Annotated in this window: 106 protein-coding genes and 2 pseudogenes (2 of these 108 only partly in view); 53 read left to right on the forward strand and 55 right to left on the reverse strand. The window is 41.8% G+C overall.

Annotated features, from left to right (window positions below; genetic code table 11):
- From AC0L6H_RS03350 to AC0L6H_RS03380, 7 genes are all read left to right on the forward strand, one after another.
- A protein-coding gene (locus AC0L6H_RS03350) for a polysaccharide biosynthesis/export family protein (RefSeq protein ID WP_473392583.1) crosses the window boundary here: on the forward strand, positions 1-924 show its 3' portion. Its footprint begins 381 nt before the window's first position; only the last 924 of its 1,305 coding nucleotides appear in the window; its start codon lies beyond the left edge, outside the window; the stop codon is at positions 922-924.
- Positions 925-934: 10 nt separating this feature from the next.
- The gene (locus tag AC0L6H_RS03355) at positions 935-2,329 is read left to right on the forward strand and encodes a GumC family protein (RefSeq protein WP_473392584.1); all 1,395 of its coding nucleotides are present in this window, start codon (positions 935-937) and stop codon (positions 2,327-2,329) included.
- The gene (locus AC0L6H_RS03360; RefSeq protein ID WP_473392585.1) at positions 2,284-3,552 is read left to right on the forward strand and encodes an O-antigen ligase family protein; all 1,269 of its coding nucleotides are present in this window, start codon (positions 2,284-2,286) and stop codon (positions 3,550-3,552) included. The genes AC0L6H_RS03355 and AC0L6H_RS03360 overlap by 46 nt, the downstream gene beginning before the upstream one ends.
- Entirely contained in the window at positions 3,545-4,636 is a 1,092-nt protein-coding gene (locus AC0L6H_RS03365; RefSeq protein WP_473392586.1) for a polysaccharide pyruvyl transferase family protein, read from the forward strand. The genes AC0L6H_RS03360 and AC0L6H_RS03365 overlap by 8 nt, the downstream gene beginning before the upstream one ends.
- Before the next feature lie 4 nt (positions 4,637-4,640).
- Positions 4,641-5,615, forward strand: coding sequence for a glycosyltransferase family 2 protein (locus tag AC0L6H_RS03370; protein WP_473392587.1), 975 nt, complete (start codon positions 4,641-4,643; stop codon positions 5,613-5,615).
- A gap of 4 nt (positions 5,616-5,619) precedes the next feature.
- Entirely contained in the window at positions 5,620-6,465 is an 846-nt protein-coding gene (locus tag AC0L6H_RS03375; protein ID WP_473392588.1) for a glycosyltransferase family 2 protein, read from the forward strand.
- 99 nt (positions 6,466-6,564) lie between these two features.
- On the forward strand, positions 6,565-6,969 hold the full coding sequence (locus tag AC0L6H_RS03380; protein ID WP_473392589.1) for a response regulator: 405 nt from the start codon (positions 6,565-6,567) through the stop codon (positions 6,967-6,969).
- Between the two features lie 83 nt (positions 6,970-7,052).
- On the opposite strand, the gene AC0L6H_RS03385 is transcribed toward AC0L6H_RS03380, so the two are convergent.
- From AC0L6H_RS03385 to AC0L6H_RS03425, 9 genes are all read right to left on the reverse strand, one after another.
- Positions 7,053-7,448: a hypothetical protein gene (locus AC0L6H_RS03385; protein WP_473392590.1), complete on the reverse strand. Its 396-nt coding sequence runs from the start codon at positions 7,446-7,448 to the stop codon at positions 7,053-7,055.
- Positions 7,449-7,450: 2 nt separating this feature from the next.
- On the reverse strand, positions 7,451-8,473 hold the full coding sequence (locus tag AC0L6H_RS03390; RefSeq protein WP_473392591.1) for a glycosyltransferase family 2 protein: 1,023 nt from the start codon (positions 8,471-8,473) through the stop codon (positions 7,451-7,453).
- A 1-nt stretch (position 8,474) separates the two neighbouring features.
- A complete protein-coding gene (locus AC0L6H_RS03395; protein ID WP_473392592.1) occupies positions 8,475-9,752 on the reverse strand; it encodes an oligosaccharide flippase family protein in 1,278 nt (425 codons plus the stop codon).
- A gap of 215 nt (positions 9,753-9,967) precedes the next feature.
- Positions 9,968-11,425, reverse strand: coding sequence for a sigma-54-dependent transcriptional regulator (locus tag AC0L6H_RS03400; protein ID WP_473392594.1), 1,458 nt, complete (start codon positions 11,423-11,425; stop codon positions 9,968-9,970).
- Positions 11,426-11,647: 222 nt separating this feature from the next.
- Positions 11,648-13,138 carry a sensor histidine kinase gene (locus tag AC0L6H_RS03405; RefSeq protein WP_473392595.1) on the reverse strand — a complete coding sequence of 497 codons (1,491 nt, stop codon included), beginning with the start codon at positions 13,136-13,138 and terminating at the stop codon, positions 11,648-11,650.
- Positions 13,131-13,676: a heme NO-binding domain-containing protein gene (locus tag AC0L6H_RS03410; protein WP_473392596.1), complete on the reverse strand. Its 546-nt coding sequence runs from the start codon at positions 13,674-13,676 to the stop codon at positions 13,131-13,133. The genes AC0L6H_RS03405 and AC0L6H_RS03410 overlap by 8 nt, the downstream gene beginning before the upstream one ends.
- A 227-nt stretch (positions 13,677-13,903) precedes the next feature.
- Positions 13,904-14,452 carry a hypothetical protein gene (locus tag AC0L6H_RS03415; protein WP_473392597.1) on the reverse strand — a complete coding sequence of 183 codons (549 nt, stop codon included), beginning with the start codon at positions 14,450-14,452 and terminating at the stop codon, positions 13,904-13,906.
- A gap of 14 nt (positions 14,453-14,466) precedes the next feature.
- Positions 14,467-16,089 (reverse strand): LruC domain-containing protein, encoded by a 1,623-nt coding sequence (locus AC0L6H_RS03420; protein WP_473392599.1) that lies wholly within the window; start codon positions 16,087-16,089, stop codon positions 14,467-14,469.
- A 325-nt stretch (positions 16,090-16,414) separates the two neighbouring features.
- Positions 16,415-17,323, reverse strand: coding sequence for a LysR family transcriptional regulator (locus AC0L6H_RS03425; RefSeq protein WP_473392600.1), 909 nt, complete (start codon positions 17,321-17,323; stop codon positions 16,415-16,417).
- Positions 17,324-17,574: 251 nt separating this feature from the next.
- On the opposite strand from AC0L6H_RS03425, the gene AC0L6H_RS03430 reads away from it, so the two are divergent.
- Complete coding sequence (locus AC0L6H_RS03430; protein WP_473392601.1) at positions 17,575-18,561, forward strand: zinc-dependent alcohol dehydrogenase family protein; 987 nt, start codon at positions 17,575-17,577, stop codon at positions 18,559-18,561.
- A gap of 143 nt (positions 18,562-18,704) precedes the next feature.
- On the opposite strand, the gene AC0L6H_RS03435 is transcribed toward AC0L6H_RS03430, so the two are convergent.
- From AC0L6H_RS03435 to AC0L6H_RS03450, 4 genes are all read right to left on the reverse strand, one after another.
- A complete protein-coding gene (locus AC0L6H_RS03435) occupies positions 18,705-19,499 on the reverse strand; it encodes an SDR family NAD(P)-dependent oxidoreductase (protein ID WP_473392603.1) in 795 nt (264 codons plus the stop codon).
- 26 nt (positions 19,500-19,525) lie between these two features.
- Positions 19,526-20,437, reverse strand: a complete 912-nt coding sequence (locus AC0L6H_RS03440; protein ID WP_473392604.1) for a 2OG-Fe(II) oxygenase family protein — start codon at positions 20,435-20,437, stop codon at positions 19,526-19,528.
- A gap of 65 nt (positions 20,438-20,502) precedes the next feature.
- Complete coding sequence (locus AC0L6H_RS03445) at positions 20,503-20,736, reverse strand: hypothetical protein (RefSeq protein WP_473392606.1); 234 nt, start codon at positions 20,734-20,736, stop codon at positions 20,503-20,505.
- Positions 20,737-20,971: 235 nt separating this feature from the next.
- Positions 20,972-23,146: a di-heme oxidoredictase family protein gene (locus tag AC0L6H_RS03450; protein ID WP_473392607.1), complete on the reverse strand. Its 2,175-nt coding sequence runs from the start codon at positions 23,144-23,146 to the stop codon at positions 20,972-20,974.
- A gap of 225 nt (positions 23,147-23,371) precedes the next feature.
- Between AC0L6H_RS03450 and glgC the strand changes: the two are divergent.
- A pseudogene (glgC, locus tag AC0L6H_RS03455) lies at positions 23,372-24,595 on the forward strand (glucose-1-phosphate adenylyltransferase); the annotation flags it as partial.
- A 299-nt stretch (positions 24,596-24,894) separates the two neighbouring features.
- On the opposite strand, the gene AC0L6H_RS03460 reads toward glgC, so the two are convergent.
- Entirely contained in the window at positions 24,895-26,043 is a 1,149-nt protein-coding gene (locus tag AC0L6H_RS03460; RefSeq protein ID WP_473392608.1) for an AsmA family protein, read from the reverse strand.
- A gap of 500 nt (positions 26,044-26,543) precedes the next feature.
- On the opposite strand from AC0L6H_RS03460, the gene AC0L6H_RS03465 reads away from it, so the two are divergent.
- Complete coding sequence (locus AC0L6H_RS03465) at positions 26,544-27,131, forward strand: acyloxyacyl hydrolase (RefSeq protein WP_473392609.1); 588 nt, start codon at positions 26,544-26,546, stop codon at positions 27,129-27,131.
- Positions 27,132-27,245: 114 nt separating this feature from the next.
- Here AC0L6H_RS03465 and AC0L6H_RS03470 read toward each other — a convergent pair whose 3' ends face one another.
- The 3 genes from AC0L6H_RS03470 to AC0L6H_RS03480 all read right to left on the reverse strand — a co-directional run bounded on the left by AC0L6H_RS03470 (position 27,246) and on the right by AC0L6H_RS03480 (position 30,126).
- Positions 27,246-28,502, reverse strand: a complete 1,257-nt coding sequence (locus AC0L6H_RS03470) for a hypothetical protein (RefSeq protein ID WP_473392610.1) — start codon at positions 28,500-28,502, stop codon at positions 27,246-27,248.
- Positions 28,503-28,763: 261 nt separating this feature from the next.
- Positions 28,764-28,934, reverse strand: a complete 171-nt coding sequence (locus AC0L6H_RS03475; protein WP_473392611.1) for a hypothetical protein — start codon at positions 28,932-28,934, stop codon at positions 28,764-28,766.
- A gap of 10 nt (positions 28,935-28,944) precedes the next feature.
- On the reverse strand, positions 28,945-30,126 hold the full coding sequence (locus AC0L6H_RS03480) for an MFS transporter (RefSeq protein WP_473392613.1): 1,182 nt from the start codon (positions 30,124-30,126) through the stop codon (positions 28,945-28,947).
- A 164-nt stretch (positions 30,127-30,290) separates the two neighbouring features.
- On the opposite strand from AC0L6H_RS03480, the gene AC0L6H_RS03485 reads away from it, so the two are divergent.
- Together AC0L6H_RS03485 and AC0L6H_RS03490 are read left to right on the forward strand one after the other, a co-directional pair.
- Positions 30,291-31,178: a LysR family transcriptional regulator gene (locus tag AC0L6H_RS03485; protein ID WP_473392614.1), complete on the forward strand. Its 888-nt coding sequence runs from the start codon at positions 30,291-30,293 to the stop codon at positions 31,176-31,178.
- A 92-nt stretch (positions 31,179-31,270) separates the two neighbouring features.
- Positions 31,271-32,122 carry an alpha/beta hydrolase gene (locus AC0L6H_RS03490; RefSeq protein ID WP_473392616.1) on the forward strand — a complete coding sequence of 284 codons (852 nt, stop codon included), beginning with the start codon at positions 31,271-31,273 and terminating at the stop codon, positions 32,120-32,122.
- Positions 32,123-32,475: 353 nt separating this feature from the next.
- On the opposite strand, the gene AC0L6H_RS03495 is transcribed toward AC0L6H_RS03490, so the two are convergent.
- From AC0L6H_RS03495 to AC0L6H_RS03505, 3 genes are all read right to left on the reverse strand, one after another.
- Positions 32,476-33,042: a hypothetical protein gene (locus AC0L6H_RS03495; RefSeq protein WP_473392617.1), complete on the reverse strand. Its 567-nt coding sequence runs from the start codon at positions 33,040-33,042 to the stop codon at positions 32,476-32,478.
- Positions 33,043-33,052: 10 nt separating this feature from the next.
- Positions 33,053-33,958, reverse strand: a complete 906-nt coding sequence (locus AC0L6H_RS03500) for a hypothetical protein (protein ID WP_473392618.1) — start codon at positions 33,956-33,958, stop codon at positions 33,053-33,055.
- A gap of 334 nt (positions 33,959-34,292) precedes the next feature.
- A complete protein-coding gene (locus AC0L6H_RS03505) occupies positions 34,293-34,835 on the reverse strand; it encodes a DUF5655 domain-containing protein (RefSeq protein ID WP_473392620.1) in 543 nt (180 codons plus the stop codon).
- 246 nt (positions 34,836-35,081) lie between these two features.
- Here AC0L6H_RS03505 and AC0L6H_RS03510 point away from each other — a divergent pair, with 246 nt between their 5' ends.
- Both AC0L6H_RS03510 and AC0L6H_RS03515 read left to right on the forward strand, forming a co-directional pair.
- Positions 35,082-35,438, forward strand: coding sequence for a DNA alkylation repair protein (locus AC0L6H_RS03510; protein ID WP_473392621.1), 357 nt, complete (start codon positions 35,082-35,084; stop codon positions 35,436-35,438).
- A gap of 46 nt (positions 35,439-35,484) precedes the next feature.
- A complete protein-coding gene (locus tag AC0L6H_RS03515; protein ID WP_473392622.1) occupies positions 35,485-35,796 on the forward strand; it encodes a hypothetical protein in 312 nt (103 codons plus the stop codon).
- On the opposite strand, the gene AC0L6H_RS03520 is transcribed toward AC0L6H_RS03515, so the two are convergent.
- The 4 genes from AC0L6H_RS03520 to AC0L6H_RS03535 all read right to left on the reverse strand — a co-directional run bounded on the left by AC0L6H_RS03520 (position 35,754) and on the right by AC0L6H_RS03535 (position 38,790).
- Positions 35,754-35,894, reverse strand: a complete 141-nt coding sequence (locus AC0L6H_RS03520) for a DUF6942 family protein (RefSeq protein WP_473392624.1) — start codon at positions 35,892-35,894, stop codon at positions 35,754-35,756. The two genes, AC0L6H_RS03515 and AC0L6H_RS03520, sit on opposite strands and share 43 nt — an antisense overlap.
- Before the next feature lie 103 nt (positions 35,895-35,997).
- Positions 35,998-37,170: a phosphoglycerate dehydrogenase gene (locus AC0L6H_RS03525; protein ID WP_473392625.1), complete on the reverse strand. Its 1,173-nt coding sequence runs from the start codon at positions 37,168-37,170 to the stop codon at positions 35,998-36,000.
- An 81-nt stretch (positions 37,171-37,251) separates the two neighbouring features.
- Positions 37,252-38,373 carry a phosphoserine transaminase gene (locus AC0L6H_RS03530; RefSeq protein WP_473392626.1) on the reverse strand — a complete coding sequence of 374 codons (1,122 nt, stop codon included), beginning with the start codon at positions 38,371-38,373 and terminating at the stop codon, positions 37,252-37,254.
- Positions 38,374-38,604: 231 nt separating this feature from the next.
- Positions 38,605-38,790, reverse strand: coding sequence for a hypothetical protein (locus tag AC0L6H_RS03535; protein ID WP_473392628.1), 186 nt, complete (start codon positions 38,788-38,790; stop codon positions 38,605-38,607).
- 148 nt (positions 38,791-38,938) lie between these two features.
- Here AC0L6H_RS03535 and AC0L6H_RS03540 point away from each other — a divergent pair, with 148 nt between their 5' ends.
- Positions 38,939-39,463: a hypothetical protein gene (locus AC0L6H_RS03540; protein ID WP_473392629.1), complete on the forward strand. Its 525-nt coding sequence runs from the start codon at positions 38,939-38,941 to the stop codon at positions 39,461-39,463.
- Positions 39,464-39,472: 9 nt separating this feature from the next.
- On the opposite strand, the gene AC0L6H_RS03545 is transcribed toward AC0L6H_RS03540, so the two are convergent.
- Complete coding sequence (locus AC0L6H_RS03545) at positions 39,473-40,321, reverse strand: choice-of-anchor H family protein (protein WP_473392631.1); 849 nt, start codon at positions 40,319-40,321, stop codon at positions 39,473-39,475.
- Positions 40,322-40,604: 283 nt separating this feature from the next.
- Between AC0L6H_RS03545 and AC0L6H_RS03550 the strand changes: the two genes are divergently transcribed.
- The 4 genes from AC0L6H_RS03550 (at position 40,605) to AC0L6H_RS03565 (ending at position 44,465) form a co-directional block, all read left to right on the forward strand.
- Positions 40,605-40,946, forward strand: coding sequence for a PepSY domain-containing protein (locus AC0L6H_RS03550; RefSeq protein WP_473392632.1), 342 nt, complete (start codon positions 40,605-40,607; stop codon positions 40,944-40,946).
- Between the two features lie 31 nt (positions 40,947-40,977).
- On the forward strand, positions 40,978-41,655 hold the full coding sequence (locus AC0L6H_RS03555; protein ID WP_473392633.1) for a response regulator transcription factor: 678 nt from the start codon (positions 40,978-40,980) through the stop codon (positions 41,653-41,655).
- The gene (locus AC0L6H_RS03560; protein ID WP_473392635.1) at positions 41,648-43,090 is read left to right on the forward strand and encodes an ATP-binding protein; all 1,443 of its coding nucleotides are present in this window, start codon (positions 41,648-41,650) and stop codon (positions 43,088-43,090) included. The genes AC0L6H_RS03555 and AC0L6H_RS03560 overlap by 8 nt, the downstream gene beginning before the upstream one ends.
- 106 nt (positions 43,091-43,196) lie before the next feature.
- Positions 43,197-44,465 (forward strand): DUF3300 domain-containing protein, encoded by a 1,269-nt coding sequence (locus AC0L6H_RS03565; protein ID WP_473392636.1) that lies wholly within the window; start codon positions 43,197-43,199, stop codon positions 44,463-44,465.
- Between the two features lie 366 nt (positions 44,466-44,831).
- Here the strand turns inward: AC0L6H_RS03565 and AC0L6H_RS03570 are convergent, their stop codons facing one another.
- From AC0L6H_RS03570 to AC0L6H_RS03580, 3 genes are read right to left on the reverse strand one after another with little or no spacing between them, the layout of a single operon-like run.
- Positions 44,832-45,545, reverse strand: coding sequence for a response regulator transcription factor (locus AC0L6H_RS03570; protein ID WP_473392637.1), 714 nt, complete (start codon positions 45,543-45,545; stop codon positions 44,832-44,834).
- Positions 45,542-47,356 (reverse strand): sensor histidine kinase, encoded by a 1,815-nt coding sequence (locus AC0L6H_RS03575; protein ID WP_473392639.1) that lies wholly within the window; start codon positions 47,354-47,356, stop codon positions 45,542-45,544. The genes AC0L6H_RS03570 and AC0L6H_RS03575 overlap by 4 nt, the downstream gene beginning before the upstream one ends.
- On the reverse strand, positions 47,349-49,229 hold the full coding sequence (locus AC0L6H_RS03580) for a vWA domain-containing protein (RefSeq protein WP_473392640.1): 1,881 nt from the start codon (positions 49,227-49,229) through the stop codon (positions 47,349-47,351). The genes AC0L6H_RS03575 and AC0L6H_RS03580 overlap by 8 nt, the downstream gene beginning before the upstream one ends.
- A 363-nt stretch (positions 49,230-49,592) precedes the next feature.
- Here AC0L6H_RS03580 and AC0L6H_RS03585 point away from each other — a divergent pair, with 363 nt between their 5' ends.
- Positions 49,593-50,861 carry a nidogen-like domain-containing protein gene (locus AC0L6H_RS03585; RefSeq protein WP_473392641.1) on the forward strand — a complete coding sequence of 423 codons (1,269 nt, stop codon included), beginning with the start codon at positions 49,593-49,595 and terminating at the stop codon, positions 50,859-50,861.
- 99 nt (positions 50,862-50,960) lie between these two features.
- Positions 50,961-51,467, forward strand: a complete 507-nt coding sequence (locus tag AC0L6H_RS03590; protein WP_473392642.1) for an invasion associated locus B family protein — start codon at positions 50,961-50,963, stop codon at positions 51,465-51,467.
- A gap of 40 nt (positions 51,468-51,507) precedes the next feature.
- Here AC0L6H_RS03590 and AC0L6H_RS03595 read toward each other — a convergent pair whose 3' ends face one another.
- Together AC0L6H_RS03595 and AC0L6H_RS03600 are read right to left on the reverse strand one after the other, a co-directional pair.
- A complete protein-coding gene (locus tag AC0L6H_RS03595) occupies positions 51,508-52,107 on the reverse strand; it encodes a hypothetical protein (RefSeq protein WP_473392643.1) in 600 nt (199 codons plus the stop codon).
- Between the two features lie 26 nt (positions 52,108-52,133).
- The gene (locus AC0L6H_RS03600; protein WP_473392645.1) at positions 52,134-52,379 is read right to left on the reverse strand and encodes a hypothetical protein; all 246 of its coding nucleotides are present in this window, start codon (positions 52,377-52,379) and stop codon (positions 52,134-52,136) included.
- Positions 52,380-52,588: 209 nt separating this feature from the next.
- Here AC0L6H_RS03600 and AC0L6H_RS03605 point away from each other — a divergent pair, with 209 nt between their 5' ends.
- A complete protein-coding gene (locus AC0L6H_RS03605; protein WP_473392646.1) occupies positions 52,589-54,982 on the forward strand; it encodes a putative bifunctional diguanylate cyclase/phosphodiesterase in 2,394 nt (797 codons plus the stop codon).
- A gap of 19 nt (positions 54,983-55,001) precedes the next feature.
- On the opposite strand, the gene AC0L6H_RS03610 is transcribed toward AC0L6H_RS03605, so the two are convergent.
- A complete protein-coding gene (locus tag AC0L6H_RS03610; RefSeq protein ID WP_473392647.1) occupies positions 55,002-55,997 on the reverse strand; it encodes an FAD:protein FMN transferase in 996 nt (331 codons plus the stop codon).
- Positions 55,998-56,490: 493 nt separating this feature from the next.
- On the opposite strand from AC0L6H_RS03610, the gene AC0L6H_RS03615 reads away from it, so the two are divergent.
- The 4 genes from AC0L6H_RS03615 to AC0L6H_RS03630 all read left to right on the forward strand — a co-directional run bounded on the left by AC0L6H_RS03615 (position 56,491) and on the right by AC0L6H_RS03630 (position 61,561).
- On the forward strand, positions 56,491-56,850 hold the full coding sequence (locus tag AC0L6H_RS03615) for a DUF3135 domain-containing protein (RefSeq protein ID WP_473392649.1): 360 nt from the start codon (positions 56,491-56,493) through the stop codon (positions 56,848-56,850).
- A gap of 139 nt (positions 56,851-56,989) precedes the next feature.
- On the forward strand, positions 56,990-57,490 hold the full coding sequence (locus tag AC0L6H_RS03620; protein WP_473392650.1) for a 3'-5' exonuclease: 501 nt from the start codon (positions 56,990-56,992) through the stop codon (positions 57,488-57,490).
- Positions 57,491-57,637: 147 nt separating this feature from the next.
- Positions 57,638-57,952 carry a hypothetical protein gene (locus AC0L6H_RS03625; RefSeq protein WP_473392652.1) on the forward strand — a complete coding sequence of 105 codons (315 nt, stop codon included), beginning with the start codon at positions 57,638-57,640 and terminating at the stop codon, positions 57,950-57,952.
- 726 nt (positions 57,953-58,678) lie between these two features.
- Positions 58,679-61,561, forward strand: a complete 2,883-nt coding sequence (locus AC0L6H_RS03630) for a TonB-dependent receptor (RefSeq protein WP_473394458.1) — start codon at positions 58,679-58,681, stop codon at positions 61,559-61,561.
- 329 nt (positions 61,562-61,890) lie between these two features.
- On the opposite strand, the gene AC0L6H_RS03635 is transcribed toward AC0L6H_RS03630, so the two are convergent.
- Positions 61,891-62,364, reverse strand: a complete 474-nt coding sequence (locus AC0L6H_RS03635) for a hypothetical protein (RefSeq protein WP_473392653.1) — start codon at positions 62,362-62,364, stop codon at positions 61,891-61,893.
- A gap of 279 nt (positions 62,365-62,643) precedes the next feature.
- On the opposite strand from AC0L6H_RS03635, the gene AC0L6H_RS03640 reads away from it, so the two are divergent.
- Positions 62,644-62,874, forward strand: a complete 231-nt coding sequence (locus AC0L6H_RS03640; RefSeq protein ID WP_473392655.1) for a PGPGW domain-containing protein — start codon at positions 62,644-62,646, stop codon at positions 62,872-62,874.
- A 137-nt stretch (positions 62,875-63,011) separates the two neighbouring features.
- Positions 63,012-64,091: a bile acid:sodium symporter family protein gene (locus AC0L6H_RS03645; protein WP_473392656.1), complete on the forward strand. Its 1,080-nt coding sequence runs from the start codon at positions 63,012-63,014 to the stop codon at positions 64,089-64,091.
- 4 nt (positions 64,092-64,095) lie between these two features.
- On the opposite strand, the gene AC0L6H_RS03650 is transcribed toward AC0L6H_RS03645, so the two are convergent.
- The gene (locus AC0L6H_RS03650; RefSeq protein WP_473392657.1) at positions 64,096-64,635 is read right to left on the reverse strand and encodes a redoxin family protein; all 540 of its coding nucleotides are present in this window, start codon (positions 64,633-64,635) and stop codon (positions 64,096-64,098) included.
- A 218-nt stretch (positions 64,636-64,853) separates the two neighbouring features.
- Here AC0L6H_RS03650 and AC0L6H_RS03655 point away from each other — a divergent pair.
- Both AC0L6H_RS03655 and AC0L6H_RS03660 read left to right on the forward strand, forming a co-directional pair.
- A pseudogene (locus tag AC0L6H_RS03655) lies at positions 64,854-65,305 on the forward strand (GNAT family N-acetyltransferase).
- A 14-nt stretch (positions 65,306-65,319) separates the two neighbouring features.
- Positions 65,320-65,694: an MmcQ/YjbR family DNA-binding protein gene (locus AC0L6H_RS03660; protein ID WP_473392658.1), complete on the forward strand. Its 375-nt coding sequence runs from the start codon at positions 65,320-65,322 to the stop codon at positions 65,692-65,694.
- Positions 65,695-65,912: 218 nt separating this feature from the next.
- Here AC0L6H_RS03660 and AC0L6H_RS03665 read toward each other — a convergent pair whose 3' ends face one another.
- Complete coding sequence (locus AC0L6H_RS03665; RefSeq protein WP_473392660.1) at positions 65,913-66,677, reverse strand: 3-keto-disaccharide hydrolase; 765 nt, start codon at positions 66,675-66,677, stop codon at positions 65,913-65,915.
- A 149-nt stretch (positions 66,678-66,826) separates the two neighbouring features.
- Positions 66,827-66,985, reverse strand: coding sequence for a YqaE/Pmp3 family membrane protein (locus AC0L6H_RS03670; RefSeq protein ID WP_473392661.1), 159 nt, complete (start codon positions 66,983-66,985; stop codon positions 66,827-66,829).
- A 302-nt stretch (positions 66,986-67,287) separates the two neighbouring features.
- Here AC0L6H_RS03670 and gdhA point away from each other — a divergent pair, with 302 nt between their 5' ends.
- Both gdhA and AC0L6H_RS03680 read left to right on the forward strand, forming a co-directional pair.
- Entirely contained in the window at positions 67,288-68,625 is a 1,338-nt protein-coding gene (gene gdhA / locus AC0L6H_RS03675) for an NADP-specific glutamate dehydrogenase (RefSeq protein ID WP_473392663.1), read from the forward strand.
- A gap of 131 nt (positions 68,626-68,756) precedes the next feature.
- Positions 68,757-69,311, forward strand: a complete 555-nt coding sequence (locus tag AC0L6H_RS03680; RefSeq protein WP_473392664.1) for an acyloxyacyl hydrolase — start codon at positions 68,757-68,759, stop codon at positions 69,309-69,311.
- Between the two features lie 32 nt (positions 69,312-69,343).
- On the opposite strand, the gene AC0L6H_RS03685 is transcribed toward AC0L6H_RS03680, so the two are convergent.
- The gene (locus AC0L6H_RS03685; protein ID WP_473392665.1) at positions 69,344-69,766 is read right to left on the reverse strand and encodes a hypothetical protein; all 423 of its coding nucleotides are present in this window, start codon (positions 69,764-69,766) and stop codon (positions 69,344-69,346) included.
- 211 nt (positions 69,767-69,977) lie between these two features.
- On the opposite strand from AC0L6H_RS03685, the gene AC0L6H_RS03690 reads away from it, so the two are divergent.
- Positions 69,978-73,010: a PAS domain-containing protein gene (locus AC0L6H_RS03690; RefSeq protein ID WP_473392667.1), complete on the forward strand. Its 3,033-nt coding sequence runs from the start codon at positions 69,978-69,980 to the stop codon at positions 73,008-73,010.
- Positions 72,940-74,514 (forward strand): hypothetical protein, encoded by a 1,575-nt coding sequence (locus tag AC0L6H_RS03695; protein WP_473392668.1) that lies wholly within the window; start codon positions 72,940-72,942, stop codon positions 74,512-74,514. Before AC0L6H_RS03690 ends, AC0L6H_RS03695 begins: the two co-directional genes overlap by 71 nt.
- Positions 74,515-74,545: 31 nt before the next feature.
- On the opposite strand, the gene AC0L6H_RS03700 is transcribed toward AC0L6H_RS03695, so the two are convergent.
- From AC0L6H_RS03700 to AC0L6H_RS03715, 4 genes are all read right to left on the reverse strand, one after another.
- A complete protein-coding gene (locus AC0L6H_RS03700; protein ID WP_473392669.1) occupies positions 74,546-75,994 on the reverse strand; it encodes a hypothetical protein in 1,449 nt (482 codons plus the stop codon).
- 81 nt (positions 75,995-76,075) lie between these two features.
- Positions 76,076-76,714, reverse strand: coding sequence for a 1-acyl-sn-glycerol-3-phosphate acyltransferase (locus AC0L6H_RS03705; protein ID WP_473392671.1), 639 nt, complete (start codon positions 76,712-76,714; stop codon positions 76,076-76,078).
- 76 nt (positions 76,715-76,790) lie between these two features.
- Positions 76,791-77,021 carry a DUF1272 domain-containing protein gene (locus AC0L6H_RS03710; protein ID WP_473392672.1) on the reverse strand — a complete coding sequence of 77 codons (231 nt, stop codon included), beginning with the start codon at positions 77,019-77,021 and terminating at the stop codon, positions 76,791-76,793.
- A 34-nt stretch (positions 77,022-77,055) separates the two neighbouring features.
- A complete protein-coding gene (locus AC0L6H_RS03715) occupies positions 77,056-78,984 on the reverse strand; it encodes a glycoside hydrolase family 13 protein (protein WP_473392673.1) in 1,929 nt (642 codons plus the stop codon).
- Between the two features lie 254 nt (positions 78,985-79,238).
- On the opposite strand from AC0L6H_RS03715, the gene AC0L6H_RS03720 reads away from it, so the two are divergent.
- A complete protein-coding gene (locus AC0L6H_RS03720) occupies positions 79,239-81,128 on the forward strand; it encodes a M1 family metallopeptidase (protein ID WP_473392675.1) in 1,890 nt (629 codons plus the stop codon).
- 75 nt (positions 81,129-81,203) lie between these two features.
- Here AC0L6H_RS03720 and AC0L6H_RS03725 read toward each other — a convergent pair whose 3' ends face one another.
- The 4 genes from AC0L6H_RS03725 to AC0L6H_RS03740 all read right to left on the reverse strand — a co-directional run bounded on the left by AC0L6H_RS03725 (position 81,204) and on the right by AC0L6H_RS03740 (position 85,448).
- Positions 81,204-81,947, reverse strand: coding sequence for a fumarate reductase iron-sulfur subunit (locus AC0L6H_RS03725; protein ID WP_473394459.1), 744 nt, complete (start codon positions 81,945-81,947; stop codon positions 81,204-81,206).
- A gap of 20 nt (positions 81,948-81,967) precedes the next feature.
- Positions 81,968-83,959, reverse strand: a complete 1,992-nt coding sequence (locus tag AC0L6H_RS03730) for a fumarate reductase flavoprotein subunit (RefSeq protein ID WP_473392676.1) — start codon at positions 83,957-83,959, stop codon at positions 81,968-81,970.
- A gap of 1 nt (position 83,960) precedes the next feature.
- On the reverse strand, positions 83,961-84,713 hold the full coding sequence (locus AC0L6H_RS03735; protein WP_473392678.1) for a fumarate reductase cytochrome b subunit: 753 nt from the start codon (positions 84,711-84,713) through the stop codon (positions 83,961-83,963).
- Positions 84,714-84,950: 237 nt separating this feature from the next.
- Positions 84,951-85,448: a DUF3016 domain-containing protein gene (locus AC0L6H_RS03740; protein ID WP_473392680.1), complete on the reverse strand. Its 498-nt coding sequence runs from the start codon at positions 85,446-85,448 to the stop codon at positions 84,951-84,953.
- A gap of 350 nt (positions 85,449-85,798) precedes the next feature.
- On the opposite strand from AC0L6H_RS03740, the gene AC0L6H_RS03745 reads away from it, so the two are divergent.
- A complete protein-coding gene (locus AC0L6H_RS03745) occupies positions 85,799-87,346 on the forward strand; it encodes an arylsulfatase (RefSeq protein WP_473392681.1) in 1,548 nt (515 codons plus the stop codon).
- A 78-nt stretch (positions 87,347-87,424) separates the two neighbouring features.
- Here AC0L6H_RS03745 and pntB read toward each other — a convergent pair whose 3' ends face one another.
- Together pntB and AC0L6H_RS03755 are read right to left on the reverse strand one after the other, a co-directional pair.
- Complete coding sequence (gene pntB / locus AC0L6H_RS03750; RefSeq protein WP_473392683.1) at positions 87,425-88,861, reverse strand: Re/Si-specific NAD(P)(+) transhydrogenase subunit beta; 1,437 nt, start codon at positions 88,859-88,861, stop codon at positions 87,425-87,427.
- Positions 88,862-88,873: 12 nt separating this feature from the next.
- Positions 88,874-90,448 (reverse strand): Re/Si-specific NAD(P)(+) transhydrogenase subunit alpha, encoded by a 1,575-nt coding sequence (locus tag AC0L6H_RS03755; protein WP_473392684.1) that lies wholly within the window; start codon positions 90,446-90,448, stop codon positions 88,874-88,876.
- 393 nt (positions 90,449-90,841) lie between these two features.
- On the opposite strand from AC0L6H_RS03755, the gene AC0L6H_RS03760 reads away from it, so the two are divergent.
- Complete coding sequence (locus tag AC0L6H_RS03760) at positions 90,842-91,105, forward strand: hypothetical protein (RefSeq protein WP_473392685.1); 264 nt, start codon at positions 90,842-90,844, stop codon at positions 91,103-91,105.
- Between the two features lie 167 nt (positions 91,106-91,272).
- On the opposite strand, the gene AC0L6H_RS03765 is transcribed toward AC0L6H_RS03760, so the two are convergent.
- Positions 91,273-91,599 (reverse strand): hypothetical protein, encoded by a 327-nt coding sequence (locus AC0L6H_RS03765; RefSeq protein ID WP_473392686.1) that lies wholly within the window; start codon positions 91,597-91,599, stop codon positions 91,273-91,275.
- A 157-nt stretch (positions 91,600-91,756) separates the two neighbouring features.
- Between AC0L6H_RS03765 and AC0L6H_RS03770 the strand changes: the two genes are divergently transcribed.
- From AC0L6H_RS03770 to AC0L6H_RS03780, 3 genes are all read left to right on the forward strand, one after another.
- Entirely contained in the window at positions 91,757-92,278 is a 522-nt protein-coding gene (locus tag AC0L6H_RS03770; protein ID WP_473392687.1) for an RNA polymerase sigma factor, read from the forward strand.
- Positions 92,271-92,843, forward strand: a complete 573-nt coding sequence (locus tag AC0L6H_RS03775) for an RNA-binding protein (RefSeq protein WP_473392688.1) — start codon at positions 92,271-92,273, stop codon at positions 92,841-92,843. The genes AC0L6H_RS03770 and AC0L6H_RS03775 overlap by 8 nt, the downstream gene beginning before the upstream one ends.
- A gap of 94 nt (positions 92,844-92,937) precedes the next feature.
- Complete coding sequence (locus tag AC0L6H_RS03780; protein ID WP_473392690.1) at positions 92,938-93,204, forward strand: superinfection immunity protein; 267 nt, start codon at positions 92,938-92,940, stop codon at positions 93,202-93,204.
- 24 nt (positions 93,205-93,228) lie between these two features.
- Here AC0L6H_RS03780 and AC0L6H_RS03785 read toward each other — a convergent pair whose 3' ends face one another.
- The gene (locus tag AC0L6H_RS03785; protein ID WP_473392691.1) at positions 93,229-93,891 is read right to left on the reverse strand and encodes a YoaK family protein; all 663 of its coding nucleotides are present in this window, start codon (positions 93,889-93,891) and stop codon (positions 93,229-93,231) included.
- A gap of 376 nt (positions 93,892-94,267) precedes the next feature.
- Here AC0L6H_RS03785 and AC0L6H_RS03790 point away from each other — a divergent pair, with 376 nt between their 5' ends.
- From AC0L6H_RS03790 to AC0L6H_RS03820, 7 genes are all read left to right on the forward strand, one after another.
- Positions 94,268-95,467 carry a hypothetical protein gene (locus tag AC0L6H_RS03790; RefSeq protein WP_473392693.1) on the forward strand — a complete coding sequence of 400 codons (1,200 nt, stop codon included), beginning with the start codon at positions 94,268-94,270 and terminating at the stop codon, positions 95,465-95,467.
- Positions 95,467-95,883 carry a hypothetical protein gene (locus AC0L6H_RS03795; protein ID WP_473392694.1) on the forward strand — a complete coding sequence of 139 codons (417 nt, stop codon included), beginning with the start codon at positions 95,467-95,469 and terminating at the stop codon, positions 95,881-95,883. Before AC0L6H_RS03790 ends, AC0L6H_RS03795 begins: the two co-directional genes overlap by 1 nt.
- A gap of 98 nt (positions 95,884-95,981) precedes the next feature.
- The gene (locus AC0L6H_RS03800; RefSeq protein WP_473392695.1) at positions 95,982-96,593 is read left to right on the forward strand and encodes a paraquat-inducible protein A; all 612 of its coding nucleotides are present in this window, start codon (positions 95,982-95,984) and stop codon (positions 96,591-96,593) included.
- An 87-nt stretch (positions 96,594-96,680) separates the two neighbouring features.
- Positions 96,681-97,232 carry a paraquat-inducible protein A gene (locus AC0L6H_RS03805; protein ID WP_473392697.1) on the forward strand — a complete coding sequence of 184 codons (552 nt, stop codon included), beginning with the start codon at positions 96,681-96,683 and terminating at the stop codon, positions 97,230-97,232.
- Positions 97,232-97,936 (forward strand): PqiB family protein, encoded by a 705-nt coding sequence (locus AC0L6H_RS03810; RefSeq protein WP_473392698.1) that lies wholly within the window; start codon positions 97,232-97,234, stop codon positions 97,934-97,936. Before AC0L6H_RS03805 ends, AC0L6H_RS03810 begins: the two co-directional genes overlap by 1 nt.
- 41 nt (positions 97,937-97,977) lie before the next feature.
- Positions 97,978-98,847, forward strand: a complete 870-nt coding sequence (locus tag AC0L6H_RS03815) for an MlaD family protein (RefSeq protein ID WP_473392699.1) — start codon at positions 97,978-97,980, stop codon at positions 98,845-98,847.
- A 53-nt stretch (positions 98,848-98,900) separates the two neighbouring features.
- Entirely contained in the window at positions 98,901-99,419 is a 519-nt protein-coding gene (locus tag AC0L6H_RS03820; protein ID WP_473392701.1) for a PqiC family protein, read from the forward strand.
- A gap of 19 nt (positions 99,420-99,438) precedes the next feature.
- Here the strand turns inward: AC0L6H_RS03820 and AC0L6H_RS03825 are convergent, their stop codons facing one another.
- Positions 99,439-99,882: a hypothetical protein gene (locus tag AC0L6H_RS03825; protein ID WP_473392702.1), complete on the reverse strand. Its 444-nt coding sequence runs from the start codon at positions 99,880-99,882 to the stop codon at positions 99,439-99,441.
- A 99-nt stretch (positions 99,883-99,981) separates the two neighbouring features.
- Positions 99,982-100,143, reverse strand: a complete 162-nt coding sequence (locus tag AC0L6H_RS03830) for a hypothetical protein (RefSeq protein ID WP_473392703.1) — start codon at positions 100,141-100,143, stop codon at positions 99,982-99,984.
- 368 nt (positions 100,144-100,511) lie between these two features.
- Between AC0L6H_RS03830 and AC0L6H_RS03835 the strand changes: the two genes are divergently transcribed.
- From AC0L6H_RS03835 to AC0L6H_RS03850, 4 genes are all read left to right on the forward strand, one after another.
- Entirely contained in the window at positions 100,512-102,002 is a 1,491-nt protein-coding gene (locus AC0L6H_RS03835) for a CotH kinase family protein (RefSeq protein ID WP_473392705.1), read from the forward strand.
- 50 nt (positions 102,003-102,052) lie between these two features.
- Positions 102,053-103,072: an adenosine deaminase gene (locus AC0L6H_RS03840; RefSeq protein ID WP_473392706.1), complete on the forward strand. Its 1,020-nt coding sequence runs from the start codon at positions 102,053-102,055 to the stop codon at positions 103,070-103,072.
- Positions 103,073-103,214: 142 nt separating this feature from the next.
- Complete coding sequence (locus tag AC0L6H_RS03845) at positions 103,215-106,076, forward strand: M16 family metallopeptidase (RefSeq protein ID WP_473392707.1); 2,862 nt, start codon at positions 103,215-103,217, stop codon at positions 106,074-106,076.
- 245 nt (positions 106,077-106,321) lie between these two features.
- Positions 106,322-106,867, forward strand: a complete 546-nt coding sequence (locus tag AC0L6H_RS03850) for a hypothetical protein (RefSeq protein WP_473392708.1) — start codon at positions 106,322-106,324, stop codon at positions 106,865-106,867.
- A 28-nt stretch (positions 106,868-106,895) separates the two neighbouring features.
- On the opposite strand, the gene AC0L6H_RS03855 is transcribed toward AC0L6H_RS03850, so the two are convergent.
- Together AC0L6H_RS03855 and AC0L6H_RS03860 are read right to left on the reverse strand one after the other, a co-directional pair.
- The gene (locus AC0L6H_RS03855; RefSeq protein ID WP_473392710.1) at positions 106,896-107,735 is read right to left on the reverse strand and encodes an ATP-grasp domain-containing protein; all 840 of its coding nucleotides are present in this window, start codon (positions 107,733-107,735) and stop codon (positions 106,896-106,898) included.
- 194 nt (positions 107,736-107,929) lie between these two features.
- Complete coding sequence (locus AC0L6H_RS03860; RefSeq protein WP_473392712.1) at positions 107,930-108,523, reverse strand: LysE family translocator; 594 nt, start codon at positions 108,521-108,523, stop codon at positions 107,930-107,932.
- 111 nt (positions 108,524-108,634) lie between these two features.
- Between AC0L6H_RS03860 and AC0L6H_RS03865 the strand changes: the two genes are divergently transcribed.
- Entirely contained in the window at positions 108,635-109,087 is a 453-nt protein-coding gene (locus tag AC0L6H_RS03865; protein ID WP_473392713.1) for an Lrp/AsnC family transcriptional regulator, read from the forward strand.
- A 39-nt stretch (positions 109,088-109,126) separates the two neighbouring features.
- Here AC0L6H_RS03865 and AC0L6H_RS03870 read toward each other — a convergent pair whose 3' ends face one another.
- From AC0L6H_RS03870 to AC0L6H_RS03880, 3 genes are all read right to left on the reverse strand, one after another.
- Positions 109,127-110,383, reverse strand: a complete 1,257-nt coding sequence (locus AC0L6H_RS03870) for a DEAD/DEAH box helicase (protein ID WP_473392714.1) — start codon at positions 110,381-110,383, stop codon at positions 109,127-109,129.
- A 195-nt stretch (positions 110,384-110,578) separates the two neighbouring features.
- Positions 110,579-111,298, reverse strand: a complete 720-nt coding sequence (locus tag AC0L6H_RS03875; RefSeq protein ID WP_473392716.1) for an ATP-binding protein — start codon at positions 111,296-111,298, stop codon at positions 110,579-110,581.
- Positions 111,299-111,324: 26 nt separating this feature from the next.
- Complete coding sequence (locus AC0L6H_RS03880; RefSeq protein WP_473392717.1) at positions 111,325-114,405, reverse strand: chemotaxis protein CheB; 3,081 nt, start codon at positions 114,403-114,405, stop codon at positions 111,325-111,327.
- Positions 114,406-114,563: 158 nt separating this feature from the next.
- Here AC0L6H_RS03880 and AC0L6H_RS03885 point away from each other — a divergent pair, with 158 nt between their 5' ends.
- Positions 114,564-115,343, forward strand: the 5' end (the start) of a protein-coding gene (locus AC0L6H_RS03885) for a sensor domain-containing protein (protein WP_473392718.1). It continues 1,902 nt past the right edge of the window; the window shows 780 of its 2,682 coding nt (coding positions 1-780); its start codon is at positions 114,564-114,566; its stop codon lies beyond the right edge, outside the window.

The raw sequence follows: 115,343 nt of genomic DNA on the forward strand, positions 1-115,343 counted from the left end.
ATGGAATACGGTGAAGGCTTTAATGGCACGTACGTTTTGGACAATCTCGGACTACTAAACCTACCTATTATCAGTGCCATTGATGCGTCTGGAATTTCTCCTTCAGAACTAGCAAAAAAAGTGGAACTAGCCTTAATCAAAGCTGGCATATTTAAGCCTGTCATGGCGACTGTTCATATCAAAATTCTGCATCTAGCAGAGATTGAAGTACCTGTAACAGGCGCCGTTTTTCAGCCTGGCCGAGTTCTTATTAACAAAAAGAATGCACATTCAGAAATGGACGAGCGAGTGGCCGCGAACGGCGACTACAGTACTAAAAGACTGTTATCTGAGGCTATTCGAGCAGCATACGGTGTTCGACCAGATGCAAAATTGGACCAAGTGATCTTGATTCGACAAGGCTGGCAGATAGAAGTCGATCTTACTGGTATTTTGAGCGGTGTTGCGGTTCATGATTATCCGCTAATTGCTGGTGACCAAGTAATTGTGCCAAGCACAGGCTGTTTTCAATCTCATTTAGTGCGCCCAAGTCAAATTACACCTAAAGGTTTTCGAGTGTTTATGTCTAACCTAACAGATTCTGCACAGAGTAATTCGGCTGCAGGCGTTGGGCGCTACTCGACTAATTTGCCTTATGGTACCAAGTTGCTGCAAGCCGCTGTGTCTGCAAACTGTGTTGGCGGAAAAGAATGGACCAACGCTCCTCGCAAAATAATGCTAGCAAGTGTTAACCCAATGACGAATGAAACTCAGGTGCTAGAGCGCTCAGTTGAACAATTAATGAGGCACTCGAATCGAGATGATATTAACCCTTATGTGATGCCTAATGACGCAATCGCTTGTTATGACTCTGGCGTGACCAATGTACGTGACGTTGCGAAAACTATTGTTGATGTTTTAGCGCCTTTCGCGCTGTTGTTTTAAGGCGATAACAATGAAACATTATCCAATTGCAACACTTACTCCATTTGGTCGTTTTAGGGCACTAGTGTACCGCTTCGTCAAGTGGCCATATTTAACATTCACGGCGTGTTCCTATTTACTAATTGCGGCGATTGTCAGTTTGTATTTAAACAAAGCCCCCGTATATAAAAGCGAATTGGAATTAGTTTTACCCGGTACTGGTGCGTCATCTAGTGTATCTATAGATAACGTAGGCCAAGTTATGTCGCAAACGAGCGCGCCATTCTCCGCTGGCGGTTTTAATCCACGAGTGAACTATAAAGAGATGTTATTGAGTCGTGGTTTACTCATGCTTGCTAGTGAGCGAACCGAAATGACTAGCGTCAAATTTGGTCAACCGAAAATTACGTTAACAGAACAAACGTCTATCTTGGCTATTAGTATAACAGGCGCAAGTGCACAACAAGCAAACCGCAAAGCTTGGGCTTTATATGAAAGTTTGCAGCTAGAGCTAGATCGCTTACGCGGCGATGAAGTGCTTCGTCGTGATGCAAGTATTCAAAGTGTTTTAGATGAATACCGAGTTAGGCTAAATGAAGCAAGAGCAAACGTTTTGGAGTTTCAACAAAGTTCGTTTCTTGTTTCTGTTACGCAGTTTGATCAGTTAGTTAGTAGCCTACAAACACTGAAAGAAAAGCAAATTTATGTGCAGGCTCAGGTCACTAATTTAGCCGACTATAGCCATGGTCTAAGCCAAAACCTAGGTGTGTCTTCTAACCTCGCCGGCAAAGCATTTATTTTGCAATCTGATGTTGAGTTTAGAGGCCTGTTAAAAGAGCTTGATGCCAGCACTTCACTTTTATCTGAATACCAGTCACGTTGGGGTGATGGACACCCGAAAGTTATTGCTGAGCAGTTGCGGTATGACGCTGCTAGAAAGGCGCTATTGAACAGAAGTAATGAAATAGCCGGTCCTCACGCTGCCAATTCGTTCTCTAGTTTAGATTTAGAAATGAACCCCAAACGCGCTCAAATGTTTGCGGATTTAATTGAGGCATCGGCTCAGCAAGAGGGCTTTAAAGCAGAATTAGCCGACCTAAAACGCACAGAGCTACAGCTTCGAGACCAGTTAAAACTATATGCAAGAGAATCAGCAGTACTAGACCGTTTGCAACGTGAGTTTGATTTGGCCGAAGCTATATTTACATCTGCTGCCGCTCGTTTAGAAGCAGGTAAAGCCGATGTATTTGCATCTTACCCCGTTGTTCAGCTGTTAACTGAGCCTTCTATTCCCAACAAGATTCATAGCCCAATCACCGCCCTTGGTTTGGCTGCGGGTGCAGTTGGTTTTATATTTATCACATCAGGAGTGACCGTATTATGCAATCGCAGACGCATTATCAAACTACTACTGAAGCGAAACTAATCTACTGGGCGCTTATCGCGACCTATCCCATTTACGCTATTGGGGGCTTATATATAACTGGGTCAGCCTTAGGATGGATTGTGCTTGGCATCATAATATTAAGAGCATTCGTTGAAGGAGATAATGTATTTCGCGATGTTCCGCTGATGGTATGGCTGTGGGTTATTGGCATGCTAATTATGCTTCTTTCACTATGGGTTGCACATGCCCAATGGTCCTTAGGCACAAGCAAAACAATTAAAAGTAGTGTTGGCTGGGCGAAGGGATGGGCATTAATCGCCATATTTCCACTATTGGGTGCCCTGGTGAATATTAAACCCCAAAGCATTGTGAGAGGCGCCTGCATTGTTTGCAAGCACACCGCTATTTTTGGGCTGGTAACCTTTTTACTTTATAGCATTCGAATTCCAGGTCATTTGTTCGTATCGCCTTTGCAGATATTAGGCGGCGCCGGAGAAATCTTCTTTACCGTAAGTTTCTATGGCATGAACCCCGAGACGCACGCGGGTCGTTGGCAGTTTTTTGCACCATGGGCGCCGGCAGCGGGATTTTTAAGTTGTATTTTGGTTATTTTTTGCCTTCAAGAAAAAGATAAAAATTTAAGAAATTGGGGCTTGTTGGGCTGTTTTGTGATGATACTACTTTCACAATCACGGGCAGGTTTAGCCATTTTTATCGCTATTATTCCGATGTTTATGTTAGCCAAACAGCTTCAAAATCCATGGGTGCTTCTTGCTTTAGGACTAATTCTTCCTATCGTACTGGTGGTTGGTGAACCCATATATGAATTTATGATGGATTCGTACCAACACATTAAAGAATCTCGCCCTGCGTCTACCAGAGTGCGTTCAGCATTAGAAAATTTGGCGGTTCAGCGTTGGCAGGCTGAAGCGCCAATTTGGGGCCATGGTGTTGTTGAATCAGGGCCCAAAATCGTCGAATTTATGCCCATCGGGTCGCACCATACTTGGTTTGGTTTGCTTTTTGTCAAAGGACTGGTTGGCCTTATTGCGTTGGCGATCCCTTTGGGTTTAAGCGTCATCTATTTTCTTTTTTATTATCAACAAAACGTTCAAGCGCGGGCAGCATTGTGCTTTTTGACCGTTTTTGTGTGTTACAGCTTTTTCGAAAACTTAGAAATTTTAGCTTACTTATACTGGCCAGCCCTTTTTTGGATAGGCATGGCATTTAAAAAAATTCAAAACAGAGGTTCATATGTTTAAACTATTCGATGCGTACATTGTTGGTTACTACGGAATGCACAATACCGGTGACGACGCCTTATTATATAGTGCTCGTTGGGCTAGCCACTATTTATTGGGGTCTAAAAACACCCTTGTCAGCAGCGCGACGGATAGTCAGTGCCAAGAATTTGGTGATATTCAAGCGATAAAGCAAGGGAAGTTTCGAGGTCATCAGCGACTTATGCATTACAAAAATGCGCTGAAAAGTGACAAAGTTATCTTTGGTGGCGGTTCTGTTTTGCATACCGAGTCAGATATTCAATTTAAGCGTCACCTTGTTACTTTAGGCAGCAGAAGACAGAGTCGTTGTGTTGGCGTTGGTTTAGGGCCATTTACCTCAGTGGGTGCAGAAAAAGCGTGTGCGAAGCTCTTGTCAGAGTGCAGCTTTGTTGGCGTAAGAGACAAGCAAAGCTATGACATAGCAACAGCGTTAAGCCCAAATGCAAACATTCACTTAACTTTTGATTTAGCGCCCATAATGCTTTGTCATGAAAAACACAAACTAGTAGAAATTGAACGAAGTGGAATAATGTTTAATTTTTGCCAACAGGCAATAGATGCTTTTGGTAACACGAACAAAACCGCTGAACTTGCCCGTATTAAAAGTGCAGTCGCTGCTATTGAAAAAACCTGGTTTGAAACAAAAGAGCCAATTTACCTCGTTGATTTTAATGCTCACTCTCGCTTCAGTGACTTTCAAGTGCATCGAAAAATTATAGAACAGCTAAGCGAAGCCGTGCCAGTTACGCATATTCAGTATGACCCAAATCCGTTTAGAGTATTGCAAAGGATCGCAGGTTTCAAAGCCTCGGTTTGTATGCGATTGCACGCTTCAATTATGTCTTTTATGGCAAAAACACCATCAATATCAATAAATTACCATCCAAAGTGTAAGGCTTGGTGTGAACAAATAGGAATGCCTCAAGATTATCAGTTAGATGCACGAGATATTTGCTCTGACAGCCTTGCAAATGTAATCAAGTTTAGCCTTGCTACCGAGTTTATCGCTCCCCTTATGACAACAAATGAGGCCGTTGGTGCTTCTTTACGGAACTGGAGATAAGCACATGAAAAAATTAGAGTTTTCAGTAGTCATCCCACTGTATAACAAAGTCGATAGCGTGAGTAAAACACTCGAATCGATATGTGCTCAACGATATGCCGCGTCCGAAATTATCGTCATTGACGACGGCTCTACCGACGGCAGTGCTGAGAAAGTAGAAGCACTGAATATCCCTAATCTACAGATCATTAAACAACCTAATCAAGGCGTATCGGCAGCGCGCAACTTAGGCGCAGCGCTAGCAAACTACCCTTATATTGCATTTTTAGATGCTGATGATCAGTGGTCTCCTTTTTTCCTTTCTCAAATGCACAATCTGATATTACGCTTCCCTGAGCAACAATTTTTTGCAAGCCACTATCAAAAGGTGATTGCGCCAGGCATGTATACTGATGCTAAATTGGCCTTAAAAAACACACCCGCCACAGGTGGTATTTTAGATAACTACTTCGCCGTAGCATCAAAAGGTGACCTTCCATTTATGGTGTCTAGTTGCGTCATAAAGTCTCAGCTATTTGAGCAAATCGGCGGCTTTCCTGTTGGTGAAGCAATGGGAGAAGACCAAGCATTATTTAGTCGCGTTGCACTGCAGTCACAAATTGTCTTTTCTCCTTTGGTGCTGCTGCTGTACCACACCGATACTGAAAACCGCGCTTGCGATAGGCATATTCCTAAACAGGTATTACCTTTCGCTAGCCGCTTGCTAGAAGAAGCACGAATGCCAAGTCTTGATCGCAAACTAAGGAAAGACATATTGCGTTATTGCAGCGCCCACGTTTGCCATATAGCTAGGCTCAATATACGTGCAGGTGATTACAAAGCAGCCAAACAATTACTAAGAATGAATATTTGTAAGTTGAAGCCAACACATCAATTGTCCTTTTCTATATGGGCAGACTTTCGTTTTTGTACATCACAAATTATCGCATTCTGTAAAAGTATGCGTAATTCTTTCAATTTAAACACTAAACAAAGGTAACACCATGAAACTTAACGCTATTTGTATTATTAAAAATGAAGTCGATATTATCGAGGATACGTTAAACAACGCATTGGCTTTTTGCGATACGATTTATGTATTTGACAACGATTCAGACGATGGCAGTTGGGAACTTATTTGTGAAAAAGCATTAAAAGATTCGCGTATTGTGATTGCTGGACATACCGATGAAGTTTATCGTAACCAATTTAGAAATCGTGTCTACAATATGTTTAGTCATAATTTCACTGCATCTGATTGGTGGTATATTTTGGATGCCGATGAAATGCTCATTGAAGACCCGCGACCTATGCTACTGAAAGCAACAAAACGAAATAAAAATCAGATGCGCGTATGGCAAGCTCAGTTTTATTTTACAGACAATGATTTACGTGTTTACGACAATGAAGACAAATCGCTACCCGTACCTGAACGTCGTCGTTATTACCGCATCAACTGGCGCGAGCCTCGTTTTTTTAGAAATTCACCTACTCAAAAGTGGCCTGAAGAGATTAGTGGAAAAGTACCACCATTTTGTAACTCGCTTTATCGCCCATCTCCTATTTGCAGGCATTATGCCCAAAGAACGCCAGAGCAAATAAAAATGCGTCATGACATAAGGGTAAATAACCCATATAGTTTTTTGCATGTAAAAAATAAATCTGAACATGATTGGTTGAAAAAAGCGGCAAATTGTTTCGTTTATACAGAGGGAGAAAAGATGAAGTTTCCATTGATGGACCGCGTTACATATTATGCTAGTCAGACCAAGTACTGGTTAATATGGAGAGTAAAAAGTGTAGTCTCGATAAAGCATATTTTACTATCTAAAGCGTTTCAAAAAGCATAAGCATTTAATGCATGAAATTTGAGCTTGTCAGTGGTAAGGATTTTAGGCTAACCTTGCAGTACACTGAGCGAAAATAAAAAATACGCAGAACAGTAAAAGATGAGTATTGAAAACGAAAACACAAACGCTAACATGGTTGTTCTTTGCGTTGACGATGAAATAAACATTCTTAAGTCTTTACATCGCTTGTTACGCAAAAAGAAATATGAATTATTCTTTGCCGAAAGCGCAGCCGACGCGCTTACTATATTAAAACAGCAACAAGTTCATTTACTTATCTGTGACATGAAAATGCCAGTGATGACTGGCGTTCAACTACTTGAACAGGTGTCTTTATTATATCCTAATACCTATCGTATTCTGCTGTCAGGCTCCTCTGAAATGGAGCAAACAATGGATGCCGTTCACAAAGGCAGTGTCCATTGCTATATGCCAAAACCATGGGACAACGATGAGCTTATTAGTATTATTGAAGAAGGGCTAGCAACCATTAAAGTGGAATGACATAGTTAAACCGAGCTAAATAGCGCCCAAGAGACGCGTGTTGGCATTTAGGAAAGGAACTAAGTAATGCCAGCTTGCAGATTTTAATACCATATATCGAATGAGAAGGCCTCAAATAAGTTGATGCCTAAAGCCGATTTCACTATATACAAAATAAATAAGCCTAGCAGAATGCTCAGTGTCAAAAATACCGTGGCTAAAAATAGTATCGTCATTAGCGTTATCGACTTTTCTTGGCGTGTTAATAAACGCACATTGCGACCCATTAATAGTACAAAGTAGATTCTAGAAGGATAAAAAGGAACAGGAATAGTACCGCGAAGGTCAAGCTTATGCTTTCGGTATCCGCCACGACCAATAGCCACTTTTAATGCCTTGAGCTGATTGTCACTCAAAGATAAGGCTATTTCGTCGGGTAGGCGGCTAAGTAAGTTGACTATATCAGGGTCTTTACGAATTAAATGGCTATTGTTATTCAATTTCATCTCCCTTCAACCGAGATTGTTTGTGTTCGTAGCTGCATCCATTTCATTGCCAACAATTCTAAATTACTAAATACTCGGCGAGGCAATACTGATAGTAGTGCACAAACATAGGTTATGATTGTCCGCTTAGGTTCTTCAATTAAAATTCTAGGTTGCTCAAACAATGCTTTGTGAACGAGTTTTATAGCGTGGTGGCTGTCCCCTGAACGTATCGCTCTGCGCGCTAAATATCTATACTGATACGCGCGTGCCAAAGGTAGTAAGCGCTTGAACAGCCTATCGCTATTGGGCTTATTTTTGTTCATTGCTAGAGTCCAACTTGCAAATTGCTTGTGCAAATCGGCAGATAAGCCATTATCGTTGAGACGGTAATAGGTAAGAGGGATAGATATACCTTCAAATTTCCATTTATTTTTTAGCGCTATGCGCACCCAAAGTTCAATGTCTTCTGATTGTCTAAGCCCTTCATCAAAATAATATTTGCGGTTCTCATTGGGTTTGTTCGTCGCGATATCTTCCAAAAGGGCTTTTCTTATCACAGGCGCAGAGCCGTTACCTATAGGATTGCGACATAAAACGTCCTTAAACGTAATGTCAGTGAGCTTAGGGAATTGACCCAACCCCAGAGTATCGCCATCCTCGTTTATGAACAAAGAAGGGCAGTAACTAACGCCAACGTCTGGATTTTCAATCAAATGGATCACGTGTTGAGTTAGCTTGTCACTGGCCCAACTATCATCTGAATCAAGCAAGGCAATAAAAATACCTTTAGCACTTTGAATACCCGTATTCCTCGCCCCAGCTAAGCCTCGGTTTTTTTGCGAAATAAGCCTTATACGGGCATCGGTAAATTGTTCAAGAATATGTAATGTGTTGTCGGTGCAGCCATCATCAACACAAATAATCTCAAAGTTTTTGAAGCTTTGCGCTAACACAGACAAAATACAATTCTCAATATACTTTTCGACATTGAACATGGGAATAACAACAGAAACTAAAGGCAATGGACTGCGGTTCATTTTACTGACTCCTAAAAGGTGAATACTTGATGATGGAACGAGGATGACTAACAAAGGGGCGAATACAGCGATATGCGAGCAAAGCAAACATACATATTGCACTGATGCTCAATACACTAAAAGCAAAGTCGACAGGTGTATTTGCATTGAATAGAAATAAACCAATTGTGGAAGTAATCAAACAAAAGAGACGTACATACATCTCTTGCTGATACTGAGCCTTGGCGCGCAAAATATTACAATGGGTGTCGATAAAGATTGCAGGTAAAGCTGCACAACATAAAAAAGCGACGGTTAAATAACTTTGTTGCCATTGTTGGTCAAATAAAATAGGCACATAAAATGGTACGGCTATCGCTTGTAAAAGAAAGGAAAAGCCAATAAGTGAAGTAAATGCATATATTCTGAAGGTATACGAAGACAGTGTTTGTTGTCGTTGCTTGTCACATAAGTAGGGATAAAGCGCAGAATTGAACGCGTTATTTAAAGATTGACTTAAACCAACGCCCGCACTTTTCGCAAAGCTATATATACCAAATAATTCGGGGCTTAATAGTCGTGCACATATCAACACATCTAATTGGAGTCTTAGAGCACGTACAAACTCTGTAGACAAGAGTTGCCCTGAACTTTTTGTTAAGGCGCGAAAAACCGACTTGTTGAAGCCAATACCAAACTTTTGAACCGGGGCAAAATAGAATAGAGCAACCCACAAAAGCACAAATACCCACTTGCCGTACACTACTGACATAATGCCGCAATCAAATATAGCAAAAATACCAATACTGGCATTTTCAGCAACAATACAAAGAGCGTTACAAATACTGTAGTAACGCATTTTGCTAGCCCTATGTAACAAAAACACGTTGACACTTACCAAAGGATAAAGCGTGTAGGCAAAGGCCATAAAAATGAGTAACTCAGCAACTTCAGGGTTGTTATAGAAAGTAGCGATCGGAAGCGCGATTGAGGCCTGAAAAATGGCAAGCAATAAGCAAATTATCCATTGCAACAAAGCTCCGTTTCTTGCAAATTCAAATAATTGGTGCTTATCGCACTGCACGATTTGTGAACCTGCACCAGATCTCAATACTAATTTCAAGACCTCATGACACGCTAAGGCAAGCATAACTGTGCCGTAATCAACTGCACTGAGTTGCGCTGCTAATACAAAGATTACGAAAATACGTGAAATTTTGGCCGCAAGCTCTGTACCTAATAGCCAAGTCACATTGCTAAAAAGCCGTTTATTCTCAAAATTTATTGCTGGAAACTTCATTTGTGCCACCTATCATAGCTATCTTGACAGGGGCTATTACAATAAGCGTACCATCTTGTAACTTAATATAAGTATTTGAAAATTATATGCTTTATTTTTAATCGAATGATATTGCAGACGCATTTTCGCAAGTTGCAAAACGTGTTTTTGCAACTTGCGAATATTTACTTAGGTAGAAATTACGGTGGTTTTTAAAACAGCGAGCTACGACTTCGCTAGTCAGTCCATTGCTGGACTTTACGATATAAAGTGGAAGGACTAACACCTAGTAGGCCTGCTGCCTTCACAACATTATCATCACATACTGCAATGGCTTGCTCAATTGCTACTTTTTCGACTTCTGCCAACGGACGTATACTTTCTGCGTCAATCATCGCTTCAGTATAAGCAGAAGCAGTTGTTGTGGGGCTAGATATGCTAGCAATCTGCGCTGAGGGCTTACTATTAACTAGCTTTTGTAATTTTTCATCTGATAACCTTAACTGCCTAGCAATGCTCTTTTCGGTTAACAGCGGCCCTTCGGACATCACTATTGCACTATGTATCGTATTTTCTAACTGCCGAACGTTCCCCGGCCAATCGTAATTTTGAATAAGTTTTTGTGCATCTGACGAGAAGCCAACGAATACCTTATTTTCAATTTCACTAAATCGGGTAAGAAAAAACTGGGCAATTTCGATACTGTCTTGCTCTCGCTCATTTAGGGCAGGCAAATCAATTGAAATGACATTCAGCCGGTAGTAAAGATCTTCTCGTAGTTGCCCATTTTTGATTGCCTCATAAGGCTCTCGGTTGGTTGCACTTATAAACCGAATATCAACCTTCTCAACTTTATCGCTACCTACTTTTTGAAAGGTACCTGTTTGGATGAATCGAAGTATCTTTGCTTGTAAAGCAATGTCCATTTCGCCAATCTCATCTAAGAAAAGGGTGCCTGTATGCGCTTTGCTTGCGGCGCCATCACGGTTTGAAACTGCCCCAGAAAATGCCCCTTTTATATGTCCAAATATTTCTGATTCCATGAGTTCACTAGGAATAGCGGCACAATTTAAGCTAACAAGGGGTTTATTATTACGAGGGCTCAGTTTATGTATTGCATCAGCAACGAGTTCTTTACCCGCTCCGCTAGGACCACAAACAAAAACCGAAGCATGACTTTTTGCACTTCGTTCAATCGAATCATATACAAACTGCATTGACGTAGATTGCCCTATAAAACTCATAAAGGTACGTTTGCGTCTAGAATTCAATTGTTCTAAAGTGCGGCGCAATAGACTTCGCTCAGCTAAAATCTCGCGGTAGCTTATTGCTTGTTTAATAGTGACCTTTAACTCATCGTTATTCCATGGTTTTTGCATAAAATTAAACACATGACCCGAATTAATAGCACTCATAACGGTACTTAGTTCAGTATAGGCCGTGAGCATTATTCTTACTGTTTCTGGCCAGCGTAACGACACCTCTTTTAGAAATTCATCACCGTTCATGCCAGGCATGTTCTTATCAGAAATCACAATATCGATGTCGTGTTTTTCTAATAATTCCAGTCCGGCCTCACCGGAAATTGCTGTATATATCTTTAAATTCAGCCCTCTGAGCAAGCGTGACAACGACGCTAAGATGTTACTTTCGTCATCAACCAATAAAATGCTACCTTCAGCGTCATTATTCATGTTCTACAGTCCACACGTTAGCCTCATAATTTGTTAATTGCGACGTTAACAGTCATTCGCTCCTAAGGGTCTAATAATTTAGCATAAAATTTATGTTCGTGACGTCAATTATTAGTATTGTGCGAAGCATAATTGGGCGTCAAATCAATACCTTGTTAATAAAAAATCCAATATAGGATAATTTACAGCGAGTGAAGCCCTAATAATATAAAGGTATGTTGTTTAACTTAAGGGAAATCCAAGAATAAAACATGTGCCTACCCCTAGCTGCGACTCTACATTTATACTAACGTTGTGTGCTTCTAATATCGCATAACTTACGCTTAAGCCTAAGCCTGTGCCTTCACCTACGGGTTTGGTGGTAAAAAAGGGAGTGAAAATTTGATTTTTGGTCTTTTCATCCATACCAACCCCCTCATCTTTTATGTGAATAAATAAGTGAGAATCGTCTTTAGTACTATAAATGGATATTTTGCCACCATTAGGCATGGAATGAGCTGAGTTTATAAGTAAATTAACAAAAACTTGCTGAAGTTGACCGCCATTAGCCGTGATGTTTGGAAGCGAGTCATCTAGTTCATTAACAACGTGATGCTGATATTTAAGCTCATTTGACACCACATCAAGGGCACGATTCATACAACTAAAAATAGACACATCACTTAGGTTGTCATTTCCAGCATGTGAGAAAGACTTTAAGTTTTCTACAATTTCTTTAACCCTTTCCACGCCTTCCATATTGCTGACAATAATTGCATCCGTGTCTTCTAACAAAAACTCCATGTCTTGACTGCTGTTTATCTCATCAAAATGTTGTTTCGAAAGACTACCTTCTTGTTCCACGGTTTCGCTCAACGTTTTAAATAAGGCTTTGAACTCTTGCATGTAATCTTTGAGCACATGTAGGTTGGCCCGAATGTAACCAATTGGGTTATTTATTTCATGTGCTACACCTGCTGCAAGCTGTCCTAAAGATGCCATTTTCTCTGATTGTATCAACTGGTTTTGCAATTCATGCAGGTGTGTTTCAGTCTTTTGAAGCAGAACCTTTTCTTTACGAGCTTGTTCGTCAGATAAACGTCGCCTTATGCCATTTCCCAAAGTGCCTTTTGCTACTTCAAGCATTTGTAACGCATCTTCATCAATTACGTCAGTCTTTGTTAAAAAGCCAATCCATACCGAACTTTCGTTTGCTAATCTAAAATTAATACAAACATTCCACAAAAACTTTTCCCCATTAATCTCTTCTTCATTATCAATAGGCCGTATTAGCCATTGCGGGGTGGAGCGTATTTTTTCGTAAGGAAAATATTTAAAAAAGTATGCTTCGATGTCGCTGTTTTCATGCCATAAGTCGTCAGACGACCAGACTAGTGAAGGAGGGTCTATTTGAACGTTTTGCTCGTTAACTGTAACGTGGATGCCGTATTGGGCGTTTAAGTACCAACAGGTTAATTCTACCGTGTTTTGCAAGACATCAGCGAGCGTTAATTCTGGAGATAGACCTTGAGAAGCTTTGATAAGGTATTCATTTTCTGCGTGTTTTTTATTGCTACGCGCGAGTGCTTTTTTTAAAGACTGGTTAGCTTGATACGCTTCACGGGAATACACTTCTAGTTGTTGTTCAGCGATTTCTCGAGCTTTTTGCTCTCGACTAAGCTTGCGGCGCAGCAATTCTATTTCTGAAATAGTTTCAGTCTTAGACTTATCCAAGCTTATTCACTTCCAGAACGCAGCGTGCATCATTGTTATGTTCGCATTCAACATGCGATACCGCTACTTTTTGTTTAACGTGATCTGCGAGTCCATTTATAATACCCTCGCAAAAGTGGCAGAGTTTACGCGGTGATTTATAATGAAATTTCAAGGTTTTTTCAGATTCATATAAAAAGTCAAACTCTGGCAAAAGTACGTCGGGATAGAGTTTTTTAACCTCAACGTGGATGATGTTCTGAACGCCATGTAAAAATTCAAAGATATCAACAAAATCATGGGCGCCGGGCGGGGCAATAGCAAACAACTCTTTAAAGATCCATTCACCAAATGCTTTTTGCGCTTGCTCAAGTGTTAGGGAGTTCTTATCCGCGACAAGTTGTGCCAAGGTAAAAAATTCTTCATCGTCATATTGACCAACAGACGTATATATACCTTCACTTGCTGGATTGGCTTCTTGTAAAATCTCGTCCCATAAGGCAAGGCCCCATGTCTCTTCTACAAATTCATTTAATTTTACTAGTACAACGCCTTTCAATTTCTTCTCTTTATTATTAATATTATCTAAACACTAGTATATGGGGAGGTGAAACTTCATTCAATAAACTTTAGGCTAAGTTTAAGCCCATAGTGAAAATAGCAGCATAGCGCTAATCTCTCAGCATTTAAAAAATGCTGGCAAAAACCAAGTGGACTTCGCCAGCTAATTTTCTATCTATTGCAACAAACCTCGATTACTCTTTACTGCTTCAAGGTTTCCTTCTTTTATTCAGAAATAAACACATGACTGATATGATCTGTGTTCGCTAAATCAATGATAACTTTGCTATTGACACCTTGCGCGTTTAACTCAATCAATACTTTTGACACTGAATTCGATATCTCAAGAGTTTGGTAGACTCTGCCAAAACCATCTGTCCTCACGCTGCCTAACAGAGACTTTTTAACTAAACGCTCATCTGATAGTTCATTCACCTCAGTAGGAATGGCCGAAATACTAAGAAGTGCTTGATGTATTGGTATTGATTGGGTGTTAACGACCGAAAGGTCTAGCAGAATAGATTGGTATGTCCGAAAGTTAAATTCAGGCTCAACATATAACTGCGTTGATCTGCTAGCTTTATTGTCTAGCTTGTCTAGATTGGCAGAAGGGCTAGTTGTGCTATTTGCAAAATCCGCGAGGGGAAGTGCTAGCAATAAGGCTAGGACAAACTTTTTATTCGATATGGCAGCATATGAATGACCTAAGCCATTTTTACAACGACGCTTAATGCCTTTACCTGCTGCAATGATATTCTTTATTTGATTTTTCATGTTAATCCTCTCTATTAGTCTTGTGAGTAAAAGTGCGTTTTACGTTCACTTGTTTTGTACCAGTCTTTGTTTTGAGTACCCGAACTTTCTACCCATGATTCATAGTCTGGATATGCCCACAATACGTCTATGTATTCACGAGGATAAGACCAATCATCAGCGATTTGTAGCGCCCAAGGAAGATTATCTTGATTTCTAAAATATAGGGCTTGGCTTGGATCTGAAGCATCGTCACTTTGACCAAAGCGGTCTACATTAAACTTGTCTGTTGGTGCGTACCCAGGCATGTGAATTTCTAAAGAGCGGTCATAACTTCGATAGATAAAGAAGTCCAAGTCAGAATGATTTAAAGCGCTTAGGTTATTCGTAAAGCGGACATCAAAGCTAAATTCAACCGGTTGAAAGTATTCACATTGCTTTAGTGTATTAAAATGAGAACATTTCCCCGACTCGCCGGTTTTCGTATAATTGTTACTATTCCCCCACAATGTAATAACTGCATCGCTTTGATTTTCTTCTACATTCTTTGAGTAGGTATTGTTGTCTATAGTCAGGGTTGCCTCTTCAATTTCAGAAGGAGGTAAATCTACTATTCGTAAGGCAAAGCCATTAGGTTTAGAAGCGCCTCGAGCTGCAATCAAACCATTTATTTTAAAGCCACTAACAAGGCCCTGTGCTGAATAAATCACTTGAAGGCGTTCTTTTATTACCAAGTCGTTAAAATCATAGTCGCCTAAATTTGGCCAGTTATCTTCATAAGCTAAGGTGACATAATTGGCTTCGCCTGGATAATAACTACTGTAAGCACGTCTATAGTCGTTTGGAAACTCATCTTGCGCATCATTTATGCCGTCTGCGTCACTATCGTTGACATCAGGCACAACGGCTAAGTTGTCTTTTTCAATAGCGCTTTCGGGGGTAGATTTGATACTGAAAACGGCATCATTAAAATCATTGTCGCCCCAATTTCTATTCAGATCTTCAAAGCCTAATATTACTTCTTGTACCTGTTCGTCATACAGCAACACTGTATGCTGACGAAGGTTTGGATCGCTTTCTGGATTAAGATCTTGAAGCGAATAGTAGTAAGGAGTTCGCCGAGACTTAACTCCGGTATAATAATCAAACCCATTTGCCGCAATAAAAAAACCGATACTGGTGTCTTCAGGAAATACACCTAAACTGATTCTGTGGCCTTTGGCCATATGAGGAAACGATAAGTTTGGAAACACAATGGTTTCTTGCACTTGGGATGGCGACAGTGGCGGATTTTCTCTATCAAAGGTAAAAAAACCGAAGGAGTTTTTATACCCTGCACCCTCATGAATAAAGGTAACAAACACTTCCGCTTCTTCTGTAAGATGAATGGTTGAACCATTGTCGTCCGTAATAAACGCTTCGTTGACCTCCCGCTCGGGCAATGCGTTATTGATCCGTTTGAAGAAGTCTTGCGAGTATTCATTACGACTCCATATTAAGTTATTTGGCTTGCCTATATTTTGATTATATCCTTGTGGCCAAGGCTGACCCGAAAGAAACTCCCAAACATAGCGACCATTTTGTTTTTCTGTTGCTAGTAATGCTCCACTAATGAAGCTTAATTTTAGCAGTAGTGCTAATTGATATTGCCATTTCATTTTACTTACTCCAAATGTATTAACATGAGTTATTTCATGCAACATTGAGAGGGTATAGCGAATATTAGGCCAATTATTTTTACCAAACAAAATCATACAGTTACGTTATTATTGCGATTTTATTTCGAATAAAAACCAGCGCTTTCGCAAGATGCAATGCAGTATGAAAAATATTATTAATTTGCCATGGAAATTGGTTTTTGTGAGGGTACTTCATCGCGTATGACTTCACTGAGTGTATGGACGATGCAAAGATGAGCACGCGATGTTTGAGCAAACACGGAGCTTGCTAGTAAACAGTGATGAATGACATAAATTGGCTTTATTAAGGTTGCCAACTAGTGGGAATCTGAATGTTTTCAATGAGGAAGTCGATGAACACTCTCACTTTTGCAGTGAGTACATTTGATTTAGGGTACACCAACCAAACTGCCGCATTGTCATCATATTTGTAGTCAGGCAGTATTCTAACCAGACTGCCTTCATTCAGTTCAGCATGAACATTCCAAATAGAGCTCATACAAATACCAAGCCCAGCTTTTGCTGCAATGCGGATACTAGAACCGTCGTCGCATATTACTCTTGATTTACCCAAGTTAGGCGGAAATACGTAGTTATCTCCCTTAACCTTAGAAACAAGCTTTCGCGGCTTATTACTAGCAAACATAAGTAGCTGGTGCTGTTCTAGATCGCTCGGGTTTTGCGGCTTTCCGTGCGTTTCTATATAGTTTGGTGAAGCACACAAAATACGAATATCGTCAGCTAGCTTTCTTCCAATAAGACTACTATCGTCAGCCGAGTAGTTTCGCAAAGCGAGATCGTAACCACCATCAATAAGATTCATTTGGGTGTCTGATAGCTTCAGTTCAAGATTAATATCAGGGTACATACTAGTGAACTTCGGTAGAATTGGCGCAATAAACAACTGTGCAAAAGTACTAGATGAAGCAAAACGCAATGTTCCGCTTACCTTTTTACTTCCGCGGCCCAAAGCTGCTAAAGCCGCATCTTCCTGAGCAATGATTTCACGGGCGTACGGCAAAAACTCGCTACCTTCGATAGATAAGGATACTTTGCGCGTAGAACGGTGAAACAGGTCGGCCCCCAAGTGCAACTCAAGCTTCGATAATCGCGCACTCGCAACTGATGGCGCTAAACCTAAGCTTTTACCTGCAGCGCTAATATTTAGCATCTCTGCAGCCATCACAAACAGGCGTACCCCTTTTGTATCCATTATTATATCCGATATCAGAATTTAACGTAGATTTATAAGCTGTTTAGTTGCAAAGTCAAGATAAACAGTGAAGCGTTGAACACTTGCCTTTGCTAAAAGCGCAGCTTGATTATATTCAAAAACCGAATTCTGATTATTTTTATACCCTGTTTTTCAGTAAAGGCGATAAAGTTATAGTGTGTATATCGAAACAACATTACGACAACTCGCGAACAGACATAGCAATTACATCGCGTACTTTGGAGAAAAACATGAAAGCAATGATGATAAACACATTTGGCAGCACTGACTCTTTTGAAGCGACTGAAATAGAAAAACCTTCAGTTAAACCAGGTCATGTGTTGGTAAGCATCGCAGCAACAAGCGTAAATACTGTCGACACCATGATCCGTCAAATGGGTGCAGACCTTCCTTTATCCCCAGCTGCTCCGGCTCTGTTAGGAATGGATTTTGCTGGCACTGTAGAAGCCGTAGGTGAAGGTGTAAGTGAATATAAAGCTGGAGATGAAGTATACGGTTGCGCTGGAGGCTTAGCTGACCTTCCAGGCACACTTACTGAATACATTGTTGCTGATGCTAACTTAATCGCTTTAAAACCAAAAAACATTTCTATGCGTGAAGCTGCTGCATTACCACTAGTAGGTATTACAGCTTACGAGGGTTTAGAGCGTGCTGGTATTAAATCAGGTCAAGATGTTCTAGTACATGGCGGCTCTGGCGGTGTTGGTCACGTAGCATTGCAACTTGCAAAATATTTTGGTGCTCGCGTTTATTCCACAGGTGGCGGCGAGACACAATTAGCTCTGATTGAAGAGTTAGGTGCTACGCCTATCAACTATCGTACAGAGACGGTAGAAAGCTATGTAAACAAACACACTGACGGCCAAGGTTTTGATATTGTCTTTGATTCGGTCGGTGGCGAGAACATGACAAACTCTTTTGAAGCTGCTGCACTTAACGGTAATGTAGCGACAACAGTGTCTATGGTTGAATTAGATTTAACGACTGCTCACTTTAAAGGTCTATCATTGCATGTGGTATTCATGTTGATCCCCATGCTTCACAATTATCGTCGTGAAGAGCATGCACGCATCTTAAAAGCCTTAAGTGCAATCGTGGAAGCAGGCGCGCTTAAACCTGTTTTAGACGAAACCAATTACCAACTTGCCGACATTGGCAAAGCGCATGCGCGACTAGAAAGTGGTCAAGCGATGGGTAAAGTGGTCGTCACTGTATAGTGCTCCCAACAAAGCAGTTAAATGTATAGCTGAGACCCCTATATGGCCGTCTCAGCTTCTGTGTTTTGAGCGAGGGGAATTTTAAAAACAAAAAAGGCCTAAGACAGTCATGTTTTAGGCCTTCTCACTTACACTTCATAAAATTACTGAATCATATTCTCAATTTCTTGCATCACTTGCTGACAATTCGCATCAAGCAGGGCAAAACTATGAGGAGCAGAAAACGCTCTTGAATCATTGTCAAAATACTTCCCTGAAGCATCTGCAAAATCATTCGACAATGCTGCCTTCACTAAAATATCAGCACCGATACTCAGATCGTTACCTGCAACACCAAACCCTTCTTTTACCATCTTAGATGCCAACATAGAGCCAGGATTGACTGCGACAAAAACCTGTTTTGGACTTTGCGTTTTAGCAAACTCTTGATTCCAGATAGTTAGCGCCAACTTACTTTGTGCATAGGCTTGAAAATCATCATTGAGCTTTACTTCACCTTTCATTGCTCGCACATCTATCGGTGCTTGCGCTGCAGAAGAGAGACTCACGACTCTACCCGTTTCGCTGAGCAATGGCAGTAAATCCTGTGTAATGATCACTGGAGCGAAGGTATTCACAACAAATCGAGCATCTAAACCGTCTTCAGTAATCGGCTTTGGCATCTTAAAAACGCCTGCATTGTTGATGATCACATCCAAGCTTGAATGCGTTTTTTTGATCTCTTTGCTTAACGAGCGAATCTCATCAAACTTAGACAAGTCAGCTAAATAAATATCTATTTGTGTATTTGGAGATGCCTTTTGAACTTCTTCTACCGCGGCTTTTAGTTTGCTTTCGCTACGCCCGTGCATTAGTAAATGACAACCTTGAGCGGCAAACTGTTTAGCGGTTTCAAGTCCAATGCCATCGCTTGCACCGGTTATAAGTATCTTTTTCATTATTCATTGCCTCTTAGTGATTAGTTTTAAAATGGCGCAAAACTATCTTGTTCAAATGTCGAGTGTATCCAACGCTGTTTGGCGTCAATCATGCTTCCATTAGCACCTTGGGGAGGTAAATTTCCTCTTTCACCGTAAAGCCAAAGTACAAAATTAGTGCGCTCTCCACTGAGAATAGGTGCAGCAGCATGAGGAATATTCCCTCTATGAAGCATTGCGCTACCGGGTGTAAAATCGAGCTCAACTGATTCACCACCTCTAGGATCGTAAAAATGAATACCAGAACCTGTGAATTCTTCGCCCGGCAGGTTGAGGTTTATGTTGAGTGTCACCGATGACGCATCAGTATGCGGTCGAATAGACGTATCTGTGTCTGGTCGGTAATGGATAGAAAACCCAAAGCTTTGTGAGTCATAACCAACAATTTCAGGAAACAATAATCTAGAAATCGGTCGCATATAAGTATCAATCAAATCTCGATAAAAGTCTTGAAAACTCGGCGCTGCTAGAAAACCCTCTGAACGCTGATCTAGCATTACACCGCTGCGATTCAAAACAATTCCATAAGGTGGTCTTAAAGGTATTTGTGCAGCCCACACCGATTCTAGGTACTCGCGCAATTTCACAAGTTTCTTTGGATCAAAGAATTGACAGGCATAAACGCCAGGACTGAGCTCTTTCCAAAGGTTCCTGACATTAATTTCTTTGTCTGGATTTTTCCATGCTTCATTTACAGCGTCACGCAATGAAGGGTCTAGCAAATCATTCGCAAAAGGGGCTTCTCTTGCTTGCTCACTGCTGTCCCACTCTTTCCAAGCATCAACAAGCAACTCTTTGTTTTTACTCCAAAAATAATGCACTGAAGGAGCACGATGAAGCATGGCATGTCGCGATGGTAAATCCAACGTTTTCGCCAATTGTAGTTTATTATTCAACATTCAGTTTTCTCAATTTTTATGATCAATAGAAGCTAATAGGCAACGCACTACTCGAGCTGCGTTCATTAGGATGCATACCTTACAAGGGTGCGAGTTTCTATACTCTTTCGAGGTTCGTTTCGCGGTGTATTCTGTTTCACATCTAAGCTATCTAGTTTTTCTCGAAGATCTTCTACTTCAACGCCTGTCTCTTTTAGTTCTGGTGAAATAAGATTGCCAGCAATACCGTCCACATCAAAGATAAATGCTTGGGAGCTGTTGCTCCGAACATGGTAGTTAACTGAGGCCAATGTATTCATTCTTCACTTCCAAGCATCTGCGCTAATTTTCTTTATGGGCTTAATAGTGCAGTAGCTTAATGATTTCGTTTAAATACATAAACAACGAAGATAAACAATCAGTATTCGTATTTTAAATATAATGATTTGAGATTTAGTGAGATTGGCTTTACTTATCACTAGCTTATTAACGCTAGTGATAAGTAAAGAATACAAGACTAAAGTTTAGTTTGTGGGTTGTCAGAGCAAACCGATTTCATAAACTCTTTAAAAAAGTAAGTAAGGCGTCTTTTTCGCTTTGTGACATATTTTCATACACCGTTTTAGAAGCCTCTGCTTCGCCGCCGTGCCATAAAATCGCTTCTTCGATGGTGCGTGCTCTTCCGTCATGAAGATAACCAATGCGATTTACGTCATTCACGTTGCGTCTGAGGGAAATAGTGTCGTTCCCTTTGGCGTCACCCAGCATAACGTTTTCGGCGTGTCCTAAACCCCATAGGGCTGCGGTGCGCCATTCGGCGCCACTTGCAGAGGCTTCATCTAGTGTATCTGCTAAGCCCGGGCCCATATCGTGTAACAGCATGTCGGTGTAGGGGTGGATAGTCTGGCCACGCAGCTCTTCAAGTGGATGAAATTCACTGGTAGTCATTGTGGGGCGATGACAAGAGGCGCACCCGGCATCAGTGAATAAGGTTTCGCCAGTTTGGTTGTTGTAATCACGCCTTGCACCTACGCCAAGCAAGCTAATATATTTAACTAACTTATCAAGGTTTTCATCGCTCAATTCTGCGCCTGCATCACCACAATCGGTTTGTGCTGAACCGCAGTCAGGATTAGGGAGCATGCTTGTCATAACGCCCATGTCGGTATTAAGTGCGCTAGCACTTTGATGCTTAACACTGAAGGTAGCGGCTTTGTAGCCAAAGCGACCAAGGCGTTGTTCGTTCGTTTGTGGGTCAGTGACTACAGAAGCGCGGCCTGAAATACCGTCACCATTGTCATCATTCTCATCAACCCATTCGATAATGGTGTCTTCGCTTACTGCTTCAAGTAGGCCAAGGCCAACTAGTTGCGGTGCAATGCGCGCTGAAAACTTAGCAGGCGCAGTTCCTGAAAACACATAGTTTGGCGAGCGTAAGCCATTTTCAAGCTCTGTCCATGGGCCAAGGGCAACGCTTCCTTCATGCGTACCTGCGCCAATTTGCTCTATTTGTAATACTCGTCCTATGCTAGCAAGAGGGTCGGAGTTTTCATCACCCACTAAAAATACCCATTTATCCAGGGGCTCACCCACATCTCCTACCAGGGCTTTACCATTTCGCACATGACAAGCTGCACAGGAGTGATTGATATAGTGATTGCCCACTTTACCGACTTGGGCATCCCAAATTGGATTATCGTGGCGTTCATCATGGCTACCGTCTTCAAAGTTAGTATGATGCACGCGCCTACCTTCTACAAAAACTTGCGCGTTTTTGGCACTCAAATTAGTTGCCATTTGCATAAATCTGCCCGCGGGTTCTTCGCTATAGTTATAGCCTAGGGTGGTGGCTCCACCTAATAGACCTTTAGCTGGAATAGGCGTGCCGTCGTTACTACCGCCGGCATTCTCAACGCCGCGTTGCCATTCAAATGGCGCCAGGCCAAGCTCGCCAATGACATAAACAAATGAGGTCCCATAGTAGTTTAATCGCGCACCAGCTGGTGGGTTTAGCAAAAACTGGCTGACTTCAAATTCCATATTTGTGCCTGCGCTAAGCGCGGGTTGAAACTGGCCACCGTTTTGCCATTGATTGACAATGTCGACGCTGTATTTATGCTGAATACCATCGTCGCTGATTTTTTCAAAATCGTCGTTAAAAGTACCCTTGTCTAAATACACTACGCCAGACTCATTTTGACTGACTTTTTCTTCTTCTTTTTGCGGATTAAAGTGGAACTGCCCTGTCGTATTTCTTCCCCAAAACCACACCCGAAATTCACGAGCACCTAACTTTGCTTCGGTAATAAAGGTTGCTCTAATCAAGCTTTGTCCAATAGGTACGTAGTCTTCTAACTGAATTCGTGCTGTACGATATTGCCAGTAATGCGCAAGATAGTGGTCGTAATGATCGCTTAAGGTAATATCTTTAGCATGGCGGTCACGGCCTCGGTCACCAATGCGGGTGACAAGTACGCCATCATCGCGTACAAAACGACTCAGTGTTTCTAAACTAGTCGTGTTGTCGTATAGAGGCTTTATGCTTGATAAATCGGCAACAGGATTGACCGGGTCAACTGGATCTGGTGGAGGATCGGGCGCAGGAGCGGGAGCGGGTGCAGGAGGAGTAACTGGATCAGGCGTGCTGTCGCCACCTCCACCACCACATGCAGTAAGTAGAAGAGTAAAAGAAAATAAAGCCACCAAAGTATGTGAGTGTTTCAAAGCCATTGCCGCGCATTAAAAATAAGAGTGTGAAGATGTTGTAACACGGCTGTTAATAATTAATTAACTAGAATCGATGAAGTGCCCTATTTTATAAGTTGAAGTGGAAAATTGATCATTTTTCAGCAAACACCGTCGTCATTATGTACAATGAAAACACGACTATTAGTGCAGTTCTTCGTATTCCCTATATAAAAACTTCATTCAACAAAATATGATAAAGGGCACCCACTAATGAATGACATGTTGACCATAATTCTAGCTGGCGGCGCAGGTTCGCGTCTGCAACCTCTTACCGCTTTTCGTTCAAAGCCGTCGGTACCTTTTGGTGGTAAATATAGAATTATCGATTTTACGCTAAGCAATTGTCTGCATTCTGGCTTGCGAAAAATACTGGTGTTAACACAATACAAATCTCACTCTTTGCATAAGCATTTACGCGATGGTTGGTCTATATTCAATCCAGAACTGGGTGAATATATCACGCCTGTACCTGCCCAAATGCGCCACGGCAATAAATGGTATCAAGGTACTGCCGATGCTATATATCAAAACAGTTATTTGCTTGAACGCAGTGACGCCGAGTGGACGATTATTTTGTCGGGCGACCATGTTTATCGCATGGACTATGCAGCCATGCTAGAAACCCACAAAGAAACGGGCGCCGCCGCCACAGTTGCGTGCATGAAAGTTGACCTTGAAGAGGCCAAGCAATTTGGTGTTGTTTGCACCGATGAAGCACTAAAAATAACGGGTTTTCAAGAAAAGCCGAGTGAGCCGCAAGCCTGTGCTGATGACCCAAGCAAAGCACTCGCCTCTATGGGTATTTATATCTTCTCTACAAAGCTGTTACTCGAATTACTTGAAAAAGACGGCTGTGATGACAGCTCTAGCCACGATTTTGGTAAAGATATTTTACCTAAACTGATTCATAGCCATAAAGTACAAGTGCACCAATTTGGCGTTAAAACGGGCCGTGTAAGTGGTGATAACTATTGGCGTGACGTAGGTACCTTAGAATCCTACTATGAAGCCAATATGGACCTTTTAAAGCCCGTCCCGCCGCTGGACCTATATCAACAAGATTGGTCTATTCGTTCATATCAATCTCAAACACCGCCTGCTAGGGCGGTATCAAGCAGCAGTGGAAAAGAAGGCAAGTTTATAAATTCGATGCTTTCTGGTGGTTCGGTTATTTGTGGTGCAAATGTAAGCGATTCAGTCTTATTCAAAAATGTCTTTGTAGATGACGGCTCTACCATCGATAAATCTGTCTTGCTCTATGATGTAAAAGTAGGCAAAAACGTAGTTTTGAAGAATTGTATCATTGATAAAGACGTGACCATTCCAGACAATGAAAGCATTGGTGTTGACTTAGAAAAAGACAAAGAACGATTTACTGTTACGCCAAACGGAATCGTTGTTGTACCGCAAGGGTATAAGTTTAATGCGTAAATCCACGCATATTTAAACGGCCCTCACGTCAACCTTGCGCAGGCAAGGACCTCCAACCTCCTAGGAAGTTTTTCAATTGCAGTGGGCTTTGTATCATTGAAAAACTGCCTTTTTTTAAGTTTGCTAAGCTGTTTAGGGGGTCCATGCCTGCGCAAGGATGACGTGTATGATGTTTTTGCGTGGCAGTAACGAAGATTTGTTTTGACCGGGCGTTCATCAGACGCGCACAGGGGGGCCTTAGTGCTTGCAAATAACAGTTACCTTATTTGAGAAGCACAATAACGTTATTTGCCAAATCCTTAGCTTTTTTCGTCTTGTTGGTCAAAATCCAGATCGATGGTGTCATCTATGCTAATTTCATAGGCATTAACAAAAGCGTTATAGAACAATGAGCGCAACGCCGCCCATGTAGAAACATCCGTATTATCAATGGTACCCTCTATCGGCACATTAACAGCTAGGAGATTTTTATTTCCACTTTCAAACAAACTCGCAAAACCGTCAACTAAGCCTTCAAACAGTCCGGTGAATATTCCATCCTCATCTCGTTGTATATCCTCTTTCCACGTAAATACTTCTATATCCGAGATACCCGCTTTTACATAACCTTTAACTACGCCATTTACGGCTGCAACTTCAAAGGCGGTATCGACTTTACCTTGTTCAACATCGACAGGTGCATAGAAATCGATTAGGCCATTAAGTTCGCTTACAGGCAGTGCCATCATCTCCATATTGATGTCAAAGGTAGGCAAAGCCGACTCAGGATCTAGCGAGCCATAAAAATGGGCCGACGCACTTCCCATGAAATTACCGGTAAAATCAAAGCGCGCAATTTTGTCGCCGGTGAATTCACGCGAATTGGTAATGTTGGTAATTTCACCGTTTACCTTATCAATATAATTCGTTTGTATTTGCTCACCTGTTTTCATCAGTAAGCTCGCGGTGAGATTATGAACACTCACTTTGTCTATACTAATTGGACTGGCGAAATCTATAAGGGTGATCCAAGTGTCGGCTTGCTTTGCAGCCTCTACTACATCGTTCTCGGCTGTTTGTTCATCAGTAAAGCTTAGTTCTGCAGAATAGAGGTCAACCTCAGCGACAATTTTGCCACGAAACAAAGCGCTCCATAAGACAGACAAATCTACTGTCTTTATGTAAATCGAGGGCACATCAGTTTTAGTTTCTTGCAAATACAAGCTTAAGCCATGCGCTTGGTAGGCACCGCGAAACAACGATAAACTTATTTCTTCAACACTACCTGAAATCCCTGGCGTAGTTTCTAACTGCTGATTAACTTTGTTTTTAATTAAGTTTGGTGCGGCGATACGCGCGCTTATTAGCGCTATTAATAAACTAGCGATTAGCACAAACATTGTGACCTTTGCTTTGCTGAGGCTTGTTTCATCTGTATTGTCACTTTTTTCTTGGCTCGTTTGGCTCACCTTCTTTACTCCTTTTTAGGTATTTTACTATGTAATTCAATTACATAACTTTAGTGGCGCATCATAATAGTAGATATTGGATTGCACCTAACGTGCCAAAAGTGATGTAGTGCGAATTTCTTTATTACTCTTCAAGCAATAAAGCTAAGCCACTGTATTTATTACATTAAATTTTTATGAAACAAATCATGCCTAGAAAATAAGGCCGTAAATAAACGCCAAGCTTCACAAAACCATGAAAATTATTCACACCCCGCGTAGAAAACTGCCGTGAGTACATTCACCCAAACATGTACCAAAGTATAAGCCATTGTTTTAGTTAGTATAATTCGCATATCAATGGTGGTTTATTAATTGCTATAGGCATAGGTATAGCGAAATAGCTAAAACGCTATTACATATGACTTATAGAAGAGGTTTAGGTGTGAAAGCAGTAGTACTGAATTCAACAAGCTCGACCTCGAATTATTTTATTTTTATCATACAACTGGAGTTTATCTATGCCTGCAAAACAAGGTGTTAACCTATCCCTTTTTGGTGCCCAACTGCTTACTTTCGTCTTCTTTTTATTGAGTAATATTAGTGCGGCTGAAGCGAAGTTACCTAATAAGTCGGCACAAGCCGCAAGCGCAGAATATATGACGGGTACAGGCGATATGCACGGCATAAGATTAGCTTATAGGCCCGCTTATAATTACGATTTGGATATCCCTGTCCTGGGAGACACACGCCTTGCTTGGGAAGTAAGTCTAAACCTGTTTGATTTACACGGCAGTGCTAAACGCGAAGCTACTTATGGCGTGTCGGTGTCACCGGTTTTCTCTAAGCCCCTACCTTCTTGGTCAGATGATTACCCCTTAAGCTTTGAGTTTGGTATTGGCGTCGCCTATGTACACAATGAAAAATTTGGTGGTGTTGATATTGGTAGTTTCTATCAGTTTGAAGATAGATTAGGTCTATTAGTCGGTTTAAATGAAGAACAAAGTTCAGAAATAGCCCTTCGTTACATTCATTATTCGAATGGTGGCTTAAATACTAAAAACCCGGGCTTAGACTTCTTCAGTGTCGCCTATATTACTCGTTTTTAAAACGAGTAATATAGTTCTGTATCCGGCATCAGCAGCCCAATCATCATTGAAACTGCGCGTGCACTAAACACTATAATGCCCAGCACTTCATCCTAGTAGGGCGGGCGGATCAATTTATTTCCATTTCTTTTCGTCACCCTTCCTTTGCTTAGCCCGTGGTTTCTTGTCCAAACCTTCAGGCCATAGGTGCTTCGCTTGTTTGCCTAATTTCAAGGCCTCGCGATCGTTGTAGATATCCCGTTCTAAGCTCTTAAGTTTTATGTCAAATATGGCTTTTCCTAAGGTGCCATCTACGTCTTGAATGCCCGCGTATTTAATGTTGAACATTTCTGCAACCTGCTCGCCTTCAGGAGTGTCTGAGAGTTGATGTTGAGCAACTTCTTGTGCTCGTTTCTCCTGAAAAAGCGCTAGACTCTTGTCGAAAGTATCCTTAGACCTTAGTATTCGTTCGTGAAAGTGTTCTGCATCTGCAACCGTGATTCGTGCACCGTCCATATGTCTAATCATGAGGTGAATTCGCCGAATCTGCAGGTCGGCCATTAGGCCAGTCATGTAAGCGGGCAACAGGTATAGCGCATATTCAGGATGTTGATGAACAAGGTTCAAGCTATGCTGAAAGGGGCTTTGTGGACTAAGAAAGTCCTCAAGTTCACGGCGAAAATCGGCTTTATCATGAGCGCTCAAAGTTTCTAGCGGATCTTCACTACCTTTAGCTGTTAGTTGTTCGTTTGTTAGCCGCGCCCAGTTGATGAGCCAGTTTGCAGGCGCCTGAAAGGCCACAGCGAGGTCTTCGCTTTTGCTTTGCTGTAATTCTTCTTTAACAACAGATCTTACAGCATCTTGAATTTGTTCAAGATTAGGTGGTGGTGGCGGCTCTTCCGTTTCGCTGTTCATCGCTAGCATCAGTATAGAGCCCAAGCCCATAACCGCCATACCCGCTACACCGCCAACTGGACCTGCAGCTGAAAGGGCTACGGTGAGTGCATTAATAATAATTTGCCCAACTGCCGCCGCTTCTGCCATGGCTGCTGAGCCTTGTTCGTGCTTTTGCAAGTCGGCACTTTTTTTTGTCAGTATGGCCTTCCAGTCAATAACATTTATTTCATTGCGTTTCTTAACAAATAAAACCGTGACCGTGTTTTTAAACGTCTTGTGTCTATCCCAATAGCCACCCGTTGTATTGGAAAATGTTGTTAGAATTGAATGCTTACCAGGCACTATCTTAAAGAATACAGCATCATGCTTCATGTTCGTATTATGTTCTTGATGCGGCTTTATCCATTCAGTGGTAATAAGAGCACCGTTATTAAATTTTTCGGCATTGTAAGCTGCGTATGTTAGCACCTTGGAACTGCGGTTGATGATCTTCATATAATATTCCCCATAATTCGTTTTGTTGCGTTTGAGACAGCATTTGAACTTAGAGCCTAGATCGCCGCTAATGAGTTTGAATTGTGAATTGATGCTAAGCGGAAACATACCCTCGTAAAAAGTTTAGATAAGTCCAATGAGCGTAGTTCAGCTCTTAGAATTATGCAAATAAGAATGATTTTTTATTCCGGAATACTCAGCACCCGGTAGGCCGTTGTTCGGATTTGTATTTAATACTGGGGAAGTAGCAATCGTTCTCGATTAAGGTTTTGCGGCAATATGGTGCCTAGCTCTTTTTACTAACCATGGCTGGCGTAATAGTAACACCACGGCAGCTGTACCCAATATGATGTTTTCAGTGATTGCAGCTAAATACCCAAGGTAGCTAAAGGTCTCAAAAACTTGTGCTGCTTGTGAGACTCGCGTTGTCATACCTGGCTCCTTACGCACTATTGCTTGTTGCTAGTAAACGTTTGTCTAGATGTCCGCTGTAACGGGTTACGGCGAGTGCAAGTATGGTAATCAAGGCCCCAATCCAAGCTGTGTCTGATAGCTCCATGCCATCAACAATGCTTCCGCCGATGATTGAACCTAAGGCAATCCCTATGTTAAAGGCGGCAATATTAAGGCCAGATGCGACATCTACGGCATTTGGAGTGAATTTTTCAGCAAGTTGTACAACATATACTTGCAGGCCAGGCACGCTACCGAATGCAAATGCCCCCCAAACCAATACGGTAATAACAGCTGCAACTTTACTTCCCATGGTAAAAGTAAGTGCTAAAAGGATGACTGACAGTAAGGTAAAAATTACGCTTAGCGCACGAATAGGGCCTTTTTTGTCTGCCAATTTACCCCCATAGATGTTTCCTACCGCGACAGAAACTCCGTAAACCAGCATGACTAAACTAATAGCGGAAGGCGCAAATCCGGTTTCTTGTTGCAAAATGGGGGCAAGGTAAGTAAAAGCAGTGAAGGTGCCGCCGTAACCTAAAATCGTCATTAAATAGACTAACATCAAACGTGGCTGTATTAAGACTTTCATTTGTTCGCTTAACGTAGTGGCTTTGCTCTGCTTAAGGTTATTTGGCACTAACAAAGCACTGCCGATTAAGGCAAGTGTACCTAGCCCTGAAACTACCAAGAATGTCGCTCGCCAACCAAAATGCTGGCCAATCCAAGTCCCCAAGGGTACGCCAGTGACGAGTGCGACAGTTAAACCTGTAAACATGATTGCAATAGCGCTGGCCTCTTTTTCCTTTGCAACTAAGCCGGTGGCAATAGTCGAACCAATGGAAAAAAATACGCCATGGGCTAAACCTGTCAGAATCCGTGCCATAATCAAACTTTCATAGCTAGGTGCTTGCCACGCAAGAATGTTGCCCGCCACAAATAAGGCCATTAAGCTAAGCAATACGTGCTTTCTGTTCCACTTGCCTGTCAATGCCGTTAGCACTGGTGCACCAATGGCAACCCCTAGGGCGTATAGACTAACGAGCAATCCGGCACTGGGTAACGAAACCCCAAGATCGCCTGCAATGGTCGGTACAAGACCAACAATAACAAACTCGGTGGTGCCAATAGCAAAGGCACTCAAAGTTAAAGCAAATAACGCAATAGGCATTTTTTATCCTCTCAAGTGAATTTGTTAGCGCTCTTTAATGATTGTTAAGTGCACCAACGTTCTGATAATTAATTAAGTGCGTAGAGTATTGCGTTATTTTTATTTGCAAAAAACAGCATTAATGACAAAATACTTTTGTTAATTTTGATAAAATAGAGCAAACAATGGCAGTAAAAGCGAAAACTGAAGACTTAGAAGCCTTTCTCACAGTGGTTGATACAGGTAGCTTTTCCAGTGCAGCCAACTTACTCGAACAGCAAGTGGCCAAGATCAGCCGTTCAGTCACGCGCTTAGAAAAATCCCTAAACGCAACCTTATTAAACAGAACGACACGCAGACTTGAGTTGACTGAAGAAGGCGAGTTGTTTTTGCGATACGCAAGAGACGGGCTGAATATTCTTGAAAAGGGAGAGGAAGCTTTACGACTATTAAAGCATTCTCCTTCAGGTAAGTTACGAGTGGATGCCGCTAGTCCTTTTGTTCTGCACCAACTTGTCCCTTTAATTGGTGAATTTAACCAAGCTTTCCCCGACATCAAGTTAGAAGTTACTAGTCATGACAGCATTATTGATTTGCTAGAATATAAAACCGATATTGCTATTCGCATAGGTGATTTGAGTGACTCAAACCTACATGCTAGGCGATTGGGGAAGAGTCAGTTGCATATGGTGGCAAGTCCAGAATATCTTAAACGCCATCCGATTGACGGCGATGTGAGTGTGCTAACCAACCATAGATTGATAGGCTTTAGTGATTCTCCCAACTTAAATAAATGGCCACTTAAACGACAGACGAGGCTGAACTTCACTTTGCATGCTTCAAGTGGCGAGGCCATAAGACATTTTTGTTTGGCAGGGCAAGGTATCGCTTTGCTATCAAATTTTATGGTGCATAAAGATCTTGCCGCTGGCACATTAGTCACTGTCTTGGGTAACGAAATTATATCCCCAAATCGACGAGAGTCGATACAAGCAGTGTATTACAAAAATAGTGCGGTATCGTCGCGCATATCAGTATTCTTAGATTTTATTCAGCCAAAACTCACTCTCTAAAGGCTTAAATAAGCCGCTTTAAAGTACGATTACTGATTAAAACAGTCATATTATTTTGTGAACTTATTCTAATTTTCGCTGGTAACAAACATATGAAAAAAATTTATTTTGCCCTCTTTTTAAGCTTGTTTGTATCTGCTTGCTCCAAGCTTAAGTTCGCCCTCGTAAATGCACCTGAATACTCTTTTAGCGGCATTATTAAACAAGATGTCGCGTATGGGGAGCTGGCATCGCAAAAGCTTGATATTTATTTGCCAGAAAAGATTGAATCACAAGCCCCTGTAGTTATGTTTCTGCATGGCGGTAGCTGGACATCAGGGAATAAGAAGCAATACGCTTTTGTTGGCATGACGCTGGCAGACATGGGCTATATAGCGGTTGTGCCCAATACCCGCCTTTATCCTCAAGTGAAATTCCCTAGCTTTATTGAAGACAGTGCCAAGGCGATTGCGTGGGTACACAACAATATTGATCAATATGGCGGTAGCAAAGACTTGTTTTTGACCGGGCATTCATCGGGCGCGCACATGGGGGCCTTAGTGCTTTCAGATAAAAGCTACCTTAAGGCCTATGGCTTGTCTCCCAATATAGTAAATGCCTTTGCTGGCATGTCTGGCCCATATGACTTTGTACCAAAAGCGGATAATATTAAAGCGATATTTGCGCCGCCAAGTCAATATCCCAAAATGGTGGTTACTAATTTTATTGAGGGCGATGAGCCACCGATGTTACTGCTCTATACAAATGAAGATAAAACCGTACACCCCCAAAACTTAGAAAGGCTTGAACTGGGTATTAAAAACGCTGCCGGCGTGGTCAAAACTATCATTTATGAACATGGCGACCACGTAGCGCCTGTTGCTGCATTTTCGTGGGTCAATCCCTCTGGTTTACCCGTTGCCAGAGACATTGACCAGTTTTTCAAGAACTATCTTCGAGACTAGGTTTTGCGAGGGCGTAATACTGTTCGCTCAACAGAATCGTCGTTCCTGCGGAGGCTTAATGCCGTTCGGTTAAGCAAAAAACATCAAAAACGTCATTCCCGCGGCGGCGGGAACCTCGTTGGAACACAGTAAAATCAGATAGTTAAAGGATGTATTGGCAGATTCCCGCCGCCGCGGGAATGACGGATATGTTTGGATTTTATGATAACCGAACAGCATTTAGCGAAGGCTGGAACCTCCTACATACCACTTACTTTAGCCCATAAATATAGGATGGTTTTAGGAGATCTCAGCCTGCGCTGAGATGACCAAGAGGGCTAACTGCGCATAGATGACCTTTAACGTTAGCTACTTTAAACAGACTGACACACGCTATTTAAACTAGCAATGTAACGTTCAATCAGTTCATAGCTGGCATCATTTATTGCAGTGAGGTATTCACCACGGCCGTTTGCCCAGTTCGTTTTGCCGTAAAAACCACGGTAATGTTCTGATTTAACTACTTCACCATTTACTTTAAAGTCGACCAAAAGCGCCATCACGCCGTTAATGTTCATAGACTCAGGATAGGTATATAAACGAACGAGTTTAGCTTCTGCTTCAACATCTACTTTAGGGCTTGCCGCTTTAGATAAGCTATTGATTTCAGTACGCATACTTTCTAAATAACTGTCGAGATTGGTTATACTCAAGCTGCCGCTAAGCAAGTGGGCAACAGTGTCTTTATTTTGTCTTTCGTCGCTAATGGGCGTCATTGTAATACCGCAAGAAAGCGTTGCTAAATTAACGTGTTGTGAAATTTTCGCCTTGCGTTTATCGCCAATTGGATCGTAGGTTATTTCAATTTTATCCAAGGTAGCAAAGCTGTTAGCAGCTAGAGAAAAAAGCACACCCAATAACAATATTTTAATTAACTTCATGATATTTTCCTTATTGCTTAGTTGTGCATTCTTTGACTTTTGCATCGGTGATTAACGACGTTGAAGTCGACATCAATGCATCATCTGCTAAACGAACAGTCGCACGCTCGCCACTTTGCTCAATTACTTTGCCTTTTACCTTAAAGCCACCAAGACTATTCCAAACATGCGCTTGGGTCCCTTTTATACAGCTTTCTTGCAAGGCTATTTGAAGGTCGTATTTTAGGGTGTTTGCGATAATTTCTGCGCTCTCTTCCATGCTTTCCCTAAACAAAGCCCCACCGTTTTCAGCCCACTTATTTATTGAGTCTGCACCACCGTTACCAACAGGTTCAGACTGATAATGGAATACATTGTAGTAATCGGGCTTAGACATAGACGGCTTAGCATTTGGTAAGAACATAAACACGGCTACCGTAGACTGCAGGTGTTTTGAATTGTCAGCAAACTGATAAAAAACGTTAGAAAAAATATGCGCTTCACCTGGCTTTAATTTTTTAACTTCAGCCATCATTAACTTTTCGTTTGTATAACTTGTGCTCGCCGATTCTGGCAGAGATCCCGCTTTAAACTTATCAGCGAACACAGGATTTAGTTCTGCCATAAGTACTTTACGGTAGTCAAAATCAACAATTTCTTTATACAGTGGTAAAGTGATATCCATGGCGCTAGCCGCAATATCATCATTGTTCGCTGAATCAATAGCCGCAGCAATTAAGCCACCGCCTAAAGCACCTGTCGCATTCATTAATGAAACAGCTGGTCTTATCTCATCTTGTTGAGCAAAGACGTAGATTGTACTGCTTTGAATTTGTGCTTCTTTTTCTTGTGTCATGGGGGTGTATTTGGGTGCGCTCACGCATGCTTGAAGCCCAATCGCCATGCATAGGCCGACTAGTTTTTGCAAATTTGTCATAAAATTCCTTTATTTATTATTATTCTTACATTTTGGGATGAGACCGCTTGGCAATGAAGCTTTCCTGCTAGCAATATTTATCTCAACGCAAATTTTCTTGCCGCATTAAAGTAATATAGTTTTTGTAATTAATAAAGAAAAATCAGTGCTAAAGTGAACGAGGCAAGAAGTTGCTTTCTCGCTAGCGTTTTTTAAAAACAGTACCTTTAAGTAAGCTCACTTTCCTACGAAATCAAAAACGTAATGTTGTCGTTTTTAATAGCTTGCTAAACCTATGGGTAAGGTAAAAAGCAAACTGTTTTTTGTCCGACATAAATACGTAAATATGTTTTGATTACCTAGATTGATTATATGCTAGTAATAACCATGTTATCACCTCGGTATCAACTTCAGAAACACTTTGTAGCTGAATTCTATGCGTACACATAGTGCCGAATGGTCCAGAGTTTTCCAAACAGCCTTGCACCTCAACATCTTTTAATTTTAAACCTAAATCTATTCTTGTTTTAGTAGCCGGTTTTATTAATGCAAATTGCTTTTTTCTTATTAGACTAACACTGCCTTTTTTGGGAGTAATTTGTACGTCTTCTCCAAATTCCGTGACTTTTGATATTAACATTTTATAAATTGGTTTAAGTAATTCTTTGCCACTATATTGACTGAGAATTAGATCCTCTTTAGGAGCATCTTTTTCTCTAAATAAAGTTACTATTGTGTTTGCAAAGCCGTGCGTTACCTCGTACTCCGTTTTCAAAAACTTTACAGCTTCCGAGTGTTTTTCAAGGTTTACTTTATCTAATATTTGGATCCAATTTTCTAAGGTTTTGCCTGTTTTTTCAGGCATGTTATTAATCATTGTTTGAAGCGCTTTATCCATTGTCTTTACCTCGTAAGTCAAAATACACGCGTTATTATAAATAACATTACGGTAATGCTAGGCGAATATCTACAAATTTGCTGGTTAACGCGAATTTGGGCAGGCTAGCTATTGCTTGAGCTCGATACTTGTCATAGTACTGGAAATTGGGTACCGCATCTCATTCCTCCTTTAGTTTTCAATAAATTGTCAAATTTAAAAGTCTTAGAGTATGCTGAAACATTTAAAACCTATTGAATTGTATTTATGAATCTAACAGACGTCTTAGCCATGGTTGTGGAGCATAAAAATGAACGCGGCATTTCTAATTGGTTGGAAATGGAAAACACTTGTGGTTTAAAAAGCTATGGAGTGGGCCTCACTAAATTGCGTAAAATCGCTAAAACAATTGGCCGAAACCGCCAATTAGCACTCGAATGTTGGCAATCTGATTATTATGAATTAAAGGTTATCGGTTTATTAATTGATGAACCAAAAAAAATCACAATAGAACAAGCAGAAAAGCAAGTTGAAGGCTTAGGTGCGGGAATGTTGAGTCATGTTTTCAGTGCCTGTGATGCGACCTTAGCAAAATCGGCCATCGCTTACGATTCTAGCCGTTAGTTGGCAAAAAAGTGACAGCATTTCACGAAAAAAATCAGCGTATGGATTGTTATATGAACTGTCTAAAAACAAACGTGACACTCGTTTAAAAGATGAGTTCTTTTTAAGCACTATTTCACATATTAATCAATCAATTGATAACGAACCTAAAGCCGTACAACTTTCGATGGCTGGTGCGTTAATGGGGATAGGTAAGCGTAACCTAAAATTAAATACCGCAGCAATTGATGTGGCTACGCGAATTGGGGCAATCGATTTTAACGAGGGTGGAAAAAAATGTGAGCCATTTGATATTTTAAAGCACCTAAACAGTGACTACCTGAAGCAGAAATTTGCAATCAATAAATCTAGTAAATAAATAACTTTAGCATTAAACAACTGGCGGTAATCGAAATAGGGCCAAATAATAACTCTGCTCTTTTGGTTAATAGCAAATTCATAATTCAGCCAAAGCATATTATCTGGATTACCAAGGTGTCCTTGCGCAATCAGGTTGCATACACAAAAGTAACAAAAAAACACATCACTTTTTACAAAAAGATTGCTATGTTTAGTCTTGTTAATTTAGTAAACGTACTGCTTTGACATGCTCAACTTGACCAATGGCGTCAACAATGCTCGCGTCTTCCATTTTTTCTACATCAAGAATATTGTAGGCAAGATCGCCGCGGCTGCGGTTCATCATATCAATAACGTTAATATTGTTGTCAGCAAGAACCGAGAGCACGTTACCCAATACTTTAGGTACATTTTTGTTAGAGAAAATGATGCGTTGCCCTTCGCATCTTGCCATTTTTACCGCGGGGAAGTTGACTGAATTTCGAATGTTTCCGTTTTCTAAATAGTCGATAATTTGATTCGCCGCCATCACCGCGCAGTTCTCTTCTGCTTCAGCGGTTGACGCGCCAATATGCGGCATCGCGATTACGTCATCACGACCAAAGAAAATCGGTTCAGGGAAATCGCACACGTAGCTTTTTAATTTACCGCTATCAAGGGCTGCGACTATTGCAGATGGGTCAACAATAGTTTCACGTGCAAAATTGACTAAAGACAAACCTGGTTTTGCTTGCGCTAACGCTTCTTCGTTTATAAGGTGTTTTGTGACATCAAGGGCCGGAACATGCAAAGACACGTAATCACTGCGTGATAAAAGAGCATAGAGGTTTTCAGCTTTTTGCACTTTGCTTGATAATCGCCAAGCGGCTTCAATAGAAAGGGCAGGATCAAAGCCAATCACATTCATACCCAAGGCTAAGGCCATGTCAGCAACTAAAGAGCCAATTGCACCGAGCCCAACAATACCCAAGGTTTTGCCCTTAAGTTCATTGCCGGCGAAAAGTTTCTTTTGCGCTTCAAGAGTTTTGTGTAATTCAGCGGCGTCGCTAACATCTTTTAGCGTTTTTACATGATCGATGCCTGACTTAATGCCGCGCGAACCTAATAACAAGCCTGCCAATACTAGTTCTTTTACAGCGTTTGCATTGGCGCCTGGCGTGTTAAACACCACAATGCCCTTTTCGCTGTATGCATCCACCGGCACGTTATTTACACCTGCACCTGCGCGGGCGACCGCGAGTACCGAATCGCTTAACACTTCATTATGAAGTTTGTGGCTTCTGAGCAATACCGCATCGGGATCGCCAATAGCTGAACCGACTTCGTATTTTTCGCGAGAGAAGCGGTCAAGCCCTTTGACGGAGATTTGATTAAATGTTTTTATTTTGTACATGGTCAACCTAGTTTTTATTCTTTTGCATTTAGCCGTTGCTTTTAGTCAAAAAGCAAAGGCTGTGTATTCGCCATTTTGGCGCTATTTTGCGTTTTTTACTTCAGCGTATGCCCATTCAAGCCATTCACACAGGCTTTCTAAATTACTCTTTTCAATGGTTGCACCACACCAGATACGAAGCCCAGCAGGCGCGTCGCGGTAGGCGCCAATATCATAGGCGACTTGATGCTGTTCAAGTAACACGGTGAGTTGCTTAACTTGATCTTCACTTAAATCGAGGCTTAAGCATACGCTGGTATTTGAACGTGTTGCGCTGTCATCTGCTAAGAAATTTATCCAAGGGTGGGTGTTAACAAAGTCACTTATAACGGCTAAATTCGCATCACAAATCGCGATAGTTCCTTGTATTCCACCAACACTTTCTACCCACTCGAGCGCGTCTAGGTAGTCAACAACACAAAGCATTGAAGGGGTATTGATAGTGGCACCAGTGAATAAGCTTTCGATGAGTTTGCCGCCCTTAGTCATGCGGAATATTTTAGGTAGTGGCCAAGGTGGAGTGTAACTTTCTAGCCTTTCCACAGCGCGAGGGCTCAATATAAGCATGCCGTGACCGCCTTCGCCACCTAAAACTTTTTGCCAGCTGTAGGTAATAACGTCTAGCTTTTCCCAAGGCATTGATTGTGCGAAAATAGCTGAGGTGGCATCACAAAAGGTTAATCCGCTGCGCTTGTCATCAATCCAGTCACCATTGGGTACTTTGACACCCGAGGTTGTGCCATTCCACGTAAATACCACGTCATGGCTTGGGTCGACTTGTGCTAAATCGGGCAGTTTTCCATAGTCGGCACTAAGAGTACGTACATTGTCTAGCTTGAGCTGTTTACTAATGTCGGTTGCCCATCCCTGTCCAAACGATTCCCAATATAGAACATCAACAGGGCGCTCACCTAACATTGACCACATTGCCATTTCAATCGCACCGGTGTCAGACCCTGGCACAACTGCAACGCGATAGCCTTCAGGCAAACCAAGTATTTCAGCGGTATCTAAGCAAGCTCGCTTAAGGGCATCTTTACCTACTTTTGCACGGTGAGAGCGACCTAACACTGAAAGGTCGAGCTGACTAACATCGTATCCCGGTCTTTTAGAGCATGGGCCTGAAGAGAAGTTTGGATTGGCAGGTTTTACTGTGGGTTGCATAGGGGTCTCTGATTTGGTTAGGGTATGGTTGAAAAAAGTCAGTCGGTAACATACAAGTGTTTTTAGGATAAATCTAGACCCTTGTGGCATGAGTTATATTTTTCAGTCTAAGGTCGCATGAGTGCTGCGGCTTTTAATCCTCTGTTGATTGATATTTTTTCAACACCACAGTGATGATACAAGGTCGTAGAATCTATACTTTGATACAGTATTGCAAGGCACACAACAATGTTAGTATTTATCATAAGAAATTGAGCGATAATTTGTTGGCGAGGCGATACTATCTATTTTTGCTGCACTGACGCCTGTCATACTTGCTCTGACACCCGTCATACTTGCTCTGACACCTGTCATACTTGCTCTGACACCCGTCATTCTTGCTCTGACGCCCGAGATACTTGCGCTGACGTCCGTCATTCTTGCGAAGGCAAGAATCTGCTACTTACGAGGTATTATGTTCATAGTTCAAGAGGATGTATGAGGAGATATTCGCCTTCGCGAATATGACGGGAGTGAGGGGGCGAATATGACGGGAGTGAGCGACCACGACGCTAAAGGAATCATTATGAAAGGAACTAACATGCTACCAATTAAAACTTTTACCGCATTTATATTTTGCTGCTTCGCCTATAACGTGTGGGCAAATCAAGAAAGCAACTCGAGCAGCGAAGCAATAAAAGATGTAGAAGCTATTAGCGTTGTAGGCGAGTATTCCCAAGCTTACTATCGCGACAAAATGGAAAAAGCCGAGCTCGATTTTTACGAAGCATTTAACGCATTGGTAACGATTGATAAATACAAAGTTAATTGCGAAAACAAGACACGGTTAGCCAGCAGAATTAAAAACAAAGTGTGCGTACCCAAGTATGTTACCGACCGTATGGCCCAAGAAACCCAAGACGCAAGACGTTCAGGTAAGCCCTTACCGCGTATGAAAGATATTGAGTTTATGGTGAAAGACGAGCGCGAAGCATCGCTGGCGTATGCTGAGAAACTCGTATTGGCAAACCCAGCGTTGCTAGAAAAACTTATCACCATGAATGAAACTCAGCGCCAACATGAAGCCGCGAAAGCTAAAGGCGCCAAATAATGTAGGGTATTATTTGTTTAGGCGTTTCCTACGCATGAGCAGAACACTAGATACTAGTAGCAAGCTGATAAAAGAAAAGCTGCCGCCACCAACCACAATTTCAGTGTAACCGCCAACTTCAACATATTCATCACGGTCAGCACTTTCTAGTGGTAAGGCATATAACTCTTCTAAATCTTCGCTACTAATAGTCGCAACAATCTCATCAAAGCCAACTTCATATAAGTCAATCAATACATCATAGTGACTAGTGCTATACCCTTCATCTAAGGTCGTCAGTAACTCAAACGCATCTTCAGTGCTGTCATCAACTATAACGAAAGGGTCGGTACTGTAATATAATTCCCATGGTCCGCCGTTTCGGCTTAAGTATAAATCGGCAAAAACTAGAGCGCGCTCACCTGAATAACTACTGTGCAAGTCAGCATCAAAAGTGACACTAAAGGTTTGGTAGTAGCCATCATAATCGAAGTCTTCATAGAGCTTGCTAGTGGCGTCGTAAATACTAAATTCGACATAATTGCCTTTACCATTTATATAATTTGAGTGTGTGTTTTGAGTCGATTTTTTTGCTACAGGGCTTTTGCCCGAGGCTAACTCTTTTTTTCGCTGAGCAATGACTTGTTCTCGACTTAAGCGCGGTTGGTACGCTGGCACTATTTTTTTCAAGGCATCAATCGCGACGATATCTGCGGCGCTTGCGCTAGGTAGTTGTTCTTGCTCACGGCTTTCAACGGTAAGCGATAAAGAACGCGAAGCTAGCGTTTCTGTGTTGTCATTCACATCATCGGCCAATGCACTTGCGCTGGCATTAATTAGTAAGCAAGCCAATATAAGTTTATTTTTAATTGAGGTCATGATTCATCTCCACTTCATTAAAACGATTTGTTGTGGCTATTACAAACCATGTCAAATGAATGGAAGCTGAACAAAAAACAAAAATAGTACTTGTTATCTTCAATCGTTAAACGCAAGAAAAGTAAGGCTGTAAAAATACTCCCCATATTCAGCTAGTGTTCAGGTTTCAACGCTTAATATAGCCACTTAGATAACTTGACCTTATTCATTGGCATATCAATTATGTTTCTTATTTTAATGGGATCTTCTAAACTGGTGTTATTCGCTAGCATGGATTTATTGAATGAAAATTGCTTTATTACTCATCACTGCCGGACTCACTTTGCTTCCTTTAAAAGAGGTTGCGGCCTATGACGCTGTGGGATATTCCAATAGCGCTGCAAACAAAGAACAGTCTTTACGTTCTGTTGCAAGAGTAAATGACAATGACAAACAAACACTTAAAGTAAGGTCGCGTAAGCAAGCCACCGAAATGGTTAAGAAGCGCTACAACGCCAAAGTGTTGAGCGTGCAATCGGCTAAGGTCAATGGTAATCAGGGTTATAAAGCAAAGTTGCTAAGCAGTGATGGCATTGTGTTTTTTGTGTATATAGATGCTGTTACCGGGCAAATGAGCAGGGCGTAAACCCTCCAATCGCACATTGTAAGGAGAAACCATGCGGATGTTGCTAGTAGAAGACGATATGGCGCTACAAACGAATATCAAACAATATTTACTTGATGCTAAATATACTGTTGATGCTGTTAGTGATGGCGAAGAGGGTTTGTTTCAAGGCCAAGAATATTCTTATGACGCTGCGATTATCGACTTAGGCCTACCTAAATTAGACGGCATAGGCCTTATAATGCAACTACGCGCATTGCAACGTGACTTCCCCATTCTGATTTTAACTGCCCGCGACAATTGGCAAGATAAAGTAGAGGGGCTTGATGCAGGCGCCGACGACTACTTAACAAAGCCCTTTCACGCCGAAGAATTAATTGCGCGAGTAAATGCATTGATACGACGCTCAGTTGGCAAATCAAGTCCGTTGATTATTAATGGCCCCTTGAGCCTAAACACCAGCAGCCATGAAATAACACTCGCCAACAAGACCATTAATTTAAGTGGTTCAGAATACAAGCTCTTTGAATATTTGATGTTGCACATAGGAGAAGTCAAATCAAAAAGTGTGTTGATAGAGCATATTTATGATCAAGATTTTGATTTAGACTCCAATGTAATTGAGGTTTTCATTCGCCGTTTACGTAAAAAGCTAGACAATGATGGCTCACTTGGGCTGATTGAGACCTTAAGAGGTCAAGGCTATAAATTGAATGCGCTCAATGACTAGTAAGCGACCTCGTTTCGCCTTTTTCAATTCACTGCGTGCGCGCATCATGTTAAGTGCGCTTATTGTTATTGTGGTGCTTTTGCCAAGTATTGGCATTGCTTTAAACAATGCCTTTGCCCAGCAAATTCAAAGTAACCTTGAAGATCAACTCAATGCCTATTTTTATTCGGTATTAGCGGTCACCGAAGTCGAAAATAATGATTTGATCATGCCCGAAGTCTTGCTAGATAATCAATTCAACGTGATTAATTCTGGACTATATGCCCTTATCACTCGTGCTGGCGATGAGCAAATAAAACTACCTAAACAACAAACAAGTTTACTTTGGTTTTCTAACTCATTTTTAAGTGCTGATATTAGCCAACAATGGCCCTCAAATTTACCCCAGCCTAGCGTGGGTGAAAGTAGCTTTACAACACTAACACTGAATGACGCCCCCCACTTTGTTTATAGCTTCAGCGTGCGTTTTGAAGGGGAGAATACAAACCCTGATACAAACAAGGAAGCCAGTTCGCAAATAAAAAATACGCAAATAAAAAGTGCCCCCATAACCCTGCATATCGTAAAAGATATGACGAGTACTACGGAGCAGTTAGACGCATTTAGTCAAAAAATATGGACCTGGCTGCTTGTGCTCATGGTCGTGCTTTTGCTCATTCAACTATGTTGGCTAGTATGGACCTTAAAGCCTTTGGCTAAGTTTACTGAAGAATTAAACGCGGTTCAGCGCGCAGAAGTAGACACATTGTCACAAGCTTACCCCAATGAACTAAAGGCGGTTGCAACGCAGCTAAACGCATTACTTGAAACAGAAAAACGTCAAAGGCAGCGCTATAGAAATGCCCTTGCAGACCTTGCGCATAGTTTAAAAACACCTTTAGCGGCGATATTAAGCCAAAAAGATTTAAGTGAATCGTCTATGGAGCAGTTGCAACAAATTAACCACACTATAAGTCATCAGCTAAAACGGGCGCAAAGCGCTGGTCACAACCCGTGGCACTTAGGAATAAAAGTGCAAGGTGTTGCTGGCAAACTGCTGCGTACCCTAAGCAAAATTTATCCTGATATCGAATTAACGCAACGCCCAAAGAGCCAAGCACACAGTGTATTTAAAGGTGATGAAGCTGACCTCACGGAAATACTAGGGAATTTGCTAGATAACGCCTGTAAAGCGGCCGCTAGCCGCGTTTACTTGTCTTTTTATGAGCAAGATAATAAGACTGTTATTATTGTTGAAGATGACGGTAACGGCGTCACCAACAGCGAGCAATCACGCATATTAGAACGCGGTAAACGCGCCGATACCTACCCTCAAGGCCATGGGATTGGCCTAGCAATTGTGCGGGATTTAGTAGACAACTATCAGGGAAGCTTGGCAATAGATAGCTCTGATACGCTAGGGGGAGCGCGATTTACTTTGCGCTTTAATAGCTAACCCGCGATATAAATTGTACTAACTGTAAAATACTTAAAGATAGTCAGCTTACGTTCAGCTTCAGTTAACTATTATGCATACTCGGTAATCAAAGGTTGAATCGACTATGAATATTAATAAATATTATCTGAACGTTAGTTCCACAATGAAGGCTTGTGCAATAGTAAGTGTCATTGCACTCAGCCAAATCGTATCTAGCCCTGTTGTTTTTGCGTCATCTCAAGATACTAGCAACTACACAGAAACACAATTTAGCGAGGCCGAGCTCGCGCAACTGTTAGCCCCAATAGCGCTTTATCCAGACAGCCTATTAAGTCACCTAGTTATAGCCTCGACTTATCCTTTAGAAGTTGTCCAAGCGCATAGGTGGCAAGAGCAAAATAGCAATCTTAGTGCATCAGACGCAGTTGAAGCTGCTCAAGAACAAGGTTGGGATCCAAGTGTGGCTGCTTTGGTGGCTTTTCCTACGGTGCTCGACAGATTAAATGATGATTTGCAGTGGACCCAAAATGTAGGTAACGCTTTTTTGGAAGACGAAGCGCGCGTGCTTGATACCATACAAACGCTGCGCCATCAGGCAGAACAAGTCAATACGCTCAAAAACATGAGCAATATGAAGGTGACAAAGGTTCAGCAGCAAATTGTTATAGAGCCAATTCAACAAGAAATCATTTACGTACCCTACTATGACACGCGGGTGGTGTATGGTGAATGGCGCTGGCGCAAACATCCTCCGATTTATTGGGATCATGGACATAGCTATGCTGGTGTACACATTGGCGGGCGCAGAAGCTCAATTTCAGCAGGGTTTTCGTGGCATCCGGGCATTCATATTCGCTTTGACTATTTCTTTAGCGCATTCAACTGGCACAGCCGCCACGTAGTGGTAACTCATCATCGTAAAACACGTGATTACCGTTCGTATCGACGCTTAACAAGTAGTCATGTTGCCAAGCGTTGGGTTCACGAACCGAGTCATAGAAGAGGTGTAGCCTATCGTTCTAACAAGCTGAAGTCGCATTATGGTGCTCGTAGCTATGCCAAATCACCAAGTCAAAAAGACAGACCTAGCGTGAACAAGTACCGTCATAAGTCTACGCTCTGGGCACTCAAAAATAGAAAGCCAAGTACGCGGACAGACACTTCAAAAGTGCGGCACGATAACAGTCGAAATAAGGTCTCTTATCAGCGTAAGGATGTTGCGTCTAGACCTACTAGCAAGCACGCTCAGCCTAGTGTCAAACAGATAGTGCGCACAGCGCCGCAACGCACCACGCAGCAGCGCAGAGTACCGCAAAAAGTACAGCAAAAAGTGCAACGACAAGTACATAAAGATGTTAAAAAGCGAGTGCGCGAGAAGCAACGAGAAAAGTAATAGTGAACGGGCTTAAGCCCGCCCCCCGCCATTACTGCAAACACCCTCGTCATTACTGCGAGAGCCCCCGTCATTACTGCGAAGGCAGTAATCTCCAACATTACCTAGCAAGCTAACCACGGAGGTTGTTTTTAGTTTGCTGTGTACTGTGGGAGGTACTCGCCTTCGCGAGCATGACGAGGTAATGAGCGAGCATGACGGTGGCCCCTGTCATTACTGCGAAGGCAGTAATCTCCTACATTACCTAGTAAGCTAACCACGGAGGTTGTTTTTAGTTTGCTGTGTATTGGGGGAGGTACTCGCCTTCGCGAGCATGACGGGGAGTTGAGCGAGCATTACGGGGTAATGAACGGGCATGACGGGGAGTTAAGCGAGCGTGATGGGGTTTTGGGTCACTAAGCTGTAGCCGACGCCTCTTATGGTTTTAATGCGGTAGGGGTGCGGGTCGCTTAGTTCCAGCTGCTTTTTTAAGTTAGATACAAAGTTGTCGACGGTGCGGTTGTCGACATAAACGTCTTTGCCCCATACATTGTCTAGAATATCGTCTCGGCTACAGCGATTGTTTTGATGTTGATACATGTATTCTAGTAAATCAAACGCGGTTTTAGTTAAGTGCAACGAATCACCTTGCTTAGTGACTTCTCTTAGCTCCCAATTTACCAAAAAACCATTGATATCGGTGATTGTTGAAGCGCTATTTAGGGCATAGGTGCTTTTACCTTTGCGGCGCAACAGCGCGCGTATGCGCAATACCAGTTCAGCACTGCGATAGGGCTTACTTAGATAGTCATCACAGCCCGAGATGAAACCCTGCACAATGTCTTTCTCGAGGGTACGTGCGCTTAACATCAAAACCAATACGTCAACATGTTGCTGTGCCCAATCACATAAGCTAAATCCTTCGCCGTCAGGCAACATAATATCAAGTATAACCAGGTCTACTTTTTCGTTTTGCAATACCTGCTTGCCTTGTGCAATGCTGCTGGCAGTAACTACTTCAAAGCCCTCTAACTCAAGGTTGTCTGCCAAGGTTTCACGCAGGTTTTTATCGTCTTCAACAATAAGTAGCGTTTCTGTCATACAGTCCCTTCATCTGCAAATTCAATGCGCCACGTCGTGCCCGAGTCGCTTGAAGCATCAATATTTATAGTCCCTTTATGTAGGAGCATAAGCTGTTTACACAACGCTAAACCAATTCCTGTGCCTTGCTGGCTGTGTTTATTTTGTTCGCGATAAAAATCATCAAAGACTCTTTGCCAATGACTCTGTTCAATACCACATGCATTGTCTTGCAAAAACAGCGCTTGCTGATGCACAAAGAGTCTAATCGTCGCCTTGTCTTTATCACAATATTTTATCGCATTAGAGAACAAGTTAGTGAGTATCAACTCAAACATCATTGCGTCTATATTAACGATATAATCACGAGGAACTTCGTTTTTGCACTCAAGCATGTTTGGATGTTCGCTTTGCCATTTATCGATCACTCGTTCAAGCAAATCATACAGCTTAGTTATTTCAAGGTTAAGGCTAACTTCATTAGACTTCAGCCGACTTAACGACAATAAGTTGTCTACCATTAACCACAGATGGTCTACCTCTTTAATCACTTTTTGAGGGTAGTCTTTAATGCTGAGTTTTGCATTACTGCGTTTCAATAAAGTCTCAACCATAATACGAATAGACGCAAGGGGCGTTTTTAATTCATGGCTGACCATATTGATGAAGTTTTCGCGCTGCGCAATAAATTCGAGCTTCTTTTGGTGCTTGTAAATAAACCATTTGCTCAACAACAGTAAGCACACAATAAGGCCAAGCAGGGCAAAAAGCTTTACCCCTAAATAATATTGCTGGTTACGAAGTTGATGCTGCCAATGCTGTCTACTAAGGGTAAAAGGAAGTTCATGCAAAGAAATTTGATAGGGCCTCTCAATATTTGCCTGCACATTAATACTGTCTTGTTCATTTAAGACGCCTTGAGCGACTAATTGTTGGCGAATATTTTGTAATTCCATATCAATATCCACTGGCACTAAAAGACTGAGCTCTTTGCTAGCTTCAATCGCTATCCAGTTTTCATCTATTAGCGCAAAGTCATCTAGACTAGAAGATGAAAATTTGGGAGGCGATGTCCATAAGGCTTTCGTATTTTGAATAAACCAAGAAGCATCAAGGCCACTTGCTTGCAGAATGGTCTTGATGCCATCAATCGCATATTTGAGATCTGCCGAAGCCATCTGTTGATTGCGTTTAAACAAGACTGTATACAAAGATTCAGACTGTATGGCCTGCCCACTCAACACTTGACTAATAAGGGCGTCATTCCACCGAGCATCTGGGGCTATAGTTAAAAAGCTTAAACCAGAAACAAGTTCTTCCAGAGGAGATAAACGATAGTTATTTATTTCGTCAAAATATCGTTGAGTAGCCAGTTGCATGCTGTTGTCATCTTGGTTTGATAAGCTCTGTAAAATATCGCGCAGCGCGTTTATACGAGCAACGCTTTGTTCTGATAGCTCACTTTGAAGCATATCACCGCTGGAAATTGCCTTTTTGTAACTGTCCCAAAGCGGCGATAGTCGATTGCTTTCAATGCCCTCAAAACGATAGGGATAAATCGCTTCGGTGTTTTTATAGGCGACAAAATTAGCCGACAAACTCAGCCAGCTCTTTTCAATTTCGTCTGCACTTAAGGGGTAGCTTGTAAGCGAATTTTGAATATTCGCTTGCATCGTTTTTAGCACAATGTTGCGCATTAGTACGCGATTGTCAGCAATTAATTGTTTCGCTTGATTGTATTCTATAATCAACATGACAAAAATCGAGATGCCCGCAATCAACACACATAAATAGGCTAAAAAAGACCTTGGTTGCTGGCCTAAATTAATCAAGTAAAGGTACTCTTTCTAGACTAACGTTTGCAAGCGGATGGCTATGTTCAAAGGGGTCCACAACAGTGCTTAAGCGAGCCGCTTGAACAATCAACGCTTCAAGTTCTCGCACTTGGCTCACATTTTTATACACAAGAGGCAATTCACTAAGTAAGTTTTGTATATCCTGATAGCGATAAAAGCGTGACCAATATGATTGTCTTAATTTTTCAGCAAACGCCGCTGCACTGTAAGACAAAATGCTATCAACTGAACTGTTTTTTGCACTGTCTTTAATCACGCTGGCAGGAATCGTTTTTTGTAATTGAAAGACTTTTCGACCTTCTGGTTTTTTATACGCAATTGCCACGTCAGCAATGGGTTTATCATTATTTGATTGGGTCTCGTTGAGTTTGATTTCGTATATCGCGGTGACCTTTTGGCCCGCGCCTATCTCTGCGCCATCTTTATCAGCATCCAAGAAATCCTGCTGCTCTAAATGGCGATTTTCATAACCTAACAATCGATAATGCGACACCCTAGATGGGTCAAAAGTGATTTGAATTTTGGCATCTTTAGCCACAGTTTGTAATTGGCTGTTTATTTTGTCGACAAAAGTTTCTTGGATGTCGTCTTGGTTTGCCACATATAAATAGCTGCCGTTTCCTTGGTTGGCTAGCTGCTCTAAAAGGTGATCGTTGTAAACCCCGACTCCAACGCCAAGAGTTGTTAAAAATATTCCTTTTTGTTGCGCCGTATTAATCGCCCTCAGTATGGCTTCTGGTGAACGAGCGCCCTTATTAGTGACGCCATCAGAAGTTAAGATAACGCGGTTATTGAAGCCGGGTTGATACATTTCGTTCGCGAGTTTATATGCGCTAAGTAAACCAGCCTCTACGTTGGTGCCGCCACCGGCATCTAAACTATCGATCTTTTTATAAATGTAACGCTTTCTGGTAACTGATGTACTCTTTAGCAATAACGATGCATCGTTATTGTAGGCGACAATAGCAAGCTGGTCATCTCGGCCTAATTGTGACACCAAGGTCTTCATGGCCGTTTTTAATAGGTCCATTTTGTTGTCGCTATCCATTGACCCAGATACGTCTAGCACCAATACAATATTACTCGGATTTCGTTGCTGCGCTGACAGTTTTTTAGTTTGCGCGCCAACATGCAATAAGTGAAAACCTTTACGTAAAGGCGACGGCATGGCCTCTGCACTTAACGAAAATAGCTCGTCACTGTTCTCATTTACCGCATATTGGTAGTCAAAAGCGTTTACAAACTCTTCTACCCGAATGCCTTCTGGATTAGGCATTGCGTGCTGGCGAAGCATTGCTGCTGCAAGTTTATATGACCCATTGTCAACGTCCATAGCAAAAGTAGAGACCGGATTGTATTGGGTTTGAATGGTTGGGTTTACGCGGTAACGCTTAAAGATTTGCCCTACAGCTTCAGGGTGAGATGAAATAAGGCGAAACAAAGCCTCTTTATCTTTGGCTGTAAACACATTCTTATATTGGGCCTGATTATAGTCAAGTTCAGGGTCTTGCAAAGACGCAGCGAGCAAGGCATTGCTTTTCTCTAGCTGGCTAATAAGCTGTTTAAGCGTATCGCTGCTTAACATTGCGGCTTCGTTTGGAGCTTCGTTTGGGGCTTCTGCTTCGCTTGGTGGTGCTAGCGTAACTAATTCATTTTTTGACTGTTCAATTTTCGCACTAATACTTTGCAAGGCGCGCGCTTCTTTTTGTGCCTTTCGACTCGCTTCATCTTCCACGCGGCTACCTTGAACGCTAATTGCTTCATGAGTGGGTGCACTAACGCAATTAGTTAACAGGCTAACGACTAAGGCCAAGGCCGCAATTTTGTATATATTGGGAGAAATTGTCATGGTGCTTCATCCTTTATGAGGTCATATTACTGAGTTATATAAAGCATATCCATTTCTTGTTGGGCTTTTGTCATGGATTTATCATGATTTCGAATTATAAAGCCAACAATAGGCAATTTTCTTAGCACGAAATAAGGACTAAAAATCGACAAGGTGTCAGGTTTTTTTACACATTAAAAATAGCCTGAAAAATATCTTATTAAATACAGGTACTTATAAAAAGGCACGTGTATTGCTTACTTTACAGGGCATGATCCAAATTCTAGTCATTTCATTTAAGTCGTTAAGTTTCTAGAGATAAACAAACGTGAGCGCAGTACGTCTCCATTCAATAACCCGCAACACATATTACTAGGATTGAATATGAAAAATAATAGCAAACAGGCAAGGTTTAAGCTTTTTTCAAGCGCCTTGTTGGTCGCGACACTTGGCTTTACACACATAGCTAAGGCAGACGTAATACTATCAAATTGGTTTGGCTCCACCGAAAGTGGCTATGGTCAAATAGCAATGGAAAGAAACGATGATGGCTCGAGCCGCGAGTTCACGTTCGATGAGTTTCCAGATTTAAACTTTGCCAGTGGTGTGAACTTCTTCGGGTCGAGCTATGGCGGTTTTTATATTAACAACAATGGTAATATCTCTTTTGGTGAGCAAGTAGGTACTTACACACCAAACCCATTTCCACAATCTGAAGCGGCTATGATTGCTCCTTTTTGGGCTGACGTAGATACTGGCTGCGCCGAGTGTGGTAACGTCTATCTAGGGTCGCCCGATGCCAATACTCTGGTAGTAACTTGGGCAGAAGTGGGTAGATACAACGAAGACGCAACCGAAACCAACACCTTCCAATTAGTATTAATTGACCGTGAGGACACAGGTTCTGGTAACTTTGATGTTGAGTTTAGATATGGTGACATCAACTGGATATCGGGCGATGCTTCTGACGGTGCTCCTGCGCAGGCTGGGTACGATGCTGGAGATGGTACTAACTTCTTTACCGTACCAGGTTCAAATACCGAAGCTGTGCGTGATTTAGATATTGCGAACAGTAATACCAGTACTCCTGGATTATGGCGTTTCTCAATACGTGACGGTGAATTACCTGGCTCCTCACCAGACAATCCTTTATTACCGGTAATTGATCCTAACAACCCTACATCTTACAACTTTGAATTTGAAGTAATCGATCCAGATGTTACTTTGTTTATCGACCCATTAGTGGCTATTGGCTATGACTACATTGTAAATTCTGGCCCTAACCTTGCCGCGGTTCAATTACCCACTGGCTTTGACGACAATTTGTTCGACTTATGGTTATGGGACGACATCCTAGGCGACTGGGTTGACGCAAACACGGTATTAACCGGTGGCGTATTATTTGAATTTGCTACTCCTGTAGAAAGATTCCGTATTTTAGGCATAGATGTGTCTAACATGCTTGATCCAAACGACTTTACAGCCTTTGTTACCGGTCTTCGCTTTGACAGCGTGGGCACCATTAACATGAGTCAAAACGTAGTGACGTTTTTTGTAGATGACGGCACGAATCCGGTAAATGCGCCAAGTATTGCGTCGTTGTTCGCATTTATGCTGGCACTTTGCGTGATTAGAAAGCGTAGACAACACTAATAGCGTTGCTGCAATAAAAATCTAAAAGCAACCATCTTCATTCTATCGAAAGGTAGTGTGCAGATGTGTTGCTTTTTTAATGCATATAAGGTCAATAAAGTGAAAATATTGGTGCTACTTGTAGGTTTTTTCGCTACATTGCTTGGCTTTAACAGCCAGGCGAATTACAACGGCGTTTTCGGTTCTTGGAGCGTAAGTTGTGGAACTCAAAACTGCGCCATGACACAAATGGTAGCCAAAGACGCAGCCGGAAAAGAGGTTATGCTTGGTGTATCAATTAACTTTGCTTTTAAAAGTGACTTTGGCATCATGATAGTGCGACTTCCTAAGATTGCAGATAAAGAAGCTGGCTTAGGGATTAAGGTAGATGAAAACAAAGCGATTCGATTACCTATTTCAAGTTGTAGCGATATTGCTTGTCAAACAATCATCAAGATAGACCAAGCGTTGATTGACGAATTCTCCTCAGGGAAGGTGGCAAAATATGCCTATGCACTGAACAACAAAAAACAAATGATACTTCCTATTTCATTAGACCAATTTGCCGCAGCATACGACGAATTGCATACAAGGCATTTAGGTTCTACTGTTATAGACTTGCCCTAGCATCTTAAAAGCTTAGGTGTGAGATAAGGTGTTTCTTTGACTATGCGTTTGGTACTATAACTGCGCTGTTGTTACCCGGAAAAAACATTATCCGCTCAACAACATGCGACGCATCTTGTGATAGCCCTTGTGACACAAAGACGTTACCTTTTTTAGATTGAGAAAAGAAGGCTTTGTAAAATTGTTCGCTTGATCCGTGCGCGTCATATTCCATCATCATTGCACATATTGTTTCACTGCAATATAAATCAGAGCTGACAATATTAAGATCTTGGCTCAATGCGCGCAACTGAGTTTGATACGCTTGCTCTCGTTCAATGGCTAAGTTTGTATGTTTCTGAGAAGCTAACTTTTCAAGTTCTTGTTTAAAATTGATGCTCTCGAGTACGGCTGTTATTTCTTCAGCAAGCAAATGCCCTTGCTCGTCGATTAAAACAGAGTCAAGTGGGCTTGTGACATCAACATTGCACATCGTAGGCTCGCCGTCATCGGCACAAACACGCGTTTTGATATGAGCGGCAATGGGATGTGAATGAGCTTGATGCTCATGTTGATGATGATTGACTTGAAAAAACGAGTTTGCCGTTAAAAACAAGATTGAAGAAACGACAAGTACAAGCAAGATACCCTTAATTGTCATGCAGAAAAGCCTTTGTGCAAATGCAATTAATCTCCAATAAGCTCATCAAAAATCCGAAATACCCGATCGTGGCGAATACGCTTCGACACAACAAAGCCATTACAACAATCCACCACGTTAGCCTTACGTGTGCTAGGGTCAACCACGACCACACACTTATTTTCACAGCTATAACCGATTTGATGCGTTGCACTGGCGGGTAAAGTTGCAGTTAGCGCTAAAATTGATAATACCGCTGCACCACTGAACGAAAAACGAGCATTTAATTTCATGGTAATCTTAAGTTTTTATTATTATTGTGCATAGAACATAGCAATAAAAAATCTAGCAAGCAATAAAAAACGTGCTTTATGCTTGATTTTTAAGGTATTTATGGCTTATTTGATGACAATAACCTAAAAAATAAACCCTACCCCTTATTTTTAGTGTTTTTCCCCACTCTTCTTTCTAAATAAAAGTCGCTCCCTACCGTTAACATTGCATGGGGAAAAATATCAATACTAGTCATCTTAAAAACAACCGTTCGTTAAACTATCGCGTGGTGCGCCTTATTGTTGTGCTCGTGTTGATGACAGCCGTTGTTATATTGGCAGGTGTATGGAATAGCACTAGTCAAACCGTGCATAAAAACGTTTACGGAGCTTTAGTAAGAATTACTCAAAATACAGGTAATGAAATTGATCATTACACTGCCGACAAACGCAAACAATTCGAGCTATTTACCGAAAACAGCGAGCACTTAGATTTAATAGTAGATGGCAAGAATACCGGCTATAACAGTGCAAAATTAATCGATTCCTTAAGGGAAGTGAAAGAAAGCCTATCTCTTGACGCCATTTTTATCCTGAGCGAAAACGACATCGTTATCCGTTCGACTAAGCCTATGACACTCTCGCAAGAACAAAAAAGCGGAATACATGAAAAGCTCAACTTACACGACAAGTTTTTCCTATTTATAAACAACCAATTGTTCATCCTTTTCTCTCACGTATCTTTGGTCAGCGAAGAAAAAAATTTAATGCATCCCCCTATCATTTTAGTTAAAGCAATGGATAGCGAATGGGTGAGTATGCTTTCAAAGAAAGTGGGCTTACCTTTAAGCTTAATAGTAGATTCGCGTAGCACCTCAGCGATTAGCTCAATCAATGACACTAAGACTCGCTTTCACAAATTTCCAGACTGGAAACTAAGCGACGATTACTTTGGTCTACTGAATCCCGCGGTCATGTTTGGATTACAGCACTACTATACCAACGAACTCACATTGAGTCCGATCATCGGCCCCAATGCTTCTTTTTATGTGTCGATGAATGCGCAACGTATATCAGCAAAATTTATCGAAATGCAGTCTACTATTGGTATGTTAGCGCTTTTCACCGTAATCGTTGCGGCGATTTTTGCCTTCTTTACCGCACGAAAAATCGTACAACCCATAAGGCATTTAGCGGTGCTTAGTGAAAGCGTTTCGAAGGGGGAATACGCAAAAGATATCAACATCAAGGCCTACTCTACCGAGCTTTCTCAGCTTGTGGATTCGTTTTCAACGATGCAAAACAATATCCATGAACGAGAAAGTCAAATAGTGTACCAAGCCCAGCACGATATGCTAACCGGTCTGCCGAACAGAAACTACGCTAAGCAATGTTTAGATGAATATTTCAAAATGAAAACGGCATTTCAGGCCGTCATTATTAATTTGAGTGAATTTAGAAGTATCAATGACATATTTGGTAGTAACTTAGGGGATGCATGTCTAAGAACACTTGCATCTAGGATAAAGAAGCTGCCAGGCGATGCGATGCGTCTTACCGGTGGCAAGTTTTTATGGTTACCTAGCCAAGCGCAAAACGAACACACCTTAGTTATCGTCAAAAGCCAGTTAGAAGCAGAGGTAATGATAGAGGGCGTACTTTTACAAACGCGGATAGCATTTGGGCTACTCAATTGTCCCGATGATGCGCAAAATAGTGAAACCGTGTTTAGACGTTTTACCTTACTGGTAGAGGCGACGAGAAAAGCATATCAAGATATTGCGAAATTCGATGAAAAAATTGAAGCCGCCTACTTACGTCGCTTAGATATAATCACACAACTGAGGCTTGCTTTAGCGTCAGAACAAGGGCAATTATCGCTGGTCTATCAGCCTAAACTTAACTTTCGCTCCCATACTATTGAAAAAGTAGAAGCATTGTTGAGGTGGAAGCATCCTCGTCTAGGCAATGTCGCACCCGATGAATTTATTAAAATAGCAGAAGACGCTGGTCTTATTCAACTAGTGACTCGTTGGGTTGCTGAGCAAGCAATGAAAGATGCCATTTGGTTTACTCGCTCAGGCTTTGCGCTTGAAATAGCGATTAACGTGTCTGCAAATGACTTAACTGACAATAATTTCTTTCATCATATCTCTAGTAGACTCAATTTTTATGACCTAAATGCGAAAACGCTTAGTTTTGAAATAACCGAAACCGCCATGCTTGAAGACCCTGTTGCCATAGACAACCTGCGCGATTTTAAAGAGGCGGGTTTTAATATTGCCATAGACGATTTTGGCACCGGTTACTCATCCTTCTCCTATTTATTGTCTTTCCCCGCCACGAGCTTAAAAATTGACAAACGTTTCGTGCAAACACTAGGCAGTTCTAAAGAAAACAAATTGGTGTGTACCCGCATGATACAAATCGCACAAGATCTTAAGCTAGACGTTGTTGCAGAAGGCATAGAAGACAACAAAAGCTTTGGTATGCTGAGCGATCTAGGTTGCAACTATGGGCAAGGCTATTTTATTTGTAGGCCAAAAAATAAGCACTCACTATTACTTTGGTTGGGCGAACAAAAAACAGACAGCGCGCACAATAGTGTAAAGCAAAATGTATAGAAAGCAAAAATGGTGCTACTTACTGGGCTAAGCCGCTCGAATAGTGCATGCGCCGGTTAGCATCCATTACTATCGCTTCAAATTCGGGCAGCGCGTTTATGAGCCCAATACCCTTTTCTACCCCCATCACGAATACCGCCGTTGACAATGCATCGTTATAAACACTTTGCGGGCCAATGATGGAGACCGATTGCACCTCGTGTGTTGACTTACCTGTTTTGGGCGACAAAATATGATGAAAGCGCTTGCCATCTTCTTCAAAATAACGCTCATAGTCCCCTGAGGTAGACATAGCACTTTGTTCAAGCGGAATCACCACTGCTTGCTTGTCGCGGTTTCGCGGGTCTCTAATACCCACAATCCAAGGTTTGCCTAAGCGGTCACCAAGTAAACGAGTATCACCACCGGCAGTCACCAGCGCGTTACGAATGCCCATACTCATCAGTATTTCAATCGCACTATCGACGGCATAGCCTTTGGCGATGCCACCTAAATCAATTTTAAGATCTTTATGCAAAAAACGTACGGTCTTATTTTGCGCATTCAATTCAATAAGTTTGTAGTTAATGGCACTTAATAACTCCTTGATTTGCTTATCACTGGGTTTGCTTTTGTCTGGGTAATTATAAAGATAACCAACACTTGCATAAGTGACATCAAAAGCGCCGTCGCTTAAGGAAGAGATTTGTTTGCTTAAGACCAATAAATCGAAAATTTCTGCAGATACTGGCACCGCTCGCGCAAAAGCGGACGCATTTATTTTGGAAATATCACTCGAGGGTATATAGGTGCTCATGGTCTGATTTATGCGTTCCATTTCATCTACAACGGCTGAGATGGCTGCTTGGCGAAGGTCTTTATCGAGATGATGTATTTCAATCAGTATATTTGTACCCATGGTGGAATAACTGTATTTTTCCCACGGGTTTTCGTCGGCCCTTGCCCAAGCATGTGAGAGCAAGGCCAAGCATGCAATGATGGCACTGTATTTTATTGCCTGAAAAATGAATCGCATAGCATGATCACCAAATAGTTAAAGGAAGAAAACACATAAAACAGCAATGATGACCAGCACAGCACCCGAGAATAGGTACTGTCGCTGATACGCCGTTTCGTCCCAGTATAGCATTACGTACATCAAAGTAAGGGGCATAATATTGATGTTTAACACACCCCAAAGGTTTCGCTTGTTTCCAAATGCTGCAGCAATAGTAATTAACGCACCGAAAAACAATAAGGTAAGCCCAATACTTTCTATTGGGGCACACCACCCTCACCAGTCCATAACTTTCAAACCTATAAAAGTGTCGAAATATTTTACAATCGACACACTCTTATCTTTTTTAGTGTGCTAAGACACTGAAATAAAAACACAAAATTTTCGGCACGGTTTATGCCATAGATACCTCATCAGATTGCTTTTTCGCTCGCGTAAAGAGGGTGGTAAGCATCGTTTAACGTTACGCATTATGTGCATTTTTTGCTATTAAGCGACAAGGAGAAGCAGTATGTCGAATAATCTTGATTTTGATTATCTTAGTGAGCTCTATAAAACCGATCCTAAGAAATTTGAAGAAGTGAGAACACAAGAAATAGAGAAGGTGATCCAAAGCGCCTCACCTAAAGTGCAAAAACGCTTATCTGGCCTGCAATTTCAAATTGATGCCAACAGAGAAATCCACAAGGATTCCCCAATGGGTTCATGTATGGCAATCAGCAAAATGATGCATGAGTCATTCTCAACACTCAGGCATCACCTGAATGATTTTACCGGCAAACAAGACCCTTTGCGCCAGTCCCCCTTGCAGCACAAACAAACCGAACCGACTGCAACAAGCAGCGCAAAGGTGCTGCAATTCAGAGGGTGATGGAAAATACGACAAAGGCCATTGCTACACCTTTGTCGTAAGCTGTTGTAATAAGTACTAACACTATGCAAATTCAAATGCTAAAGTAAGGCGAAACTTAGCTACTTTTGGCATTCATGAACCTATACTTATTCGCTCGATGAACAATATAACAACCCCTTCTATTATTGATATTGAGGCCAGTGGTTTTGGTGATGACAGTTATCCCATTGAAGTCGGCATAATCCGCAGCGATGGCAAGCGCTATTGCAAACTTATTCGCCCCTTTGACGACTGGACCTTTTGGGACCCTCAAGCGCAAAGTGTCCATGGAATAAGTCGCGAATTATTATTTAGTCATGGTGTCAGTGGCGTACAAGTCTGCCTCGAACTCAACGAATTTTTAGGTCAAAACAATATATACAGTGATGCTTGGGTAGTCGATTCTCCTTGGCTCAATACGCTTTTTGCACGGGCAAATGTGGCCATGTCATTTCATATGAGCGCACTAGAGATGATCCTCAAAAGCGCGCAAATAGATACATGGGACAGCGCCAAACAAGCGGTAATTGCCTCACTCAACATTGCTCGCCATCGAGCCAGTAACGACGCCTTAATCGTACAGCAAACGTATATGAATACATGTACAGCGAATCGTTAATAAATAAATTTATAATGGTCCAATAGCACAAATGAAGTTAGTAAGACATCTCATATTGTTAGTAATTTTATTCTACATTGGTAAGCCCTTTGCAAAGCAACAAGACTGTTTAAGCGCAATAGAGAATGAACAATACGAAAACTAAAATTGCTGCCGCATATCGAGGCCTTTGAGGCAGAGCTTGAAGCTAACAAAGCAGACTATAGTGCGCTTAGCAACGAACAAATATACGCGCTTTCTAGAGGTTTATTTATCGGCGACTATAACTTTACGACGTCGATTAAGTCCTATTGGTTAACCATCGCCCCCGATCGTTCCAAAAGCATAGAGATGCTGAAGTATTTAGCTGATATAAGAAAAGATGGACAAGCTGCGCACGATTTAGGACCCCGGCTTATTAAATTGTATGGTGACGCAAAAAAAACTCAAAAACAAAACATGGTGCTTTTATTTATTTCTTAGTGCGCGCTTTGCTTGTTGTGTTGCTATAGCCAAAAAATAGGCTTTTCATCTTGGTGTCAATAATAGAAGTTTTTCTGCGTCACAACTTAATCAGGAACGCTTGCTTTAGACGGCAGCAGTCACTTACCAATTTATACTTTTGTTTAGTTTTTAACAAAAACTAGCTTTTCAATCCCAAGAAAACATGGAATATAACATTCGCAGCGAATATTAGTGCTGGAAAGCGCAAAGGTGCTTGTTTTTATTGGTTTACTTGTGCAAGTCTATAAGATTTCTTAATAACAAATAGGGGATTAGTGTAAATTTTTATTACATTTTTTTTAAATTTAAGAAATTAGGCATTTATAAGCAATTGCATCATTTTTGGGCAAGCATATATTTAGCAATAAATCTAAACGAATCATAGCTTTACGAGAAACTCCTGCTTGAAATATTTTTTTTGGTAATACCAAACTGTAACACAAGGATGCAAAATAAGCTTTAAAAAACCTCATGCTTTTTACCAAATTGGTAAACCAATGATTGACAAATAGCCTATCAAGCAGGTATTTTTAATAGCGACTCAAATCATTTTATTAACATCTTCTTAATAAAATGATTTGATTTCGACGCAAAGCTACAAATAAATTTACAACACACGGACAATACACACACATGAAAACACAACTAAACAGAATAAGTTCTGCACTAAGAAGCCGCAAAACCCAAGCGACCTTCTTAGGTGCCATGACATTAGCGATGATGTCAGTACCTGCTGTTTCTGCACAAGAAGCATCAGCTGAAGACACTCTTGAAGTTATTGAAGTATCAGGAATCAGAGCTTCACTAACTAGCGCTCTTGCAGAAAAAAGAGATGCGCCCAACTTAATCGAAGTAATTAAAGCAGATGATGTTGGTAAACTGCCTGACCAAAACTTAGCAGAAGTACTTGAAAACATCACTGGTGTACAAATCACAAGAACTGCCGGTATCGGAACAGGTGTACAGATTCGTGGTTCAAACGCTAACCGTGTAGAAATAAACGGTGTTTCTACTGTTGGTTCTGGCGCTGGTCGTAACGGTATCAGCTTTGAAGATATTAATGCCTCTATCATTGCAGCTGTAGAAGTAACTAAAGCTTCACAAGCAAAAACGATTGAAGGTTCAGTAGGTGGTACGGTTAACTTACGTACTATTCGCCCTCTAGAGTTGTCTGATACATTGGCCGCAGTTCGCGTTCAACTTGAAGAGAGTAGCCTAAGTACTGAAAGTGCTAAGCCTCGTTTCTCTGGCGCATATGGCGACAACTGGGAAACTGACGCTGGTAAGTTTGGTTTTGTAGTAAGTGGTAGCTACACAGAACAAGAAGCGGTATCTTTCCGCCCTCGTACTGACCGTGACAACTTAGTTTCCGTTGATGGTGTACCAGAGTTTCAGGGCATTCAATTCTTAGTTCAAGAACAAGAAAATGATGATTATGAAACCACTAACTTAGCGACAACTTTCCAATTTGCGCCTAATGAAAACATGAAATTTCATTTTGATGCGATTATTAACAAACAAGAGCGCAGCCGAGACAGCTACAGACTACAGGCGTCTGGCGTAAGTACTTTACGTAACACAAGTATACCTTCAGCTTTTGAAACAATTAACTATGGCACTGTTAACGGCGTTAACGTTGGTACTTATCAAGCAGCGCTAGCTGGTAACCTTGAGCCAGACCTAGCGTTGGATGATGATGATCCTAACTTACGTTTTTCAAGTGACACTGGCGCTCGTGTGACTGACAGCGAAGTATTTACCCTAGGCGGTGAATGGCAGGGTGACAACCTTAAAGTATATGCAGAGATTTCAACTTCAAGTGCTGACACTTCTAACCCTAATTTAAGTACTACACTTAACTTTATTAACCCTAACTGTCCATTAGACGGCACTAGTAACGATAACTGTGTACCGTTTAAGTATGACTTGTCAGGCGGTACTTTAGCTTGGGGCATCAACTTTGACTCGCCTCTAGCACCAGACCCATCACACTTGCTTGATCCTAACAACGTTGTGTTAGACCAAGTACAAGTAGGTGCAAACACTACTGCAAACCAAGAAGACGCACTTCGTGTAGATTTTGAATACTATGTTGACCAAATCGACTTTATTGAGTCGGTAGATTTTGGTTTCCGTTTCAACAATTCATCAAGCAAGTTTAATGAAGTTCGTGACAACATTGGTGGTTTTAGCCGCATGGCAGATAGCCCTAACGGTTCGTTATTCTCTGAGCTACTTGTTGTAGGTCCAAACAATTATGGCGATGCCGATGGCAGAAACTTATTTGTTGCTAACTTCTTATTGCTTGATCCAGACCGTTCATTCTCAGACCCACAAGGCGTGATTGATATTCTACAAGCAGCTGTTATTCAGCACGACCCTGATAGCCCTGATATCCTAAACCTGCAATCAAACAATCTTGCATTTAGAGATATTGAAGAGTCTACCACTGCATTATATGCTCAAGCTAACTTCGAGTTTGGTGAAATGGTGCGCGGTAATGTTGGTCTTCGTTATATAGAAACTGACATTGATTCAACAGGTTACAACCCAGATGATCAACTAGAAACTACCAGCGGAAGCTATGATTTTGTATTGCCACGTTTTAACTTGGTTGTTACTCCACATGATGACGTTGTTGTTCGTTTAGCATATGGCACTGACATTAGACGTCCTAACTTTGATCAGTTAGGTACTGGTTATAGATTAGATACTTCAGAAAACTCAGTTGTTGCACTTGGTAACCCAGGTTTAGAGCCTGAAGAAGTGACTTCGTTTGACATTGGTGTTGAGTGGTATTTCGCAGAATCTGCAGTAGCTAGTATTGGTTACTTCAAAAAAGACCGTACGAACATTTTCGGTTCTGACTTTGAAGGTGCTATCTTGGTTAACGATCCTACTGTTACTGGTGGCTTGGCTCGCGAAACTGACCCATCATGTCCTGGCGGCGGTATTTTCAACCCTATCGTTGTTCCAAACGTATTGGGTGACCCAAATCAACTTGGACTTTGTGTAGATAAAACAACTCCGGGTAACGATCCAGAAACGACTACTCAAACAGGTATCGAGATGGCGTTCCAGTATGACCTATCTAGCTTTGAAGATGACTTAGGTTGGGCTTCTGGTTTTGGTATGATTGCTAACTACACTATTCAAGACTTCTCAGGCGGTTCAGTGATAGATACGACTTCTGGTCGTGGTGCTCAAGTACTTGGTGACCTTAGCATTCCACGCGGTTTGTTAGATTTCTCTGAAAATGCGTATAACTTCACTTTATACTATGAGAAATTTGGTCTTTCAGCTCGTATGCGTTATACATGGCGTGAAGCGTTCCGTACTCAAGATTTCGCAGGTGGCGCAAACACCAGTGGTAGTAGTACGCTTAGCTTCCCAGTTGTTACTGACGACAGAGGCCAGCTTAACGCAAGTATAAGCTATGACGTAACTGACAAGCTAAACATTGGCTTAGAAGCGGTTAACCTTACTGAAGAGCGTATTGACCAGTACTGTGTTGCCCAAGATGCCCTACTATGTTTCGTAGGTCTTCCAGACCGTCGCGTTACGATAGGTGCTAGCTACCGTTGGTAGAATGACCTAAAGGCGATGAGAAGCTTGTCGCCTTTACCATTCTAGTTATTTAGCTATTAATTATAAAGCGAGCCTTTTTCAAGGCTCGCTTTTTTTATGCTGTTTGTTTAAGCACAAAACATCAAAAACTTCATTCCCGCGGAAGCGGGAACCTCCTACAAACACAGTACAATCAGATAGTTAAAGCATGTATTGGCAGATTCCCGCCGCCGCGGGAATGACGGATATGTTTGGATTTTATGTTAACCGAACGGCATTACGGCTCCGCGGGAAAGACGGATATGTTGGAAGAATGACAGATAGATCGTTTAGAAAACTACAAGCTCGAACTACCGTTCATGCGCAACTAACACGCCAGTATTGATACGCGCAACATGCTCAGGTAAGTTCGCAGACATCCATTGCTCAAAGGCTGCTAAGTCTACATTTTCAGGGGTATCGCCAGTACTTAAAAAGATGTAACGCCAAACATACTCGCGCATATAGCCAGCTTGATTTATCTTGCTTAAGTCATCTAGCTCTGGCGCAGGCTTCACTTTTTTAGCAGCGAGGAGTTCTTGCCAAATAGATGCCGCTTTTGAACGAGCGTAGACTTCTCTTTCATATAAATCAGGCACTCCTGATTCATCGTAGGTTGGTGACCAGGCTTTTAACGCCAAACCATATGCAATCCAACCTGTTGCGGTATTGTCATCTCCTATGAGATTTGGGTCTAACACAATATCGCTGTTGCTCACTGTTTTTTGTGTATTCGCACATGCAAACATACAAAGAGTAATAAAGATGATGAATAAATGACGCATGTCCTGCCTTTTTTTAAAAGTTAAGCCGAAGTCGGGCTTATGAATATTACGTTTATAACCAAGCTAGCTGCTAAATACCAGCACAAAAGCGTTAGCAAATATGTCTACAGTTAAATGATGAAAGTACTAATTATTCGTCAATTAGACCATCTTGGTGTAGCTATCATTTATTCTCAGCAAGTTAACCCATTGTTTTAATTTGATAATATCTATGGCATTGGTCTTGCTAATCGAATAACTACTTTCAAAAATTAAAAGTATTACTAAGAGATAAATAAAATGAAATTTATAAAAAAGTCTTTAATTAGTGTTGTGGGTGGCGTTTTGGTACTACTAGGGCTCATTTTTATTATTATTCCAGGGCCATCACTATTATTGATTATTCCAGGCTTATTTATATTGAGTTTTGAATACCCCGTGGCTAAGGTATGGTTAAAAACAGCGATGAGAAAGATGCGCTTGGTAGCGAAATGGTTAGACAGTAAATTGCTTAAACGCAAATATAGTTAAGCACTTTCACGCTGCATAAATACGCAGCAAATTTTTGGCAAGTTTACACTCCAAAAAAATAGACAAATAAGCTTGAAAGTCATTATTTTTCTGATAAAAAGATGTACTATTTTTGTAAAATCAGAGAATTTTAAAAAATGAGTATAAATTACAAAACAGTTTCCGGCGCGGCAAGTTTCTTACTCTTCTTGCTTAGCGCCTTCTTCATAGCTAGCTCTCATTGGGACATGGCAGGCCCTTGCGTGATCGCCTTCTTTATTGGCGTAGCCGTATATCTTCGAAGCACTCAGTTTTTAGGTGGCTTTGCTTTTACCTTCCTCATCTTCGCCGCCGTGTCTGCTGCATTATTTTATCCTAATGCATTCTTAAGTGTTGGAGATTACCAACTAAAGGGCTTAATAGTTCCGTTGCTAATGATTATCATGTTTGGCATGGGAACTTCAATGAGCACCAAAGATTTTGCGCGAGTGGCTACGATGCCAAAAGGTGTCTTAATTGGTTTATTACTTCAGTTTTCTATTATGCCTTTACTTGGTTTTGCATTAGCTACTATGTCGGGGCTCCCGCCAGAAATCGCTGCAGGTATTATTTTAGTAGGCTGCTCGCCTTCGGGGCTTGCATCTAATGTTATGGCGTATATTTCTGGTGCAAACTTAGCGTTGTCGCTAACCCTTACCGCGGTATCGACCTTGCTAGCCCCCTTTTTAACCCCTCTATATATGAGCTGGTTTGCCGGTGAATTTATCCCTATAGACGCAACGGCGATGTTTATCAGTATCAGTAAAATTGTAATTTTACCCATCATTGCGGGCTTAGCATTTAACCACTTTTTACATGGAAAGTTCCCGATAGTGGATAAACTCATGCCCAAACTTTCGATGTTAGGCATTGCCATTATTATTACCATTATCACCGCAGCAGGACGTGATAGCTTGCTTAGCATTGGCGCTATTTTGATCGTGGTTGTGTTTATTCATAATGTAATGGGCTATTTGCTCGGTTATGGTAGCGCTAAGTTGATCCGCATGGATGAAGCATCTTCGCGCACTATCGCTTTTGAAGTCGGCATGCAAAATTCTGGTTTAGCCTCAGGCATTGCGGTTGAGATGGGTAAAGTCGCCACCATGGGCCTAGCGCCTGCGGTGTTTGGTCCTATGATGAATATAAGCGGTTCGTCTTTAGCTGCATTTTGGCGAGGCAAGCCAAAAAAGGAGTGAGATACTAGTTACCAAAGGCTTCGCGAAGCTTCAAACCTATTGCGGTCGAATAACCATAAGAGCGACTAACGACCTTATGGTTTTCATCAAGTAGATAGTAGCTTGGATAGCCCTTAATCGCGAACTGCGTTTGAAAGTTGGCCTGTCCTAGTAAGACGGTACTTTGCACGTCATGGGCACTAACAAAGGCTTCTACTTCCTCTTTAGAAGTATAGTCCAGTGCAATCACGACCACATTAAGCTTATCTTCATTCAAATAGCTAAGGTTACCGATACTCAACGCACAGATTTGACACCATGGCGCAAAAAAATAGAGAAGGTTAGGTTTGTCATCAGCCAACAAGGAGTGCACATCCCCGTCAAGGCTAACCAAATTCTGCTGCTTAATTATGACGCTGCCATCTGTGCTTAGCATGTCACGAGACTGCCAAAGCAATACCGCAGCCACAATCACAACAAATAGCACAATATCACGCACCCAAATAAACCACTTTGATGCGAAAAGTTGCTTCAATTTAGACGAATCGGATTTAGCTGTAGCCATTTTTTTCACATCTTATCTAGCAATTTGAAAGACCTAGAGCATTGTATCGGTATTAGTAAAATAGTTACACTAATACAAATGAGACTATGACAGTATAATTGGGTTTGGAACTTTGGGTTAAAAAGTGCTATTAATTGTGAATAGTAAGTGACTTTACGCAATCACCTCTACACTATTTTTTGTATTGAAAGGCACAAGCATTGGACACACAATTTACATTGAAACTAGGTGGCCTTGACCACCCACAAATTATATCTTTATTAGAAGAGCATTTGTCCGATATGCAAGCGACTTCGCCCCCTGAAAGCAAACATGCCCTTGATATTGATGGATTAAAGCTAAGTTCGATACAGTTTTTAGTTTGTGGGATGCACAAACATTAGCCGGATTTGCGGCCTACAAAAAACTCAATGCACAGCAAGGTGAAATAAAATCTATGCGCACCGCCAAACAATATAGAGGCCAAGGAGTAGCTAGTATCTTGCTTGAGCATATTATTCAAAGTACAAAGCAAAGCGGTTTTAGTTTATTGAGCCTTGAAACAGGATCAATGGCGTATTTTAAACCCGCCCGTAAGTTTTACGCAAAACATGGCTTTTGCCATGGTGCGCCTTTTTCTGATTATTCGCTCGACCGTAATAGTGTGTTTATGCATAAAAATTTAGATTAAATAAGGCAAACAAAATGACCTATGACCAATACAATGAATTTTGTAGTCAATTTGCCGCTACCTCCTACGTAAGGCAATGGGGGGATGCTGATGTATGGAAGGTAGGTGGTAAGGTATTTGCGGTTGGTGGTTGGAATAAAGCTGATTCACCTACAGTTACATTTAAGACTTCTCCTTTAAACTTTGAGTTTTTGTTGCACAAAGAACATTATCGCCCAGCCCCTTATTTAGCCTCTCGTGGCATGAAGTGGATTCAGCAATTTTGCGCCCCAAGCAGTTTAGACGACGAGTTGCGCTATTATATCGAAGCCTCTTACCATTTAGTTGCATCGGGTTTATCGAAAAAGAAACAAAGAGAACTTGGTATCATACTTAAACAACAAGCGTAGTTCGATTGCCATGCTCTGAGTCATCACCAGTGCCGGTCACGCCCAAGCATAATACAACAAAACGTCATTCCAGCGAAGGCTGGAACCCCTACCTACTACTTGCTTTGTCCCATAAATAGCGGATGATTTTGGGAGATCTCAGCCTTCGCTGAGATGACGCCGGGGAGGATGCTTTTGGGAGATCTCAGCCTTCGCTGAGATGACGCTGGGGAGGGAGCTTATAACTCCCTGACCCACATATTTCTGAAGCTCACTAGGTTGCCGTGATCTTGCAGTTGCAAGGGTGCGCAGCCATGCGCTTCATAGCTTGGTGCGCCAATCCATTCTGTAGTTCCAAGTATTTCCACATGGTTTTGTACCACAAGCCCATTGTGTATCACCGTAATATAAGCCGGCTTGAGTAGTTCATCACCTTTAAATTTCGGCGCGCTATAAATAATATCGTAGCTCTGCCATTCCCCCGGCGGTCTCATTGCGTTCACAAGAGGAATTGCTTGTTTATATATGCTTGCGGCCTGCCCGTTTGGATAGGTTTTATTGTTGTACGAATCAAGTATTTGTACTTCGTATCGTTGTTGAAAAAATATGCCGCTATTGTTGCGCTGTTGACCTTCCATATCGTCAACCTCGGTCGGTGTCTTCCATTCAAAGTGCAGTTGTACATCGCAAAATTTCTGTTTGGTGGCAATATCCCCTTTCCCTGGTGTCACAGTGAGTACACCGTCCTTGTATTCCCATGGGAGACCGGCGGTCTTAAGGCCGTTCCAAAGTATGGAAGCGTCGGTATTGCCGATTAATACAAGAGCGTCTGAGGGAGCGCTGTTCGCTGGCGCGCTTACAACTGGCGGAACGGGTTCCCACACTTCTGTCTTTTGCGCCTTTTGCCACGGTTTTAAGGGAGTGTCTTTCACAGCACATACAGAGCTTAAGGGGGTAGAAGATAGCACCAAGAAAATGACGCCGCCGCGCACATAATTCAACATATTTGTCATCCTAATGTTTTTTTTCAGTGTAGTGCATAATTACTTATTTTTATATAAGCATGGCGCAAAAACCAACAGTGGCACACAGGGGCCAACTTCATAAGAAATTATTGCCAGCCCTGTGTAGTATTTACATAGCCAAGCCTTAATTATTTTTTGGCAATAATCCAAACAGCATGAATAATACCGGGTAAATAACCAAGCAATGTAAGAATAATATTTAGCCAAAAGTGCTTACCCAAACCCACTTGTAAAAATACACCAAGCGGTGGTAACAGTACAGATAGAAGTATTCTAATCAAGTCCATGAGATATTCCTTTTCAATAAGTTTTGGTCAATATAATGGTAGTGTAGGTGTTGTTCTGTCTAGTGATTAGGCACTTTGCCCTTGTCACCTTGTACTACCTTCACCAAACCAACTGCAAGACTCGTTCCGCGTCTTGATCGTGTTTCCTAAGATGCGTTTGTGATAGTAAAACAACGCTATTTGAAATAGCTTTGCCTGTGTCTGCCAACGGCACTAATAAACCATACTTGCGCAACACGCGTAACAAGGGGTCTAATTTTTGCAAAAACACGATGCATCTAAGAAGTAAAAAAGGAAAATAAATGACATTATTAGACGAAACACTAACGTGGCTTGAACAAAAGAATCCAGGACAAGAAGAATTTTTACAAGCCGCAAAAGAAACTTGTGAGTATCTTGTTCCGATCGTCAACGCAAATGAAGCGTATAAAAAACATAATGTCTTACAACGAATTTTAAGCCACGACCAGATTTTTGAATTTACCGTGACTTGGGAAAACGACGCCGGAGAACCCGAAGTAAATAGAGGCTGGCGAGTGCAACACAACAATGCATTAGGACCCTATAAAGGCGGAACACGCTTTTCTCCAAATTTGAACATTTCGATTCTAAAATTCTTAGCCTTTGAGCAAAGCTTTAAAAATGCATTAACTCAACTCAATTTAGGTTCAGGCAAAGGTGGCGCCGACTTCAATCCCAAAAATCGCTCTGAAAATGAAATTAGACGCTTTTGCACGGCTTACATGCGCGTGCTACAAAGATATATTGGCCCCAATATTGACGTGCCAGCAGGCGATATCAACGTAGGCAGTAAAGAACTTGGGTATATGTACGGCGAGTATTTACGCGCTACTCAGCGTTATGATGGTGCGATATCAGGCAAGCCGCTAGAGTTAGGCGGGAGCGCTTTACGCAAACAAGCAACAGGTTTTGGCGTTATTTACTTCACTGAAGCAATGTTGAAAGAAAGCGACCAAGTATTAAACGATAAACGCGTCATCATCTCAGGGGCGGGAAATGTCGCGCTTCATACTGCCCTAAAAGCCACTGAAAAGGGCGCCAAGGTGTTCAGTTTGTCAAACAGTCGTGGAACATTAGTTAGCCCAGATGGACTAAGCAAGAGCAACATTCAATGGCTTTTACATGACGCCAAAGGAGCAGAGAACGCCCTCAGTGCACTCGCTAAAAATACCAAATATCAGTATAAAGAAGGTGAAACGCCGTGGACGCTTGAAGCTGATATTGCCATTCCCTGCGCGACTCAAAATGAAATTGACGCAAAAGCAGCCCAGCTTATAGTAAAGAATGTAGACTTTGCTGTGATTGAAGGCGCCAACATGCCATGCACCCAAGAGGCAAGCAAAATAATCATGGATAGCGAGCTGAACTATGCTCCGGGTAAAGCTGCTAATGCTGGAGGCGTTATTGTCTCTGGCTTTGAAATGCAACAAAACGCCGCGAAGCGTTATGAGACTGAATCAGATTTAGATAAGCGCCTAGCGCAGAAAATGCGTGATATTCACGAAGCTTGCGTGTTAGAAAGTAAAGCTCAGGGAAATTCGGCAGTTAACTACTTTCAAAGTGCAAACATTTCAGGATTCAGGCGACTTGCTAACGCCATCATTGCAAGAGGCTACTAAACTAATTCATAAATGTTTGCCCAATAATAAAGGTTTTTCGCTGCCGCTCAATGTTTCAGGTAAACATATGAAATATATCAAGGTTTGCGTTACACTTTTGCGAAATCAACGATTGATCGAGAAATAGAAATTTGACTAAACAAGCCTTTTTGTTGTGCGTTGCTGTACTAGCGTGTTCATTTTATCCAAGTACCAGCAACGCTGGGGAAATCAGTGTTTCATTAGGAGAGGGCACTTCGCGCTGGTATTTCCCAGGAAGAGGAGAACTACCGTCAAGGGGTTTGCGCGTAGGCTATATTCACCCCACTGAGTATAAGTGGGATTTTGCGCACAATACTTATATTAAACTAGAGCTAGAGTTTGGTGCACATCGCTGGACAGATTCGTGGCTTGATAAAGACAAGTATGGCGTTTACATAAATCCCATGTGGCGCTATTACGTGCCGATTTATGGCCAAGAAATCTATTTTGGTGCAGGTATTGGCCTCGCACATACGAGCGAAGACACCCTATTGGATAGAAAACTAGGCTCGCGCAATTTGTTTGAAGATAAGTTTGAGGCAGGTATTATTATTGCCAAAAAACATAGGTTTTCACTAAGTGTAAATCATTACTCCAATGCAAAGCTAGCCGACATTAATCATGGCGTTAACTTTTACTATATCAATTACGCGTATTCGTTGTAAAAAGGAAAGAGCTGGCTTGAAGCAAGCTCTATTCATCCTATCCACGTTTCTTTTATGGCTTTTTTGGCTAACAAAACAAGCCCAATTGCTATGACAAATACAAAACCCTGCATTATTGCTACACCGCTACCCATCACGCTTAGTGCGTCAGTTAGTACAAATATTCCAATGTTTTGTAGCACCAGACCAAGCAAAGACAGTAGCAATAAAGGGTAGGCTAGTGCCTTTTTAAAAAGTAGCGCCAAACAACCCAAAGAACCAGCTCCAACCGCCAGCAAAGAGGCATACGACGCCCACTTAGGTGTATCTAAATACAATTGTTGCTGATCTTGCGGCAAGGATGCCATCGCTTCGGGCGTAATCATGAAATTCATGATTACCGCTGCGGCCCCCATCAGATTCCATAGAAGAGCAACACCAGCCATTACATAAAACCAACTTGGTACTTTTGTCATTTTGCGCGCCTCATAAAAATGTTGTGTATTGATACTACATTATAGTGACAAAAGTTAAACAGAAAAAATACCTACGATGTCCTGAGGCGTGCAACATTGGCCTATAAGTATATTTATACATACCTACGGTGAGACATAGCTACACTACGTGTTCCTAGCTAAAGTATTCTGTTTTTATGAACATCACCTTGTTGAAAAGATTTATAAAAAAATGAAACGACCAGAAATAGCCAAGTACTTGACTCCGCTTTTGGCCCTTAGCCCTTGGCTAGCGCCTAGTTACGCACAAGCCTCTATCGGCGAATTACTGCAAAAACAGCAAGCAGCGCAAATTGACACCATTATCTATATTGGCGCTGGTGCCGTGGCAGCGGTATTTGTTTTGATGTTACTGCAGACTCTGTTAAAGAGTCGTCAAATTACAAAGCTAACAAAAGCCCAATTGGCTAAGCAAAGTGAGCTCGACACGATGCCGATGGGCTTACTCCATGTAAATCTTGAAGGCAAGGTCGTTTACGCCAACAAAACCGCTAGCAAGCTATTGGGGCGCTTGAACGAAAAGATTATAAACCAAGCGCTTACCTCGTGTTTTCAAAGTAATGATACAAATGAGATTGAACAAGCCCTGAGTCAAAATAATATTTCAATAGCAGTAAAAGCTCGCGCGAGTAACTTGTTTTTATCGCTAAATATAGGGCAAACAAGTGAAGGTCACAAAAAGCCCTACAAAGCAGTGTGTCTAGCTAACGAAAGTGAAGTCCGACATAACTTAGCATACGCCAGCACAGAGCTTAGTAAACAAAATAAGATGGCAAATGCACTGGCTCTTGGTAATTTTTGGATAAATACGACCGACAACACCTTTGAATTTGATGCTCGGTTTGCCGAACTCCTCTCGTTAGAATATGAACAGGGGCTGTCTTTCCCATTACAGGCCCTCACCGAACGTATTCATCAAGGTGATAGCAGCGCTTGGGCAAAAGCCATACAAAATGTAAAAAATACGGGTACGGCAGAAGCGTGTTGCCGAATGCAGGTGAGTGTTGAGGGCAAAGCAAGGTGCTTTATCGCGCTGCGCATTGGTATTGTGGCGACTGTCAATCGTGATAGAGAGTGCACAAGTATTCATTGTGGCGTGCTTGACAATAGCCAAGCAAACAACGACAAACAATCATTTGAGCTAAAAACACAAGAACAGCAAGCGATATTTAATGCAAGCCGTCATCCCATTTACGCGGTCGATGTAGATGGCAATATTGCATGGTCAAATTCTGCGTTTAACATGTTATTTAGACATCAACAGCCCAATGCAAGAACAAAAAATCTTTACGAACTAGACTTTTTCCCAGAAGACGTAAAAAAATTGCACCAGTCCTGTGTTGGCTTATCAGGCAGAAGTTACGAGGCGCAGTTTTCGCTTCCTAGCCCACATGGTGACGACGATGATAGTAAACATTTTAACTTGTCCTTGTCTTTTGCCAGCGCCAAAAACCGTTTAAGTGATACATCACACAAAGTCATTGTTGGCATTTTGACTGACGTAAGCGAACTAGAGGCGGCAAAAATAACGGTTCAACAACATCAAGCCCAGTTAAATAGCATGCTCAACTTAGCACCTTTCGCCATTGCCACTATTGATGGCGAAGACCGCATTATCAGCGCTAATAGCGTAATGTCTAGACGCCTAGGCTTTAGTGAAAGCGAGCTCAAAGCTCGTGACTTCTATCAATTATTTGACGAACCCACAGCAGCGGGTAAAGCGGCTAAAAAGCTGCATCAAACTGGCCACCTTCGTGACTACCATGCTCAGCTTAAAGGGAAAGACAACAAGCTTCATCCCAGCGAGTTACACGTCGACATTATCAACAAAGAGAAACAAGAATACCTTTGCTGGATAGCCGATAGGTCAGACGAGCAATTTCAACAAGACAAGTTTGATAGCCTGCTTGAACATAGCAGTATGCCTATGGCGATTTTAGGTGAAAACGGTTTTAGTAAACTCAATGCTGAAGCCTGCAAATTCTTTTGCGTTGAAAACGATTTTGACTTATTTGGGGTAGCGCCATATTCAACGCGCTTAAACACCGACGAAGACACCGCCAGCGCACTGCGCCAAATAGTGGATGAAGTTAAGGTCAGTGGAAAAGCGAAAGTATTTACTTGGGAACACCAAGTCGGTGATTTAATTTTGCCTTGCCAAGTAACCTACGTGCCACTCTATAAAGAACAAAGCTTCGATTCTATTTTATGTATTTGGATGGATAAGCGCGAACTGCAAAAAGCCGACGAAGCCCGCCAATTAGCGATCAATTTGCAGCAGGCAGCGATGCGCGAAATAGAAGAAAAGCAACAATTGCTGGCAAGTAGTCAAGATCAGTTAGCAACTAAAATGCGCACCCTTGCAGACACCGAACATAAGTTACAAACAGTTCAAGAAGACTTGAACGAAACACAGTCTGAATACCATCACCTACAGCAAGCGCATAAAAACGTCACCGACAATTTACTTGAACTAAAATCTCAATATGGTTTGAGTCGTGAGTTGCTTGCCGATGCGCAAAAAGTTAACGCCGATTTAAACGCGCAGTTAGAAAGCTCTAGCCAAGTGGTTGAGGGCCTTAATGAGCAGCGCACTGAAATTGCAGAAGCCTTAAAGCGCAGCGAACAAAATTATCGCGCAGCACAAGAGCAACTCTCGATTAGTGAAGAAAACACCAAAGCACTGCATGCCCAACAAGACGCGCAGCAAGCAAAAATGCACGCCTTAGTAACGCAAATTAGCGATATGAAACAAGCCGTAAATGACAAAGACACGCAAATAGGCAAGGTGAGCGAACAGATTAATATATTGCAATCACAGCTAAATAGTTCAAGCAATACCACTGAGCGTTTGCGCGAACAGCTTATTAATCAACGCCAGGCAAGTGAAAAGGCTGAGCTTGAACGTCGCGAAATTGAACAAACTTGTCAATTAGCACAAGCAGAATTGCGTAATAAAGTTAGGCACTTAAGTCATTTAGAGAGTGAAATGGAAAAGCTCGAAGAAATGTCGAATCAAGAAAAAGGCGACATGCAAGCGCAGCAGTCCGCACTCAAGCAGGAGCTTGACGAAAAGCTACAACAATTACAGCATACGCAAAGCGCACTTAGAGCCGCTCATGAAGCAGCTGAGCATGAAAAGCAAGAAAAAATCGGCCCAGCAGGCGCTATTGGCAAAAGTACAAAAAGAATTACTGGAAGTTGAACAAACCGCGCATCAAAAGCAAGAGGAGCTCGAACAAAAAGAAAAAGAACAGCGCAATGCACAAAAGCAGCTACAACATAAGTTGTGGTCTGAATTAAAAGCCAAGCAGCAAAAACTGCAAGAAACCGAGCAAGTCTTAAAACAGGCAAAACAACAAACTGAGTCTGAAAAGACAGAAAAAGAAAAACACCGTCAGTTATTCGAAAAACTACAAAATGAACTCCTTGATATAGAGAAACGCAATGCTGATCAGCAAGCGAAGATGGCCCAAAGTGATGAGCAATGGCATAAGAGTAAAGAATTGCTCAAGCAAGAAGTAGAGGCTAAACGCGAGCAGCTTGCGCAAACTAAGCAGGCGCTCGATGAAATTCAGCAACAAGCAGACAAAGAACGATTAGCGCGTATTGAACAAGAACAAAAACTCGAGCAGCTAACCATTGAACTATCTGACGTAGAAACACGCGCCAACAAGCAAAAAGAAATGTTAGCAGGCAGCGATGAACAATGGCGCAAGCACCACGACGAAATTGAGCAGCAAAAGCAGCAACTTCAGCAAGACTTGCAGGCAGCGCAAGCGCAAAATGAAAGTCTACAGCGGAAGTTATCAACCAAGCTAAATGATTTGCAGGCGGCGGAGTCTCAAGTAAGTGTCACCCAATCAGGCGAGCAGGCTGTGCAGCAAGAGCTCGACAAAGTAAGGGCACAGGCCGATGAGTTACAAACGAAAATAAGTCATCAGGAAGAAAAAGAGTTGGCGCTGCAGCAACAACTCGCGTCACAAACCCAAGCACTCGAAAATAAAGAAACGTCGATTAGCCATTTGCAAGATAAACAAAAAGCGCTTACCCAAGAGTTACTTGCTGTACAACAAGAATACGCGCAGAGTAAAGAGACCTTGAGTGCCCAGCACGATAGCCATATAGATTTGAGCACGCAAATGAATGAGCTAGAAGGCGCGCTGACGCAAAGTAAGCAACAACTCGCTGACAAAGAGTCAGCCCTGCAAGCGGCGCAAAAGGCCTTACAAGAGAGTGAAGCAAAGTTAGCCAAGCAAGAAGATGCGCTGCTAAGTGCCCATAAACAAGAGTTACAGCAAGCCAACGAGCAAGCGGCAACTACTGACACACGTAAACCTGAAATAGAAAGATTGCCTATGCCCAGCAAGCCCAACGTGTGGTTCGACTTACTGCCTTATTTGCAAAACCAGCCTAATATTGAGTCTTTGCCGATTGCCTTAAATGAATTGATGGATGATTTACAGGCGACTATCGCAAGCACCGAAAGCGCCCTTGAAAGCAATGATAAACGTGAATTATTGAAAAGCTCAAAAGTATTAGTCAGCCTAAGCCAAAAAATCAATTCTGATGCGCTTGGCTATTTGATGTCGAGCATTCAAAACGATTGCACCAATGGCATGGTAGACAACGTATCTATTCGGTGGCCCGCAACCAGACAAGGCTTAGAGAAAACCCTAAGGGTAGTGTATTCACATTTACATGCATAAGAGTAGACCGTATTTCCAAAAGAAATACAGTCTACTCTTGCCCTCGTGCGGTAATTTTGTAGCTTAGTATAAGTGGCGCTCGGTCGTACTCGCCGACCCTTCCCGCGTTTTCAATCGTTACAAATAATCTATCGTGAATGGCATCGAAAGTGGCCCCAAGTACTTGGTTTTTGCCCCCGGCATCAAAAGGATGGCTCCACTTACCGTAACTATATGGTTGAATCAAATAGGGCTCTTTTGCACTGAGTATGTCGTTAATATCGAAAAGCCAAAAGTAGTTATATCGATCATCTGCTTGTTTGGTACATCCTCCACCACACACATTGCCCGTATCTTGTTTAATTTTGTAGCCAATACCACTGTGGATCCCCCCCATAAAACCCACAACCATGAAAGTGTTTGAATTGGGCACAATAAAACCGTAACGCGCATTCGCTAATGCACTCCATACAGGTGAAACGATGTCTTGATAACCGGCAGCACCTTCAACCAGTGTTTTTCCTTCTTGCAGAGGAAAGACCATTTTAGCTATAGCTGGAATACGCCTAGAGACAGCTGGTGTAGCGTAGATTGCATCGTTCGGATTAAAGGTATACAAGCTAGGACCTTGAGAATAGCGGCTCGTGATGGAGTAGTTCGATGCCCAACCTGTTAAGTGTTTAGCCCCAAATTTAGCTTGGTGCTCTAGCGGAATTGCCGACATATAGCCTGCGGCTTTCGCTCCTCCTTCAAGCTGAAGCATGCCAATATATTCTGATGAGCGCAATTTGTTGGGATTGGCAAGCACCTGCAGATTATCCGTATTCGTAGCACTTGCGTCATACCATATTTCCGAGGTTATCAATAAGCGGCGATTATGATAGAGCATACCCGTTATTCGATTTGTTTGATTCCCCACATCACGTTTATCTAGCACTGTTGTGTATTCTTGAAGTACCGGTGCTTCAATGATGTTCTTAGGGTTAGACTCAAAAGAAAGCTTAGCTGGCACTTCAAACTCAGCGATTGCATTATGATGAGCGTGCCCAGCTAAATATATGCTGTTGTTGTCTTGGTTGTATTCAATAGTACCTACGGCATAATCTGAACTTGACTCGCCTTTGGCATTGACACGAAATGCTCCTTGGTAAGTGATGTGAAATTGAGAACGTAAGCCAAGCGGTATATTAGGTGAGCTAGGAGTAGACTGCGAAATATCTTTCGCTATATCTTTAGAAAATAATGCGAGGGCCTTGTCTTGTGCTGTTAACGGCGCACTGGGCTTTAACTTATGGTCTGGGCTTGGTGTTTCTGACTGTACCTGTGCTGGTAGAAGATTCTCTTCTTGCTTCTCTGCTAACGGCTGTAGCGCGACATTCTTTTGTTGCTGTAGCACTTGTTGCTCTTGCTCCAGTGGCGCATCGACCTTTTGACAACCGGCAACAAGGCTTATCTGCAAAGCAATCAAAATAATCACGGTATTGCTTAACATAATTTTCATTTATTCGTTAACCCTATCTATCGCTTTATCCGCGTCTTTGTTTTATACGTTTTGTATATAGCCCATATAATACAGCAAACACTATGATTGTGAGTCGGGAAATACGACGCTTTTTTGATATTTGGCGGGCACGGTTTCAAAAAAACCATACACAGTGTGCATGTCTTCTTCAAAATTTCCTGAGCTTTTAAATACGGGACCAAAAAGTACTTTTTTAGCGCTAAAGTCAAAGCCGACTAATAAAACAGGAACGTTGGCTTTATGCGCAATAGCTAAAAACCCTGTCTTCCACGGGAAAATGGGCGAGCGGGTTCCCTCTGGCGCTACGGCCAAAATCATTTTTTCATTTTCTTCAAAGGCCTCAACCACCTGCGCGACAACACCATGGGGAGACGAACGCTCAACAGGTATTCCGCCAATCGCTTCTAAGCATTGTTTGGCCACTGGCACAAAAATACTGTGTTTGCCCAAAAAGCGAATACGAATGCGCAATGCAAACAAAACGGCTACGCCTAAGAAAAAGTCCCAATTACTGGTGTGCGGGGCAACGGCAATAACCATTTTGGGATGCTGCGGGAGCGCTCCTTCGATTTTCCAGCCGGTGATAGAGAGTAATGTGCGACCAAACCAGCCAGTAAAGCGATTACCTCCTTCAGGAGGACTAGCAATTTCTAAATCAGGAACAGCCCTTGGGCTTGCTGCGGTATTTTCATCTTTCATATAACAACGTTACCAAAGAGGGAGAAGTACTTTATTGTCATTTGCCCTATACCTTCTATGTTATGAGCATTTTATGTTAGCTCGCTTTTAATACCCGTTTAGTACTTGCAGGGTGCTTGGCTAACACTTCGCCAACGCGGCTTGGTCGCTTAGTTAGCGCACCTCGGCAATTTGGGCATACAAAGGCGTGAATTTTATCACTACACTCAAGGCAATAAGTGCATTCAAAACTGCAAATATAAGCGTCTAACGTAGTCGCGGGTAAATCACTGTCACAACTTTCACAATTGGGTCGCATCTCTAACATAATTCCCCCTAGCTAATATTTAAACGAAAAATTACTATTTTGCCGCAATAATGACCATAGCTGAATTTGGCGCTAAAGTCAGTTGTTCACTTGGCACACTTTGTAAGATATCGGTTCCTTTGTTTGAATGCCAGCGTAACCAGCTTTTTGTATTAACAATGCTGGTTGGTATTATAATTTGCTGAGAACGTTCTCCCAAATTAAAAGCAATATAAGCAATATTATCCTCGTCACCAAAACGCAAATATGATAGTAACTGCTTACTATCATCTTGCTCAACAAACTCAATTTTGCCCGTAGATAATACCGGGTTGGCACGGCGCAACTTAACTAGAAAGGCATAATATTCATAAAGCTCGCGATTAAATTCGACTTTATCACTGGGACGGTTTTTGCCTAAGGGATGAGCACTTTCATTTTCGAAGTTATATTCAGGCCACGCCAATGGTTTGCGATTGTGAGGGTCGTCGCTGCCCCACATGCCAAACTCATCACCCGCCCAAATTTGTGGCGCACCGATATAAGTGAACTGATGAGCTAATAATAATTTAGCTGTTTCAATAGTCTGCGCATCAGGTTTATTAATTTTGTAGTTTTGGTCAGCCGCCGCTTTTGCATTAAATTTGTACTTATTTTTATTATATAAAGACGTTAGTAAACGAGGGCTATCATGGCTTGCTGACATATTCATCATTGCATAATTAAAGTCATCATTAATGTTGCTACGCAAGGCATTTAGCTTTTCAACAAACTCAGAGGTGGCAATTGAATCGGGCGCTTTTGCAAAGTAATGCCTTGCTGCGCGATACCACCTGTAATTCATAACCGCATCGAATACGTCACCTTTCAGCACGGGCTCGGGATCAAATAAATCATCAGGCCATTTTTCCCACCAAATTTCGCCCACCAAATATGCTTCGGGATTGATAGATTTTACATACTGACGATAATCTCGCCAAAACCCCAGTGGAAGTTCGGCGGCCACATCAAGGCGAAAACCATCAATGCCGTCGCTAGGGTCGCCATCGCCATTTGGGTCTAACCAGCGCCTTGTCACGGCCAATATATGGTTTTTTGCGGCTTCGCTCTTGATATCACCCTCAATCAAAGTCACTTTATCGGAGTGATCCGCATATTCGGTTTCCTGAATTTCGGGTAAATCAAATACGCCAAACCAGCCTTGGTATTCAAATTCATTTTCTGGCGTGTTTGCATCGTCAAACTTTTTCACCCAATACCAGTCAGCATAGTCAGACGATTGTTGATTCTTGAGCACGTCTTGCCAAGCCCAAAAAGTATGTCCGGTGTGATTCCACGAATAGTCTAGAATAATGCGAATGTCGCGGGCTTTGGCTTGTTTGATGACTTCAAGAAACAACTTGTCTGCACTGGTCATGACCCATGTTGAAGGGTCGCTCGGGTCTTCTTTTGCGATAAGTGCCCTGTCACCTTTTGGATCTGGCCCAAAATTTACATCAACATGGCGCCAGTGCCGTGCATCGTATTTGTGTAACGAAGGTGCATCATTAATAGGATTAAAATAAATCGCATTGATCCCTAGGCCTTGCAAATACTCTAGTTTGTCGAGCACACCTTGTAAATCACCACCGTAGCGCCTAAGTGCGGTTTTAGCATCAAAACTATGAATAATATTGCCGCTAAAATCGAATTTGCCATTTACATCATCAAAGTAGGCATCTTCTTTATACCAATCTTGGGTCCATGGGGTGGTCGTCCACATGTCGGGAATAAAGCCAGGATAGGTGCCTTGGATGTCGGCAATGGTGGGATCATTGCTGGGGTCACCATTGTGAAAGCGCTCAACCATTATTTGATACCAAATCGCCTGTTTCGACCACTGTGGTGGCGTTTTCGGTACCTCTTTCAACACAACGGGCGCTGGCGCTTCTGAACAAGCAAACAAAACTAGCACCCACACTAAGTTCGCAAAACGGTATTTCATCTGATGGCCCTGATCTTGCCCTGTAGGCTATTATTATTTTTCATGGTAGACAAAGGTTTATGTTGTGTGGCGCATGCGCACAAAATATAAACAGCGTAGCCGCATACGAAGCTAACGGCTTTAGCATATCTTGATTTTATGATGATTACATTGATTAACGCACCTTTTTTAGTTAGTTTGTCGCACATGCAGTGTGCTTATGCGCGCACTCACTACCCATTTATAAATTTTGCTCCACCAATAAGGAATAAAACATGAAGCCTTCAATTTGGCTATATGGTGCTGTTATTGCCACAGCATTGCTCAGCTCGGCTTGCAGTGAACCTCAAAAAAATGAAGTTAAGCAAGCGCCCATCAAGACCGAAAATGCCATCGAGTCTGGTACAGATTACCACTCCTATGGCAATCCAAATATAATTAAGGTTACGCATATCGACCTTGATTTACGCGCTGATTTTGAACAAAAAAGCCTCATAGGCAACGCTGAACTTACTTTTGAACGTGTAGAGGAAGGTGCCACTGAATTAGTCGTAGATACTCGCGACCTAAGTATCAACAAGGTTAGTGTTGATGGTAAAAGTGTAGACTTCTCGCTTAAAGCCGCAGATGAAAACCTAGGCGCCGCGCTACACATTCCGGTAGGCAAAAGTGCAAACAAGGTTTTGATTGAATACCAAACTGCGCCTACGGCATCAGGAGTGCAGTGGTTAAGCCCAGAGCAAACCGCGGGTAAAAAACATCCCTTCTTATTTACCCAAGCCCAGGCAATTCATGCAAGAAGCTTTATTCCACTGCAAGACTCGCCACAAGTGCGTGTAACGTACAATGCGACTATTCGCACACCGAAAGAACTTCTAGCGGTAATGAGTGCAGCCAACGATCCACAAACCGAACGTGATGGTGTTTATGAGTTTACAATGCCACAAGCCATCCCCTCATACTTGATTGCGCTTGCCATTGGCGACCTACATTTTAAAGCAATGGGAGAGCGCACCGGTGTTTACTCCGAACCCTCAGTTCTAGACGCAGCAGCGCTTGAGTTTGAAGACACCGAAAGTATGCTTGAAGTCACAGAACAAACCTACGGTCCATATAGTTGGGACAGATATGACTTGTTAATTTTGCCACCCTCTTTTCCTTTTGGCGGCATGGAAAACCCACGTTTGTCATTTATTACGCCAACGGTTATTGCCGGTGACAAAAGCTTGGTGGCATTAATTGCTCATGAGTTAGCACATAGCTGGTCGGGAAATACAGTCACCAACGCTACCTGGCGTGACCTTTGGTTAAATGAAGGCTTCACGACCTATTTGACTTATCGCATAATGGAAATGATTTACGGCACAGACCGTTACAATATGGAAGCCGTTTTAGGCTACCAAGACTTGCAAGCCGATATCGCTAGTTTGTCTGAAAACGACCAAATTCTTGCTATTGATTTGCGCGGACGTAACCCTGACGATGTATTCTCTAATATCCCCTACGAAAAGGGCGCGCTATTTTTACGCGAGCTAGAGTATAAAGTTGGCCGTGAAAACTTTGACCAATTCTTGCTAGATTATTTTGATGCCTTCGCATTCAAAAGCATTACCACCGATGAGTTTATTACTTACTTAGAAGATACTTTACTAAGCACCTACTCAGATAAGTTAGATCCAAAGCGCATCAACCAATGGATTTTTGAACCCGGCATTCCCGAAGGAGCTCCGGTACCTGAATCTGACGCCTTTACCAAGGTAGATGATGCAAGAACAGCTTGGCTTGCTGGTAATAAACAGGCTTCGGCAATAGAGACAAAAGAATGGACCGTGCATCAGTGGCTGTATTTTTTAAACAATATGCCCAGCGAACTAAGCTCTTCGCAATTGGCTGAACTTGATAGCGCCTTTGCGCTTACGCAAAGCAAGAACAATGAAATTGCTCATAGCTGGTTAATGATTGCAGTGCATAACGAATACAAACCTGCATATGATCGTTTGTATAGCTATCTAACAAGCATTGGGCGTAACAAGTTAGTCAAACCCTTGTACAGGGAGCTTTCTAAAACCCCGCAAGGCAAAGCTTTTGCAAAACGTGCCTTTGAAGAAGCGAAACCGGGCTATCACCCGCTAACAATTAGCGCAAATGAAGGCTATGTAGAATAGAGCATTAAGGGGCTAAATGCGATTTGTGCAGATTAGCCCCTTACTTAGTCGCAGCTGGCCCTCAATTATAGGGCATTATTTAGGTGTTCGCTCAATCGCTACTTTTGCCATTTGGCGACGCATGTAGGCTAATTGTTGCGCTAAAGGTAGGTCTTTTGGACACATGTCTTCACAGGCCAGTAATGTCATGCACCCAAAAACGCCACTGTCATCACCAATTACGCGGTAATAATCTTGTTTACTGCGTTTATCGCGCGGGTCGATTTCGAATCGTGCTAGCTGATTTATGGCAACCGCCCCTACAAAGTCTTCATGCATCTGCGCCGTGGCGCAAGCAGAAATACAACAACCACATTCAATGCATCTTTCTAATTCGTATATGTCTTCCGCTTGTTTTGGTTCCATTTTTTCTTCTAAGGCAGAATAATCTACTTGTTGCTCGTTGTTATGGATCCACGTTTCAAGCTTTTCAGCCATGCCTCTCATCCATTTCCCTGTATTGACAGACAAATCGCCAATAATGTCAAAGCCAGGTAAAGGAGCGAGATTAATTTCATTGGGAAGGTTTTGGGTGAGGGTTCTGCAAGCTAAACTTGGTTTTCCATTAACTAGCATGGCACAACTGCCGCAAATTCCAGCTCGGCATACAAAATCAAATTGTAAACTTGGGTCTTGCTCTTTTCTGATCTCGTTTAAAGCAATGAAGAGGGTCATTGAATCGGCTTCTTCTAATTCAAAAGTTTGCACAAAAGCTTTGTTGTTAGGTTCGCAGGGATTAAATCGGAGCACCTTTATCGTTAGCGTCCTTTCATGCTTAATTTCTTTTACTGGTATTTGATTCATGCTAGATCCTCGTCTAGACGAGCGTTGTCACCTTGAAATGCGTCGGGAAGTAAATGCTTATAAGGCATTAAATGGGATTGCACACTCTTCGTACTATGCTCATGTTGCTTGAGTTGTTCAATGGCTTTTTTCCTTGCTGCTGTGTCGGGATGCTCAATACGGTCTTTACCGCCATATCCTCGCCAATCGGGTGCTAATTCCATTTTATTCACATCCAGAGCTTCGTAACTTAAGGTCGGTAATGTTGAATTTTCATTTTCCCAAGTCGCCAATGTACGGCACAACCAATCTTTGTCGTTTCTTAGTGGAAAATCTTCGCGAAAATGAGCGCCTCGACTTTCTTCCCGGCGCAAGGCACCTAAAGTTGTGCACAAAGAAAGTTTAAGCATTTTTTGTACTCTATACGCGAGGATTAATTCAGGATTTGTGCCTTTGGCCTTGCTACTTACTTTAATGTTTGCGGCTCTTTGATGCAGTTTTTGCAAGGCATCTAAAGCCCCTTGCAGGGCATCTGCACTCCTAAAAATACCCACCTTTTCAGACATAATGCTTTGCATTTCATCTAGTATCGTTTGTGCATTTTCAGCTTGTTGGTTTTTATCGCTCAAGGGCGTGAAAAATGTATCTAATTGTTGTTTCTGCCTGCTTAGTGCGTCATTTAATAGCGCCGTACTTATTTGAATGTTCGATTCAGGCTTTGCTAAATATTCGCCAATAAATTCACCCACTATCATGCCAGCTACAACAGTTTCTGCCACAGAATTACCACCTAAGCGATTAAAGCCATGTATGTCCCAGCAAGCCGCTTCGCCTGCAGCAAAAAGCCCTTTTAGGGTTGGTGACTGGCCTTGATAATCTGTTCTTATGCCGCCCATTGAATAGTGTTGTGCCGGACGCACAGGAATAAGATCTTTTACTGGGTCAATACCCAAAAAATACTGACAGATTTCTTTTACTTCACGTAAATTTGTATCTATATGCTGTTTTCCTAAAAGCCTTATATCTAGCCATAAATGTTCGCCAAACCGAGACTTGACGCCAAAACCCTTTTGAATATGTGTTTCCATATGACGTGCGACGACATCTCTTGAAGCCAATTCCTTTTTATTTGGCTCATAGTCGGGCATAAATCGATGCAGATCTTTGTCAAGCAACAAGCCGCCATCGCCACGACAACCCTCTGTCACCAATATTCCTGCTGGAAAAATAGCCGTAGGATGAAATTGTATTGCTTCCATATTTCCTAATTGGGCGATTCCCGTTTCAAGCGCAATAGCAGTACCAATTCCTTCGTTTATAACGGCGTTAGTCGTGTTCTTATAGATACGACCAAATCCGCCGGAGGCAATGCAGGTAGCCTTTGCGACATAACAAATTAGCTCACCGCTAATTAAGCATCTAACTATTGCGCCGTAACATTTATTGTCATGATGCAGTAATGACAATGCTTCTGTGCGCTCATGTACTGAAATTTTTTCTGCAATCGCTTGATTGCTGACGTTGTAAAGCATTGAATGACCGGTGCCATCAGATACATAACAAGTGCGCCATTTTTGCGTGCCACCAAAGTTTCGGCTGGTGATTAGGCCATGGGCAGTGTCTCTTTCTTGGATGTCGACGTTTTGACCATCAATGACACTTTGATGCTTGCCACGTTGAACACGATTCCAAGGCACTCCCCATGCAGCAAGTTCACGTACCGCTTTGGGCGCAGTATCAACAAACATGCGCGCTACTTCTTGATCTGCCCCCCAATCGCTACCTCGAATGGTATCTATGAAATGGATATCTTCATTGTCGCCCATGCCCTTTAGACTATTTGCTAGCGCGGCTTGCATACCGCCTTGAGCTGCTGCCGAGTGAGACCGTTTTGGAGGGACTAAACTTAACACCGTCACATCAAAACCTTGTCTTTTAATGCCTATCGCTGTTCTTAATCCTGCTAAACCACCGCCAATGACTAATGCGTCTGTATAAATGGTTTTCATATCAGTTGCCTTTTTCTTTCAGTGGGGCCAAAAGGTAAGTGGGTGTATATCGCTCGCCTGCCTTATCGGCATGCTCAATACCAATTTTCATGTAGGCAGCAAGGGTCATTAAGCCCAATAGAATAAAGAAAAAGGTAAGCGCCCATTTTAGTTTTTTCAGGCGCTTGCGTCCTTGTTTTGGATTTTTACCCAAAAACCAGCCCCATTTGACTGCTAGTCTATATACGCCTATTCCTCCATGTAACTCCACTGCAAATAGTAGTACGAGATAAAGGGGCCAAACTCGTCCTGTCCAAATTCGGTCTGAAGAAGCATAAGGCCCTATATCCGAGGGATGCATCATCAATTGATACAAATGCACTAATACTAGAAAAAACAATACAAATCCGGTGATGACTTGAATCCACCAGAGCCACGTGTCTGGATGCCTGATATCTTTGCGATGTTTCTTGAAAATTTTATACTGCTTGTAATCAGCTGGAAATTTGCGCATGGCCAAAAAAGCATGCACAACAACAATAGTAAAAATAAATAAGGCGAAACCCGATACTAGCATCGGGTAGGGCTTACCAAAAATAGGCTCGCCTTCGAACATGCGAGATACAAAATACATCGCATCTTTGCCAAGCAAAATACTCGACACCATGAACATATGCATCCACATGAATAAGACTAATATAAGCCCCGTAATTCCTTGTGTCATATCCCACACAGCGGGCCAGCGATTAATTGAATTTGATTGCGAGACGTCCATGCTTTTCCTTTTTAATTGCGCAAATATACTGAGTAAATATTCTGCTCATTTTCTAAGATACCCGCACTTGCATGCTTTTGTCTTTTTTATAGCCAATATGCATGCACAAAGCTAGTGTAATAGAGCAAACATTGCTCTAGATCATAAAAAAACTGGCGTAGTTAGCAACGGCAATCAAACTATTTGATATTGGGCAATGCAAGCGGACGAATGTCCGCTTATGGAGGCGACTAACAATTACATCTTATCTACAAAGTGATCCGAAAAACTATCTTTAAACCAATTTTCGATTAGCGTTTTTTCAAAGCTAAAAGCTTCATTTTCATAACGCAGCGACACGTTGTGCATAAAAGAAGCGTCACGAATATTCTCTTCACCTTGCTGAATTACATTGCCTTTAGCGTCAAGTAATTTATAGCTAAACTCTATTCTAGGTGGGTACATATTTCGAATAATACGCACTTTTCCAGAATGGGTTTCACCCGCTAAATCCAAATCAGTAACGTCTAGTTCTAAAACATAGCCGTCTGGCAATCTTTTTGCCAACCGGTCTAATACTTTTTCAATGTTGTAAAAAGCGTTCTCTTGTGTGTCTCTCATACCGTCAAAAGAATCTTTTACATCAAAATACTTATCTGGATTGGTCCACGTAACTTCAACTTTCGCCGATGCTGATGCCTGAAAACTCGCTATTAGAGCCAAAGATAGCACTAACATTTGCTTAATCATTTTCATTATTTATCTCCTTTTAGATATTCATCTAGTAAGGCACAAATTACCAAACGCTTGTGCAACAGCGCTGATTCAAGCTACTTCTGTAAAAAAATGAATCATGTTTATATACGTTTAGACGTCACATACTATTATAGTTCAACAAAACATTACATGATGCAACAATGCTATTAAGCGAGCAATAACTGATTTAACGCTTGAAGTAACATCTTATTTTACTGATAATCAGCCTAAAGCTCTTAATGTTTAATTAATTATAAAAATACCTAAAAGACGAGGTAGCATAAAAAAATACTCGTCTTAACTAAAAATAACTCAAGCAAAGACGCTTGCGCGGCGGAGGCGACATATAGATGAATCAACAACATTCACGAAAAACGAAAAGGAACAACATTAGGCTACTCTTGAGCTTGTTAGCGATAATTAGTTTATCTATTTTCATGAACCTTAATATGGCCCATGCAGTAAAGCATCACAATGACAAAACAGCCAAAATGCTCAAAGGAAGCAAGCCCAATATCATTCTAGTAATGACTGATGATCAAGGAATGGGCGATATGTCGTACACCGGCAATAAAGTCGTGAAAACACCCAACATCGATCAATTTGCAAAACAATCGCTGCGTTTTACTGATTTTCAAGTGAGTCCTACTTGCGCTCCAACAAGAGCCGCTATAATGAGTGGTCGCCCACCATTTAAAGCGGGTGTAACGCACACAATTATGCAGCGCGAACGTATGGCGCAAGACATCTTTACCATGCCCCAAGCACTACAAAGTGCGGGATATGCTACGGGTCTTTTTGGAAAGTGGCATTTAGGTGACGAAGAAGAGTATTTACCTCAAAATCGCGGCTTTGATGAAGTATTAATGCATGGCGGAGGCGGCATCGGGCAATATAAATATGGCGATTTTGAAGCGAATCAAAACAATCTCTATTTTGATAATGTCTTGTTGCATAACGACACCATTGTGCAAACCAAAGGTTATTGTACAGATGTCTTTTTTGATGCCGGATTAGCATGGATTAAAAAACAACATCAAAGTAAAAAGCCCTACTTTGCCTATATTTCTTTAAATGCGCCACACGCTCCTCTGGTTGCCCCTGAGAAATACACCAAGCGCTTTATTGAAATGGGTTATGACAAAGGCACTGCAGGCCGCTATGGCATGGTTGAAAACATTGACGATAACTTTGCGCGCCTATTGGAACATTTAGAACAATGGGGCGCACTCGACAACACCCTTATTATTTTTATGACTGATAATGGCGGTACACACCTAAAAGGTGAGTTAAATGGGAAAAAGGTTGTCCATTTTAACGCTGGTTTGAAAGGGGCTAAAAACTCACCTCACGAAGGCGGCACACACGTACCTGCTTTTTGGCAATGGAAAGGCGTATTAGAAAAAGACGTCTCTGTTGACAAGCTCACCGCTCACATCGACTTGTATAAAACCTTTAATGATTTGGCTGGAGTTACCTTGCCTCAAGAAATGCAAGAACTGGATGGGCGCTCACTTTTACCCTTACTTGAAGACCCTCAATCTGCATGGGACGACCGAAAACTATTCGTTCATATAGGGCGTTGGAAAGCTGGCGAGAGAGAAAAAGCTAAATTTGGGCGCTATGCTGTGCGCACTGAACAATGGCGTTTTGTTAACGATAAAGAGCTGTACGATATTAATAAAGACCCATCACAAACAAACAATATTGCAGATGAACACCCACAAGTCGTTAAAACCCTGCGCGCAGCGTACGATGATTGGTGGCAATCTGCGCTTCCCTTAATGGTTAACGAAGGCCTACCTGTCGTTAAACCTGAAGAACAACCGTTTACTATTCGCTATAAAAAACAGTTAGAGGAAAAAGGTATTCCTGAGTGGTCGGTGGACAAATTTTAAAGGCTTAACTAAGCTTAGAAAGGTATATTTTATGAACAGTAAGGGCCGCTCATAGATATGAGCGGCCCTTACTGTTTATTACGCATCCAACTGTGATAACAGTTTGTTTATACTGTCTTTGGCATCGCCATAGTACATGCGCGTATTCTCTTTGTAGAATAATGGATTCTCGATACCAGAATACCCTGTACCTTGGCCTCTTTTCGACACAAATACCTGCTTTGCTTTCCACACCTCAAGTACAGGCATGCCGGCAATCGGAGAATTAGGATCTTCCTGAGCCGCCGGGTTAACAATATCGTTTGACCCAATAACAATGACCACATCTGTTTGTGCAAAATCGTCATTGATCTCGTCCATTTCCAAAACAATATCATAGGGCACTTTAGCCTCTGCTAACAATACGTTCATGTGCCCAGGTAAGCGACCGGCTACTGGGTGAATAGCAAAGCGTACCTCTTTACCTTTCGCGCGCAGGCGTTTTGTTAGCTCACTTACCGCTTGTTGGGCTTGAGCAACCGCCATACCGTAACCTGGCACGATGACTACGCTGTCAGCTTCATTAAGTGCACTGGCGACGCCATCAGTATCTATTGCTATTTGTTCACCTTCTACTTCCATAGCAGGGCCTTGAGTGTTGCCAAAACCACCTAGGATAACTGACACGAATGAGCGATTCATCGCTTTACACATGATATAAGAAAGAATAGCACCCGACGAACCCACCAGCGCGCCAACAACGATTAGCAGGTCATTGCCTAGAGAGAACCCTATTGCAGCGGCAGCCCAGCCTGAGTAACTATTAAGCATTGATACAACAACCGGCATATCAGCGCCACCGATACCCATGATCAAATGATAACCAATGAAAAACGCTAACAATGTCACAATAATAAGCTGCCAAATATCTGCGCTATTTACAAAGCTAACTAGCATTATGAAACTGATAATTGCCGCACCGGCATTAAGATAATGCCCACCTGGAAGCTTTTCAGCTTTTGAACTCAATTTGCCAGCAAGTTTAGCAAAAGCGACAATAGACCCTGTAAACGTTATAGCGCCAATGAATATGCCTAAAAAGACTTCTACTTTTAATATGCTTTGCTCAATCTCTGATTTTTTCGCTAATAATGCGGCAAAACCTTCAAGGCTTCGTTGTTCATAGCCGCTCATGGCTAGCACACGTTCTAGCTCTATAAACGCATTAAAACCAATAAATACCGCTGCCAAACCAACTAATGAATGCATCGCAGCGACAAGCTGAGGCATTTCTGTCATTTGTACTTTTTTAGCTACGTAAAAGCCAATGATTCCACCGGCAATAATAAGCACTAACGACAAACCCCAAAGTCCGGCGCCTGGGCCAATAAGCGTTGCAAGCACGGCTATTGTCATACCGGCAATACCATACCAAACGGCACGCTTTGCGCTTTCTTGTCCTGATAAACCGCCCAACGATAGAATGAATAATATCGCGGCCGCTACGTATGCTGCTGTTGTTAAACCATAATCCATTTCCAATACTCCTTAAGACTTTTGAAACATGGCAAGCATGCGACGTGTGACCAAAAAGCCACCAAATATATTAATGCCGGCCATGAAAATAGCTACACCGGCCAGTACAATAACCAGCCATGAACCAGAGCCTACTTGCATCAACGCACCTAATATAACTATTGAAGAAATAGCATTTGTGACTGCCATTAATGGTGTATGTAACGAGTGGCTAACATTCCAAATGACTTGGAATCCAATAAATATGGCCAATACAAACACGATAAAGTGTTGCATAAAACTCGCTGGTGCAACGCTGCCAACAGCCAGTAAAAGTAGGGTGCCAATGCTTAGTAAGGTCACTTGGTTTCGCGTTGCTTGCTTAAAGTCAGCCACTTCTTTGGCTTTAATTTCTTCTGGCGTAGGCTCTTTAACCTCAGTTTTTTTCTGTGCGGCAATAGCTTTTATTTTTGGAGGCGGAGGTGGGAAGGTAATTTCGCCTTTAAAGGTTACGGTTGCCCCCCTTATTACATCGTCTTCCATATTATGTTCTAGCTTGCCGTCTTTGGCGGGCGTCAAATCGGTCAGCATGTGCCTGATATTGGTAGCATACAAGCTACTTGACTGCGACGCCATTCGCGAAGGAAAGTCCGTATAGCCTATAATCGTTACGCCGTTATCAGTTACGACTTTTTCGTCCATGACTGTGCCTTCAACATTGCCACCGCGCTCTGCAGCTAAGTCAATGATGACCGAGCCGGTTTTCATGGCCGCAACCATATCTTCTAGCCATAGCTTTGGCGCTTCACGATTAGGAATTAAGGCCGTTGTGATAACAATATCGATATCAGGGGCTAATTCTCTAAATTTACTAAGTTGCGCTTCTCGAAATTCGGGGGATGACACGCTAGCGTAGCCACCACTTTCAGCACCATCTTTTTGTTCTTCTTTAAAATCTAAATAGACAAACTCTGCGCCCATACTTTCAACTTGTTCGGCTACTTCTGGGCGAACATCAAAGGCATATGTGATTGCGCCAAGTGAGGTAGAGGCACCGATGGCGGCCAAGCCAGCAACACCAGCCCCAACCACTAATACCTTTGCAGGCGGTACTTTACCCGCTGCGGTAATTTGGCCGGTAAAAAAGCGGCCAAAATTATTTCCCGCTTCAATAACGGCTCGGTAGCCCGCAATGTTAGCCATTGAGCTTAAGGCATCCATCTTTTGAGCGCGCGAAATACGAGGAACCATTTCCATCGCAATTACAGCGGTGCCAGCGGTTTTCGCGGCTTCCATTCCGGCCTCGTTAGAGCCGGGGTTAAAAAAGCTAATTAAGGTTTTTTCATCACTAAAATGACTGAGCTCTCGGGTAGATGGTTCTCTAACCTTGGCAATCACGTCGGCTTGACTCCAAAGCGCCTTAGCGGTTTTTACGATTTCAACGCCAGCCTCTTTGTACATCGCGTCTGAAAATCCAGCCAGTTGGCCTGCTCCAGTCTGAATTATGCAAGTGTGTCCTAGCTTTTGAATGTGACTAGCTGACTCTGGCGTCATCGCGACTCTGGATTCGCCTTTGTCAGTTTCTTTAGGTGTACCGATTACAGCCATTGTAATTTTCCTTTGCTAAATATGTATGAACGCGTCTAACTTTTTAATATTATTCACTCAGTTGTAACATATATTACACGTTAAGCCCCAAATTAAAAACATCATAAAAGGAATATCTAATTCAATTTGGTTAGTTTTGAGCGAAATTGAACTAACTTGAGCAATTAGAGTTGGTTAGTTATGTAAAGTGCAAAAAATTGGTAAATCGGACTAACTTTTCGTTAAAATAAGCATCAATCGTACATTATCATCACATATACTGCTGATTTATATGGAGTTTATATTTGGTGTATATTTTGCAGTATGCTCTTTTTATTGATTAATAAAATATCAATACGTTATTTGCCAATTAACCTGGATGCAAACTCCACACAACAATAAAGAGACTACAATATGATTAATCTTTGGTTTTTCCTTACCGTCAGCACGATTTTTGTCACTGCCTTTTTAGTGACTATTGCAATTGTAGGCAACAAACGCAAAATGAAAGAATTAGAAGTAGAGGCGTTAAAAGTTAAGAATGCTAATATTAAAGCAGAAGTAGAAGACGCTGTTGCCAGACAACTGAAAGATCAGACCAATAGGATAGAAATATTAGAAGCGATTGTCACTGATAAGCAATATCAGTTAAATGAAAAAATTACTAACCTCCGATAAGGCGCTCTTAATGTTAGGATAAAAGCGCTTGGAGCTATGGTTACAACAAAGCAATAGCTGCTATTGTCTAAACCCCAAGCGCTAAAGATGAGCAACGGCGAAAGAAGCCTATTCGTAAAAAAATAGCGTTATTTGGTCGCCTTAAATCAAACGTAAACTACAATTAGCTAGAGCTTGCGAAATTCTTGTTTTAGTTCATATGCAGGTTCGGTGACAATTTTTTCCAATACTTGGACCCGTTCCTTTAAGCCTTCAACTTGCATTTGAAGTTGCTCGACATTGCTTTTTTCATTGCATGACGCGTTGTGACCAAAAGCTTCTTTAGTGTAACCATCATCATCGTATTCGCTCATGTGACCAGGTACAAAAGGATTGCTAACATCACCATTAACCCATTTGACAAAGCTGAACCGATATTTAGCATCTAAGTAATTGAAAACTAACCATAGTGCTGCAATAGAACTTACTACGAGTATTATTTTATAATCAATCATGTTTTTTCCTTTTTAATTAGCAAATCAATACAATTGTTTTCTACAGTCATATAAATTTTTTATTTATTACAAAGAATTTTATTTTTATGTAATAAAAACGGCAGACGCTAGACTAGTAGTGTGTATTAATAAAAAGAAGAAGCCTACTTTACATAATATGACAGCCCAAACGCCTTCATTTGAGAAAATCATTAAACAGCACGCAAGCCTACTGTCGCGTGTTGCTTGCACCTACGAAGCTAACGTCAGTATTCAGCAAGAGCTTTTTCAAGATATTTGCGTGGCTGTTTGGCAATCTCTTCGTTCGTATAAAGGTGATGCCAATATAAAAACCTATATTCTTAAAGTGGCTCACAATCGCGGTGTTACGCACGTCAGCAAAGAGGTTAAGCAGTTTAAAAGCCATGTCCAAGAAGACGCCGCTACACTCGCCGACAGTACCTTAGTACACACAAATACAACAAGCCCTGAGGCAACGCTTATTCGTACGCAAAAACTCGACAACTTACTGGCTGCCATCCGAAACTTAAATCTACCAGCTCGACAAGTTATCTCACTTTCATTGGAAGGGTTTAGTTATGAAGAAATTGCCGAAGTATGCGGGATTTCAAGCAATAACGTGGGCGTCATGATCAAGCGTATAAAAGATAATCTACGGAGTGTAATTACTAATGAGTAATCAGCATATTGAAGATCCACTCGAACAAATTTGGCAAACGCAAACTGTACACAATCTCGATATGAGTGAGATTGAAAAACAAGCCAAATCACAGCGCACTAAACAGCGATTTTATATTGCTTTAGATGTATTGAGTTTGAGTCCTTTTGCCTTGTTATTTTTAATAGACACAAAACTCTCGTTCGCGCTTTACGTTTTTTTAGCCTGTATTTTTGTATCCAGCGCCATAATGGTTGCTTATTTTGTAAAGCTTAGATGGCTTGCAGCCTTTGGCACAATTACTGATCTTAATGATTTTACCCATACACTTATTAAGCAATATAAAAACAATGCACTTATTGCAAAGATAAATAAACACGTAGGGTGGTTGTCTATCATCATGTGCCTATGCATTTCGTTTATTTTACAACTTACGCAAAACAAAGAGCTTAAAGAGGCAATTTCCACAACAAGCGCGGTACTTGCTCTTGCCCTCGCTTTTGGTATTCCATGGTGCATTTGGGCGCACAAGCGTCAAAAACGTTTTGAAACGCAAGCATCAAAGCTAGAGGCAATGATAGAGTAAAATAATCTACTTTTTTATATACAGATTGATGTAATAAAGTGAAGCACATCGAGACTAGTAAATATAACAAAATCACATTAAGGTATATTTATTTATGGAAACGTTAAATCAGTTTTTTGCTTCATTCGAAAATCTTTCTGTCTCAGCCATGCTACTTATTTTTTTGGCTGTTGCCATCGTTTGGTTCCTGCCAGCAATGATTGCTGCTGTATTAAACCCAGCCCACGCAAAATACATTGCAGTTGCCTGCATACCCGCAGGATTCTCGATTATTGCGTGGTCGGGTTTAATGCTATGGGCGTGCACAGGTAAAGTGTTTGATAAGTACAAAGACAAAGTATCTGCGTCTAATACTCAATGAGCTGTAGATTTAGCAAGAAATAGGCTAAGCAATGCGCCCAACAAGGTAAAAGCGATACAGCAAAGCCAACACAACGCAAATACCGGCCGGCGCGAGTAAGGCGCCAAAACTAAAGACCGAAAAGGCATATGCACCAAAAGTTCCACCGGCAATAAAGCCGAGAATAATCAAGACAAATAACAAGCCTTTGCGCCTATCAAAGGCTTCTCCACGCAAAACAGCACCAAGCATTAACCCTAAATCAGTGAAAATCCCAGTTAAATGGGTGGTACGAATGATAGCGCCACTATAAGTAGTTGCCATGGCATTTTGAATACCGCAAGCAATAGATGCAGTGTAATGCCCGTAAAAAGACCCTTCTGATAATAGGTACCAAGATAAGAATATTAGGAAAGCTTCAAGCAATAGAACGGTGTCATAGTGTTTTCCCAACTGTAAAGTGCTGCCGTGTAACACCATACCGGTTAACGCAGCACCTACAAAAAAAGACACCAATATTGCTGTTAAATGGAGCACCATAGAAGGAGGGGCTTGCAAAACGCTAGCGCCGAGTAGGGTTGCCGTGCCCGATAAATGAGAAATAGATTGGTGTTCAAAACCAAGTAGGCCTACGACATTGATAGTACCTGCCACAAAAGCTAAAACAAAGGCCCCATATTCAATCCATCTTGGTAACTGTGAAAGCAAACCTTATCCTTATTTAAATCGATTGATTAGCTTAGTGAAATGCTAATCGAGAATATCAAATAATACGCTGGGAATAGTAAGTTTGGCTAAGAATTACCTCATTCTTTAGTAGTATAAAGATCTTATCCTAATATAAGTGACATTTTGACCGATACCTCTACGCAAGATGAAGCATTGTTGCAAGGCAGCAATAGCCCTTAATGAATGAGTTACTACGAAATATCGTAAAGATTCACATAAGCTCTGCGTTCGTCCACAGGCAACCTTGTATGAGAACACATACCTAAACAAAGCATATTTGTAGCATATTTAAGGAACTTTTTATTTGACGCTTATTAGCATCCACAAGTTAGGAAGATAATCAGGTACAATGACCATGTATTTCAGACACCTTATACTATTTACGTTGATGAGCGTCATCACTTGCTCAAGTATAGCGTCATCGGACATATCCGATCGCGTTGAACTTAGCGGTTTCGCCCGTGTAATAGGAGGCTATTTAGATGAAGAGTCAGCAAAATATCAGGGTTACTCAGACGCAATCAGTCTTTCCCAACAATCGCTTTTCGCTCTGCAAGGTGACGTAAATTTTACCGACAACTTAAGTTTATCGACCCAGCTCCTAGCTCATAGTGGCGAAAAGAGAGAGTCAGGAGTAGCGTGGTTATACTTGGCTTATGAACCCAGCCAAAATTGGCAATTCAAACTAGGTAAATTACGCACACCGTTTTTTCGTTATAATGACGTTATTGACGTTGGCTTTGCTTATCCATGGATAACACCCCCAGTGCAGGTATACAGTGGTTTCTTGTTCACCAACTACGAAGGGGTTAGCGGCACCTATAAAACAAATTTATCGTCCTTTAGTGTAGAGCTCGAAGCTTACTACGGAAGTTACAATGGAGACTTCCCCGTTGAAGATATAAATATAGGTGTAGATGTAAGTAAAATAAAAGGCATGGTGTTGAGCGCGCGCAATGGCAATCTAAGCATGCGTACCGCAATTATCCATTCATCAGACTTTTATGCGGACGTGCCAGGTATTGACGAGTTTGCTGATGCTCTTGAGTTGGCGGGCTTTGCAGAGAATGCAAGTTCACTGCGTTTCGACGGCTCGGCAACAGGCTATCAAGCCAGCATAAACTACGACACTCTTGATTATTTCGCAGCTGCCGAGTGGACTAAAATTGACTCTGAACTCTTGTTAGTACCTACAATAGAATCATATTACGCAACATTCGGATATAACTTTAATCCATTCCAAGCGCACATTACCTTCGCATCTTCAAAAAACTCAAGACCAATTCCAGAAAACCTTATTCCAAAAGGAGTAGCGCCACAACTCGACCAGCTTTCCTATGGTTATGATGCGATTATCTACGGTATTCAAAAATACCCACTAGACTCAATCAGCATCGGTGTACGCTGGGATTTTCGTCACAACATGGCAGCAAAAGCAGAAGTCACCTTCTTAAATGGCGATGCTAATGAATCATCGTTTTTTAGCGAGTTTAGCGACCCAAGTTTTGACCGCAAAGCCACACTATATCAAGTTGGATTGGAGTGGTTCTTCTAATGTGGTGCAAAGTAACGCTAGGCCTCATCCTTTTAGCAATGATGTCATTTAGTAGCATAGCATCAGGCTTAATCGTGGTAGCCAATACTGATGATACGAGTATATTGGTCGAAAAACGCGAAGTCCGAGATATATTTATGGGTAACAATTCTCCCTATAAATTAACGCCGGTCGTGCTTACGCCAAATAATGACACCCGCTCTGTTTTTAATACAAAAATAGTGGGACTTACTGAGTCTCGTATTCAGTCATATTGGGCACAAATGCGATTCAGTGGTCGTAAAAAGCCACCACAAGAATTTGACTCCGTGGAGTCCGTACTTGCCTATGTTGCCAGTAAGAAAGGCGCGGTGACTTATTTACCGGCGAAAACAAAAGTTCCCGAGGGGCTAACCATCATTTATCAAACGGATTGATTAATCGATAGTGTAGAGACAGACATTTCTTTTTGTTAAGCGGGCAAGTCTCGGCTATGATAACAGCCGTGATTCCACTACCTAATAGGGAGATTTAGGTGCAGCCCAATTCTCAGATCGCGTGTCATGATTGTGATTTATTGATTACCGTACCGCCCATGGAAGAAAATCAATCGTTGATTTGCCCTAGATGTAAGAGTAAACAATTTACTAAATACAAGCTGCCCCTCGATTACTGCTTGTCATTTGCGATGTCAGCCTTGATGCTATTGATTATGGCAAATAGCTTTCCATTTTTGTCTTTTGATGCTCAAGGGCATATTCGCACGATTACTTTACTGCAAGCCTCTAATGACCTGTACGCGCAAGGCTTCATATTATTAGCGCTCATGGTTTATGCATTTGTGCTCTTACTTCCCATGCTTTACCTCATTCTGCTTTTAGCATTACTTATCCCGATAAGGCTTGGTTTAAAGCCGGTGTTAAAAGTAACGATAGGTCGCCTTTTAGGTCTTTTCCGGCCGTGGATTATGGCAGAGGTTTTTATTGTGGGCGTATTAATCGCGCTAATAAAAGTAATAGAATTGGCGGATATCATTGTTGGCTTTTCATTTTGGGCCTATGTTGGTTTTGCAGTATTATTCACCCTAACTGCAAACGTATCAAATAGACATCAACTATGGGACTGGATTGACCATGCAAAACGCTAAGCGTAATTCGCAGCGTAATTCGCAGCCTGATCAGTATCCAAAACACAGTGCCGCGCATGAGGGCTGGCTTGCTGCCGCACTTGTCATTTGCTATCTAACATCGATGAAGTAGTCTGTCCAAGGTGCGAAGATACACTATATCTGCGTAAACCCAATAGCGTCCAGCGCACCTTAGCCCTCGTTTTTACGGCCATCTTGCTTTATATTCCAGCGAATATATATCCCATTATGACCACGACATTGCTTAACGATAAAAGCGCTAGTACCATTCTAAGCGGTGTTGTGCTCTTTGTAGAGCATGGTTCGTATTTTGTTGCTTTTGTTATTTTTGTTGCCAGCATTCTAATCCCAATTGCTAAGATGCTGATTATATTGTGGTTATGCTATGCTACTTCTCGGCAAAGCCGACTCAGCAAAAGTGAATTAACACGGTTATACAAAACCACCGAATTTATTGGAAAATGGTCAATGATTGATATATTTGTCGTCGCGATACTGGTAGCTTTAGTCCATATAACAGGTATTATGATGATTGAGCCTGGTACCGCAGCCAGAGCTTTTGCTGGTGTTGTAATTTTAACGATGCTAGCAGCGCACCAATTTGACGTAAGATTAATGTGGGATAAACAGCAAAACTAATGACCCAAGACAACGAAAAACCAGCCGCTATTGTTAAACAAAAATCGCGCTTTTCGGTGGTGTGGTTGCTGCCCCTAATTGCCGCGCTAATTGGCGTAGGAATGGTCTACCAACAATGGCAGAATAAAGGCATAGAGATTGTTATTGTTTTTGACAATGCGAAGGGCTTAGAAGCCAATAAAACCAAAGTCAAATTCAGAGATGTTGATATTGGCATATTAAAAGATGTTAGCTTTTCTGACGATGGTTATTCGATTGAAGCAAAAGTTGAAATAGACAAAAATATGCAGCGTTATCTGCACAGCGACTCCCAGTTTTGGGTAGTACGACCTAGAATAGACACCGGTGGCGTATCGGGCTTCAGCACGCTACTGTCAGGCGCGTATATCACTATCGACCCGGGTAAATCTGACGCCTACGCTGAGCGCTTTGCTGGGCTCGAAAACCCGCCGGTTTCATCTCCTACTTCAAAAGGTATTAAACTCAAACTCGTTTCCAGCGGCGGTAAATCCTTAACGGTAGGCAACCCCATAATATATCGAGGTTTTGAAGTAGGCGCGGTTGAATCTGCTGACTTTGATATTGAATCAAGGAAAGTCACCTACGGTATTTTTATTCAAGCGCCTTACGATGCTTTGATTACAACTAATACCTTTTTTGGAATTCAAGTGGCGTTTCATTTTCGGCTAACACGGAAGGCCTGACAGTTGATTTAGCATCGGTCGAAACTTTTCTCGTAGGCGGTGTGCAATTTGACGTTCCCGACGATCTCGTATTGGGCGAGCGCATAAGCGAAACCCGTGAATTCACGCTTTATCCTTCTCGCGCCAGTATCAATCAAGAACGCAAATATGAATATTTAGAGTACGTTATTCTAGTCGAAGATTCGGTGGGAGGCTTAGAAGCCGGTGCCCCTGTCGAGTACAGAGGAATCCGCATAGGCCAGGTAAGTCGCCCATACCTAGGCTTTTACGAAACAAACCAAATTAATAGTGATGAAGTGCGTATTCCTGTAATCATTCATCTGGAGCCGGCTCGGCTTGCACCAAATAACGAATACGATTTAGCTTGGTTTGATAACCAGTTTAGCGAATGGATAAAGTCAGGTTTAGGCGCTAGTTTAGAGACCGCCAATTATATTACCGGCTCTATGAAAGTGAGTCTCGATTTAAATAACGATATACGTTCAGAATTAGAGCACTTTGGTAAATACACTGTCATACCCGTGGCACAAAGCGGTTTTGCAAGCATAATGAGCAAAACAGAGAAGCTACTAAGTAAACTCGAGAGCTTGCCACTAAACGACTTAGTGCAAAGCACGACCACTGCTGTTAATTCTGCCAATACGACTATTTTGTCAGCAAACGATACCGTGATTGCAACACAATCTGTTCTACTGGCAGTAGAAGACACATTAAACGAGGCCAATAAAACCTTGCAAGGTATGCAAAGTGACTCTCCTGTCTACTTGAAGTTAGAACGCAACTTACAAGAGCTCGAACGAACCTTAAATATGATGCAACCCTTTTTGCAAGAGATCCGCAAAAAACCAAACACCCTCATATTTAGTGACGCGCCACCGGCCGATATTCAACCAAAAGGGAAAGGCGAATAATGCTGCTCAAACGAAGTGCTGTACTATTATTTATATTGGGGATAACAGGGTGTATGAGCAGTCCCGAGGCCCCTGAATCGTTTCATTATCTCTTAGACGCGGCACCGGCTTTGTCATCTCAGTCATCGCAAACAAGTAAACAAGAATTTGTAAGGCCAGCGCAAGTAAAAGTGCTTGCGCTAAATTTACCTGACTATTTGCAGCAACCTAACTTGGTATTAAAACTAAGCAATCATCAAATTAAAATCGCCAATTATCATTTTTGGGCCGAAGACCTGAACCACAGTATTCAACAAATACTCATCAAAGAGCTTAACCAAACCAGCTCAACAATAAGCTACCATCAACGATGTATAGCTTGCGATGAAATAGCCATTACCATTGATCATTTTTATCCTACAGAGCAAGGCAAAGTAGTATTGTCAGGCAGTTATGACAAAATCGCCAAAGATGGCAGCCACAGCGCGAGCCGATTTTCCTTTGTTAATGAGCTGAATAAAGGGGGGTATGATGAAGCAGTTGAGGCAATGCGGGCGTTACTAACTGAGTTGGCAAAACAGGTAAACCAGTAATCCGAATCGCGCTAAGGCGTTAACTTAGCTCTGCAGACCTAATACGTAACACAGCAAAATAGCAAAAGGTTTTTATCATTAACGCGTATAAAAGCGTAAGACATAATACCGCAAATGCAGGACCAAAAACCTTAGGAAACGCTTCAGCATTAATATTTGCTGCCATTGCTATGAGACCGCTTACAATACCAAACCAACCCATCATCATAGCGGTACTGCTTATCATTTCAAATACTTGTGCGTAGCGCTGAGGAGTTTCGCAGCGATGCAATAACTGCGAATTAAAAAGTAAACAAAAAGCCTTTTGCACATCATCCCAACCAAGCACTATAAACGGAACAATAATCGCCGGAATAACAACGATGATAAGGCTAGGGATGTTAAAATAAATACTAAGTTCACCACCTAAGAAAAATGTCATTAGCATGATCCCCGCCACCACGAACAAGCTGATTAAAAACATAATACACCCTTTAAACAATTGGCTAAATACAACAAAACACTTCGACTTTCGTTTCTCCACGCATACTAAACAACAAAGCGCAATCTTGGGTGTGTTAACTCATACTTTGTTATTTGCTAGTGGATGCACAATAACGCCCGTTTGAGTAATCCTGCCCACCAATCCGCCTTTCCTGCGAACCCAACCGTCTTTCCTGCGAACCCAACCGTCTTTCCTGCGAACCCAACCGTCTTTCCTGCGAAGGCAGGAATCTGTTAACAACTACCTCCTTCATCCCAAAAATAAAGGGTGCTTTTAGGAGATCATCACCTTCACTTAGACGACGAGCGCTGTCGCGAAGTTGCATATACGATAAGATGGGCTAAACAAGCAACCAAATGATTCATTTGAGCGATGAAAGGGTTCAGATGTGCGATAAAGCGCTATAATTTAGCGGCACAAAACCTAGGTAAACCATAGGCTAAAGCTAACAGTTACTTGTGTTGGCTAAAAGCACAGGGTAGTCTGAGGAACTGAAAAAGTCACACAGTGAGCGGGTATTTAATGCTAAATATAGAAGTAAGCAAATATAAAAATTTAGTGCTACCGGTATTGAAAAAAGTGGATTAATCGTCGCTTGTTTCATCTTCTTGCATGCATGTGGTGGAGGCTCGTCCTCAGAACAAAGCACCACTGTATTACCACCAACGCCCCCACCTAGCGCACAAGAACCCTTAATTACGCAGTTCTCATTTAATCAAGCAAATAACCCGAGTTTAAGTAGCAACATCCAAATGCAGATAGAAGATGGCGTGATTTCAGGGCGTATTAGCGAAAATATAGCTGTCAAGAACCTAGTAGCCACCTTTGACCATACCGGCGTTGACGTGAAAATCGATAGTACAACGCAAACGAGCAATCAAAGTACCAACGACTTTACGCAAATTCAAAACTACACCGTAAGCAATAGCGATGGAAACAGCAAAACATACTCCGTAGATTTAACCAAATTTACCAGTTTGCCCATTATATACTTGACCACAGATGGTGGCGTAAACATCACCTCAAAAGACGACTACGTTGATGGCGACGTTTGGATAGATGGCGGCAGAGACTACGTTACCCTTGATAGCGTTGCGATGGAAATAAGAGGAAGAGGCAACTCAACTTGGATGCATCCCAAAAAGCCCTATCAAATGAAGCTTGAAGATAAGTCTGAATTTTTAGGCATGCCGCGTGATAAAAAATGGCTGTTTTTGGCTGAGTATTCAGATAAAACCTTGCTGCGTAATACAATCGCGCTAGCAATGGGCCACATGAGTAATTTAACGTGGACACCTAGCAGCGAATTCGCCGAAGTCTACCTCAACAATGATTATATTGGCACCTATAACATCACTCAAAAAGTAGAAGAAAGCGACAACCGTGTTGCTTTAGGAGACACTGGTTTTTTAGTGGAAATAGACCAGCCAGAGCGCCTTGATCGAGATGATGTCTATTTTAGAACAGGTCGTTTTTTGATTAATATAAAAGAGCCAGAAATTGAATTTTCAAGCGATGAATATAACCAAGTAAGCAGCATATTCAGAGATTTTGAACAAAGCCTATTTGCAAGTGATTTTACAGACGAGAATACAGGCTATAGCGCTCATATTGATGTAGACAGCTTTGTTGATTGGTTCTTGATTAGTGAAATCACAAAAAACGTGGATTCTAAGTTTTTTTCAAGCATATTTATGAATGTGATTCCTGGTGAGAAAATAAAAATGGGACCACTTTGGGACTTCGATTTATCATTCGGCAATGTTGATTACGCTGATAGTCGCTACGCAGAAGGCTATTGGGTTAAAGAGCACCCTTGGTATCAGCGACTTTTTGAAGACCCGGCGTTTGTCGTCAAAGTACAAGCTCGCTTTGCCTTTTTTAAACAAAAACAAAGTGAAATAGTGGCGAAAATCGACAATGACGCAAACAGATTACGTTGGGCTCAGCAGGAAAATGACGACCGCTGGCAAACACTTGGCGTCTATGTTTGGCCAAACCCAGTCGTTTTTAACACCCATGCAGAAGAAGTAGAACATATGAAAAATTGGTACATCGAACGCATGGCATGGCTAGATACTGCTTTAAACTCATTGTAATATGAGGCTTAAATAAGACTAAGCGTTCTCGTAGGCAAGGCAGATATAAGATGAAATTAAGCACACTTTCGCAACTCATTCAGCAATTGCCTAAAGCGGAATTGCATTTGCATATTGAAGGCAGTCTAGAACCGGAGCTAATGTGGCAACTCGCCCAGAAACACGGTATTGAACTTCCGTTTGCAAATGTTGAAGCCATTGCTCAGGCTTACCAATTCGACAGTTTGCAAAGCTTTCTTGATTTATACTATCAAGGCGCGAATGTGCTTCGTGAAGAAGACGATTTTTTCGAGCTTATGTGGGCTTATTTGTGTAAATGCAAAACACAAAACATTGTCCATACTGAAATAATGTTTGACCCGCAAACGCATACCCAACGCGGCATTCCCTATTCAACGTTTATGACTGGATTTGCACGCGCTATTGATAGAGCTAAAGACGAACTAGGGATTAGTGTCTTCCTTATCTTGTCGTTTTTGAGGCATTTAAGTGAACAAAGCGCACTCGATACCTTGCAAGAGGCCAAACCTTTTTATGCAATGATCAAAGCCGTCGGCTTAGATAGTTCTGAACTAGGCAACCCACCGCAAAAATTCGCCAATGCTTTTAAAGCGGCAAAAGACTTAGGCTTTGACCTTGTTGCCCATGCCGGTGAAGAAGGGCCACCTGAATATGTGTGGGACGCGCTCAATACGCTAAATGTTGATCGTATTGATCATGGCGTTCGAAGCAACGAAGATGCAGCCCTAATGGCGCATCTAAAAACGCATCAAATCCCCTTAACTGTTTGTCCGCTTAGTAACCTAAAACTTTGCGTAGTAAGCGATTTAAGTGAACACAATGTGCTGAGTTTGTTACGCGAAGGCTTACTAGTCACCATTAATTCTGACGACCCGTCGTATTTTGGCGGTTACTTAAACGAGAATTTTCTTGCCCTCGCCAGTAAACTACACGTATCCAAAGACGATGCCGTGCAACTTGTTCGCAATAGTATAGTGGCTAGCTTTTTACCCACCACCGAAAAACAAGAACACTTAAGAAGGATCGAGGAAATCGCGGCCTCATTCTAATGTTGGTAAAATAGGAAATATCGGAACACAGGACCACTCAGTTTTTTACCAACAAAATTTCTAATTCCTAGCAAATATAGTGTAAAGTAACAAAAATGGACTGCATTAACGCTAGCCCAGCGTATTACTTTTAGGGATATATATGCTCGCTGTAAAAAGACTCTTTTTTGTATGTGGAATTCTAATCTTAAGCGCCTGCGCTTCAACCGGACCACAATCTTATAATTTCTTCATCCATGAACAAATTGATGACTTAGATACCCTCCCATTAAGCCAAGAAATTCCACTTCCCGGCGAATATATCAGCGGCAAATACGACAACGGATTACGCTATTACATTAGAAACAACCCTCAGCCAGCAGACCGCGTTGAAATAAGACTAGTATTGCGCGCAGGCTCCTTACTCGAAGAAGACGAACAGCAAGGTTTTGCGCATTTTGTAGAACATATGGCTTTTAACGGAACCGAAGATTTTAGCCAAGAAGAACTGCTGCAATTTGTTGAATCCACCGGCATGAGCTCTGGCTCCCACCTAAATGCATTCACCAGTTTTGATAACACTTTTTACGTTCTAGAATTACCTTCCAACGATAAAGAGATACTCGAAACGGGCATTCGTATTATCGAAAACTGGGCACATAAGCTGCAGTTTGACCCAACCGAAATACAAAAAGAACGCGGCGTAGTACTCGAAGAATGGCGCGCTGGCAAAAACGTAAATGAACGCTTGTCGATGAAACACTTAGAGAAAACGATTGCCGGTTCACGCTGGATAGAGCGCTTCCCTATAGGCCAACCAGACATAATTCAAAACGGTAGCGAAGAAGACTTAATCGCTTATTACAAAAAGTGGTACCGCCCAGACTTAATGTCGGTCATTGTGATTGGTGATGTTGATTTGCTTAGCGTTGCTCAATTACTCGACACACATATTGCCACCATTCCAGGCAGAAAAGACGTGCTCGACGCTGACGAACTATACGCTGACTTCACCATTGCCGACAACATAGAGCCTATTATTAGTATCGAAACCGACAGCGAGTTATCAACGACGCAGTTTGCGCTAATGACAACTCATCCCAAAATGCCCGTCAAAACCTTTGAAGACTTGCGTCGTCAGTATCTGATTGGTTTACACACCACAATGATGAATTTTAGATTGCACGAAAAGGTCGTTACCCAAGACTTCCCTACCTTAAACGTTGATATAAGCTTTGATGAATATTTCAAATTTAAAGATGCTTATAGTTTCATCGCCGGCGCGAAAACAGGACAAACCAAAGAGGCTATTAGAGCCGTATTAACTGAAGCCTATAGGATAAAGCAAAATGGCTTTACCGAGTCAGAACTTGCGCGAGCAAAACAATCATGGTTGTCAGACTTCAAACAGCAAGCACAAACCATGTTTAGCGATGTTTCAACTAGCCATGCTAACCGCTTATTAAGTTTAATTGTAAACGACTACCCTATTTTAGACGCCGATGACGCCTATATTTTTGCGCAGCGTGTTTTACCGACTATCACCCTAGATGAAGTGAACAACATTGGCAAAGACTGGCTAAGTAACGAAAACCGTATTATTCAAGTTTCGGCTCCCGAAAATGAAAAAGCCTCGCTGCCAAGCGCAGACGAGATAATCGCTATATGGGACGATGTGGCCAACACATCATTTACTGCATTTGTTGATAACGAGGTACCCGATACCTTAATGACAAGCACACCTGAACCTGGTTCAGTCGTCAATAAAGACTATGACAGCAGCGATGACTTCCATAAATGGACCTTGAGTAACGGCGCTACCGTCATTCTCAAGCAAACTGAACTGGTAACGGGCCAAATCAACTTTAGAACCTACAGCCCTGGTGGCACCTCACTACTTGATGACGACCGCTATAACCGCACACGGATGACCCCGCAAATTATGGATAGCATGGGCGTTGCCGACTACGATTATATCACCATGGCCAAGTTCTTAAGTGACAAAAGCTTTAATATCGTAAGTTCAATCGACCCATTCAACGAGTGGATGACCAGTGATTTTACGATTCAAGATATCAATAGCTTTATGCAGTTATTGCACTTAAAGTTTACCCAAGCTAGATACGACGAAGCTAACTTTAATAACTACATGGCTTACGTGCGCCCACAACTAGTAAATCAGTTTAATTCACCCGAGGCTAAGTATTCTGAAGCCGTGCGCAGTGCCTTGTTTGGAGATAGCGTTAGAAATAGAGCATTTGATTTAGACATGTTAGACCTTCAAAGCCTACCTGACATGTATGCGCTATATAAAGAACGTTTCGCAAATGCAGCTGACTTTACCTTTGTCTTCGTTGGGGATTTTTCCTTAGAAGAAATTGAACCACTTTTAAACACCTATATCGCTACATTGCCAAGCACTGAAGGTAGGGAAACCCATGGAATTTTGCCAGATGAGCGTGCAAGTGGCGAACTCCTGATAGAAGTCAACGAAAACACCGAGCAACGCGCTGAAGTTTATTTAGAATATCGTGGAAGCACGGAGTTTTCTCATGTAGAAGAGTTGTCGTTTTACGCCTTATTAAATGCACTAGATATAAAACTAAGACAAAAAGTAAGAGAAGAAAAATCAGCAGTTTATTCGGTCAATGTTGGCGGGATGATTTCCCAGCTTCCTAGTGCAGAGTTTAACTTGAACATTAGCTTTACCTCAGATCCTAATCGCGTTGATGAAATTATTAGCGATATAGAAGCCACCTTGGAAAACGTAAAAACCCAAGCGCTTGAACCTCGCTTCATCAACAACTTTATAGCGCAGCAAAAAGAACAGTTCGCTTTAAATGTTAAAACCAATACGTATTGGGGATACTACCTAGTGCGCTTAGATACTAATGAAAAACCTCTACTTCATTCTGAATATGACGAAGCGTTAAATTCAGTAACGGTAGAAAAAGTACTTGAGGTCGCTCAGAAATATTTAGCCACCGAACACACAATGAAAGCGATTATGATGCCTAAAAACTAAGGTTGGCTTATAAAACGCTATGGCAAGTACTGAGTATTCCTATTCGTATTTTGTTATAGCGATTAAGCGATATTTAACTGTGAATATGAGCTTTGATTGGGCATGCTTAACAAAGCATAGTGTATATTGGGGATGAATCCTTTATTGAAACATACTTGCAAGGATCATCCACTTTATTGACAAATGTTCTACTATGGTCTTTACTTAATGCTCTACTTTTGAACGATAACGAATGGATAATAATTATGACAATTCAACAATTAGATCTGACTAAATTTTCTATACAAGAACATACAGTCAATAGTGTCGTTATTGAACATTCGACGGGCAATGAGATAAAATTAGAGTTAATCGAGACCACTGTGTTGAAGTGTATTAATGGCAGCAGAACACTAGAAGAAATAAAACAAGAAACTAAAGCCATACTATCGGATGACATTGTTGATGAAGCCATTTTTAAAGCGCTAGACCGGCTATCCGATATTGGCATTTTGAAAAACAGATTGCTGCCTCCTAGTGGCCAGCAAACCAATTCGAGACGGCAATTTATGGCAAAAGTTGCTGGTGCCTTAGCTTTTAGCGCTATCGGTGCTTCGTCAACAAGCTTTGCAGCTAAATCTTCTCAGTCACAAGAACAAAAACTAAAAAGAGAGCAAGAGAAGGATCAAAAGCACGCGAGCGAACGGTTAGAAAAGGAGTCTAGAGAACAAGAGAGAAAAAGAGCACAAGAAGAGCGAGCCAAGGAGCGTGCTCGGGATGCTGAAGAACGAGCCAAAAAGAAGAAACCATAATAAACAGTAAAGACTCATTTTTATTAATTTACAGGGTTTCTTTTTTCATTAAATGATCAATCATTTTCCCTGCGACATCAATACCACCAATTTCTTGGGCATGGGCGTAGTAACAGGGAAAATTCGCTTCCAAAACATAACAACGGCCGCTCGGGTGTTTAAGAATATCGACACCACCAAAATCATTCCCTAGCGCATGCACAGCTTTAACCGAAATTGCTTCCATGTCTGAACTAACTTTGCCAAATACTTGGTCTTTGTCAGTTGTCCCATAAGTCCTAAAATCTGCGCCATCAGGTGGATTAATGTAAGCCGCGATCACCTCGTTACCAACTACAACACAACGCCAATGAACTGCGTCGGGAATAAATGTTGATAAAATCGGTGTAGAGACACCTACAGATACAAAATCTACAACCGAATATAGGGACTGCGCATTGTCTAGTTTCATTACCCCAACACCGCCAGAATAGCCCAACATTTTGAGAATGACAGGATAACCGCCGAGCTGTTCAACGTAATAGTCAATGACATCCCTATTTGTATTGTGTAAATAGAATGTTCTTGGAATTGGGATATCATGATGTTCAAACAAGCGCGTTGCGTTGTTGCTATTATAAAATATCCCCATGGGCTCTTTGTAAAAAGTGGATACACCTTTTTGAAATAGATATTGCTCAACTTTGGTAGCTGCGATAGAAACAGCAGGTCTAAACAATAAATCCCTTGGCGCTGCTTTGCGAAACGGTTCGTAAACAAAGGTTTGACTATCATGCACGACAGTCTCAATTCCTCTTTCTTCACAAGCTTTTTCTAAAATTTCGATTGATATACTAGGAACATCATCATCGACTAAATGTAATTTCATCGTCCGAATAATTCTTCTATTGTCTAAGGCATATACAAATATAGTATTGTTAGCCTCTCAAGGGAAGCGCCAACAAGAAGAGAAGTTTGGATGCGATGAAAGCAAGCATGTGGAGCCAAACTAAAGTTATTAAAGAGGGCTTATTTAACACAAGGCCACTGTACCTAAACGACTTTACTAATTTTGCTGGTCACTCATAAAAAGATAGGATATAACGATAAAACGAGTAAAACAGCCATACTGTAATTGAAGATTTTTAAACGTTTGGGTTGGTTTAAAATATGTTTTATTTTAGTGCCTAAAGTTGCCCAACTCGCTATACAAGGAAAGTTAACTAAGCCAAAAACGATTGAGACTAACACAACAGAATAGATACTTTTGGTCGGTGCATAAACACTAACGGCCGTAAGCGCCATTGACCACGCTTTTGGGTTTACCCATTGAAATACCGCTGCCTGCAAGAACGTCATTGGGCTGGCCTTACTTTTTGCATTGCCAATTGAGCCGCTCGCGCTTGCTATTTTATAAGCAAGATAAAGCATATAGAGCACACTTAATACCCGTAAAATATCGTAAGAGACGGGAAAGGCGTCGAACAACTTCATAATACCTAAACCCACTAAAATAGCCATAAACACAAAACCTAGCGATACCCCAAACATATGCGGCAAGGTTAGTTTAAAGCCAAAATTTACCCCCGAGGTCATTAGCATTAAGTTGTTAGGCCCGGGCGTTACCGACGACGCAAAAGCAAAAAGCATTAAGGCGAACAATAAATCTGTGGTCATATTTTTAGCATTCTTGTAGTTGACATCAATAAACTTATGCGTGCAATTATAAACCAAATATTGGACACTAATCTTGCAAACACGCTGAGCTTTTATGGAAATGCACAACTAATGATTAAAAATGACAAGTTAAACGACAGAATATTGCAAGTGCTCTCGCTCAACTCAAAAGTAACGAACACCGAACTGGCAAATAAAATTGGTTTGTCGCCCTCTGCATGCTTACGCAGAGTGCAAGAGTTAGAGGCAAGCGGGGTAATAAAAGGGTATCGCGCCATCCTTGACAAAGAGTTGCTAGGTATTGGGTTTATTGCATACGTGATGGTTGGGTTAAGCGAACACACCAAAGAATCCCAAGAGAATTTTGAGCAAGCTATTTCAAACGCCTTTGAAGTAAAAGAATGCCATAACGTAACCGGCTCTTTTGAATACCTGTTGAGAGTAGAAACAACTGACCTTAAGCACTACAAACTATTTCATACCGACGTACTAGGCACTTTGGCACAAGTTTCGACCATCACGACCCATGTGCTAATGGCATCACCTAAAGACCAACGTGAATAAGCCACTATTGACTAGCAATTCGCTTACAGCCAAAGGGAATTACTTAGTCTTTTTCGCCTTGCGTCCTTTAATGGTGTTACCCGTAATATTGGTACGCGTTGCCTTATTGCTGCGGCTTGGGCGGCTATTTTTTGAAATGCTTTTTAATAAGCTTTGGCGGTCGCTGACTTCAAAGCCTTTTTTGACAACACGCTGTATAGTTGCCCCAATCAGAGTTTCAATACGACTTACTGTGCGTTCTTCTTCTCGGCTCACAAACGAAATCGCATTGCCAGAATTGCCTGCACGGCCGGTGCGGCCAATGCGGTGTACATAGTCTTCTGGTAAATAAGGTAAGTTGTAGTTAACAACGTAATCTAGGCCTTGAATATCTAGCCCGCGAGCGGCTACCTCTGTTGCAATAAGCACTTGTAGTTTAGCCGACTTAAAGTCAGCTAGCGCGCGGCGGCGTGACCCTTGGCTTTTATCTCCATGACATACAGCCGCTTCAATTTTACTTTGCTTAAGTGCTGCCATTAACTTGTCGGCTTGTTCTTTGGTCCCGGTAAATACCAGTACTTGAAACCAATTTTGCTCACGTAATAAGGCTTTAAACAAGTCTATTTTACGTGACTCCTCAACGGGATACATAATGTGATTAACGGTCTCGGCAGTCGTATTAATTTTACTAACGCGCACTTCTCTATGGTTATTCAATATTTTGTGGCAAAGCTCGTTAACTGCAGGTGAACTTGTGGCCGAATATAGCAAGGTTTGGCGTTTTTTAGCCGTGTGCTGCATGATTTCACTCACATCACTTATAAAACCCATGTCGAGCATGCGGTCGGCTTCATCTAATACTACGAATTCGGCATTTGCCAAGGTCAAGTTATTTAGCGCCATATGTTCAAGTAAGCGCCCAGGCGTCGCAATTAAAATATCGCTACCAGCTTTAATTTTACTCGCCTGCCCACCCATTTTTACGCCGCCATACATAGCCATAATACTGATATCCGTAAACTGGGCATAACGACTAAAAGCATCGGCTAACTGTTCAGCGAGCTCACGCGTGGGAGTGAGAATGAGTGCTCTAGGACTGCCTGCAATGGTTTCTTTAGGACGGTCTAGTATTTGTTGCAAAATAGGCAGTGCAAAAGCAGCTGTCTTGCCTGTTCCGGTTTGTGCATGTACCAATAAATCTTGGCCTTTGCGCGCACTGGCAATGGTTTTTTGCTGTACGTCAGTCATTTCAATATAAGCGCATGCTGTGATGGCTTGTTGTAATGGCTCGGCGAGATCTAAGGTTGAAAATTTCATTTGAGGTCCTGTTTACTTGGCGTTTCTATAGCGTTGTTTTAGGCGTAAAAAGCGTAACACTTAAAATGTACGCCTATGCAAAAGTGGCATCTAAATTTGACAGTGTCAAAACCAAACCAATGCTGGCTACAGTCAAAAATGAGTGCGGAATATACAGTATTTTATATGATTTAGTGCAAATAATTTAAGCAATTCTCAATTCGACACGGGAAAAGAGGCATCTACTCGTAAACCAGGGTAGCCTAGGCTTTCGCCAGCACCTAGCTTGAGTGTCCCTCCATGGAGCTCAACAATACGCATAAGCTTAGCGATTCCAAGCCCAGCGCTAGGGAGCTCCGAGCTGTCTTTTTGCAAGGTTTTGAAAGGCTTAGTTATATAAGATATATCTTTTTCACTCAATATCGGTCCATTGTCTTGATAAGTAATTTGCCAATATTCAGCATTTTCACTTTTTTGCGCAAATAGTATCGCCTTTAACGAAGCGATTGGCTGATTCGCATGCTGAAGTGAATTACTAAACAACTCAGTAAAATATTGCTGCAATAAGGCTTTATAACCATGAATAGTTGGTAAAGTGCGAACCTCAAGTTGTTGTGCAAAAGCTTGTTTTTGTGTAGTCGTGCTCTGATTGAAAAGTCCGTTTATGCTAGTTTGCACTATTTGATTTAAAGCGCAGTCGCTTAACTTCTCCTCATTTTCGTAAAGACGCGCGTAACTGGCCAAGGCTTTTAATCTAACACCTGTAAGCAAGTATTCATCTTGCATAAGGTTAATGCGCCTCGTCAGTTTGTCATCATGCTTTATACGATCGTCGCTTGCTAGCATTTGGCTCAGCGTATTCGCACTACCTATTGAGCCTTGGATATCATGAGACAAGGTAGAAAGGAGATCACGAATAAACTTGTCACTTGGCAATTTTTATCTCCCTAAAGTGTTACTTTCTATGGATTAATGGATTTGTTTGTTTTCATGAGCAAAGCCGTAATATTCTTATCAATTTGGTTTCGCCGAATTGCATAACGGATGCTTTTATCTAGCAACTTGGGCGTAATATCGTCTTTCTCAAGAAGGTCGAGGGCGCCGTATGAAAAAAGAATCGGATTAACATCATCGTGACGCCCACCCGTAATAACGATAGTAGGCATATTGATTTCGGCAGCAATCAATTGGTCAAGAAAGTCAATTGCGGTTTCATTCAATAAATAAAAGTCGACGATACAAACGTCAATTTTATGTTTGTCTATTAATCTTATCGCTTCAGCACAGTTGAGAGCTTTAAATACGCTAGATTTGTATGAATCAATCTCTTGAATATGTTGCTCAAGTACTTCCAAATAGCTGTTACTGTCATCAAGTATCACTACATTTAAGTTTTTGCTAAACGGTTTGTCATCGAGTATGTCCAGAGCATTGTTGATGCTTGAGCGCAATTGTTGATATGCGACATGCATCCCCAATTCCATATACTTCACCTTCGAAATATCAGTAAACGTAATAGCGACGCCCCGCGAAACGATAGTGTCGTCATAGTTATAGGAGTTTATTGATACCCGCAACATACTTTTGTTTTCTAAAATCAACTCTTTTTGTATGCTTTTTTGGGTTTTAAATACCTTAGCAATATCGCTTAACAGATCATCATAACGAATGTTTATTGAAATATGATGTAGAGGTCGATTTAGATCCGAGTCGAGCAAATTAACATAGGCTTTAGATGCCTCTGTAAAGCGGCGAATAAGCATATTTTCATCTAAAAATATGAAACCAATTTTAGATAAGCTCAATACTTCATCCAAGTCTCTATTGGCTCTGGATATCTCAGAAAGTTTTTCTTGAAACTCAGTATTTACGGTGTATAGCTCTTCATTTACTGACTGCAACTCTTCATTAGTACTTTGCAATTCTTCGTTTGCTGACATTAATTCTTCGTTGCTCGATTGCAGTTCTTCGTTAGTGGTTTCTAGCTCTTTTACGGTAACTTTTAAGTGTTCTTTATTATGTTGTAGTTCACGCTCTAAATCATAAATCCTCTGCTGGGCTTGCTCACTTACATCAAATTTTGTAGCGTCTGTAGCCATGTCATTAGAAATTCCTAGCGCTTCAAAAATAAGCCAATAATAACTTGGCGTATCTGCAATATCGTATTCTTTTACATGGGTAACACGTATACTCAAATCGATTACTTGCATCTTGTCTTGCGTAGTTAGATTGGTATAAAACACAGGTTTATCTGACTTTTTAGCTCGCTGCAACGCAGAGCTAACTGCAATACTTATGTCGTCATTGACGATATCCAAGATATTTGTACTCATTCGTCCCGGCGGTACACGCTTGGTAAAAGGACTAGTGTCGCCATAAATATGCAAAGCTCGATAGTCGTCATCAAGTAAGATACAGGGTGGCACAAACTGCGTAATTAGCGCCTCATTGGCAAACCCTATTGAGGTTTTGGCGCGCGTGTTTCCATGATAACTGCGCATGAGCGTACTGATACTAGGGATACTAGCCTCGCGCTTAGCTGGCATTACCGGCAAGCGTTGCGAGGAAGAGTTAGATATTTTGGCGTCGCTTATTTTTTGATAAATCTTTGCACGGTCATTGATTACCTTGAAATACGATGACAATTCGTTCAAGTTTTCAGAAGAACCCAAAAACAAATAAGCACCTTTGTTAAGCGCGAAGTGTATAGAAGTTAACACTCGTTTTTGTATCATTTGTTGGAAGTAAATTAACACATTCCTACAAGTGACGAGATCCATATTAGAGAAGGGCGGGTCAATAATAATATTGTGGGTAGCAAAAACCACACTGTTTCGTATTTTTGTCGATATTTGATAGATCCCTTCAGACTTATTCACAAAATAGGCTTTTAAGAAGATACGTGGGACATCTTGCACTATATCAGCGGTATATAAGCCAGCACTGGCTTCAGCGATAGCGTCAGAATTAACATCAGTAGCAAACACTTTAATTTCGCGTTTTTGACCTAACTTTTTCACTTCATCGTGCAAGAGCATTGCAATAGAGTAAGCTTCTTCTCCTGATGAGCACGCCGCCACCCACACTCTGATCATCTTGTTGCTAGGAGAATTAAGCAAAATATTGGGGATAACCACGTTTTTGATAGCGTCAAAAGCTTCATCGTCTCGGAAAAAGCGGGTAACGCCAATAAACAGCTCTTTTTTTAGCGTATTGACTTCTCGTTCGTCTTGAAATAATAAGGTGACATATTCGCGCAGAGTGGTCGTTTGCTTGATCGTCATGCGCCTTTCAATTCGCCGAACAACGGTCGATGGCTTATATTTTGAAAAATCTATTTCGCTTTTTATGCGCAAAATATTAAAAATTTCTTGCATCACATCTTGGCTGTTTTCCATATCGTCACGCAGGAGTCTGCCGTCCCCTTTCACAAGGGGATGATGAATGTAACTTTCAAGTTGTCGCCCCATATTTTCAGGACGTAAGATGAAATCAACAATACCGGTGTTGATTGCACTAGTTGGCATACCATCAAATTTAGCGCTTTGTGGTTCTTGCGCCATCACTAGCGCGCCAGCTTCTTTTAAAGCTTTAATACCTCGGCTTCCGTCAGACCCGGTGCCTGATAAAATAATGCCGATCGCTCGGTGTTGTTGATCTTCCGCTAAGGATCTAAAAAATACGTCGATGGGCAAGTTTAATCCCGCATCTAACAATTTGTCAGCCAGCAGAAGTTCGCCTTGCGCAACAATCATGTTTTTTTTGGGAGGCAGTAAATAAATGGTATTTGGCTGGGCTAAAACGCCATCCTCAACATTTTCTACTATCATTTGAGTGTGCTTGCTGAGTAGCTCAAGCATCATACTTTTAAAATCTGGCGATAAGTGCTGAACAACAACAAAACATGCACCTGTTTGCGTCGGCAAATTTTGCAATAGTATTTGCAAGGCTTCCAAACCTCCCGCAGAAGCCCCAATACCCACATAATGTGTTGGCAAATTCAGCTTGCTATTCGAATTTTCGTTCCCTTTATCAGTTGTCATTGGCTTTATTTTGTCCGTTTTGGTATTGTCACCGCCATATACAAACTTCTAATTACATGAAAATACTATAAAATACTGTATTGGCAATGACTATAGCATTGATTGCCAAAAAAATGTTAGTGAAGTTGATATAGTAAAAAATCTTCCAAGGTCTCAATATGGGTATGACAAATAGCGATGGCGAAGAGCAGAAAGGAAAGGCTTTATTCAATGCTAATTTACGTACAGACAGAGCTACACGCCTAGCTATTGATGAAATACAAGGACTCTTGTTTGATCCTGATGCCAGCGGTCAAATATTTGAATTGGTTTTAGGGTTTTTACAGAAATTCACGAATAGTGATTTCGCTGTTTGTTACGTCTCTGCAGACGACCCAAATGCACCTATGCTCCCAAACATAAAACTAAAACCAATATATATAGATGATACCGCGCCCTTTGTGAATCAAAAGGTATTAGAATCATGGGTCGGGCAAAAATCTATCTTAACCCGTCCTGTTTTTTACAATCAACCCATTGCGCCCGCTAGTCGCAGAATTTTACTACCTGATTGTAATGTTGCGGGTATTATGATGTTGCCAATATTAGTGCATTCTGAACTTAAAGCAGTATGCATATTGGCCAAGCAACAAGGCGCATACGAAGCGCAATTCATTCACAAATTAAAGCCGCTTTTAGGCTCGGTAATGTGCGCAATTCAGAGCGCAGAATCGGTCAACGGAAACTTTTTGGGTCTAGACAAAACAATTGGAACAAATCGATTCTTAAATAGCCTGATTGCCTCCTCGCCAATTGGAGTAATAGTGATCGATGAGAACGGGAATATTATCGTCAGTAACCCAAATGCCCAAGCCATATTGAATTCTGGTGTGAATCAATTAGGCGACCCTACCAACGAATCCATCGTTGGTCATAGTATAAAAACTTATTTTCCAAAG

The organism is Glaciecola sp. G7-5 (assembly GCF_055808975.1).

What these genes read in the sequence shown, in the direction of transcription:
- AC0L6H_RS03355 (WP_473392584.1), top strand. Translation starts at nt 935, where the DNA reads ATGAAACATTATCCAATTGCAACACTTACTCCATTTGGTCGTTTTAGG.
- AC0L6H_RS03360 (WP_473392585.1), top strand. Translation starts at nt 2,284, where the DNA reads ATGCAATCGCAGACGCATTATCAAACTACTACTGAAGCGAAACTAATC.
- AC0L6H_RS03365 (WP_473392586.1), top strand. Translation starts at nt 3,545, where the DNA reads ATGTTTAAACTATTCGATGCGTACATTGTTGGTTACTACGGAATGCAC.
- AC0L6H_RS03370 (WP_473392587.1), top strand. Translation starts at nt 4,641, where the DNA reads ATGAAAAAATTAGAGTTTTCAGTAGTCATCCCACTGTATAACAAAGTC.
- AC0L6H_RS03375 (WP_473392588.1), top strand. Translation starts at nt 5,620, where the DNA reads ATGAAACTTAACGCTATTTGTATTATTAAAAATGAAGTCGATATTATC.
- AC0L6H_RS03380 (WP_473392589.1), top strand. Translation starts at nt 6,565, where the DNA reads ATGAGTATTGAAAACGAAAACACAAACGCTAACATGGTTGTTCTTTGC.
- AC0L6H_RS03390 (WP_473392591.1), bottom strand. Translation starts at nt 8,473, where the DNA reads ATGAACCGCAGTCCATTGCCTTTAGTTTCTGTTGTTATTCCCATGTTC.
- AC0L6H_RS03395 (WP_473392592.1), bottom strand. Translation starts at nt 9,752, where the DNA reads ATGAAGTTTCCAGCAATAAATTTTGAGAATAAACGGCTTTTTAGCAAT.
- AC0L6H_RS03400 (WP_473392594.1), bottom strand. Translation starts at nt 11,425, where the DNA reads ATGAATAATGACGCTGAAGGTAGCATTTTATTGGTTGATGACGAAAGT.
- AC0L6H_RS03415 (WP_473392597.1), bottom strand. Translation starts at nt 14,452, where the DNA reads ATGAAAAATCAAATAAAGAATATCATTGCAGCAGGTAAAGGCATTAAG.
- AC0L6H_RS03420 (WP_473392599.1), bottom strand. Translation starts at nt 16,089, where the DNA reads ATGAAATGGCAATATCAATTAGCACTACTGCTAAAATTAAGCTTCATT.
- AC0L6H_RS03425 (WP_473392600.1), bottom strand. Translation starts at nt 17,323, where the DNA reads ATGGATACAAAAGGGGTACGCCTGTTTGTGATGGCTGCAGAGATGCTA.
- AC0L6H_RS03430 (WP_473392601.1), top strand. Translation starts at nt 17,575, where the DNA reads ATGAAAGCAATGATGATAAACACATTTGGCAGCACTGACTCTTTTGAA.
- AC0L6H_RS03435 (WP_473392603.1), bottom strand. Translation starts at nt 19,499, where the DNA reads ATGAAAAAGATACTTATAACCGGTGCAAGCGATGGCATTGGACTTGAA.
- AC0L6H_RS03440 (WP_473392604.1), bottom strand. Translation starts at nt 20,437, where the DNA reads ATGTTGAATAATAAACTACAATTGGCGAAAACGTTGGATTTACCATCG.
- AC0L6H_RS03445 (WP_473392606.1), bottom strand. Translation starts at nt 20,736, where the DNA reads ATGAATACATTGGCCTCAGTTAACTACCATGTTCGGAGCAACAGCTCC.
- AC0L6H_RS03450 (WP_473392607.1), bottom strand. Translation starts at nt 23,146, where the DNA reads ATGGCTTTGAAACACTCACATACTTTGGTGGCTTTATTTTCTTTTACT.
- AC0L6H_RS03465 (WP_473392609.1), top strand. Translation starts at nt 26,544, where the DNA reads ATGCCTGCAAAACAAGGTGTTAACCTATCCCTTTTTGGTGCCCAACTG.
- AC0L6H_RS03470 (WP_473392610.1), bottom strand. Translation starts at nt 28,502, where the DNA reads ATGAAGATCATCAACCGCAGTTCCAAGGTGCTAACATACGCAGCTTAC.
- AC0L6H_RS03475 (WP_473392611.1), bottom strand. Translation starts at nt 28,934, where the DNA reads ATGACAACGCGAGTCTCACAAGCAGCACAAGTTTTTGAGACCTTTAGC.
- AC0L6H_RS03480 (WP_473392613.1), bottom strand. Translation starts at nt 30,126, where the DNA reads ATGCCTATTGCGTTATTTGCTTTAACTTTGAGTGCCTTTGCTATTGGC.
- AC0L6H_RS03485 (WP_473392614.1), top strand. Translation starts at nt 30,291, where the DNA reads ATGGCAGTAAAAGCGAAAACTGAAGACTTAGAAGCCTTTCTCACAGTG.
- AC0L6H_RS03490 (WP_473392616.1), top strand. Translation starts at nt 31,271, where the DNA reads ATGAAAAAAATTTATTTTGCCCTCTTTTTAAGCTTGTTTGTATCTGCT.
- AC0L6H_RS03495 (WP_473392617.1), bottom strand. Translation starts at nt 33,042, where the DNA reads ATGAAGTTAATTAAAATATTGTTATTGGGTGTGCTTTTTTCTCTAGCT.
- AC0L6H_RS03500 (WP_473392618.1), bottom strand. Translation starts at nt 33,958, where the DNA reads ATGACAAATTTGCAAAAACTAGTCGGCCTATGCATGGCGATTGGGCTT.
- AC0L6H_RS03505 (WP_473392620.1), bottom strand. Translation starts at nt 34,835, where the DNA reads ATGGATAAAGCGCTTCAAACAATGATTAATAACATGCCTGAAAAAACA.
- AC0L6H_RS03510 (WP_473392621.1), top strand. Translation starts at nt 35,082, where the DNA reads ATGAATCTAACAGACGTCTTAGCCATGGTTGTGGAGCATAAAAATGAA.
- AC0L6H_RS03520 (WP_473392624.1), bottom strand. Translation starts at nt 35,894, where the DNA reads ATGCTTTGGCTGAATTATGAATTTGCTATTAACCAAAAGAGCAGAGTT.
- AC0L6H_RS03525 (WP_473392625.1), bottom strand. Translation starts at nt 37,170, where the DNA reads ATGTACAAAATAAAAACATTTAATCAAATCTCCGTCAAAGGGCTTGAC.
- AC0L6H_RS03530 (WP_473392626.1), bottom strand. Translation starts at nt 38,373, where the DNA reads ATGCAACCCACAGTAAAACCTGCCAATCCAAACTTCTCTTCAGGCCCA.
- AC0L6H_RS03535 (WP_473392628.1), bottom strand. Translation starts at nt 38,790, where the DNA reads ATGACGGACGTCAGCGCAAGTATCTCGGGCGTCAGAGCAAGAATGACG.
- AC0L6H_RS03540 (WP_473392629.1), top strand. Translation starts at nt 38,939, where the DNA reads ATGAAAGGAACTAACATGCTACCAATTAAAACTTTTACCGCATTTATA.
- AC0L6H_RS03545 (WP_473392631.1), bottom strand. Translation starts at nt 40,321, where the DNA reads ATGACCTCAATTAAAAATAAACTTATATTGGCTTGCTTACTAATTAAT.
- AC0L6H_RS03550 (WP_473392632.1), top strand. Translation starts at nt 40,605, where the DNA reads ATGAAAATTGCTTTATTACTCATCACTGCCGGACTCACTTTGCTTCCT.
- AC0L6H_RS03555 (WP_473392633.1), top strand. Translation starts at nt 40,978, where the DNA reads ATGCGGATGTTGCTAGTAGAAGACGATATGGCGCTACAAACGAATATC.
- AC0L6H_RS03560 (WP_473392635.1), top strand. Translation starts at nt 41,648, where the DNA reads ATGACTAGTAAGCGACCTCGTTTCGCCTTTTTCAATTCACTGCGTGCG.
- AC0L6H_RS03565 (WP_473392636.1), top strand. Translation starts at nt 43,197, where the DNA reads ATGAATATTAATAAATATTATCTGAACGTTAGTTCCACAATGAAGGCT.
- AC0L6H_RS03570 (WP_473392637.1), bottom strand. Translation starts at nt 45,545, where the DNA reads ATGACAGAAACGCTACTTATTGTTGAAGACGATAAAAACCTGCGTGAA.
- AC0L6H_RS03580 (WP_473392640.1), bottom strand. Translation starts at nt 49,229, where the DNA reads ATGACAATTTCTCCCAATATATACAAAATTGCGGCCTTGGCCTTAGTC.
- AC0L6H_RS03585 (WP_473392641.1), top strand. Translation starts at nt 49,593, where the DNA reads ATGAAAAATAATAGCAAACAGGCAAGGTTTAAGCTTTTTTCAAGCGCC.
- AC0L6H_RS03595 (WP_473392643.1), bottom strand. Translation starts at nt 52,107, where the DNA reads ATGACAATTAAGGGTATCTTGCTTGTACTTGTCGTTTCTTCAATCTTG.
- AC0L6H_RS03600 (WP_473392645.1), bottom strand. Translation starts at nt 52,379, where the DNA reads ATGAAATTAAATGCTCGTTTTTCGTTCAGTGGTGCAGCGGTATTATCA.
- AC0L6H_RS03605 (WP_473392646.1), top strand. Translation starts at nt 52,589, where the DNA reads ATGGGGAAAAATATCAATACTAGTCATCTTAAAAACAACCGTTCGTTA.
- AC0L6H_RS03610 (WP_473392647.1), bottom strand. Translation starts at nt 55,997, where the DNA reads ATGCGATTCATTTTTCAGGCAATAAAATACAGTGCCATCATTGCATGC.
- AC0L6H_RS03615 (WP_473392649.1), top strand. Translation starts at nt 56,491, where the DNA reads ATGTCGAATAATCTTGATTTTGATTATCTTAGTGAGCTCTATAAAACC.
- AC0L6H_RS03620 (WP_473392650.1), top strand. Translation starts at nt 56,990, where the DNA reads ATGAACAATATAACAACCCCTTCTATTATTGATATTGAGGCCAGTGGT.
- AC0L6H_RS03630 (WP_473394458.1), top strand. Translation starts at nt 58,679, where the DNA reads ATGACATTAGCGATGATGTCAGTACCTGCTGTTTCTGCACAAGAAGCA.
- AC0L6H_RS03635 (WP_473392653.1), bottom strand. Translation starts at nt 62,364, where the DNA reads ATGCGTCATTTATTCATCATCTTTATTACTCTTTGTATGTTTGCATGT.
- AC0L6H_RS03640 (WP_473392655.1), top strand. Translation starts at nt 62,644, where the DNA reads ATGAAATTTATAAAAAAGTCTTTAATTAGTGTTGTGGGTGGCGTTTTG.
- AC0L6H_RS03645 (WP_473392656.1), top strand. Translation starts at nt 63,012, where the DNA reads ATGAGTATAAATTACAAAACAGTTTCCGGCGCGGCAAGTTTCTTACTC.
- AC0L6H_RS03650 (WP_473392657.1), bottom strand. Translation starts at nt 64,635, where the DNA reads ATGGCTACAGCTAAATCCGATTCGTCTAAATTGAAGCAACTTTTCGCA.
- AC0L6H_RS03660 (WP_473392658.1), top strand. Translation starts at nt 65,320, where the DNA reads ATGACCTATGACCAATACAATGAATTTTGTAGTCAATTTGCCGCTACC.
- AC0L6H_RS03665 (WP_473392660.1), bottom strand. Translation starts at nt 66,677, where the DNA reads ATGTTGAATTATGTGCGCGGCGGCGTCATTTTCTTGGTGCTATCTTCT.
- AC0L6H_RS03670 (WP_473392661.1), bottom strand. Translation starts at nt 66,985, where the DNA reads ATGGACTTGATTAGAATACTTCTATCTGTACTGTTACCACCGCTTGGT.
- gdhA (WP_473392663.1), top strand. Translation starts at nt 67,288, where the DNA reads ATGACATTATTAGACGAAACACTAACGTGGCTTGAACAAAAGAATCCA.
- AC0L6H_RS03685 (WP_473392665.1), bottom strand. Translation starts at nt 69,766, where the DNA reads ATGACAAAAGTACCAAGTTGGTTTTATGTAATGGCTGGTGTTGCTCTT.
- AC0L6H_RS03690 (WP_473392667.1), top strand. Translation starts at nt 69,978, where the DNA reads ATGAAACGACCAGAAATAGCCAAGTACTTGACTCCGCTTTTGGCCCTT.
- AC0L6H_RS03695 (WP_473392668.1), top strand. Translation starts at nt 72,940, where the DNA reads ATGAAAAGCAAGAAAAAATCGGCCCAGCAGGCGCTATTGGCAAAAGTA.
- AC0L6H_RS03700 (WP_473392669.1), bottom strand. Translation starts at nt 75,994, where the DNA reads ATGAAAATTATGTTAAGCAATACCGTGATTATTTTGATTGCTTTGCAG.
- AC0L6H_RS03705 (WP_473392671.1), bottom strand. Translation starts at nt 76,714, where the DNA reads ATGAAAGATGAAAATACCGCAGCAAGCCCAAGGGCTGTTCCTGATTTA.
- AC0L6H_RS03710 (WP_473392672.1), bottom strand. Translation starts at nt 77,021, where the DNA reads ATGTTAGAGATGCGACCCAATTGTGAAAGTTGTGACAGTGATTTACCC.
- AC0L6H_RS03715 (WP_473392673.1), bottom strand. Translation starts at nt 78,984, where the DNA reads ATGAAATACCGTTTTGCGAACTTAGTGTGGGTGCTAGTTTTGTTTGCT.
- AC0L6H_RS03720 (WP_473392675.1), top strand. Translation starts at nt 79,239, where the DNA reads ATGAAGCCTTCAATTTGGCTATATGGTGCTGTTATTGCCACAGCATTG.
- AC0L6H_RS03730 (WP_473392676.1), bottom strand. Translation starts at nt 83,959, where the DNA reads ATGAAAACCATTTATACAGACGCATTAGTCATTGGCGGTGGTTTAGCA.
- AC0L6H_RS03735 (WP_473392678.1), bottom strand. Translation starts at nt 84,713, where the DNA reads ATGGACGTCTCGCAATCAAATTCAATTAATCGCTGGCCCGCTGTGTGG.
- AC0L6H_RS03740 (WP_473392680.1), bottom strand. Translation starts at nt 85,448, where the DNA reads ATGAAAATGATTAAGCAAATGTTAGTGCTATCTTTGGCTCTAATAGCG.
- AC0L6H_RS03745 (WP_473392681.1), top strand. Translation starts at nt 85,799, where the DNA reads ATGAATCAACAACATTCACGAAAAACGAAAAGGAACAACATTAGGCTA.
- pntB (WP_473392683.1), bottom strand. Translation starts at nt 88,861, where the DNA reads ATGGATTATGGTTTAACAACAGCAGCATACGTAGCGGCCGCGATATTA.
- AC0L6H_RS03755 (WP_473392684.1), bottom strand. Translation starts at nt 90,448, where the DNA reads ATGGCTGTAATCGGTACACCTAAAGAAACTGACAAAGGCGAATCCAGA.
- AC0L6H_RS03760 (WP_473392685.1), top strand. Translation starts at nt 90,842, where the DNA reads ATGATTAATCTTTGGTTTTTCCTTACCGTCAGCACGATTTTTGTCACT.
- AC0L6H_RS03765 (WP_473392686.1), bottom strand. Translation starts at nt 91,599, where the DNA reads ATGATTGATTATAAAATAATACTCGTAGTAAGTTCTATTGCAGCACTA.
- AC0L6H_RS03770 (WP_473392687.1), top strand. Translation starts at nt 91,757, where the DNA reads ATGACAGCCCAAACGCCTTCATTTGAGAAAATCATTAAACAGCACGCA.
- AC0L6H_RS03775 (WP_473392688.1), top strand. Translation starts at nt 92,271, where the DNA reads ATGAGTAATCAGCATATTGAAGATCCACTCGAACAAATTTGGCAAACG.
- AC0L6H_RS03780 (WP_473392690.1), top strand. Translation starts at nt 92,938, where the DNA reads ATGGAAACGTTAAATCAGTTTTTTGCTTCATTCGAAAATCTTTCTGTC.
- AC0L6H_RS03790 (WP_473392693.1), top strand. Translation starts at nt 94,268, where the DNA reads ATGTATTTCAGACACCTTATACTATTTACGTTGATGAGCGTCATCACT.
- AC0L6H_RS03795 (WP_473392694.1), top strand. Translation starts at nt 95,467, where the DNA reads ATGTGGTGCAAAGTAACGCTAGGCCTCATCCTTTTAGCAATGATGTCA.
- AC0L6H_RS03810 (WP_473392698.1), top strand. Translation starts at nt 97,232, where the DNA reads ATGACCCAAGACAACGAAAAACCAGCCGCTATTGTTAAACAAAAATCG.
- AC0L6H_RS03820 (WP_473392701.1), top strand. Translation starts at nt 98,901, where the DNA reads ATGAGCAGTCCCGAGGCCCCTGAATCGTTTCATTATCTCTTAGACGCG.
- AC0L6H_RS03825 (WP_473392702.1), bottom strand. Translation starts at nt 99,882, where the DNA reads ATGTTTTTAATCAGCTTGTTCGTGGTGGCGGGGATCATGCTAATGACA.
- AC0L6H_RS03840 (WP_473392706.1), top strand. Translation starts at nt 102,053, where the DNA reads ATGAAATTAAGCACACTTTCGCAACTCATTCAGCAATTGCCTAAAGCG.
- AC0L6H_RS03845 (WP_473392707.1), top strand. Translation starts at nt 103,215, where the DNA reads ATGCTCGCTGTAAAAAGACTCTTTTTTGTATGTGGAATTCTAATCTTA.
- AC0L6H_RS03850 (WP_473392708.1), top strand. Translation starts at nt 106,322, where the DNA reads ATGACAATTCAACAATTAGATCTGACTAAATTTTCTATACAAGAACAT.
- AC0L6H_RS03855 (WP_473392710.1), bottom strand. Translation starts at nt 107,735, where the DNA reads ATGAAATTACATTTAGTCGATGATGATGTTCCTAGTATATCAATCGAA.
- AC0L6H_RS03860 (WP_473392712.1), bottom strand. Translation starts at nt 108,523, where the DNA reads ATGACCACAGATTTATTGTTCGCCTTAATGCTTTTTGCTTTTGCGTCG.
- AC0L6H_RS03865 (WP_473392713.1), top strand. Translation starts at nt 108,635, where the DNA reads ATGATTAAAAATGACAAGTTAAACGACAGAATATTGCAAGTGCTCTCG.
- AC0L6H_RS03870 (WP_473392714.1), bottom strand. Translation starts at nt 110,383, where the DNA reads ATGAAATTTTCAACCTTAGATCTCGCCGAGCCATTACAACAAGCCATC.
- AC0L6H_RS03880 (WP_473392717.1), bottom strand. Translation starts at nt 114,405, where the DNA reads ATGACAACTGATAAAGGGAACGAAAATTCGAATAGCAAGCTGAATTTG.